Source organism: Streptomyces sp. NPDC039462, from assembly GCF_055639375.1.
Window position 1 is genome coordinate 1537894 of record NZ_JBVKAO010000001.1, and the last position, 113108, is coordinate 1651001.

Genomic DNA, 113108 nt, shown 5'->3' on the forward strand with positions numbered 1-113108 from the left:
ACGGGACCGCTTCCTGGCGGCGATCGCCAAGGGCCAGGCGGAATTCGGTCGGCCCGCCGAGGCCCTGCTGCTGGCCCGCCGCATCAGCGACCCGGAGCGTAGGGCGGAAGCTTTCGTCGCCGCCGTCGGGGCCCTGGCCGGAGTGACGGGAAACGCGGCGACGGCTCAGGAGGAGGCAGGGGCACAGGGCGCCGAAGCGGTTTCCTGGGCGTTGGAAGCCGTCGACGCGGTCATGGCGGTGCCCAACACTGTCTCCCAGAGCGCTCTGGGCGCCTCGTTGGCCGCCGCGCTCTCCCGGCTCGGCGAGCATCGCCGGGCCCTGGCGCTGGCGGAGCGTGCTGTATCGCGTTCAGCCAACTCCGATGACCCGGTCCGGCACGTGCAGTACCTCGCCCTGTTCGCCCGGGGGATGTCCACGGCGCCCGGTCTCGCCGCGCAGGCCGCCGAGTTCGCCGTGACGTCGGCCCGGCTGGCAGGGGACATCGACGACCCCTACGGTGCGGACTGGGTCTACCCTCACGTCGCTGCGGGCCTGGAGGCGACCGGACACCACCAGCAGGCGATCGACTTGGTCAGCCGCTTCCTGGACGATCCGGAGGATGGGCTGGTCGAGATCGGCATCGCGGCCGCAGAAACCGGTGACCTTGACCGAGCCCTCGAGTTGGCTGAACGGATCACGGAACCCATCTACCGGGCGCGCGTCCTCAACGCTGCCGGCAAGATGGCGACAAACTCTGGTGACCCGGCGTGGACGCTGCACCTGGCCCAGCAAGCCTGTGACGCCACCGACGAGGTGCCCTACCTCCATTGGCGGGTGACGCTGTCAACTGACACCGCCGACTTCCTGCTGCGGGCAGGCCATGAAGAACACGCTCACGCCGTGGTCAAGCGGGCGACGGACATGGTGCGAAGAGACCGGGGGCCCGGTGTGGGTGCCCTCGTCAGCTTGGCCGTCGCAGCTGACCGGTCCGGACACCGAGGGGATGCAGCTCGCCTCATCCACCGGGCCGAACAGACTGCCGACGCGTCCGACGGTTACGCACGCATTATCGGCCTCGCGGAGGTAGCTGAAGGCTTGCACCACACAGGTCGCCCAGCGGAGGCGGACCAGCTCCTACGGTGTGTACTCCGCGAGAGCCGGACCTTGACAGATCACGCCGAGGGCCTGCGACGGGCAGCCGAGGCGTTCGGCCGCATCGGGAAACCAGACAAAGCGGCAGAGGTGGCTCAGGAGATCCTGGACTTGGCGGGTGCCGCTGACAGCCCCGACCAACGGCGCTGGGACACATACGCCGCCGCCGGTGCGCTCCTCGCGGCGGGTGATGTCGACGCGGTGCTCGCTCTGGAGCCTGACGTGCCGCCGGACGCGGTTGACGAGATGCTCGCCAGTGTGGTGAAAAGACTCGTGGCCGCCGGTGATCTGGCCACAGCGGAGGGGATCACCGACTGGCAAGGAGACGACCACGCCATCGGCCACCTCGCAGCGGGGGCCGCCGCCACGGGGGATGTCCGTGCCGCCGCGCTCCTGGAGGAGATCAGCCACCCTGTCCGGCGCGAGGCGGCCACACCGGCCGTCGTCAAGGCACTCTGTTGGAGGGGCGCTTGGGAGGCGGCCCGCGTCTTGGCCGATGCTCTCACCGCGCCCGAGCACCGCGGTAAGGCGATCGCAGCGATCGCCCAGGCACTCGGCCCCAGCCCGCAGGGGCGCCTCGTACTGATCGAAGCGCTGAGCTGGGGCCCGTGGGAGCAGATGCATGAGGAGATCGCCGACGTGGTGCCGGAACACCTGCCCCTCCTGGCGGACCTCATGCTGAGGGAAGGCTTTAGCCGAGGTGACGATCCTGCCCGAGGGGGCGACTCCGCCGTTGCCTACGGGGGAGCCCACCACCTGTTTGATTAACGAGATGGTGTTACGTGCTTAGAAGGCACGTGCTCTATCCACTGAGCTACAGGGGCTGACCTGCGAATACGCAGCTTCCTACGCTGTCCTCCGGGGCGCGGGGGACACAAGGGGGACTCGTAGATCCCTGGTGACTGGGGGACGCGAGTTGCCTCCAGCCAGGCCGTACGCAGGGTCTGACGCTATCTTGACGACTCCGAAGCCCCTCGTGGAAACAATCCTGCCCCATATCGGCGTTGGTGATCTCCGAGCCGAGGAGGGGAAGGTGTCGGGTCTGAAGCTGTTTCACGCGACCAGTAGCGGTGTGACTGAGGTTACGCCGCGTCTTGCTGAGGTCGAGGCGGATGTGCAGGACCCCGAGGCGCACATGGAGACGATGCTGGGCGTCACCTTCCTGGCGAGCGAGTACGTCATCGACTGCGTCGACGGCGGGCGGATCGACTCGCTGGGCCTCGACGAGAACGGCGCACCCGTGACCGTCGAGTACAAGCGCGGCGCCGACGCAGGCGTGATCAACCAGGGCCTCTACTACATGGCCTGGCTGACGAACCACAGGGACGCCTTCCGGAACCTGGTCCGCGACCAGCTCGGGGTGACAGCCGCGCCCCAGCCTGTGGAGCGAACCCCGGCTGATCTGTGTGGCCGGCGACTTCACCCGCTACGACGCGCACGCCGTGCGCGAGCACCGGCGATCGATCGACCTCATCCGCTACCGCTACTTCGGCAGCGACCACTTCGGCCTGGAGACCGTAGCCTCCGTCACTGGGCACTCGGCTCTGACCGAGCGGGTACGCCGACGAGCGACCGGGGTGTCAGCCCGTAACCAGGACCGTGCGATGGTCGAGCTGGCCTAGGCGGTCGACGAGGTCCTGGTCGGACTCGAGGCCGGCGTCCCCCGGGTACAGCGCAAGCAGTACCGCGCCTACCGACGGCTGCGGAACTTCGCCAGCGTCTGCCCGCCGCAGCAGACCAAGCTCCTCGTCTACCTCAAAGCCGACCCGAGCGAGGTCGACCTCGCTCCCGGCTTCACCCGGGACGTGACCGGGCTCGGCCACCACGGCACGGGCGACTTGGAACTGCAGCTCCGTACGGAGCGCGACCTGGAGCGCGCTGGAGACCTTCTCCGCCTCAGCTACGCCGCGGCATAGAGGTCTCCCGCTAGGGCATCGGCCCACGTGGAGTGTGGGGTTGTGAGCCGTTGTCGTGATGCTGCCTTTCGACGTGATGGGCAGGGAATGGCGGTGGACCACTAATGGTGCGGAGGATCCCCGGTTTCGCTAACCGGGGGATCCGGTGCTAGGTCCCAGGGGCCTCAGCCGCCTCGGCGTCAGCGTCCGAATGCGGCGTTAGCACAGCGGATCGTTCCGCAGGTGCGCAGGCAGCTGCCGGTAGAGCCGCCGTTGTGCCGCGTAGCCATCCTGGCCATCTGTGAACTCGCGGGCCTTACTCCCGTTGCGGTGGGAGAAGCGCACCTGTAGTCCGCCGGAGCGGCCAGTGGTGCTGTGTGCGTAGACACGGCATCCGTACCTGTTGGCGGGCGGAAAGTGGCAGCCGCCGTCCAGTCTTGTCACGTTGACCGGTAGCCCACACTCCGGGTCGGTTAGCAAGGTGATGAAGTCGTGATGGTGATAGGGGGCTCGAACGAGTGGTTCGTGGATGTGGTCGATGATCCACTCATAACCGCCGTGTTTCCGGGCCAGGCTGGTCCAACCGGTGGTCCACAGGGGTGTGCCGATCGTTCGCAGGAGCGGGGCACGGCGCAGCATCCCGCTAGCTACCCAGGCTGAGGCACGGAGTAGACGGTTGCGTCGGGCGGACACGGTGTGGCCTTGGGTGCTGCGATACGGCTTTTCACTGCAGTGCCACTGGTCGGGAGCCTTGGTGGGGCACATGAGGGTGCCGCCCGCGTCGTAGTCGCGCTCTTGCAGTAAAGACGAGTGATGGTCCCGGATCAGTCCGAAACCATCTACCTCTTCGACCGCGAGGTATATCGCAGCACCCAGCGCAGTTCCATTGCGTGCTCTGCAACAGGCGGCGAGGCGGCATGCTTGGGCACGGATGAGCCACAGAATGGCGGGATGCTGCTCAACCGTGGCGTCAATCACAGTCAAGTATGCGGCATTAATAGGTGCATTAGCCACTTGGTGGCATTGTCCCAGCATGCTCAACCCGCATAAAACAGCTCACGGCGAGGACCGCACAACTCGCCTCCTAGTGAGGAGACATGGGTTGAGACACAGGCAGATGGCGAAGTTAGTACGGAGGGCAGCCATAGGCGCTGCCCTCGCTCTTCTTCTAGGCTCCAGTCCGGCACTGGCCGCCGGAGTCGAGGCAAGCATCGACCCCAATGCGGCACCTTCCAGCCGCCCGGCAGCAGGGCCCGAGTCGCGCACCGTGACTGCAGGCAGCAGGCCAGAGTCCGGCAAGACCCCAAAGGCCGGACCGGAGTTCAAGAAGGTCGGCGACGTATGGGCCGTCACCAGTCCCCAGACGGTCCTCCGCAATACGGTGACCGATGCGGATGGCGACAAGAGCACCCAGACTTTCGAGGTCTGGACGACTGACGCCGACGGCAAGCCGAAGGAACAAGTCAAGCTGAAGGACGATGAGTTCGGTGTCATCGTCTCCCCTGCTGTCCCTTCCGGAAGCACGGCCGAGATCACCGTTCCCGCCGGGAAGCTGAAGCCGGGCGTCACCTACACCTTCCACACGTCCGCGTTCGACGGCTCTCTGTATGAGACCAAATGGTCTCCGTGGGCCAAGTTCCGCATCGCGCCGTACGCGACCTTCCCGGCTCCGCAGACGAGTTCAAACATCGATACGGTGGCCCAGAAGGCACAGGAGATCTTCCGCAGTGACCCCGGCGCGTTGGCGATCCGCAAGGCCGGGGGAACGAACTGCTCGAAGGCCGACGCTCAAGGCCGCCAGGTGTGCCTCAAATTCCACCCGGCATCCGAGAAGCAGAAGTCTTTGCTCTCCCCCGAGGCGGCGGTCCCGGACCTCGTGCCGTGGTGCTCCGACAAGCCGTCGGGCCACGACTACATCAACCGCGCGGACGCCTGCCTGAATGATGTCGGCAGCGCCTCGTTGATCTTCACTTCCGGCGGAGACCCGGACAAGCCCCCCTTCGGCGTGGCGACGTTCAACTTCCAGCAGCGGCTGAAGGCGTACCCGAACAAGACGTCCGGCGGCAGTGACTTCGCGGAGTTCGACCAGCAGCTGTTTGTCACCCCCACCTCCATCGATCCACAGCTTCTCGGCGTCCGCCTCACCTGGAACGCAGGAACGGTCTGTGACCACTGCACCAGTACCCGGGTGGCATGGAAGGACTACAAGACGGGGGAGGCCGAGAGGGGGTACTGGCTGGACAGCGAGGTCGGCCAGACGCAGGTGGCCAGCACCACCACGAAATGGACCGGCACTGGTAAGGAGACCATCGGCCTGACGTGGGACATGGTCGGCGCTGTCGATGTCGATCTTGACCTCGCCGCGCGCGCCAACTTCGGCACCAGTGGCAACGAACTCAAGGTCCGCTGCGACGATCTCAGCAAGAGCAGCCTTACACCCGGGTGTGTACTTCCGTACTACACCCCGACCTACACGATGGACACCAACCTCTACCCGGCAGCCGGCGCCTATTACTGGTTCATGCAGCAGCGCATGACCGGAAGGCCGGGTACCGGCGACACGCCCATGCACTACCTCGGCCCGGACACCGCCAAGACCACCCCAAGCGGCGCGCCGTGGACCAGTGACGACAGTCGAAGAGTGGTCTGCCCGACCGCGTGGCCGAGACATCCCATGGACGCTTCGATGGGGTCGCCGACCTGCGACGAGTTCGCTATGGCCTCGACCCACGAGAGTGGCGGCTACCCCGACGCCGGCAACAAGTACCAGGTCTCCTCAGGAGACAAGTGCGCACAGCTCTACGCCAACCCCTCGGGGAGCTCCTTCGGTCTTTTCGCCGACACACGCGAGAACAAGAAGGGCCCCTCCAACGCCGAGAAGTGCGGCCGCGCCACGATCCCAAAGGTTCAAAACGAGAAGGCCTTCACCACGTTTCCGGCCCCTGCCTGGCGCATGCTCGACAATGACGCCTTCTACCTCAGTAACCCTGGCTTCGAACACTGCACCACCACCAGCAGTACCTGCGCGTGGAAGAAGATCAGCTAAATCCTCGTGACGTGTGGGGTGAGTACGCACGCTCACCCCACACTTCTCACCCAGCCAACGGCTGCCACGCCGCTCGCTCGGCTTCATCCACCGGCACCCCCCACACCAGGAACCCGTTCATCAGGCCAACCCCTGCCTGTCCTGCGAGCTCCGGAATTTCCAGGACGTCAGCCATCTCCTCCAAGTAGTCCGCCAGCGACTCGAACTGGACACTGCGCTCCGCATACCTACACCAGTACCAGATCCTGCCGGTCTCAGCGTCCACACACAGACCAGACAGAGCATCTGAGTCCTTCGCAGCGAAGGGAATCCAGGAGGGCCGCCACACCGTGATCTCTTCTGTACTACCAGTCCGCTGCTGCGCCTCTAGAACTTGCTGACGGAGCAGCATCTTTCCCTGATAGACGGAGCGGACGTCCTCGAACGACATCAGTACACACTCCTGCGGCATGAACTGAGGCATTGGATCCGGTCCCGCACCCGCCCGACGGCTCCACAACGCCCTCAGCCCCATGGGCAGACGCACACCCAAAGTCGCCTGCAGTTCGTCGAGCTCCGCCTCGGAAGCGCCAGGCAGCAGGCTCGCGAATGTCGCCGGAGCGTTCCGCTCAAGCCAGGACTCAATACGCTGCCAGGCGTCGTCTATCTGCCGCCACTCAATGCTCTGCTCGCGTGCCGTATGACCATCCATACCCAACACGCTACCCGTCGGCTGCTCACGAGCTCAGTGCGGGACGCAAGGTCCAAGTGTGCTCAACTGCCCCCGCTGTGACCAGATGCGGATTGGCCAGCAAGGTCTCCCCAAGGGCGCCAAGTTGATCGGGAACGAAGAAGAGCAGTCCCAGGGCGTCCCCGACACAGAGACCACCAAAGCAGACGCGCCACCAGACGCGACAGGCCCGAGCGCGACGATTGCCACCCTCGACCAAGAAGTAGAGGGAGTGAACCCGGCAGCTGGCGAGGAAGTCCCCGACGAAACCGTTCCGCCCAGCGACCCGGTCGCCACTCCATAAGATGCTGACGCTGATCCGGTGCCGGGTTCAGAAGACGACGCACGCCCGTGGTGCGGCGACATGCACGACGAAGGCAACGAAACCGACTGCTCGCCGCTGCACACTGAGACCCGCCTGGGTGGCACGCAGCCCCGCAAGGGAGACGCGCTTGCGGGGCTGCGGGTACGGCCGATGGCTAGGAGACGGCCGTTGCCTTGGCGAACGCCTTGTTCAGATGCGTGTCCACGAGGCCGGGCGAGCCGGAGACGATGACTAGGACGCTGCTGCTGCGGATCGCCGTCTACTTTATGACGTTGCGCTGGCCGCCGACGGAGTAGGTGAGCAGCTGGCTCCACTGGTCCTCGCCGAGTGGGGGAGCAGTGGTCGTCTGGGTGGTCACGGCGGTGGTGGTGCTGCCCGAGACGATCTGGTACTTCGGGCAGGAGGCCATCGCGTCGAAGATGCGGCCGACGCCTGCGGAGAGCTTGCTGGCGGTGTCGCTGTAGAGCTCCTCGCTCACCTCGGAGTTGCTGCCGCCGCTGTAGGTGAACACGGCCTTCGCCTTGTTCCGGAAGTCAAGGCTCTGGTCGTTCGCCGCGTCCCCGCCGAGCTCGTCGAGGGCGGGACACCCGATCACCGTGACGTCGTCGTTGTGCTGAGTGCGCTCGGGTTTGGGTACGTAGCCCTTGCCCAGCTCCCTTTCGGCCAGGAGCTGTTTGCCCAGTGCGGCCGAGGACAGCGGTTTGGCGCCGACGGCGTCGCTTCCACCGCGGGGTGTGGACGTCGCCGTCGGGGAGGTGGCGGAGCTGCCTGCGGAGCAGGCGGTCAGGGCGAGTGCGGCGAGTGTGGTCAGGGTGAAGGCAGCCGTGGTGTGGTGACGCATGCGAAACCCCTTGGTGTGCGAGCGGACGGTCTGACCTGGGCCGACACGCGATCCGCTGCCGGCACGAGGGGCTGCGGGGGTCAGCGGCCCAGGTGGCGCAGGCCGTCGTCCAGGGTGGAGTGGAAGTGGTCCACGGGACCGGAGTTACGGTTGTACCAGGCCGGGTCCAGCCGCGGCTCCGCAGTGTTGTGGCCGGCTCGGCAGCGCAGCCAGATCGTGTCGTCGCGCATGCTGAAGACGATCCAGTCCCGGTACGCCGCACTGCGGGCACTCACGAACCTCGCCGTCGATGACGAGCGGCTGTTCCCAGCGCATCATCAGTCCCTCGACCTCGTGGCGTGAGGGCATGCGACGGTCGGGCGGCAGAAAGTCGGGCACCTCCTGGACGCCCGTGCCGTTCTGCGCGGCCGGCGTCGGCTCGGCGGCCGGGCCGACGAAGTCGGGCGCCGCCCAGATCGCGTGCATCTGCAGCAGAGCCTGGCCGGCGAGCTGGGCGTCACGGAACTCGCGGTCAGCACGTCGTCGAAACATCTGTCCCCCTCTTCGTCGTTGATCGGCACACGGAGAGTGCCCCAGTCGCTGACCTGCTGCAACTTGCGGATTCAGTAATCACCTCGCCCTCTGGACCGGGTGTTGAGCCCGTTGGAAGGCCGCTTCGGCCGCCGGGCGCTCTGCGGCGTGGAGGTGCCCGGCTCGGGCATGGCGGAGGCGTCAGGGGGCAGATCGGCCAGCCGCCGCAGCCGCCGGACCAGGACGTCGCTGACCGACTCGGCGGTATCGAGTTCGCGGCGTGCGACGGCCTCGGCGAGCAGGGTGGCGGGCTCGTGGCCGGCGGCTTCGACGTCAGCGAGGGTGGCGGCGGGCGCGTGCCAGCCGGGCTCGGCGAGGATCTGCTCGGCCAGCTCCGGAACCGCCTGCCGCAGGTGGGCCACCTGGCGGCGCTGCAGCGGCTGGGAGAGGCGGCGGCCACGGTGGCGCAGCGCGGCTATCGGATGCTGGGCGGCGGACTGGTAGGCCGCGCGCAGGTGTTCGGCGGCCTGATGGGCGGCAGCGGCCTGCTGGGCGTGGTTCTTCCGGCCGTGCCAGTGGGCCGCGGCGATGACCAGGAAGGCGACCATGTCGATCACCATGGCGGTGATGGCGCCGTCCTCTCCGCGCCCCAGGGCAGGTCCGCCGTAGATGAGGTGGCGGGCGGCCTGGCGCAGCGCGTGGTCGTGTCCGCGCTCGGCCTGTACGTGGGAACGGGATGCCCGCTCGCAGGCCCGTGCCGCGTCACGGAGTTGTCTGCGGGTGTGGGCGGCGGAGGTCTTGGCCAGGGCATCAAGGACCTCCCCGGCCGCCGCGATGTACGCGGCGACCTGCTGGTCGTTGCCGTGGTCGATGATCAGGACCGCCTGCCAGGCAGCGGCTGCCGCGCGGCGCCGAGCCTGCGCCGGACCGCTCGGCGCGCCGGCGCGGTCATCGGCGGAGGGAACTCCTAGCGGCCGGACCAGCGTTCGCGGATGCGGGGCAGCGAGAGGTCGGGGGCCAGCGTGGAGCCCGCGAAATAGACCGGTTCGTCGTCCTCGTTACGGTCATTGACCAGCGCGACCTTGTAGCCGAGCAGGTCACCGGAGGGCGCTTGGCGCTTGCGGATGAGCAGGCCGGCGGCGGTCAGCCGGTCGAAGAACTCCTCCTCATTCTGGGCGCCGGCCACGGCGCGGCGGACGGTCTCGCGCTCCCTTCGCGGTGGGCGGCGCGCCGACCGTCGCCGAGCTGGTCGCGTGGATCGCGGCCCGAGCCCTGGCCCGGCGGCCTCTTAAGACGTCGTTTCCTTTGGCCAGTCCTATCGGCGCCTCAGCAGGCGAGCCTGCTCTGCCTTCAGGTGAGTGAATCCCTCTCGGGCATAGGCTCCGAGTTCCTCGCCCGGAAACGCCACCACTGAGAAGTGCTTGTCGTAGTTGCCCTGCGCCCAGCGAGCTGCCGTGATCTCGTAGCCCGATACATGTGCGCACAGTTGGAGCAAGAGCGGCGGCATTTCTGACTCTCGCAGGAGGTCTGTGTGCTTGAGGACGAGGTCGCGCATGGCTCGGATGTTCGGGATGAAAACGGTGGTGGCCCACAGGCGCCACTCGGCGACTTCCTCCTCGGTGGGCGGAGTCTCGTGCGCGAACGGGGATATGCCGTCGGGGCGAGCATGTCGCTCCATGAAGGTGCTGTAGGTGCGGCTATTGGATTCTGTGAGGGCGAAGAGAGGCCCGTACAAGTCGCTGAGCTGGCGGTTCAGGCGGGAGAGACGTTCTTGGCGTTGGGATAGTCGAAGGCTGTTGAGATAGGCGGCGACGTAGCCCAGGAGCGCCAGACCGACCGTGACGGCTGCTGCGATCATGGAGGGCGATACTAGTGAACGGCGGGCCCATGGGGCAGTCGGCAATAGCAGATGATCATCGCTGCGATACCGACGAAGGCCAGGAAGTGCAGCAAGTGTTCGGGCTTGCGTTTGTGGCGACGGTGCAGGCGTCGGCAGCCTGCCAGCCAGGAAACGGTTCGCTCCACGACCCAGCGGTGTCGGCCCAGCCGCTGTGAGGACTCGACGCCTTTGCGGGCGATGCGGGGTGTAATGCCGCGTTCGCGGAGCCATCGGCGCAGGTGGTCGTAGTCGTAGCCCTTGTCGCCGTGGAGTTTGGCCGGCCGCCTTCTACGAGGCCCGCGGCGTGAGCGGATGGGCGGAATGCCGCGGACCAACTACGCCAGGCCCTGACTGTCGTGCAGGTTGGCGCCTGAGATGCCGATCGACAGCGGCAGACCGTTCCGGTCGGTGATCAGGTGGATCCTCGATCCCAACTTGCCACGGTCGGTCGGATTCGGTCTGGTCAGTGGCCCCCCTTACTGCCCGGAGGCTGACCGAGTCGATGGAGCAGCGCGACCAGTCCAAGGCGCCGCAGGCGCCCAGTTCATCAAGCACGACACGGTGGAGCCGAGCCCACACCCGATCTCGGCTCCACTGGGCGAACCGCGGTAGACCGTCTGCCAGCACGGACCGAACACGGGTGGCAGTTGCGCCACGTGCATCCTGAAGTGGCTACGAACACGATTGCCGTCAGGACCTCGCGATCCCCGGCCCGACGCCGGCCGCCGCCCTGCGGACGTAACACCTCCGTCGGCGGCACCACCTGCCGGAACATCTCCCACAGCTCATCTGGCACCAGACGCTCAGCAAGACTCACCACACCAAGCAAAGTAGCCGGGACAGCCATCAGAAACGATGTCTAAAGCAAAGCTGCGGAACGGTTCCTATCCGCATCGGCCGAGTGGGGCTGGCCGTTGCGACAGAGGCGCGCTATTGAGTACGCACGCGGGGGGCGAGCGAGGTGGGTTTCCTGGTCCTGGAACGCACCCGCACCATCCCCACCTCGACCGTCAGGGTGCACGACGCGGAAAAGGCCACCACCGACGTCCTGCCCTGGAACCAGGCCAAGCAGCACAAGAACGGTGGACAGTCGTGACTGCGGAGGCATCAGGCAGGACAGGAGTGCCGGCCGCGCCGCTATCTGAGCGGATAGCGCAAGATCCTGGTAGGCGGACAGTTCGGGTCCTAGCCGGTGGACAGCTCATCTCCCTAGCAATTGGGCCATCCGTGGATGTTCCGAACGCCAATTCCGAACAGATGATCCCTCTGGGGATTTGCTCGTGATTGCCCATCACATGTGAGCCAGTCCTCCCGGAGGGATCGTGAAGAACAATGCCAGGGAAGTCATGCAGATCTTCGAGGCGCTGGACGCGACCGAGTGCGTGTACTCGGCGGCTCAACTGGCCGGAGTCGACCCGAAGACGGTGCGGAGATACGCACGGATGAGGGACGCTAGGCAGCCCTTGGATACTCCGTCGGTACGCACGAAACTGATCGATCCGTACATGCCGAAGGTCGAAGAGTGGGTCGAGCGGTCACAGGGCAGGGTCCGCGCGGACAAGCTGCACGAGCGTCTGGCGCTGCTCGGCTTCGCCGGGGACGAGCGCACGACGCGGCGGGCGGTGGCCAAGGCGAAGGAACGCTGGAAGGCCGGGCACCGCCGCACGTATCGGCCGTGGATCACCGAGCCGGGCTTGTGGGCCCAGTTCGACTGGGGTCAGGGCCCGAAGGTGCCTGGTCCGGGCGATGGGGAGCCGCGCGAGACGCTGTTGTTCTGCGCCTGGCCGGCCTGGTCGAGGTTCCGGGTGGTGATCCCGACCTGGGATCGCACCTTGCCGACGGTGATCTCGTGTCTGGACTCGACGCTGCGGCAGTTCGGCGGTGCCCCGACCTACGTCCTCACCGACAACGAGCGCACGGTCACCGTCGACCGGGTCGTCGGCGTCCCGGTCCGCCATCCGCAGGCGATGGCCGCGGGCCGGCACTACGGGCTGCAGGTTCATACGTGTGTCCCGTTCGATCCGGAGTCCAAGGGCGGCTCGGAGTCGACGGTGAAGATCGCGAAGGCGAATCTGGTGCCGACCGAGGCGAATCTGCTGGATCAGTACGCCAGCTTCGTCGAACTGCGCACTTTCTGCGCTGAGTTCGGCAAGAAGGTCAACAACCGGGTCCACCGGGAGACCGGCAAGACCCCGGCCTCGATGCTCGACATCGAGAAGGTGCGCTTGCACCCGCTGCCCGCCGGCCCGCACACGCTCGCGCTCGGTGAATCGCGGCTCATCTACTCCGACCAGACCGTCCGGTTCGGGTCGGTACGTTACTCGACGCCGCCGGGCCTGGTCGGCCAGGAGACTTGGGTGCGTGTCGACGGCGACGAACTCGTCGGCGTGGCCGATCTTTCGCACCTTGTCCGCCGTCCGGCCTGGCTGCACGGCCACGCCGGGCTGACCGAGGTGGCCCGGCACCAGATCGTGCTGCCGGGACGGCCGGTGATCGAGCCGGCCCACTACCCCACCGAGGTCAAGGAAGCCTTCCTGCGTCTTGGGCCGGGCGCCGAGTCCTGGCTGGTCGAAGCCTCGGCCCGCGGAGTCACACGGATCCGCACCAAGATGGCCGCCGCCGTCGAGCTCGCCGCGCTGATCGGCGTTGGCGAGGTCGACCTCGCCCTCGGCCTGGCGGCGACCGGGGACCGCTTCGAGGACGAAGCCCTCATGTCGATCGTCCAGCACCGTCGGCCCGGGTTCCGCGCCGATGACCTCGTCGTCGCCGACGAGGCCCATTCCGTCCAGCCGGGCACCTCCGTCTGGGCCGACTTTGGCCGCATCAACAGCGGTCCTGACCAAGGGAGTTCATCGTGGTCGACACTGCCGTACTCGACCCCGCGTCCATCCCCGCCGTCACTCCGCCCGGAATTGTCCCGCCGCCGCCCGCGGCGCCGCCGATCCCGGCCGAACTCGAAGCAGTCCTCAAGTGAATGCGGTTCCCCTACCTGCGAGACGCCGCCCCGGACATCCTCGCCACCGCCCGTTCCCAGAGATGGGACCCCGCCGAGGTAGTCCGCGTCCTGCTCGAAGAAGAGATCAAGGGACGCGACGCGGCCACCAAACGCAACCACCGCAAGCAGGCGAACCTGCCCAGCGGCAAGACTTTCGGCTCCTGGAAAGAAGAGCTCTCCTCGATCCCGGCCCCGACCCAGCAGGCACTGATGATGCTGGAATGGGTCCACAGCGCGGAGAACCTCACGGCCGCGGGCCCCTCTGGGACGGGCAAGAGCCACTTCGCCGAGGCCCTGGCCCACAAAGCGATCGAACAGGGCATGCAGGTCGCCTGGTTCACCCTCGAATCGCTCACCGCCTACCTCGGCAAAGCCACCGTCGACAACACGGTCGCCAAGGCCGTCGCGAAGATCACCCGCTGCCACCTCATCGTCATCGACGACATCGGCATGCTGCCCTGCGGACAAGCCGCCGCCGAAGCGTTCTACCGCGTGATCGACGCCGCCTACGAGCGTCGATCCGTGCTCGTGACCAGCAACCTTCATCCCTCAGGCTTCGATTCGATCATGCCGAAGACCTTGGCCACCGCCGCTGTCGACAGGCTCCTGCACCATGCTCACGTCGTCCTGACCGAGGGCTCCTCGCTCCGGCTGGCTCAAGCCGCCAGCGGCCAGGGCGTCGTCCCGCTCAACCGCCCGGACTGATGCCCAAGCCGTCTAAAGAGCAGGCTCGGGCAGCGAACCGAGATGCCCGATGACCCGCTCGCGAAGGAGGAGGTACTCGTCCCAGCGGCGCAACGGGCCAGGTGGACGTTCGACGACCCAGCCCTCGGTGACCGTCTGGCCGCGCTGGAACTGCTCACGCGTCAGATCCATCTCGACACCGCTGGGCAGCCGGTTCCACATGTGGAATCCGTGCTGGACTCCGTCTAGGTGCACTTCGCCGGCCATGAGGTCGCCGCCGAAGATGTCATGGACGATCAAGGCCGTGATGTCGCAGTGGCCCCAGGCCGGATTCTCCGACTGCCAGCCCGAGCGAGCAAGGTCATCCGGAGAGCAGGTGTCAGCGGCCCAGCTGGCGCGCAGGGCACGGTCCAGATCGATCAGGTTCCAGGGGATCATGCCGGCAGCATCGCAGTCACCACTGACATCGAGCTCCATCTGAGGGACGAAAAGTCATACCGGACAAGGAGATCAGCTGTCCGCCTACGGAGAGATCAACTGAGCGCTCACCCAGATGTCCCACTGTCCGTGGACACTATCTGCAGACCAATAGATGTCAGTGGTTTGCCCTACGGTTCCGTCTCATGGGCTATGACGTGCACATCGCTCGTCGCGAAGACTGGTGGGACGAGAGCGGGCCGGAGATCACTGAGCAGGAGTGGAAGGCGGTGGCCGCCGCTGACCCCGACCTGCAGTTGGCCCTCGCCGTCACTGGTGAAGACCACCCCTGTCAGTGGACCGCGGACATGGTCATCCATCCGTCCGAGAAGCGCTACGGCGCGGCTAGCCAGTGGTTCTCGCCAGCAGATATCAGCGCCAAGAACCCACCGACATCCTGATCCTCAAGATGCAGAACTGACACGGGTTGTTGACGCCTGAGTCCAAAGCGACGATGGCGAGCACTACGACGGACCCCACCTCAGATGCCGAGGTCGAAACGAGTCGGCCCCCGGGGCCCGCTTCAGCCGGAACAGACGACATCCGATCTTCCACTGGCACCGCTGCAAGCCATAAGAGTGGAGCCACCACCGGCCGTTGGAGCCAAGCCGGGCCTACTCACAGAGAGAAAGGGATATGGTCCAGGCATATCAGCGTCGGGAGGGGGCTCTCGTGGCAATTCGAGCATTCGGTGAGAAGAAGTCACCGTCGGAGTGGGCAGCCGATGAGCGATGCGTGGTCTCAAGTGCCGTCTTGCGGCGTCGGATTGGTGCGCGTTGGGAAGCGGAGAAGGCAATCACCGCCCCGTTCGTGGGCCCTACGGAGGAGTCGGCCCAGAAAGGCATTGGGGAAAAGGGCATGGACTCCGCAAAGCGGGTCTACGTGCCTCCACAGCCGGAGAAGCCAAAGAGGAAGCGGCGGGCGGCGGCACGCGGGCAGATCAGGCCGGTGCCGAAGCTGGAGGAAGGGTGGGACGACAAGGCCCCCTCCGCTGGGCAGCTCTCGACACAGCGCAGCAGCAGTGTCCGTACGGTTGGTGGCGGCCTGCCTTCTCTCGGGAAGCGCCGCTGACCTTTTGCTAGTCGTGAACGGGACGGAGTTTCACGCCTCCGTGCGGTGAATCTCGTGTGCGTGATGCGGCAGGGTGCCTCGGTGGGGGGAGGAGGAGCGGCGCGGTAGCGCAGGCGGCAATGGCAGTTGAGCGTGAGGTCGGCGGGGGCGAATGGATCACCGGGGTAGCGCATGGCCGAGCCGCGAACCGTGTAAGGCTCCGACAGACAGGGCTACGCCGTTCAACTCCAGGTGAGCGGGCCGCACTCGGGCATCCTTTCGCGTGTTCCACGTACGCAGGACGGCCGGGCCAGCCTTCTCGGCAGCAGCGTCGGCTGCGCCGTTCACGGTTGTGACGGAGCAGGACTCGGTGAGTAGAGAGACGAAAGTCGGAGTGGGCGCACGGTAGAACGCGGTGACTGCATTGGTGGGGTCGTCGAGCGTTCAGTCTCGTGTTGCGCGGTATCGAGGACGTCGGCTAGGAGCTGTTGGGGTGGCCATGGTCCTGTCGGGTCTCCGAAGCCGGTTGCCCAAGTTCCGTTTGCCGCGGGACCCTCACTGAATGGATGAAGTTGAGGGTCTGATGCTGGTGCGGGTTGTGCAGACGTCTTCCGCCCACCCGTCCCAGTGGGATGCTTGGACGGCGGAGGGCCAGTACCTGTATCTCCGGTACCGGCATGGCGCAGGCTGCGTCGAGCGGCACCCTGGCCCTGACATCGACACACCAGATTCCTGGGACGAGGGCCTCTCGAAATGCCTGGTCGAATGGGACGACGGCACGGGCAGCGGAGTCATCAGCCTTGAAGGCTTCCTCGCGGCCTCTGGCTTGGCGTTGGCTACTGACGCATTGGTGAGCTGACGCGGTAAAGCGCTGTTATGTACGGAGCCAGATCGTTAGGGCCGCTGCGGTGGCCGTGCGAGGAAGACGACGCGCCTGCACAGTCTCAGCCATCACACCTCAAGTGGTCGGAACGAACGTGACCACTCATCCAACCGTCCCAGCCGCCAATCCGGCGAACCTTCCCGGTCAGAGCACTAGTCACTTCTGGATGAGTCCTGGGGGGCGATGAGGAGCGCACTTTTCCGCCTTCGATGTAGGCCGTCTCGCCGGTGGCGAGGGCCTGCAGACCGGCCAGGACCCGTAGCCGTCCTGGTGTCGGAAGCTCGTCGATGACCCGCATGGTGGGCAGTACGCACGTCAGCCCGTGGGTCGATGTACAGGAGCTGTCCGACGTCCTCCCGGGTCATCGGATCCGTTGCCAGTACGTGCGTGATGACCTTCCTGCGGCGCGCCTGTACCCAGGCCAGGGCGACGCACCGTAGAAGGGGGAGCCCGCCCGGGGCGCCGCGAAGGACGTCCTGGGCGGCCTGCTGCGGGGTCTGACCGTCGTGCACGGAACCCGTGGGGATCATGAGGCCGCCGAGAAGGTCGACGACGACCAGCGCGTCCGCGCCAACCGGGACGAGTACGGAAACTCCGATGACCGGAGGCCGCCAGTCCTCGTACGGGGCTGTCGTCCGCGCAGGGAGGAGTGCCGGTGCCGTGATCGTCGGCATCAGGCATCGCCTGCTACAGCAGCAACGATCTCTTCGAGGTGCTGCGGCTGGCTCGTGCTCGAGATGGGGGCGACGTGACTGCCGAGGTTGAGGAGCCAGAACAGAGGGGCGAGGACTCCATGTGTGCGGGGCAGGGCGCCGGCGTCGAAGGGGCGGTACGGCACATACGGGATGTCGAGGTCTCGGCAGAGTTCCAGGGCCGGGTCGTATGGGTCGCTGATGTTGAGGACGCCATGGCCTCCCTCAGCTTGGCCTCCGTGGCAGCGGACACCGGCATCAGAGATCGCCTCCGTTCTCCTTAAACGACCGGGTGATCAGCCGGACGTCTGTCGGCCGCAGTTCCAGGGACTCCCGGCGAGGAGGCGCCATACGCTTCTCAGCCAGGGTGGTGACCAGGTCCTTCTCCTCGGCCAGCCAGATCGGAGCGTGAGCGCGGGTGATCGTCGAGCTGCAGCACTTGGCGGGCTGTGGCAGGCTCCCAGCAGTGGCCCCTGTCCGCGTTGCGCGTCCGGAAGTCCTTCCTGGCATTCGGCCTGCAGGGCGTCGAACAGGCAGTGGTTGAGGGTGCCCCAGTGCAGTTCGGGGAACTGCGAGTGCAGCAAGGTGGCCATCATGGTCTCGTCCGCAAGTTGGGCTCGAAGCTGCGGGTCGGCCTCGATCGTTGTCAGGACGCGGTCCAGCCAAGCATGCAGGCGGGCCGCCCCGGGGCCGACCGCGACCGGCTCGCCGCGGTGCCGGTCCTTGAGCAGGCTCACCAGCTTACGGGCGGCCGCGAACTCCAGTTCTCTGTCGAATTCCTTGGCTCAGCCTGCGTCCATCTGCCCGTAAGCCGGGGTGGACCAGTTCGACACTGCTCGGCGGGCAGCATGCTTGAGCCAGTGTCAGATCCACCGGCGAGGTCACCGGACCTCCGTGCAGAGCAACGCGTCGCCAAGGTCGAACAGTTCGTCCCCGCGGACGGGCAGGCAGTCAAATAAGTCCTTCCGGAAGCATGACGCTTGCGCGAATGCAGCCCCGGGACCGGCGTCAGGCCGCAGACTCACTTTCACGTGCCTTCAGAGCGATGAGGCGATACAGAGGGTCCGGACGCGGTACATCCTGGTCCGGTAGCTCGGAGAGCCGCCGACTGACCTCCGCAGCCTGATCCGGGTCGGCACGCGTGCACCACGGGAAGCGGCCTGCGCCGATCACCTGGCGCCACCTGCGCGGGCTGCGGCCCTGACCAGTACCTGGGAACACAGCCTCGCCGAGCAGCCTCAACCCGTGCCCGGCCGTCCAGTCGAGCACCCGGGCGACGTGATCAGGCCCATGAGGCGCGTACTGGCGTCGCAGCTCCGCTGTGATCTGGGCTATGTCGCTGTCCTCGACGAAGTACGCATCATCCTTGTCGACGGTAGTGATCAGCACACCGCCGGGCCGCAGCACCCTGGCCGCCTCAGCCAGCACCGCGGCAGGGTCCGACAGCAGATGCAGCAGCCAGACCATCACCACGGCATCCACACGGTCCGACGCGACAGGAAGCTGCGTGGCATCGCCGCATGCCGTGGCTCCCGGCATTCGCTGGGCGGCCAGGCCAAGCATCCCGGGTGAGCGGTCGACCCCCAGCACCGTGCGCTCCGGCCGCAGCAGTCTCCGGGTGACGATGCCCGTGCCGCACGCGATGTCCAGGAGTGTGCAGGGGCCTTGAGGCAGCAACTGTCCCAAGGCGTCCGCCTGCTATCTGGGCAGGATGCAGGTCTGCACTGTTCATCACCGGGGGACATCATGCCGCCCTGGCTCCGCGCCCTGGAGCCCGGGCGCACCAGCCGTTCATCGCGGGGCAGCCCTTACTAGGTGTTTCTCAACCTCGCAGGCACGTGTGGGACAGATCCGTCGAGGCTGCCGTTTTGGATTCGGTGCATGGCCAGGCCCGGGTGCGTTGCCAAGGCCACCGCGCCGTTGGGCACGCGCTGCCGCGAGGTTGCTGCGGCTGGCGAGGCATTGAGCCCCGCCAGCCATCTGGCGGGGCTCGTCGTGGGCCACGGTCTAGAGAGTGACGCCTGACATGCCTGCGAGTGCCCCCAAGCCGACGGGGAGCACCAGGGCGATCTGCTGCGCAGGGCCCCAGCCCTTTCGGCGCGCCAGTGCTGGCAGACCAGCTGTCGCGATGCCGAAGACAGCCGAATGCAGCGTCAGTTCATGCCAGCCCAGGGTGCTCCACTTACGCGTGACAAGCCCCAGGATGGTCATGGAACCAGCAAACAGCAGGCCTGCGGTGACGACGTCCGTGCCCGTGAGCACCCACGGCTCGGGACCGTCCTTTCGGCTGTGGCGCACCATCTGATAGATGAAGGCCACCACCAGCGCGGACTGTGTCACTACGGCGATGACGAACGAGATGAGGAAGGTGGTTTGCATGGCCCCTCCTTCGCTTGAAAGGAGGTTAGCTGCAGCTCTTGACGAGACCGGTGACACCGGTGACTTCACCGAACATGGCGATGACCAGCTTGAGCCGCTCTTCCTTGTTGCCCGCCTGGACGATGAGTTTGGCGCCCTTGACGACACCGCCGAACTTCTTCGCCTTCATGACCAGCAGGGCGTTGCCGGCGACGAACGCGCCGAGCGCACCGACGCACTGGGTGACCTTCAAGGTCTTTTTCCAGGACCAGCCGTACATGACGGCGCCACCGTCGTTGGCCTGTCCTGAAGCGATCTCTGTCGCGGGGCGCTCAAGAATGGGCAGTGCGGCCTCTTGACCCTCCTTGTTGCCCGGGTACATGACTTCGGCGACCTGCTCGGCGGAAGGGTTCTTCGGAAGGGCCAAGAGGCGTTCTTCGAAGCCGTCTTCCTCTACAGCGGCCAGCAGGTCGATGCCGTCCTGAGCGTTTGTGACCTGATCGGTCTGCTGAGCGTGGTGTGCCTTGACGGCCCCCTCCACCTGAGCGGCGGACGCCACTGGGCCGGGGATCGCCACTGCCATGGCGGCGCAGGCGCTGATCGTGGCAATACGTATGGACTTGCGATTCACGTAGAATCCCCCTCTGTGGAAACAGTGCGGGCACGCTGGCGCACTAAGTGGCCTAGGAACCATGCGCGGTGTGCCCGCACTCCGACTGGTCCGGATCTCAAGGCCAGGTCAAGGAATGTGACCCACTTCACCTTTGTTTCCATGGGCATATCGATCTCGCATTGTCTTGATGCAAGGTCTGGTGGCGATGTCTCCTTCAGCTCGATGGTCCCGTCCGAGGTGGTTCAAAGGGTGGCATGCGTCGATCATTTGACGCTTCAAGTCCTGTTGGCGTGACCGAGCTCAGGCGGCGACTCGCGACTACTCATGCCGTGACCGGCCCTGGCGAACCGCCTCCTGACCTGACGGCGGCCCTTGGGTGTGCGTCGTTGCTACCCCGCCGACGGTGACACGAGCATCTCCTCCAACTGAGAAGCTCAACTTCGTTGCCTTGGGGGCCGGCTCTGGAGACCAGTGTTTGGTACACGGATCTGCATCGCAGTGTCGACTATGGTGAGATCCGTCGACTATCGCCACCTGATTGCTATCCAGTGGCCCCATGTACGACAGCGGTACTGGAGACTTCGCGGTCGATGTGTATGGCGCCGCCCTGACGGGATCACGGCGCCCGGCTTGACGCCGCGCGTGCGACCGGCGCCCTTCCTGAATCCGTACTACGTGCTGGACACAAGCTTCCTCTGAATCGCACCCGGTGAGTCCCCGCACATTCACCTCGGTCCGGGGTAGCCAATCCAACAGTGGGGCGCTGGGGGAAGTCTCTGGGGCCAGGACCTGGAGTCAATGCTGAATTTCGGTGAAGGTGCCTCTTGAGTTGTCTGATTGTCTGAGGGGAACGCCTCTCTGTGCAGGCCGCGACGTTCGTCGTCCCCTGGTCCTCACTCCTGGGGGTCAAGGGGTCGCAGGTTCAAATCCTGTCGTCCCGACTCGTAAGAGTCGCAGGTCAGGGGCCGTTTCAGGGAAATGTGAGACGGCCCTTCGGCCGTTTTCGGGCACCTGGTGGCACTGTGAGTCGGGGACCCGGGCCGCCTCCACCGCCGTGTCCGAGCACGGCAGCCGCCACCACACCCACCACTGACGCCGCGTAAGGCGCCCTCGCCAGGGCACGTGGGAATGTGAGCCGTGTGGTGCGGTGCAACCCATGTGAAGTATGGGTTGAGGGTCATGGAAAGGACAGGCACAGCACAGTGACGCTTGCCGACGGCGTGTTCGTGTGGCTGGGAGCGGGAGCGCTGCTCGCGGCGGTGCTTCCCCGGGTGGTGGCCGGGCGGCCGCTGTCGCTGCCCGTGGTCTTCCTGGTGGGCGGTATCGCCGTATATCTGCTGCCGCTGCCCTTGCCGACGGTCGACCCCATGCAGCACCGGCTGCTGACCGAGCACGTCACCGAAGTCTGCGTCATCATCGCCCTGATGGGTGCGGGGCTGGCCCTGAACAGGCCCGTCGGTCCACGGCTGTGGTCCTCGACCTGGCGGCTGCTCGGCATCACGATGCTCCTGACCGTCGTCGTCACCGCACTGGCGGCATGGTGGCTGCTGGACTGGCCGCCCGCCGCCGCCCTGCTGCTCGCGGCCGTCCTCGCACCGACGGACCCCGTGCTCGCCTCGGAGGTGCGGGTGGGCGAGCCCACCAGGGACGAGCACGACGAGGACGAGGTGCGCTTCGCCCTCACCAGCGAGGCGGGGCTCAACGACGGTCTCGCCTTCCCCTTCACCTACGCGGCCATCGCGCTCGCCGCCGCCGCGGGAGCCGGCTGGTCGGCCGACTGGGTCGGCGCGTGGGCGCTGGAGGACGTCGCCTTCAAGTGCGTCGTCGGCGTACTGAGCGGACTGCTGGTCGGGCGGCTGCTGGGCTGGCTGTTCTTCCGGACCCGGGCGACCGCGCTGCGCCTGTCCGAGTACAAGGAAGGGTTCGTGGCGCTCGCCGCCACGTTCCTGTCGTACGGGGTGACCGAACTCGCCGGCGGCTACGGCTTCCTGGCGGTCTTCACCACCGCGTGCACCGTCCGGGCGGCCGAGCGCGCGCACGGCTTCCACAACGTGCTGCACGACTTCGTCGAGCAGGTCGAGCGCCTGCTCACCGCTGCCCTGCTGTTCCTCCTCGGCGCTTTCGTCGCGCTGGGCGGCCTGGCGCCGCTGACCTGGCAGGGCGCTGTCACCGGGCTGTTGCTCCTGCTGGTGATCAGGCCGCTCGCCGGCTGGGCGGGGCTGCTGGGCGGCCGGGTGCGAGGCCGGGAGCGCTGGGTGGTCGCCGCCTACGGCATCCGCGGCATCGGGTCGCTGTACTACCTGGCCTACGCACTGGGCCAGCAGAGTTTCCCGGTGCCGGAGCGGGAGCTGTGGGCGGTGGTGACCTTCACCGTGCTGGTCTCGGTCGTGGTGCACGGCCTCACGGCCGGGCCGGTCGTCTCCCGGCTGGACCGGCGCAGGACGACCACCACGACCTCGCGGGAGGGGGAGCCGGCGACGGACCACGCGGCGGACGGTACCGGGCGCGGTTCGTAGCGGGGTGCTGGGACCGGTCCGCTACGCGGTGCCGGCTCCCTCCTCGTCAGGGCTGCGCGGGACGGAGGCGTACGGGCAGGGTCTGGTGGCCGTTGCTGAGCAGGGAGCCGAGCGGCTTCAACTCGTCGGCCGGTACGGCGAGTTCGAGCTGTGGGAAGCGGTCGAACAGGAGGCGCAGGGCCGTGATGACCTCGAGGCGGGCGAGCGGGGCCCCGAGGCAGAAGTGGACGCCGTGGCCGAAGGCGAGGTGCTCCTTGACCGTGCGGGTGATGTCGAAGTCGTCCGCGCTCTCGCCGTGCCAGTCGGGGTGGCGGTTGGCGGCCGCGTAGGAGGCGAGGATCGCCTCGCCCTGGGCGATGGTCTGGCCGTCGGGCAGGGCGATGTCGGTCACCGCGTACCGCAGGGGCAGGTGCCTGACGGCCGGTTCGAGGCGCAGCGTCTCCTCGACGGCCTCGCTCCAGTCGACCTGACCCGACCGGAGCAGCGCGAGCTGTTCGGGGTGGGTGAGCAGCTGGGTGATCGCCTGGTCGATGACGTTGACGGTGGTCTCGTACCCGGCGCTGATCATCAGCAGCAGCGTGTCGCGCAGTTCGTCCTCCGACATGCCGCCCTCCTCGTCTTCGTCGCGCGAGGTGATCAACAGGGAGGTCATGTCGTCGCCGGGTTCGCTGCGTTTGGCGGCGATGAGCAGGTGGAGGGCTTCGTAGAGCGCCTTGGTGTTGGCCTCGGACTGCTCGGCGGTCAGGGTGGTGTCGAAGACGCCGTCGACGACCCGGCGGAAGGAGTCCTGCTGTCCGGCCGGTACGCCCATGAGCTGGCTGATGACCGCGATGGGCAGCGGATACGCGAGCTGTTCGCGCAGGTCGACGATCTCGCCGGGCGGGAGCGCGGCCAGCCGGTCGAGGATGCCGGTGACGAGCGTGTCTATGTTCTCCTGCAGCGCGGTGATGCGGCGGTGGCTGAAGGCGGGGGCGACCATGCGCCGCAGCCGCCGGTGGTCGGCCCCGTACGCGGTGAACATGTTCTCCACCGCGACCCACAGCGCGAGCGGCCATCGCTGGACCGTGTCGTTGAATTCCGGCCAGTGGGCGCGGGCGTCCTTGGAGACGTTCGGACTGGTCAGCAGCTCCTTGAGGAGGGCGGGGTCGGTGACGGACCAGGCGGTGACGCCCAGGATGTCGACGCGGACGGCCTGGCCGTGCGCCCGCAACCGGTGGTGCTCGTCGTGTGCGCGGGCTCCGGTGGGGTCGAGGATGATCGGCTGCGTGGGCACGGCCATGGTGGTGGTCCCTTCAGACGGATGCGGCGGTGGGGAACAGGACGGGCAGGGCGGACAGCGCCCGGTGGAAGGGCCCGGGGCGCCAGGCCAGGTCGTCGGGGGCGGCGGCGAGGTCCATCTCGGGCAGCGCGTCGAGCAGGTGGGTGATGGCGGTCTCGGCGATGAGGTAGGCGTGCGGGCGCGCGGGACAGGCGTGCGGGCCCGTGCTCCAGGACAAGTGGGCGCGGTTGCTCGCGATGCGCTGCTCCCCGAGGGCGGGGTCGTTGTTGCAGGCGGCCATCGAGATGACGACCGGCTGGTGCGCTGGCAGCAGGAAGCCGTCCACGTCGACGGGGTGCGGCGGGTAGCTGATGCAGTAGTTCGCCAGGGGCGGGTCGGTGTAGAGCACCGTGTCGAGCGCCTCGCGCACGGAGGAGCCGCCCGCGTGCAGGTCACCGGAGAACTGGTCGTCGACGAGGATCCGCAGGACGGTGTTGGCGATGAGGTTGGTCAGGGGTTCGATGCCGGCGCCGTAGAGCGTGACGAGCTGGTGCGCCATCTCCACGTCATCGAGCTCCGCGGCGTGCGCGAGGAGCCGGGAGGTGATGTCGTCCCCTGGCTGCCGCCGGCGCAGCGCCACCAGGTCGGCGACCGCCAGGGCGAGGATCTCGTTGCCGCTGGCGGCGTCCACCCCCTCGAAGATCTTGGCCATGCCGTCGGCGATGCGGCGGCCCACCTCGTCGGGGCAGCCGAGCAGGGCGCTCAGCACCCGGAAGGCGATGGGCCAGGCGTACTGGGAGAGCAGATCGGCGCCGTCGGAGTCGCGGAACTCGGCGATGGTCGCGTCGGCGACCCGCTCGACCACCGTGCGCAGTTCGTGCTGGTCGACGGCGTCGATCGCGGCGGTGTTCGCCGACCGGTAGCGGGTGTGCTCGGGGCCGGTCGAGCGCAGCGCGTTGGGGCGGTGCTCCATCATCGGGCGCACCGGGCACGTCTCGGGGACGGACTGTTCCCACACCCGCGGGTCGGCCGGGAACCGCAGGGGGTCGTTGAGGATGCGCCGGGCCTGGGCGTAGCCGACGACGAGGGTCGCGGGGACCCCGGGAACGAGGTCCACCGGGACGAACGGCCCGAACTCGGCCCGCATCCGCGCGTACGCCGCGTGCGGATCGGCCGCGAACTCGGCGTCGTACAGGGCGATCCGGCGCTCGGTCGCCGCGTCGGTCGTGGTCGGGCTGGTCACGGGCGGGGCTCCAAAACAGGTGCGTGCAGGTCGGACAGGTACTCGCAGAGGGTGATCAGGGCCAGCACGCTGGAGGTGCTCTCCCGCGCGTCGCACGTCGTCAGGGGCGTGGCCGGGTCGAGGTCGAGGGCCTGCCGGATCTCGTCCAGGTCGTAACGCGGCGCTCCGTCGAACAGGTTGACCGCCACGGCGTACGGAGTGCCCTGCTCCTCGTGCAGCGCGAGGATCTCGAAGGAGGCCTCCAGATTGCGGGTGTCGACCAGGACCAGCGCCCCCAGGGCCCCCTCGGTCAGCCCGGCCCACATGGGACGGAACCGCCCCTGACCGGGAGTGCCGAACAGATACAGCACCAGGGAGTCGCTCAGGTGCAGGCGGCCGAAGTCCATGCCGACGGTCGTGGTCGTCTTCCGCGGCGTCCGCGCCAGATCGTCCACCCCGGCACTGGCCTGGGTGATCCGCTCCTCCATGCGCAACGGCGGGATCTGGGAGACGCTGCCCACGAACGTCGTCTTGCCGACGGCGAAACTCCCCGAGATCACGATCTTCGCGGACCGGGTCACGCCGGGTGGCACATAGACGAGGCCGTCAGACGAGGGCGCGGAGACCACGCAGTACCTCCTGGAGCAGATCGGTTTGGGGTTGGTCGTCACCGGCGGCGACAGGGCGGGTCAGCAGGCCTTCGTCGATGAGCGAGGAGACGAGGATGCGAACCGTCGAAGGAGGGAACTCCAGGGCGGCCGCGATGTCCGCGACCGCCAGGCCGCCGCCCCCGGCGTGGGTGAACAGGCCCATCACCCGCCGGGCGTCCGCCCCCAGGCCCTCGCTCGACCCGCTCGCGGCGATCACCACGGTCTCCAGGCGCACCGCCGGATCGGCGCGGACCCGCCCGTCGGTACGGACGTACGGCCTGACCAGGTCCGGGTCCCGCCGCGGTCCGCTCACGTCGCCGGCAGGCCGAACTCGGAGGGCTGCCGCGGCGCGACCTTCATCTCGTGACCCACCCGCTGCGCCAGCTCCAGCATGTGATGGGTGATCAGGCCGATGTCCGCGTCGGGGCCGCTGGTCTGCACCGACAGCATGGTGTTGCCGCCGGCCTGGGTGATGAGGCCGACGTGGTTGGTCAGCTCGATCAGCGCCTGCCGGGTGCCCCCGCCGCCGGTCTCCTCGTCGTAGGCGAGCGCGGCGGCGCGGACGGCCGCGGTGATCGCGGCGAACTTCTCCGCCTCGTCCTGTCCGATCCCGGACGTCCGGGAGTGCAGCAGACCGTCGGAGCTCATCAGCACCGCGTGCCGGACGCCGTCGAGGGACCCCAGTGAGCGGTCCAGCAGCCAGCCAAGTTCGTTGCCGGTGGTCACGGTCAGGCTCCTTCGTGCGTGGTGGTCGGGTCTTCGGTGCGTGCGCTGCGGGTCCCCTGCGCCCAGGCGGCGGCGATCGAGGGCCGCCCCGGCGCCGCGGCCTCGGGCGCCGAAGCCCGCGGGCTCGCGGCGGCGGACGTCCGCGACCGGCCGGCCGCGGACCGGGACCGGACGGTGAGCCCGCTCGCGGTGGTGCGCTTGGCGGGGGACGGCTCGGCCGCCGGCGGGGGAGCGGGCGAGGGCGCGGCGGACGCGGTCAGCAGGCTCTTGGGGATGAACATGTACACGCGCGTGCCACCGAACGGGTTCGGCGCCTCCAGGTCGATCCGGAAGCCGTAGTCGGCGGCGAGGGCCGCGGCCGCCCGCAGACCGGTCTGCGGGTGCGCGCCCAGCTGGTTGATGTCGTCGCGCTGAGTACCCGTCAGGATCTTTCGGGCCCAGGTCAGCTGCTCCTCGTTCATGCGTAGACCGGCGTCGTCCACGATGACCGAGACGCCGTGGTGGCCCTCCTGGAAAGCCACGTGGACGCGCGCGGAGGAGGGGGAGTAGCGCACGGCGTTGTCCAGGAGCACCGCCAAGGCGTGGACGACCGGTCCGACCGCCCGGCTGGTCAGCGTGACGTCCAGCTCCTGGTGCTCGACGCGCTCGTACTCCTCGATGCTGCCCATCGCGGCCCGCACCACATCGGTCAGCGGGGTGGCCGGCCAGCGACGCGACAACTTGCCTCCGGACAGGACCACGTAGTTCTGGGCGACGAGCAGCATCTGCTGGGTGGGGTGGTCGATACCGACCAGCGTCTCGTACGCCTCGTCGCCCTCGTGCCGCCGCACGCCGTGACTGACCCGCTGGCTCAGCTTCGAGGCCATGCCCACCATCGCGGAGGAGACGGCACGCACCGCCGCCCTGCTGGACTCCTCGGCGCTCTGCCGCGCTCGGGCGACCTCGTCGTGAGCGCTCTCCCGGGCCTCGGCGATCTGGGCGCTCGTGCTGGTCTGCGCGTCGTACTGGACCTTGCGCACCGTGTGGGCCGCCGAGTCGGCCAGCTCCGCGAGGCGCTGCGCGAGCACCGTGTTCACCAGCGCCTCGGGCAGTTCGATGTCGACCCCGTGGCCGGTGCCGAGACGCTCCGCCTCGGCCCCCAGCCTGGGAATCACACCGCCGGCGAACTGCGCGAGGACCTCCTCGGTGGCGCGCTGCCGCCTGGCGATCTCCTCGGCCTCGGCACGGAGGCGGCCGCTGGTGGCGCGCTCGCCCCGGTACTGGTCCCAGAACCGCCAGGCCGCGCCGCCGGCGGCCAGGGCGAGAACCGAGGGCACCACGGTGGTGGCCTGTATCAGGTCTGTCATCACGTCCTCTAGAGGTCTCAAGGGGGTGAGGCGGACGGGTGCCGCCGACTGGACGGGGTGACTGTGGCAGGTGCGGGACGTGCCGCGGGCCGCGGTCCGCCCGGCGGCATCCGGTGCGCTCGGCTGCCACGACGTGTGGGGCCCGTCCGGAAGCCGCGCGGGCACATGGCCGGGCCCGTCACGGGCCGGGCCGCCACGGGGCGGGTGCCGACTAGGGCGTCTGTGGGAAGCCGAGCCAGTGGGCGCATCGAGACCGTCTCGAGGGCCCGGCCTGTCTCACTGCACTCATCAGCACTTCCTGGCTTTCCTCGGTCGTGGCAGACTTCCCACGGCATACGTTTTCAGCCAATTGGCTTCTGAAAAGAGCCAGTTGGCGTCGCTCGTCAACGATATCTTGTCGTGTTCACCGCTCGTGGTCCAGATGAGCAGGGGCCACGCCGGGCGACCTGGTCACCGCCCGTCCAGCAGCGGGCGCAGCGCCGCCGCGAGGCGTTCGTACTCCGCGGCTACGTTGTAGATCTGTCCGCAGACGCGGATGCCGCCGCCACCCGGCCACGACCAGACCAGCACGCGGAAACCGAGGCGGGCGGCTATCTCCTCGCGCAGCGCCGCCGCCTCGGCCTGGGTGCGGGCGAGGCCCGGCGGCAGCCGCAGCGCCCGCATGGCGAGCCGCTCGTCGGCGGGCAGGGGCTGCAGCCCCGGCAGCGCCGCGAGGAGTTCGGCGCCGTAGCCGGCGAGGGCGCTGTTGTGGGCGCGTACGCGGCCGGGCCCGAGGGAGGCGAGGAGGTCAAGGCCGTCCGGGGCGGCGAGCAGGCCCGTGTAGTCGGCGGTGGCCCGGTACTCGACGGCGCGGGGGAAGCCGCGGTCGTCCTCCCAGGAGGGCACGGGGGCCGGCACCCGTGCCCGGTGGGCGGGGGCCACGGCGAGCACCGCGCTGCCCGGCGGGGCGTACGCCCACTTGTGGAGGTTCCCGAACCAGAAGTCGGGTGCTCCGGCGAGGGGATCGGGGAGCATCCCGGGGGCGTGGGCGCCGTCGACCACGGTCGTCACGCCCCGCGCCGCGAGGTCGGCGAGGAGCCCGGGCGTGGCGATGGGCCGGGCGGTGGGCGAACTGATCTGGTCGAGCAGCGCGACCCGGGTGCGGGGGGTGAGGCCGGCGAGCACGGCCTTGCGCACCGCCTCTCCGTCGGCGAGCGCCGGGTCGAGGGGGACGGTGACGACCCGGGCCCGGCGGGCGGCGGCCGCGACGACCGTGCCGTAGCCGTGGTCGGTGACCAGCACCTCGTCGTCCGGCGCGAGCCGCAGGGTGTCGAGGGCGAGCCCCGCGGCCTCGGTGGCGTTGGTGACGAGGGCCATTCCGTCGGGGTCGGCGCCGAGGTGGACCGCGATACGGGCGCGGGCCTCGGCGAGCCGGTCCGGGACGGCGAGGAAGAAGGCGTCCGGATCCGCGGCGGCCTCTTCCGTCAGGCGCCGGTGGGCGCGGGCGACGGGGACGGGGACGGCTCCGAAGGACCCGTGGTTGAGATGGGCCACGTCGGCGCTGAGCCGGAACAGCTCGGCGCCGCCGGGGAATTCGGCGGGGGAGGTGGGGGTGATTGCGGGCACGCCGACGATCGTCTCAGGGGGACGGTGGCATGCGCAGGCGTCCGCCGACACCGCTTCCGCGGATGTCGCGTTCTCGCCTCCGGATCCGGCCTCGTCGGCGACGCGTCTCGTCAGAGCCGCGTATGGAATGCGGCCCTGGACATGAAGGACCCGTAAGGGACGGGCTCCCGTCGGCTCGAACGGACGGAACCTGGGCGCACCTGCCCATGATCTGCCCGAGAGGGCGCGTGAAGGAGTACGCGTACATGTCCGCTCCGACTGTCGAGTCCAGCACCGTCCCGGCCGCGGAGGAACCGCCGGATACCCCGGACACCGGCGAGAAGCACCGGCTGACCGCCCTCACCGGACTCGCCGCCCTCTCGCTCGACGCGATGGCGTCCGTGGCGTACGGACCCGAGGCGATCGTTCTCGTGCTCGCCGCGGCCGGCGGGCACGGCCTCGGGTTCACGCTCCCCGTGACCCTCGCGATCGCCGGCCTGCTCGCCGTCCTCGTCGCCTCGTACCGTCAGGTGATCGCCGCGTTCCCGGACGGCGGCGGCTCCTACGCCGTGGCCAAGGTCCACCTGGGGCGCCGGACCAGCCTGGTCGCCGCGGCCTCTCTCGTCCTCGACTACGTGCTGAACGTCGCGGTCGCCGTCACCGCCGGCGTCGCCGCGCTGACCTCCGCCTTCCCGGCGCTGTACGACGACCGGCTGGTCCTCTGTCTGGGAGTGCTCGTCCTGATCACGGCCGTGAACCTGCGCGGCATCGTCGAGTCCGCGAAGGTCTTCATCGCGCCCACCGCGGTCTTCGTCGTGGCGATCTTCACGCTGATAGCCGTCGGCCTGTTCCGGGACTCGCCCGTCTCGACCGCCACCGCCGAAGGCCATGCCGCCGTCCTCACGGAGAACGCCACCACCGTGGGTGCCCTCCTCCTGCTCAAGGCCTTCGCGTCCGGCTGCTCGGCGCTGACCGGCGTCGAAGCCATCGCGAACGCCGTGCCCTCGTTCCGCGAGCCGCGGGCCAGGCGCGCCCAGCACGCGGAGATCGCCCTCGGCGGTCTGCTCGGCGCGATGCTGATCGGACTCGCCGTGCTCATCTCCCGCTTCGGCCTGCGGCCGGTCGACGGCGTCACCGTCCTCGCCCAGCTCGCCGACGCCTCCCTCGGGCACAACTGGGCCTTCTACGTCATCCAGTTCGCGACCACGGTGCTGCTCGCGCTGTCCGCGAACACCTCCTTCGGCGGCCTGCCCGTCCTGCTCAAACTGCTCGCCCGCGACCACTTCCTGCCGCACGTCTTCGCCCTGAAGGCGGACCGTCAGGTGCACCGGCACGGTGTGCTCGCGCTCGCGGGCGTCTCGGCCGCGCTCCTGCTGTTCTCCGGCGGCGACACCAACACGCTCGTACCGCTCTTCGCGATCGGCGTCTTCGTCGGCTTCACCGTCGCGCAGACCGGCATGGTGCTGCACTGGCGGCGCGAGCGCGGCCCCCGGTGGCGGGCCAAGGCGCTGCTCAACGGCCTCGGCGCCCTGCTCACAGGGGCCAGCGCGATCGTCGTGACCGCCACCAAGTTCCACGACGGTGCCTGGCTGATCGTGGTCGCGCTCCCGCTGCTCGTGCTCTCCTTCGAGACCGTCCACCGCGCGTACGCGAAGATCGGCGAGCGGCTCGGCATCGGCCGCGTGCCCGAGCCCCCGCACCGGGACCACTCGCTGGTCGTCGTCCCGGTCGGCGGGCTCTCGAAGCTCACCGGTGAGGCGCTGAACGCGGCGGTGTCCCTCGGCGACGAGGTGCGGGCGGTGACCGTGACGTACGACGAGCCCGAGGACCGCGAGGCGGCGGCCGCGCTGCGCCGCGACTGGGAGCTGTGGAACCCGGGTGTCGACCTGATCGAGCTCAGGTCCCGGCACCGCACGGTGGGCCGCCCCGTGGCGGAGTACGTCAGGAGGATCTACGACTACCACCCCGGCACCCGCGTCACGGTCCTCATCCCCGAGACGGAGCCGGCCCACCTCTGGCAGCGCATCCTGCAGAACCAGCGGGGCGCGGTCGTCGCCCACGCCGTACGCCGCGACACGGACGCGGCGATCTGCCGCCTCCGCTTCCGGCTGACCTGAGGAAAATTTTCTCCGAAACGTTGGGCTCCCGGTCGGGCAATATATGAGACCGCCGTATGAGGGTTTAACGATCCCCGCGGTGAGGGTTTTTGGCACAGCGGAGGAGCGGGATTTTCCGCCGTGTGCAGGCCCCCTTAAGCGTGCTACTGTCGATCTCAGTTGCAGTTGTGGTTCCCGAACTTCAAGTGCCCCTGACCGGCCCTGCCGGTGGGAGCACTCTTGTATTTCCGGTCATTTTTCCGGGCGGGGTTAATCATCGCGGCGACACGGTGTCCGCACAGTGTGGACACCGATGTACTGCCCCAAGGAGATATGACATGGCTACTGGCACCGTGAAGTGGTTCAACGCGGAAAAGGGTTTCGGCTTCATCGAGCAGGACGGTGGCGGCGCTGACGTGTTCGCCCACTACTCGAACATCGCCGCCCAGGGCTTCCGCGAGCTGCTCGAAGGCCAGAAGGTGAGCTTCGACATCGCGCAGGGCCAGAAGGGCCCGACGGCTGAGAACATCGTTCCCGCCTGACGCGAACGCGCACTTGCAGCTGGGGCCCGCATCCTTCGGGGTGCGGGCCCCAGCTGCATTCTTTTACCGTAAAGCATTTTCGCTTTTACGTTCCATTCGGTCCATTTCTTGTGATTCTCTGTGCCGCTCATCGCCGGAAGAATTCCTTGGTATGCACCGCGTCGAGGAAGGTTCCGCATGAACCGCACACGTACGAACGACCGATTTTCCCGCAGCCGTAATGGCGGCGCCGACGCCGGAAAGAGCGGTAGCCGCTTCGGAGCGGCGGCCCCGCGCCGATCCGGTGGGTCCGGTGGCTACAGCCGCCGACCCGCCCCCGTGCAGGGTGAGTTTGCCCTCCCCAAGACGGTCACCCCGGCGCTGCCCGCCGTGGAGGGCTTCGCCGATCTCGACATGCCCGCGCCGCTCCTGGCCGAGCTCGGCAGGCAGGGAGTGGCCGTGCCCTTCCCCATCCAGGGGGCGACGCTGCCGAACTCCCTCGCGGGCCGTGACGTGCTCGGCCGCGGGCGCACCGGCTCCGGCAAGACCCTCGCCTTCGGCCTCGCCCTGCTGGCCAGGACCGCCGGACAGCGCGCCGAGCCCCGCCAGCCGCTCGGTCTGATCCTGGTCCCCACCCGTGAGCTCGCCCAGCAGGTGACCGACGCGCTCACCCCGTACGCCCGCGCCGTCCGGCTCCGCCTTGCCACCGTCGTGGGCGGCATGTCGATCGGCAGGCAGGCCGGCGCGCTGCGCACCGGGTCCGAGATCGTCGTGGCGACCCCGGGCCGGCTCAAGGACCTCATCGACCGTGGCGACTGCCGTCTGAACCAGGTGGCCATCACCGTGCTCGACGAAGCCGACCAGATGGCGGACATGGGGTTCATGCCGCAGGTCACCGCGCTCCTCGACCAGGTGCGGCCCGAGGGGCAGCGGATGCTGTTCTCGGCCACCCTGGACCGCAACGTCGACCTCCTGGTCCGCCGCTACCTGACCGACCCCGTCGTCCACTCGGTCGACCCCTCGGCCGGCGCGGTCACGACGATGGAGCACCACGTGCTGCACGTCCACGGTGCCGACAAGCACACGGCCACCACGGAGATCGCCGCCCGCGAGGGCCGCGTGATCATGTTCCTGGACACCAAGCACGCCGTCGACCGGCTGACCCAGGACCTGCTCAACAGCGGTGTACGGGCCGCCGCGCTGCACGGCGGGAAGTCGCAGCCCCAGCGCACCCGCACCCTGACGCAGTTCAAGACCGGACACGTCACCGTGCTCGTGGCGACCAACGTCGCCGCCCGCGGCATCCACGTCGACAACCTCGACCTCGTCGTCAACGTGGACCCGCCGACCGACCACAAGGACTACCTGCACCGCGGCGGCCGTACCGCCCGTGCCGGTGAGTCCGGCAGTGTCGTCACCCTGGTCACCCCGAACCAGCGCCGCGGCATGGTCCGCCTCATGTCGGACGCCGGGATCCGCCCGCAGATCACCCAGGTCCGCTCCGGCGAGCAGGAGCTGCACCGCATCACCGGCGCCCAGGCCCCCTCGGGCATCCCGGTCGTCATCACCGCGCCGGTCACCGAACGCCCCAAGCGCGGCACCGGCGCACGCGGTCGCCGCCGCCCCGCTTCGGCGGCCCGGCGCGCCGCTTCGCAGCGGTCCGCCGTCGACGCCGCGGCGTAGCCCCTTCGCGCTCCGGACACCAACCCCGCTTTCAGGAGGCACCTTTGACGCTGGTTCAGACGCATCCCCGGCCGGTGAACGCCGAGCCCGTACGCGGTCCTTCGGGCGACGCCGCGGCCGAGGCGGGACCGCGGGTATGGGACGACATGACCGTCGAGGTGGCGTTGTCCGTCATGGCCGGCGCCCGCGTCGGGCACCTGCTCGTCTGCGACGAGGACGGCCGGCGCACCGGTCTGGTCACCAGGGCCAGGCTCACGGCTGTCCGTGACGGCTCCGGCTACACGGACCTGATGCGCCTGCGGGACCTCACCGCCGCCCCCGTCCACTGAACCAGCCCGTCACGGGCCGCCCCGACCTTCTTCCCCACCCCCTCCCCATGCGAGGTCTCATGCGCTGTGTCATCGCTCGCTTCCCGTTCGACCTCACCAAGAGCGGGGTGCTGGAAACGATGAAGGGCGTCAAGCCCGAACCGGTCACCGGCCAGTCCGTGATCATCGGGCGCCGCCACTACCCCGTCAAGCAGGTCGGCCGGGTCATCACCCGCCAGGATCCCCGTGATTTCAGCGCGGGGGAGGTCCTCCGGGCCATGGCCCAGCTCGGCTTCACCTGCCGGACCCTGCCCGCGGCCGCCCCGGTCGCCCCGACCAGGATGGGCAGTCCGTTCGAGCGGGCGTCCGCCCTGTTGGGCGCTCCGCTGCCGGCCTGACCGCCGGAGCAACCACCAGAACAGCAGTGAGGGCCTGACCGGCACGTGCCGGTCAGGCCCTCACTGCGTTCGGCATCCATAGATCGGCGGGTCCGATTACCTCATCGAGGGAAGGCGAAAAATCTGCTCTCGCTGGAGTAGACATTGGGTGCTCGCCCGTCTATGGTTTCTGCTGTAGTCGAGATTGAGCATCGAGAAAGGCCCGGCAGACACGAACTGCCGGGCAGTGGTACGGCGGCGGGGCTCGGAGCCAGAGTGGATCGGGATGGGCGACGGGCCGGCTGTCGAAGTGGCGCTGTAAGAGGCCACAGTTGAGTACAGAGAGGGAAGAACGGAGGAAATAGAGCGCCGTCAGGATCGCCCGGGCGGAAGTCTGCACCCGGGTACCGCAGGACATCGATAGGCAGGTGGTCTCCGGTCACGCATCCGCGATCCCCGCACCCCCGTCACTGCGACGGACGGCCGTGCGGATACGGAAAGCCGACGCAACACTGAGGTCGGCAGATGGTGTTGTAGTTCCTTCGGGGCCCCGGTGCCACACGCGCCGGGGCCCCTCCACATGCCCGGCGTCTCTCATCCGCCCGTACGACCGCGCGCCATGGGCGGCGTCTCTCATCCGCCGTACGCCCGCGCGTCATGACCGGGCTATCGCCCCTTCGAGGAACGGGACCACCGCCTCGATGAAGTGCTCGTTCCGATCGCCGACCACCATGTGTCCCGCACCGGCCACCTCCACGCACCGCGCGAGGGGGACGCCGGCACAGAACTGCTCGGCGATGTCCTGACGCACCACGTCACTGCTCCCGCCGCGGACGAGCAGGATCGGCACGCCGGCGCCGCGCGCCGCGTCGAGGAGGCGCTCCGCCATGCCGGGCGGATCCATCCGGTCCTCGAAACTGTCCAGCAGCCGCGGGTCCCAGTGCCAGACCCAGCGATCGCCGTGGCGGCGCAGGTTGTTCCGTATCCGCTCGGGGTCGTCCGGGCGTGGCCGGTGGGGCAGGTAGGCGGAGACCGCCGCGGCAGCTTCGCCGACGTCGGCGAAGCCGTCCGGCCGTCGGCGCATGAAAGCGAAGATCCGATGGGTGCCGTGGAGGTCCGGCCGATGGGCGACGTCGACGAGAACCAGCGCGCGAACCGCCGCCCCGGGTGGCTCTCCGGCGGCCAGCAGTGAACCGAGACCGCCGAGCGAGGCGCCGACGAGCACCGGGCGGCCGCCGATGCCGGTGACGAGCGCCCGGATGTCGTCGGCGAACAGGTCGAGGTCGTAGTCGCCGTCGGCCGACCACTCGCTGGCGCCGTGCCCGCGCAGGTCTGGGGCGACGACGTACCACCCCAGGGCGGCCAGTCGAGGGCCGGTCCGGTCCCAGGCGTGCCGTGTCTGGCCGCCGCCGTGCAGCAGGACGAGGGGTGGCGAGGACGCCTCGCCCCATACGTCCGCCGTCAGGCGGATGCCGTCGCGGCCCACGAACCGTCGGGACCGTGGCGCGGCGCCGGGTGTCATGCCGTGCCCCGGGTCCGTAGCGGCGCCAGCAGCTCGTCGCGGCAGGGGTCCGAGGCCGCCGCCGCGAGCGCGACGTCCAGTGCGAACAGGGCGCGCGCCAGGAACCGCTCGTCGTCGATCAGGTCGGCGACCCACTGATGCAGCGCGCCCACGCACGAGGCGGCGACAGTGGCCGCCAGCGCGTCGGTGTCGACGTCGGCCCGCAGCAGGCCATGCGTCCGGGCGTCCGCCATCGTCCGGCGGAGCTGGACAAGCGGACTGCGGTCGAACACGAGACCACTGGCCTGCCACTCCCGCACCATGCGCCGCGACACGACCGGGTCGTCCACGAACAGCTGGACGGTCGACCTCACGACGTCCCGCGGGTGACCGGCCCCCGACACCGCGAGCCGGCGCTCCAGCTCGTCCATGAACCCGGCGGCGAGCGCCTCCCAGACCTTGTCGCGCGGCCCGATCAGGTTGTACACGGTGGCCGGGGCGACCTGCGCCCGCTCGGCGATCCGCTCGGTACTGATCACCGATTCCGGGCCCTCCCGAAGGAGTGCCCGCGTCGCCTCCAGGATCAGGGACCGCCGCCGGGCCTTGTTCTGCTCACGCAGGCCACCCTCTTCGACCTTCCGCATACGCGTGCACCCCTCCGCCATGACATGGAGAAAACTAGAGACCCCTCTAAAAATAGAGGGGTCTCTAAAAGAGTCAAGAGCGCGGGAGGCCCATCACGTCAGCTGTGTGCGGCGGACGCACTCCGTGACCACGTCCCGCAGGCTGCCCGTCCGGTGCAGCAGGTCGCGCTGGATCTGGGCTCCATTGCCGTTCTTCAGGAGGTCCGCCGTGGCCCTGCGCACCAGGTCGAGGTCGCCGGTGTCCTCCAGGGCGTCCCGCACGTGGTCGACGAGCACGCGCACCACCTCGGCGCTCGTGGCGGGCCGCATGGTCACGGGGTGCAGCAGCGTGTCGTCGAGGCCGGAGCGCGCGGCCCGCCACGCGGCGAGCCGCAGCAGGTCGATGCCGTGCGCCAGCGGCGGCCGGCCCGCCCGCCACTCCCGTGCGGCCGTCTCGACCAGCGCCCGCGCCAGCGTCGCGACCAGGACGGTCGACGAGGCTTCCAGGCAGACGTCCGCGACCCGGATCTCGACCGTGGGGTAGCGGTGGGAGAGCCGGGCGTCGAAGTAGACCATGCCCCGGTCGCGCAGCACCCCGGTGGCGACCATCTGGGTGACCTGTTCCTCGTACCGGGCGGCGGAGCCGAAGAGCTCGGTGGGGCCCGCCATCGGCCAGCGGCCCCACACCCTGCTGCGGTAGCTGCTGTACAGGCTGTCGTTCCCCTGCCAGAAGGGCGAGTTAGCGCTGAGCGCGACCAGGACCGGGAGCCAGGGGCGGATGCGGTCGATGACGGCCACGCCCTCTTCGTCCGAGTCGACCGACACATGGACGTGGCAGCCGCACGTCAGCTGCTCCTGCGTGGTCAGGCCGAACTGTGCCTCCATCCACTGGTAGCGGCTGCCCGTGTTGATCGACGGGCTCACCGGCAGGGGAGAGGTGGCGAGGGCGGCGATCGCGGCGCCCACGTCGCCCGCGTGCCGTGCCGCTTCCCCGCGCCACCGGACGATCTCGTCCGCGAGGCTGTCCATGCTCGTCCGCGGCTGCGTCGCGAACTCGAGCTGCTGACTCTGGAGCTCCTTCTCGAACGCCTCGTCCTCGGGCTCGCGGTAGTCGTCGGCGTGCTTCTCCGTGCCGGGGCGCTCCTCCGTGTCCCTGGCCGCTCGCGCCAGAACCGCGGAGGACAGGGCTCGGGGTTCCCCGCTCTCGCGGTCGACCAGGAGGAGTTCCTCCTCCACTCCTACAGTGCGCAAAGGAGCCTGCCTCTCTGTCCGTGACCGTTCGGGCTGTGGTTGCCCCGGTACCCCCGCTCGCCGTCCGCATCCGTACGGTGGAGCAGTGGTTCGTCGGATGTTTCAGCGGGAGCAGTTCGGCAAACCGATCCATTATGGTGCAATTCGGCTACACAATGATGACCGAGCAGGCGGGACCGCGCGCCCTCGTCGACGACGTGGTCGCGGCGGAGCGGGCCGGCTTCGACTTCTCGGTCACCTCCGACCACTACTTTCCGTGGCTCGACACGCAGGGGCACTCCCCGTACGCGTGGAGCGTGCTCGGCGCGGCGGCGCAGGCGACCTCGCGCATCCCGCTGATGACGTACGTGACCTGCCCGACGGTCCGCTACCACCCCGCCGTGGTGGCCCAGAAGGCCGCGACGATGCAGCTGCTCTCGGAGGGCCGCTTCCGGCTGGGGCTCGGCTCGGGCGAGAACCTCAACGAGCACGTCGTCGGTGCCGGCTGGCCCTCCCCGCGCGTCCGCCTCGACATGCTCGAAGAAGCGGTCGGCATCATCCGCGCGCTCTTCACCGGCGACAACGTCAACCACCAGGGCGACCACTTCGACGTGGCGAACGCCCGCCTGTGGGACCTGCCCGACGAGCTGCCGCCCATCGGCATCGCCGTGTCCGGCGGCCGGTCCTGCGCGCTGGCCGGGCGGCTCGCCGACCTCGTCATCGCCACCGAGCCCAAGGCCGACCTGCTCACGTCCTTCGACGAGCACGGCGGCCGCGGCAAGCCCCGGGTCGGCCAGCTGCCCGTCTGCTACGACACCGACAAGGACGCGGCGGTGGCCCGCGCCCACGAACAGTTCCGCTGGTCCGTCGGCGGCTGGCCGGTCAACTCCGAACTGCCGGGACCCTCCGGCTTCGCCGGTGCCACGCAGTTCGTCACTCCGGAGGACATCGCTCAGCAGATCCCGTGCGGAGACAGCGTCGACGACTTCGTCGAAGCGGTACGCCCCTTCGTCGACGCGGGCTTCACGGAGGTCGCCCTCGTACAGGTGGGCGGCGACCAGCAGCGCCCCTTCATCGAGTGGGCCGAGAAGAAGCTCCTGCCCGCGCTGCGGGAGCTGTGACGTGCCGGAGACCGGAGAATCCCGTACACCGCACGCCCCGTCCGCCGACCTCGTGCAAGTGGCCCTCGGCGAGTGCTCACCGGCCGACGCGGACACCGTCTTCGACGTCCTGCGCACCCACTTCGCGTCCGACCGCGGAAGCGACGCGCCACGCCAGACCGGAGAGGAGTGTCCCGCCGTGTGGACCGGCGAGTTCCGCGCCGCCCACAGCCCTGACTCCGTACCGGGCGTCCTGCTCGCGGGCTCGGTGACCGCTGACCTGCAGGGCGGCCCGGTCGCGGTCGCGCGCCTGCGCAGGACGCTCGAATCGGCCTTCGTCGTGTCGACCGTCGGCAGCGTCTCGGGCGACCAGGAGATCGAGGTGCAGCTCAGGCTGACAGGACCCGAGCACGGGGCGCCGCCCGGAGACGGCTGAAGGGGACGGCTGACGGGGCGGCCGGACGGGTGCCGTCCGTTCGGGTGCACGTCAGCGTGTCCGGCGCGCGGGTTCTCCGTCCCGGGACGGAGTCGCGGCATCGTCGGAGGGCCTGCACCCTGACGGACCACCGTCGCGGTGCGGCAGTCACGAGCCGACGGGACCGCGAAGGAGAGCAGAACTGGTGCGCGGAACGAGGTGGGGCGTGGCCGCGGCACTGTTGTGCTGCACCCTCAGCGGTTGCGGCGACGTCGGGGCGCGGGAGGACGGCGCCGCCCGGGCGGTCACCCGGTTCGAGGCCGGCCTGCGCGCCTCGGACGCCGCGCGCGGCTGCGTGGCGCTCGCCCCCGGCACCCGCGACGAGCTGGAGCAGTCCGCCGAACTGCCCTGCGCGCGGGCCCTGCCCGACGCGGGGCTGCCCACGGCGGCCGAGGTGCGGCACGTCGACGTGTACGGGCGCCAGGCACGCGTCGTGACCGACCGCGACACACTCTTCCTCTCGTCCTTTCCGGACGGCTGGAAGGTCACGGCCGCCGGCTGCACCGAGCGCCCCGAGAAGCCGTATCAGTGTCTGATCAAGGGTGGTTGACCGGTGCGGACCATGTTCACGGTGTATCTCCTGATGGTGGCCGCGGGACTGGCCTACTGCACGGTGCTGGGGCTGATGCAGCGATGAGGCCGGGGCGCGCGAAGGGCGCTCGTGGCTTCCTGCACGACAACAGCCTGACCCTCGCCTTCGGCGCGGGCTTCCTCCTCACCCTGGCCGGGCAGGCGGTCGCCGGGCACGCAGACTTCAACAACCACCTCGCCGCCGAGGACCTGGCCCCGATGAGTTTCGGCGGCTATCTCCTGAGCTCCGACTTCGCCGTGGACGTCATGGAGAACTGGCAGTCCGAATACCTGCAGTTCTTCCTCTACATCTTCGGCACGGTCTGGCTGCTCCAGCGCGGCTCGCCCGAGTCCAAGGAGCTCCACAAGGCGGGCACCGAGTCCGACGAGGACCAGAAGATCGGCGAACACGCGCAGCACGACTCGCCGCGCTGGGCCTCCGTCGGCGGCGGGCGTCAGGCCTGGTACTCCCGCTCGCTCGGCATCCTCATGTGCGCCCTGTTCCTGCTCTCCTGGCTGGCCCAGTCTGTCGCCGGCACAGCCGCGTACAACGAAGAGCACCTGCGCGAACTCCAGGCCCCCATCGGCTGGTTCGAGTACCTCGGCGCCGCCGACTTCTGGAGCAGGACCCTGCAGAACTGGCAGTCCGAGCTCCTCGCCGTGGGGTCGATGGCCGTCTTCTCTGTCTATCTGCGCCAGCGCGGCTCCCCGGAGTCGAAGCCGGTCGGTTCCCCGCACGGCGCGACCGGCGTCGAAGGCGGCTGACCCTGAAGCGCGGGACCGGAGGGGCCGCGGCCGAACGCCACGTCACCGTCACGGTCGCCCTGGCCGTCCTGGGTGTGTTCGCCGTCTACCTCCCCATCAACGGCGTCGCGGGAGCGCTGCACGACATCGCCGCGTCCACCGGCGCCGACACCTCTCAGCTGCAGTGGGTCTCCGACGCCTACGTCCTGCCGATGGCGGCCTCCGTCCTGTCGGCCGGCGTGTTCGGCGATCTCTACGGCCGCCGTCGGATCTTCTCCATGGGCCTGGCCCTGACCGGCGTCGGAGGGCTCGTGGCAGCCTTGGCGGGACTGCTGGGGAACGGTGCGACGATGCCCGTCCTGTGGGCCGGTCAGGCCGTTTCGGGCCTCGGCGCCGGGCTCCTGCTCCCCACCACCCTTGCCCTGATCGCCCATGCCGTCCCCGACCCGCGCGACCGTGGCCGCTCCATCGGCCTGTGGGCGGCCGGGGTGGCCGCCGGACTCGCGCTCGGCCCCCTGCTGTCCGGCGGCATCCTCGAATCCGGCGCCTGGGGTTGGATCTTCGTTCCCGCCGCCGCCCTGTCCTTCGGCACGCTCGTGTGCGGCCACTTGTGGCTGCCGGAGTCGAAGAGCCCGGAGGGCCGCCACCTGGACTGGCCCGGTCAGATCACCGCCGCCGTGGCCATGGCCGGCCTCATCTTCGGCGCCATCGAAGGCGGCTCCCGGGGCTGGACCTCCGCCCTGACGCTGACCGGCCTCGCCGTCGGCGTTCTCGCCCTGGCCGCCTTCCTCGCCGTCGAGCGCCGCGCCGCCGCTCCGCTGATGGATCTGCGGCTGTTCACCTCGCCCGGCTTCGCCACCGCCGCCTTCGCGTCCGTGATCGCCCTCTTCGCGACGGTCGGCTTCACCTTCCTGATCAGCCTCTACCTGGGCGAGGTCCACGACTTATCCTCCCTGCAGATCGGCACCCGGCTCTTCCTCTTCGCCGGGGTCAGCGCGGTCGCCAACGTGCCGGTCGGGCTGCTGATGAGCCGCGTACCGCCGTTGGCACTGCTCACCGCCGGCCTCGCGCTCGGCGCAGCCGTCGCCCTTCTGTTCCTCCAGGTCGGCCCCGACACCAGCTTCCTGGACCTCGCCTGGCGGCTGGCCCTCTTCGGTGTCTCCGTCTCCCTGATGCTCACCTCCGTCACCGTCGTCTCCGTCAACGCCGTCCCCCGGAACCTCGCCGGCATGGCCTCCGCCACCAGCACCGCACTGCGCCAGTTCGGCGGCGCCCTCAGCCCCGCCGTGGTGGGCTCCGTGTACGCCGCCGGCCTCACCGGCGACGGCACCCCCACCGCCGCCTTCCACCTCGCGCTGGCCGGCATCGGCGGCCTGCTGGCCATCGGCTTCCTCGGCTGTCTCGCCGTACTGGCCACCGGCCTGCGCCGCACACCCGGAGCCGGGTTGCCCGACGCCTGACGGCTCCGATAATGGAATGGTCCATTCACGCCCGATTCGTTCGCGTATGCCCGGGTGTGTGAGTGCGGTGCGCAGCCGTGCGGCGCCGGGCGCGGAGCTCCGGGAGGATGTGTGCGTGCTCACGAGGTTCCTGCCGGTGGAGAGGCGCCCCCTGTCGGGCGCCGCTCTCTCGCCGGCACCGATGAACTACTCGTCATCAAACAGACGGAACACCCGGGAGAGCCCGCGGTCCTGCACCGGTACGACACCCCCGCGGGCCCCCACCCCCGCCCCGTCCCCGGAAGCGAGGGCATGTGGCAGACGGCGGCCACCGGCACGCCGGACCAGGAGAAGGCGGTCAGGCGCGCGTTCGAGCGCGTGCGCACGCTCGGCGAGTACTTCGGCGAAGGCGAGTTCGGCACCGGAGCCGACGCGCTGATCGTGCAGAGCCGCAGGGACCGGGCGCACAAGGCGGTCTTCGCCGGGGCCGAGCTCTGCGGCAGCCGCCACCGCCTGCACATCAAGGGGGCGCGGAAACTCACCGGAAGCGCCGACGACGCCGACCGTGCCGAACTGGTCAGCGGTGTCTGCCTGTTCAGTCACCAGAACCTGCGCTTCATCGACGAGCACGGCCGCGGTACGGAGCTGCTGCGCGCCGACGCCGCTCCGTCGGCCGCTCGGCTGCGGTCCATCGTCACGGAGGGCGAACTGTCGCTCTACGAGTACGAGACCGTCCTGCGCCAGTCACGCGTGATCGGCGACGTCGCCGCCCTGCTGCCCTCCTCCCTGGCCCTGACGGTCACCGTCGACGTGCCGCGAGTGCAGTACTACCTCTACCTCCTCGACGCCTTCCAGAGCGGCCTCGTCGCCGCCGAACTGGCGCAGCGCTATTTCCGCCTGGTCGACGGCCGCTACACCCGTGTGCTCGACCTGTTCCGCCGGCACATCCGCCGGGCACTGGACGCCGCGGGCCGTCCGGACGTCCCCGTACGCACCGCACCCGGCCTCGACCCGCTCGCCGAGTGCCTGTGGGACGCGGTGACCACCGGGGACATACCCCGCGACGACGACCTCCTCGCCATGATGATCGTCGGCGGCGACCCGATGTGGAAGGAACTGCGGGAACTCGACGTCCCGCGCGACCGCCACTGCCTCGGTTACACCAGCTACCTCGTGGAACTCCTGCGCGCGGCCGGGCTCTCCGACGACGGCAAGGGCGCCCTGAGCATCAACGTGGACAGCTTCGGCGAAGCGCTGCTGTTCGACCAGGCACGGCAGTTGCGACAGCGCCTCGGCGCCCCGGAGGACGACCCGCCGTCCCTGGGCATCTACGCCGCCGAGACCGTACAGACGCTGCGCCCCGACGGCCACGCGGCCTCCCTGTACCTGACCGACCCCGGCCGGTACGCCGTGGACGAGGACGGCACGCCCGTGGACCTCTTCCGCCTGATCGACGCTCTGTACGCACAGCCCGCGGCGTGATGTGAGGCAGAGTCATATGAGCCGGCGTCATTTGAGATAGGCGACGAGCAGGGACCACAGGGCTTCGGGAACGGGAGCCTGCTGCCACGTACGCCGGACCGCCGCACCGCGCGGGTCACCGCCGTCTGTGGCCAGCCCGCGCAGGCTCTGGTGCAACAGATCGGCCAGTACGCCCTGCATGGAGGTCGGCGTTCCCTGCGGCGGAAGGAAGAGGTCCACCAGTTCGGGCAGCCAACGCTCGAGCGTCTGCGGCAGGGCGCTCGGCGTGATCGTGCGAGTGGGGTCGAAGGGGTGCTCGGCCACGGTGTCACGGGTGAGGTGATCGGCGATCATCTCGGCGAGGCGGGGAGCCAGCAGCATGCCATTGCGGTAGGTGCCCGAAGCGATGAGGACCCGCGGATCGGCGGTGGGGCCGACCAGCGGAAGGTGGTCGAGCGTGAAAGGGCGGTACCCGACGCGGGCGCCGACGAGCTCCCCTTCGTACAGCTTGGTGCTGAGCTCCTCGCCCGACTCCCGCAGCAGGTCGTTGAGTTCCATGACCAGCGGGTAGGGGACGGCCCCCGAGGGGGAGAGGCGGTTGGTGGCCCCCACGTAGACCATGCCGTCGGCGCGGGGCACCAGGTGCATTCCGCAGGCGAAGTCGCGCATGGGGGTGCGGATCGCGGTCGGCAGCGACATGGGAACGTGGCGCACCACCGCGCTGACCCCCTTGCCGGCCAGTATCGGCGGCAAGGACAGTTCCAGGTCCGGACTGTTCGCCAGCAGGTCGTTCAGGCCGACGCCCACGGCCAGGACGACGCGCGGCGCACTGATCCGGGGCCCATCGGCACAGGTGATCGTCACCTCCTCACCGGCCGACGGATGCAGGCCGGTGGCTTCCGATTCGGTCCACGTCACGTCCGCGTGGGCGAGGAGCGCCTCGGTCAGGGCGCTCATCAGCTCGCCCGAGTCGATGGTCGCCTCACCGGGCAGCCACAGCGCGCCATGGGCGGTGCAGGACCGGGCCGGAGACAGGCCCGGCACATCGCCGGGGTCGTGGCGCTCCGCACGGTGGCCGTGGGCGACGGCCGCATCGGCGATGGCGTTCAGTTCTGTCGCGTCCCCGCGGCCGCCGGTGGTGGCCACCACCCACAGTCCCGGCGTGAGGGTGAGGGGCCGGCCGCTCGCCTGCCGCAGCGGCGGCAGCCAGGAGTCGTACAGCTCCCGGGCGGCGGCGCGTTCGCCGACCTCCAGGGCGACGCGTTCGGGACTGTCGGAGGCCGCCACCTCACTGAACGGCGCCAGCATCGCGCCCGCCGCCCGGGACGCCTGCCCCCGGTGCTCTCCCGAGCGCGGCCCGATCAGACGCACCCGCAGCCCTCGGCGGGCCGCCTCCCAGGCCGTGGCCAGGCCGATGACGCCGGTGCCGACGACCGCGACGTCCATGTCACTGCGTAGCATCAGCCGGCTGTCCTTTCGGGTGGTACGCGGGAGACGGAGCGGGCAGCGCACCGGTTTCAGGCGGCTGCCGCGCACAGGGAACGCGCACGCTCCGCCACCCACCATCCGCACGGGCCCGCCCGCCCGCACGCCCGGTTGCGCCGTCCGAGGCCCGCACGCCGGTGTCCGGCGAGCCGCCGGAAATGGTCCGCACGGCTGACTGTCACGGTCCGCGGTGGCGGGGTGCCGACGGCGGACGCGCCCCCTCGGGTTGTGTGACCACCGCGGCAGCCGGCCGGACGCACCGGCGCCGGTCACCGCCCAGGCGCGACAGAAGGAGCCCCCTGTGGAAGACGTACCGGCGGACGCCTGGAAACAGCGGATCGACCGCACGGGCGACCCGGGACGCGAGCCCGGCCCGATCAACCTTCAGCGGTACGCGTTCGCACCCCCGTACGCCGGTATCGCCACGCTGTTCGGGCTGCCGCTCTGCCTCAACCAGGACGACCTGCGCGCGGGCAACGTCGACGTGGCGGTGCTGGGGGCACCGGTCGACATGTCCACCGGACACCGGGGCGCCGCCTTCGGCCCGCGCGCCATCCGGGCGGACGAGCGGTGCCTCCCGAACACCCCGAACCTGCTCGTCAACCCCACCACGCGCATCAAGCCCTTCGAGGAGCTGACGGTCGTCGACTACGGAGACGCGGCCGTGGACCTGTTCAGCATCGACAACTCCATGGAACCGATCCGTGCCCTGGTCCGCGAGATCGCCGAGACGGGCGCCATTCCGATCGTGCTCGGCGGCGACCACTCGATCCTGTGGCCCGACGCCGCCGCCATGGCCGATGTCTACGGACCGGGCAAGGTCGGAGTCATCCACTTCGACGCGCACCCGGACTGCGCGCCCCACCTGGCGGGCCATCTCGCCTCGCACGCCACGCCGATCCGCCGGCTGATCGAGGACGAACACGTCCCCGGGCGCAACTTCATCCAGATCGGCCTGCGCAGCGCGATCGCACCCGACGAGGAACTGTTCGACTGGATGCGCGACAACCAGCTGCGCGCGCACTTCATGGCCGAGATCGACCGGCGCGGCTTCGACGCGGTCCTCCAACAGGCCCTCGAAGAGGCGCTCGACGGTCCCGAGTACCTCTTCGTGTCCTTGGACATCGACGTGCTGGACCCGGCCTTCGCGCCCGGCACCGGCACCCCCGAACCGCCGGGGCTGACCAACCGCGAACTGCTGCCCGCCATCCGCCGCATCTGCCACGAGCTGCCGGTCGTCGGCATGGACATCGTCGAGGTGGCACCCCACCTGGACCCCGGCTGCACCACCACGATGAACGCCCGCCGGGCCATCTTCGAGGCGGTGTCCGGAATCGCCATGCGGCGCAAGGGTCTGCCCGGCCCGGACTACGTGGATCCGCGCGTCTCCGGACCGGCGCCCGACCGGCAGGGACCGGGCGGGTGAGCGGGGGAATCAGTCGCCCGCGCCGGCCCCGGCGGGCTGTGTCACGGCCACGGCCACCTGCTCGCACAGGTTCTCCAGGAGATCGCTGGTGTGCTCGTGGTTCTGCGGCCCGGTGAGCACGTCGTCGATCCTGGTGCGGACGGCGACCAGCCGCGGCTCGCTCGCGTCCGCCTCTTCGAGGAGCTCCAGTACCCGGCCGGCCGCACCCAGGCAGCGCATCGGCCCGTAGTTCTTCGGCTCCTCCAGCAGCCCGCGGGCGCTGCTCAACAGGTTCGCGGCGAGCAGGACGAGATCCTCACGCACCGACGGCGGGAGTGTGCTGTCCGAAGACTTCATAGCTGATCACTTCGCTCCGGGGTCGACGCTTGGACATCTGACGTTCGCCTGCCGGGTGGCCCATCGGCACCATGAACACCGGCTCGATGTCGGCGGGAATGCCCAGCAGGACCCGCAGGACACCGGCCCGGAAACTGGTGACGGGGCACGCGCCGAGCCCGTACGCGTGGGCCGTCAGCAGGAGAGTGTTGACGGCCATGGTCACGCACAGCTCCGGCGCGCCGTCGTGCGAGGCCAGATCGAGGCGGCCGCCGTCCACACAGGCGACCACCACGACCCGGGGCTTTCCCACCAGCCCGGGAGAGAACGCCCTCAACCGCCGCAGGGCCACCGCGTCGCGCACCACGACGAAGGACCACGCCTGCGCGTTGCTCCCGGTGGGGGCCGACAGCATGGCGTCCAGCAGTTCCTCAAGGACACGGTCCTCGATGGGATCACTGGTGTAACTGCGCACGGCACTGCGGGTACGCACGATCTGCGCGAAGGACTCCGGCGACAGGGCGTCACCATCTCGACCATCAGTCACATCTCAGATATAGCTTTCCCTCAGTCCCGCGGCCACCCGGGAGATCCGCCGGGGGAGTCGGGCAGGGGGACGCGCAGCGCGCTGCTCCCGCGCCGCCACGCGTCGAGGAGCCGGGCGCCGAGGCGGTCCTCCAGGAAGCCGGTGGCGCGGACCCCGAAGGCGACGTCGGCCTCGAGTGCGGGCTCCGCGGCCAGGAGGCCGCCGACGACGTCGCGGCGCACCACCTGCTCGTGCACGGCGTCCGCCTCCACGTGTTCGTCGTAGAACCGCTGGGCGGCCGGCCCCGCGCCCGCCCGGCGCAGCGCCGCCGCCAGCCGTCGCGAGCCGGGCGAGGACGTCACCTCGACCCAGGCGAAATGCCCGACGAGCGCCCCGCGATGGGCGCGGTGCAGGCCGAACAGGGACATGAGGTTCACGGTCGCGAGGACGTCGGCGGGGGCGGCCTCCACATAGTGGCCGTAGGACGTGTCCAGGTCGAGGTCGGCCATGAGTTCGGCGAAGAGCCTGGCGTGGATGTCGTCGGCGCGGCCCGCGCCGAACTCGTCGTACTCGATGGCGACCATCGCCGCCTTGGCCCGGCCGTGCAGCCGGGGGATGACCCAGGCGTGCGGGTCGGCTTCCTTCAGGTGGTACAGGGAGCGCAGCGCCGCGTACTCCCTGAGTTGCCAGAGCTCGCCGTCGCGCTGGAGGTGGTGGCTGACGCTCGCGTCGTCGTGCCCGACCGGTTCCACCAGGAGCTCGGACAGGGCCTGTTCCGCGTCTTCGGACGGGGGTACGTCGGCGCGCAGGGCGTCCAGGAAGCGGCGCTCCATCGCGCGTCGCAGGGCCAGCAGGGCCGGGTCCCACTCCCACTCGTCGGTGACCTCCGCGAATCCCTGGTAGTGGAGTTCGTAGAGGACGTAGAGGGCGAGCTGGAGATCGTCGCCGTACGGGTCCGCGTGCTCGGCGTCCCGCGGGGAGGGGGCCGGGCCGCCGTTCCGCAGGGCGGCGAGCACGCCGCCGGACAGCTCGCCGCGGGGGGACGGCAGTCCGGGGCTGCGGTACCGCGATTCGGCGTGGGGCGGGACGGTGGGGCGCACTTCGGCGGGGGCGGTCATGACGAGGCCTCCGGCTCCTCGGTCTCGGGCGCGGACGGCTTGTCCGCGTGCTGCTTCACCCGTCGGCGATGGCTCGTGTCGCACCACGGGTACGTACGGCTGCGGCGGCAGGTGCAGATCGCGACCGCGAACCGCCGTGAGACGGAGACGGTCCCGTCGTCACCCACCACCTCGACCGGGCCCTCCACCAGGAGCGGCCCGTCGCGGTCGACCGTGACGCGGCGAGGTCGGTCAGCGGCGTTCGGCACGGATCACCACCAGCTCCTCGCAGGTCTCGTCCTCGCCGATGAGGTTGCGCCGGCGCAGCCACGTCTCGCGGGAGCGCATCACCGGGCCGAAGGGAATGAACTCCCTGTCCACGACGGCGGGTTCCATGCCCCGGCTCGCGAGCCGCTCCAGTGAGGCGTCCACGTCGCACAGCGCGGAGTGCACCATGAGCAGGACACCGCCGACCCGCAGGGCGTCGGGAGCGGCGTCACAGACGCGGTCCACGACGGCGCGGCCGGCGGGTCCGCCGTCCCACGCGCGCGCCGGGCCGCGCCGGGGGAGAAGCGGTGAAGGAGAGGGAACGTAGGGCGGGTTGCTGACCACGACGTCGTACGGTCCTGCCGGCACCCCGGTGGTCATGTCGCCGCGGCGCACGGTGACCGACTGCCTGGACAGCCGCGCGTTCAGCCACGTGGACAGCACCGCGCGCCGGGAGATGTCGAGGGCCGTCACCCGCGCGCCCTGCCGGGCCGCCGTCACGGCGAGCGCCCCGGAGCCGGTTCCCAGGTCCAGTACGGAAGTGCCGTCACCGATGCGCTCGCGGTACAGGGCGCGGGCCAGCATCTCGGTGTCGTACTGCGGTGCGTATACGCCGGGCAGAGCGACCAGACGCGCCGGACGTGCCGGACGCGCCGGAGTCGGCATGGGCGACCGCGTGTGCGTGGTCATGTGGCATCTCCCGTCTGTGGGAACTGCACTAGAGGCTCCTCCTCCCACACTCCGCCCGTTCGTCACCTGCCACCACCCAGAGCGTGACAGGTAGTGATTTACAGTGACTTATTGCGAACAGTGTGGATTTGCTGCCTGCTTGGTCCTGACACTGGGTGCCCCCGGCGCGGTGATCCACACCTGCTGCCTGTCCGAACGCGGCTTGCCGCCCGCTGCCGGGCCGTACGGGCTCAGTCCGCCGTCGTGTACCTGTGTCGCGCCCACGCGGGCAGCACGAACCAGCACAGCAGGTACCAGGCGACGACGCCGGTCACCAGCCAGGGCACCACGGAGTCGTCGGTGGCGACCCGCAGGATGAGGAGGAGGGCGGTCGTCAGGGTGCCGAGGAGGAGGATCAGGCCGACGAAGGTCAGCCGGGACGCCCACACCACCGCCTGCGGTTTGATCTTCCGGCCCGAGACGACGCGGTGGAACGAGACCGGCCCGATGAGGGCGCCCGTCGTCGCCGAGCCGAGCAGCACCGTCACGATGTAGATCGTCCGGTCGGTGTCGCTCAACTCCGTGAACCGCGGCGTGAAGACGACCGTCAGCAGGAAGCCGAAGAGGATCTGCACGCCGGTCTGCGCCACCCGCACTTCCTGGATGAGCTCGGTCCAGCGGCGGTCGGCGCGTTCGCTCTCGGTCTCGCGGCGGTCGTCGTCCCGGGTCTCCGGTTCGGGCCGTCCCGCGGTCTTGCTGTTCGACGCGTCCACATCACAGAGTCTGACCACGAACCGGCGGATCGACAAACGGAAGCAGTCATGGTGATTCGAGTCGACGCGCGGGGGCAGGCGGGACGTTGAGCAACCGTTGTACCCGACCCCGAGGGAGGCACCCCCGTGCTGCTGGCGCACCCCGTCGTACTGGAAGACCTGCTGGAGCGCTACAAGGCGCTGGCCGTGCTCCGCGCCGACCAGGGAAGTGCCGAGAGCCGGCAGGCGTACGAGGACATCGCGTACAGCCTGTGCCTGGCCACCGGCACCAGCGACATCGACGCCGCGGTCGTCGCGGCGGGCCACCGGCTGCCGGGTGCCAGGACCCTGGACGACTCGGTGCTTTCGGCGTGAGGGTCACCGCCCCGGGGTGCCCGCGGGCACCCCGGGACTCCGTGGTTCACTCCGCGGCGCCGTACCAGACCGTCGTGGCGTTGCAGAACTCGCGGATGCCGTGGCCCGACAGCTCCCGGCCGTAACCGGAGCGCTTGATGCCGCCGAAGGGCAGGCCCGGGTGCGAGGCGGTCATGCCGTTGAAGAAGACGCCGCCCGCCTGGAGGTCGCGTACGCACCGCGCGATGTCGGCGTCGTCGCGGGTCCACACGTTCGAACTCAGGCCGAACGGCGTGTCGTTGGCGAGTTCCACCGCCTCGTCGAGGTCCGCGACGCGGTAGAGCGTGGCGACAGGCCCGAACGTCTCCTCGTGGTGGATCCGCATCTCGGGAGTGACGTCCGCGAGGACCGTCGGGGAGTAGAACCAGCCCCGCTCCAGCTCCTTGGGGCGTTCGCCGCCGCACAGCGCCGTGGCGCCCCGGTTCAGCGCGTCCTCGACGAGCTCCTCCAGATCCGCCCGCCCCTGCTCGCTCGACAGCGGGCCCACGTCGGTGTCCTCGTCCATCGGGTCGCCCACGGTCAGCTCCCGCATGCCGGCGACGAATCGGTCGCGGAAGGCGTCGTAGACGTCGGCGTGCACGATGAAGCGCTTGGCGGCGATGCAGGACTGGCCGTTGTTCTGGACCCGGGCGGTCACCGCGGTCGCGGCAGCTCGCTCGACATCGGCGCTGGGCAGCACCAGATACGGGTCGCTGCCGCCCAGTTCCAGCACCGTCTTCTTGATCTCGTCGCCCGCGACGGACGCCACCGAGCGTCCCGCCGGCTCGCTGCCGGTGAGGGTCGCCGCGGCCACCCGCCGGTCGCGCAGGATGTCCTCGACCTCGCCCGACCCGATCAGCAGCGTCTGGAAGCAGCCTTCCGGGTAGCCGGCGCGGCGGAAGAGGTCCTGGAGGTAGAGGGCGGTCCTCGGCACGTTCGAGGCGTGTTTGAGCAGGGCGACGTTGCCCGCCATGAGGGCGGGGGCGGCGAAGCGGATGACCTGCCAGAGCGGGAAGTTCCACGGCATCACGGCCAGGACGACGCCGAGCGGGCGGTAGTGGACGACCGCCCGGGACGCGCCGGAGTCGGACACGTCCTCTTGTGCGGGCTGCTCGTCGGCGAGCAGCCCCTCGGCGCGCTCCGCGTACCAGCGCATGGCCTTGACGCACTTCGCGGCCTCCGCCCTGGCGGCCTTCACCGGCTTGCCCATCTCGGTCGTCATGGTGCGGGCGATGTCCGCGGCGTCCTCCTCCAGGAGGTCGGCGGCGCGGTTGAGCAGCCGCGCGCGCTCGGCGAAGCCGGTGGTGCGGTGGTGGGCGTACGCGGATTCCGCCGCCGCGAGGCGTTGCCGGATCTCGGCGGCGGACAGCGGCTCGAAGGTTTCGAGGGTCTCACCGGTGGCCGGGTCGACCGTGGCGATGGGCATGCGGTTCCTCCTCGGGGTGCCCGGGGCTCGGCGGGACCGGGGCGGAGCGGCTCCGAGCGACGGGGCCCCGGAATGTTCACCGTAGGGCGACCCGCGTGCGGGGGCATGCCGGAGGGGGCCGCCCGGTGCCGTGGGGCGGCTGCCCGCCCCACGGCGAGGTGATCGATCGGTACGGCGGGGTGGTCAGTCCGTGGAGAGCGCCTCCAGGAGCTGGCCCGCCTTGGGGTCGGTCAGCGCGCGGGCGGCGTCGGCGAGCGCGACCATGCCCACCAGGGAGCGCCCGTCGATCACGGGGAGCCGGCGCACCTTGTGCGAGGTCATGGTCGCGAAGACCTCGTCGACGCTGTCGTCCGCGCCGATGGTGACGGCCTCGGCCTGCGCGAGCTCCCCCACGAGGACCTTCGAGGGGTCCTTGCCCTTGCCCAGGACCTTCACCACGATGTCCCGGTCGGTGATGACGCCCTTGAGCCGGTTGTCGGTCCCGCAGATGGGCAGGGCACCGACGCCCAGCTCGGTGATCTTGGTGGCCGCCTGGAGCACGGTCTCCTCGGCTCCGGCGCACTCCGCGCCCGGCGTCATGATCTCGCGTGCGGTGGTCATGTGGATCTCCTTGGCGGTCGGCGTACTGTTCGGCCTCGTCGTCCACGCGGTGGACCGGGCCGTTGTCGCCGACCGGGTGCCCAGTGTGCGCGGGGGTAACACCCTGTCGCGGCAGTGCTTTCGGCCGCTCAGAGACCGAGGTCGGTGAGGCCGGGGTGGTCGTCGGGGCGGCGGCCGAGCGGCCAGTGGTACAGGCGGTCGGATTCCCGGATGGGCAGGTCGTTGATGGAGGCGTGGCGGGTGTGCATCAGGCCGCTGTCGTCGAACTCCCAGTTCTCGTTGCCGTACGAGCGGAACCAGTGGCCGGAGTCGTCCCGCCATTCGTAGGCGAAGCGCACCGCGATGCGGTGGCCGTCGTGCGCCCACAGTTCCTTGATGAGCCGGTAGTCGAGCTCGCGGGCCCACTTGCGGGACAGGAGGCCGACGATGGCCTCGCGTCCCGTGACGAACTCCGCGCGGTTGCGCCAGCGGGAGTTCTCGCTGTAGGCGAGGGCCACCTTCTCGGGGTCGCGGCTGTTCCAGCCGTCCTCGGCGAGGCGCACCTTCTCGATCGCGGTCTCCCGGGTGAAGGGCGGGACAGGGGGACGGGTGGTCGTGGCTTCTGTGACTTCCGTGGCCGTCGTGGCTGGGATCGCGTTCATGAAGGGTGTGCTCCTCGCTGAAGCCGGTGGGGAGAACGGGCGTTCTCCGTCGGGCTCGCCACGATAGGAGAACGGTCGTTCTCGCGCAATGGTGCGAGGGTTCCGTGGCGCGTAGTACGGTTGGAGAACGCACGTTCTCGACCGGTGGGAAGCCTCCATGGATCACGCGGAAGCGGAAGTCAGACTCCTCGACGCCGCCGAACGGCTCTTCTACGAGCGCGGCATCCAGGCGGTCGGCATGGACGAGGTCCGCACCGCATCGGGTGTCTCGCTCAAGCGGCTCTACCGGGTCTTCCCCTCCAAGTCGCAGCTGGTCCGTGCCTGCCTGGACCGCCGCGACCGCCGCTGGCGGGCCCGCCTCGCCGCCCATGTGGAGAGCCGCCCCGAGGGCCGGGAGCGCGTCCTCGCGGTCTACGACTGGCTGTACGAGTGGTTCACCGAACCGGACTTCCGCGGCTGCGCCTTCATCAACGCGTACGGGGAGCTGGGGGCCGTCGACCCCGCGGTGACCGACACCGTCCGGGCGCACAAGGAGGCGTTCGCGGAGTACGTGGCCGGTCTGGTGGCGGACGCGGGGGAGCCGGAGTCGGCCGTGGGTCCTCTGGTCCTGCTCGCGGAAGGAGCCATGACGGCCGCCGCGATCTCCGGCTCACCCGAACCGGCACGCCGAGCCCGGGACGGCGCGGCCCGGTTGCTGGCGGCGTAGCGCCGGGCGGGCCCCAAGGAAGGGGACCCGCCCGGGCCGTACCGGCAAATCGAGCTCGGTCGTGGGTCAGCAGCTCAGGTTGGAGCCCGGGGTGGTGCCCAGGATCTGCGTGAAGGCCTTGTAGCGGTCGATGCGGCTCTGGACCTGGGCGGGGTTGCCGCCGTTGCACTCCAGGGTGCCGTTGATGGCGCGGATGGTCTCGCCGAACCCGGCGCCGTTGACCATGGCGTTGTGCGGGGTCATGGTGCCGGGGCCGCTCTGGGTGTTCCAGTACCAGAGGCCCGTCTGCCAGGCGATGGCCGGGTTCTGCTCGACCAGGTAGGGGTTGTTGAGCAGGTCGATGCCGAGCGCGTCGCCCGCCGCCTTGTAGTTGAAGTTCCAGCTCAGCTGGATCGGGCCGCGGCCGTAGTACGCGGCCTGTCCCGCCGGGCAACCGTAGGGCTGGGTCTTGTCGCAGTAGTGGGGGTAGTTGTTCTGGTTCTGCTCGACCACGTACTTCAGGCCGCCCGTCTCATGGCTGACGTTGGCGAGGAACGCCGCCGCCTCCTGGCGCTTGACGGTGTCGCTGCCGGTGTTCGCGAAGCCCGGGTAGGACTTGAGCGCGTCGGTGAGGCCCTTGTACGTGTAGAACGAGTTCCGGCTCGGGAACATCTGGTTGAACTGGGACTCGCTGACGACGAAGCCGGACGGGTCGGGGTTGCCCGGGTCCGTCCCGCCGCCGCAGGTGCCCTGGTCGGCCCAGACGTCTGAGCGGCCCGGGGTCTCGTTCTGGGTCCACCACTTGGCGGTCCAGTTGTGTCCGTTGTACGAGGCCGACTTGCCGCCGGTGTAGACGGACGAGGAGCTCCAGGGCGCGGCGCACTCGGCGGCGGACGCCGTGGTGGCGGCCGGGCCGAGGACGATCAGCGCGCCGAGCGCGGCGAGCGCGGCCGCGAAGCCGGTGAAGCGTCGGATCATGCCAACTCTCCTTACAGGCGGCGCGGTTTGCGGGGGGCCGCGCCTCCAGGGGTCCCACGAACCCAAGCGAAAATGGTCTGAACCTGTCAAGGTCTAGACCAGAGCTGGAAGGTAAAGCCTCGTTTGACAGCTGAAAACATGGGATGTTCCCATGTCTCCACGCCCGAGAGAAGAGAAGGTGCCGACCGATGCCGTTGCGCAGCGCCGCCCGGACCAGCCTCGTCGACCTCGTCATCGCCCAGATGGAGAGCCTCATCGCCGACGGCGAGTGGCGGGTCGGCGAGAAGATCCCGGCCGAGCCGCTGCTCGTGGAGCAGCTCGCCGTCGGGCGCAACACCGTCCGGGAGGCGGTCCGCGCGCTCGTGCACACCGGCATGCTGGAGCCCCGGCAGGGCGACGGCACCTATGTCCGGGCGAGCAGCGACTTCGGCGCGGCCGTGCAGCGCAGGGTGCGCAGGGCCGGCGTCCTGGAGGCGTACGAGGTCCGCGCCAGTCTGGAGCGGGACGCCGCCCGGTACGCGGCGGAGCGCCGCACGGACGAGGACCTCGCGACGCTGCGGGCCGCTCTCGCCGAGCGCAACCTGGCGTGGGAGAGCGGGAACACGGCCGCGTTCGTCGACGCGGACATGGCCTTCCACCGGACGGTCGCCGACGCGGCGCACAACAGCGTCCTCGCCGAGCTGTACGGACACCTCAGTGACGCCCTGCGCTCCACGGTGCAGTCCGTCATCGGCGCACCCGTCCCGGACTCGGTGCGCCACCAGCTCGCGGGCCACGAGGCGATCGTCGACGCCATCGAGGCGCGGGACCCCGAGGCCGCGGAGGCCGCGGTGCTCGCCCACCTCGACGAGGGCATGGCCGCACTGCGGGAACACCCGCCCGCCGCCGACCCCGCGCCGGACGCCACCCCCGACACCGCGTTCGGTGCCGACAAGGCAGACGAGGCCGACAAGGCCGACAAGGTCGACAAGGACGAATCAGGAGCAGCACATGAATGAGCCGGCACCGGCGCCCGCGGAGGCCGCGCACGTCGGCACGACCACGGCGACCGTGGCCCCGCCGGGCCCCGCGGCCTCCCCGGTGACCCGACGCGGCGCCCTCTACCTGGCCATCGGTGTCGTGCTCCTGGCGCTCAACCTGCGCCCCGCCCTCGTCGCCGTCTCCCCGCTCGCCGACACCATCCGCGACGACAGCGGCATGTCGGCCGCCGCGACCAGCCTGCTCACCGCGCTGCCGCTGCTCTGTTTCGGGCTGCTCGCGCCCGTCGCGCCCCGGCTCGGCCGCGGGCTCGGCATGGAGCGGTCGCTGCTCGGCACGATGGTGCTCATCTGCGCGGGCACGGCCCTGCGCATGCTCGACTCGGTCGTCGCGCTCTTCGCGGGCACCGTCGTCATCGGCGCGGGCATCGCCGTCGCCAACGTCCTGCTGCCCGGTCTCATCAAGCGTGACTTCCCATCGAGGGCGGGCCTGATGACCGGCCTGTACTCGATGTCGCTGTTCGGCGGCGCGGCGCTCGCCGCCGGTGTGACGCTGCCCGTGCAGCAGGCGAGCGGCATGAACTGGCGGACCACGCTCGCCTGTTGGGGCGCCCTCGCGGTTATCGCGCTGCTCGTGTGGCTGCCGCAGATCCGGTCGCGTACGCGGGTGGGCGCCGCGGCGGCACGGCAGGCCGCACATCCCGTGCGCGGCCTGTGGCGCTCCCCGCTGGCCTGGCAGGTCACCGCGTACATGGGTCTGCAGTCCCTCAACTACTACGCGGCCGCCGCCTGGCTGCCGACCGTCTTTCAGGATGCGGGGATGGACGCGGGCGACGCGGGCTGGATGCTCTCCTTCTCCTCGCTGCTCGGCATCGCGGGCTCCTTCCTGGCGCCTGTGATCGTCGGCCGCAGGCTGCGCTCCGGCACTCTCGCCGTGCTCGGCGCCGTCCTGTGCGCGCTCGGCTTCGCCGGACTGCTCGCCGCGCCGGTCGGCGGCGCCTATCTGTGGATGACGCTGCTCGGCCTCGGCCAGGGCGCGGCCATCAGCCTGGCGCTGCTCTTCATCGTGCAGCGGGCGCCCGACGCCCGGCACGCGGCACAACTCTCCAGCATGTCGCAGTGTTTCGGGTACATCCTCGCCGCCACCGGGCCGACCCTCCTCGGCGCCGTCCACGACGTCTCGCACAGCTGGACCGTGCCGCTCGTCCTCCTGCTCGTCCTGCTGGTGCCCCAGGTCGTGGCCGGGCTCGGCGCCGCACGCGACCGGCACGTGGCGGGCATCGGCTGACACCGAGTCGGGCAGGATGCATCCGGTGCGGTCCTCCACGGCCCGCCGTGTCGGATCGAGAAGGGTGCAGCGATGACGGATTCGGCCCCCGGGCGGCTCGCGGTCTCACGGGCGACGCCCGACGACTGGCGCGTGGTGACGGGCTGGGCGGCGGACGAGGGCTGGAACCCCGGCCTCGCCGACGCCCCCTCGTTCTTCGCGCAGGACCCCGACGGGTTCTTCCTGGGACGCCTCGACGGCGAACCGGTCTCCGCGGTCTCCGTGGTCAACTACGGCGACAGCTATGCCTTCCTGGGCTTCTACCTGGTCCGCCCCGACCGGCGCGGCCGCGGCCTCGGGCTCGCCACCTGGCGGGCGGGGCTCGCGCACGCCGGGGGCAGGACCGTCGGCCTGGACGGCGTCCCCGCCCAGCAGGACAACTACCGCCGCTCCGGCTTCGAGTGGCGGCACGGCACGCTGCGCTACCTCGGCCCGCTGCCGGCCGTCGACGCGCCCGACCGGCACGTGCGCCCCGTCGAGGCCGCGGGCCTGCGGGCGCTCCTGCCGTACGACAGCGCATGCCTGCCCGCCGACCGGCCGCGCTTCCTGGAGTCCTGGCTCGCCGCCCCCGGCCACCGCGCCCTCGCCCGCATCGTCGACGGCAGACTGACCGGGTACGGAGTGCTCCGGCCCGGCCGCGACGCCCTGCGCGTGGGCCCGCTGTTCGCCGACACCCGCGCCGACGCCGAGGCGCTCCTGGACGCGCTGGCCGCGGAGACGGACGGCGCGCCCGTCGCGATGGACGTGCCCGAGACCAACCCGGAGGCGGTGGCGCTCGCCGAGGCGCGCGGCATGAAACCCACCTTCGACACCGCCCGCATGTACACGGGACCGATCAGGGAGTACGCGGAACAGCGCGTCTTCGGCGTCACCTCGCTCGAACTCGGCTAGGTGAAAGCGGCGGTCGAGGCTTGACCTCAAGTTTAGTTGAGGTTCTAACCTTCCGGTATGAGCATGGAAACGACCGCGTGGACGCAGATGTACAGCGTCATGACCGCGCAGCAGGACCGCCGCCCCTTCGCCCGGGCCACGCTGCGCCGCATCGGCGCCTTCGCCCGTCCCCACCGCCGACGCATCTGGCAGTTCGTTCTGCTGAGCGTCCTCACCGCACTGCTCGCCGTGGCAACTCCCGTCCTCGCGGGGCATGTTGTCACGGCCATCGTCAAGGGCTCCGACTCCTCGACCGTCGTGCGGTACGCCGTGCTCATCGCCGTGATCGCCCTCGCCGAGGCCGGCCTCGGACTGCTGAGCCGCTGGCTGTCGGCGAACCTCGGCGAAGGGCTCATCCTCGATCTGCGGACCGCCGTCTTCGACCACGTGCAGCGGATGCCCGTCGCCTTCTTCACCCGCACCCGCACGGGCGCGCTGGTCAGCCGCCTCAACAACGACGTGGTCGGCGCGCAGCGGGCGTTCAGCAACACCCTGTCCGGCGTTGTCGGGAACATCGTCACGCTGCTGCTGACCCTCGTCGTCATGCTGACACTCTCCTGGCAGATCACCCTCCTCGCGCTGGTGCTGCTGCCCGTCTTCGTCGTGCCCGCGCGCCGCATGGGCTCCCGCATGGCCAGACTCCAGCGCGAGGCGGCGCACCACAACGCCGCGATGGGCACCCGCATGACCGAGCGCTTCTCGGCGCCCGGCGCCACCCTCATCAAGCTCTTCGGCCGGCCCGCCGACGAGTCCGCCGAGTTCGCCGCGCGGGCCCGCAGGGTGCGGGACATCGGCGTACGGACCGCCATGGCGCAGTCCGCGTTCATCACCGCGCTCACCCTGGTGTCGGCCCTCGCGCTGGCGCTCGTCTACGGCCTCGGCGGGTACTTCGCGCTGGAAGGGACGCTGGCCGCGGGCGACGTCGTCGCGCTGGCCCTGCTGCTCACCCGGCTCTACGCGCCGCTGACCTCGCTGGCCGGGGCGCGCGTCGAGGTGATGAGCGCGCTCGTCAGCTTCGAGCGGGTCTTCGAGGTGCTCGACCTGAAGCCGCTCATCGAGGAGAAGGCCGAGCCGGTGCCGGTGCCCGACGGGCCCGTGGCCATCGAGGTCGACAACGTCCGGTTCGGCTACCCGTCCGCCGACAAGGTCTCCCTCGCCTCCCTCGAGGAGGTCGCCTCGCTCGACACCCGTGGCGGCGACGAAGTCCTGCACGGACTGTCCTTCCGCGCCGAGCCCGGCCAGACCATCGCGCTCGTCGGCTCCTCCGGAGCGGGCAAGTCGACCATCGCGCAGCTGCTGCCGCGCCTGTACGACGCCGACGAGGGCGCCGTCCGGATCGGCGGCGTCGACGTGCGGGACCTGTCCGCCGAATCGATGCGGGCCACCCTCGGCATGGTGACGCAGGACGGCCACCTCTTCCACGAGTCCGTCCGCGACAACCTGCTCCTCGCGCGGCCCGGCGCGAGCGAGGACGAGCTGTGGGACGTGCTGCGGCGAGCCCGCCTCGAAGACCTCGTACGCTCGCTGCCCGACGGCCTGGACACCGTGGTCGGCGAGCGCGGATACCGCCTCTCCGGCGGTGAGCGGCAGCGCATGACCATCGCGCGGCTGCTCCTCGCCGGGCAGCGCGTCGTCATCCTCGACGAGGCGACGGCCCACCTGGACAACACCTCCGAGGCCGCCGTGCAGGAGGCGCTGGCCGAGGCGCTCGAAGGCCGTACCGCCGTGGTGATCGCGCACCGGCTGTCCACGGTCCGCTCCGCCGACCAGATCCTCGTAGTCGAGGCGGGCCGGATCGTCGAACGCGGCACGCACGACGAGCTGCTGGCCCTGGACGGGCGGTACGCGGAGCTGTACCGGACGCAGTTCGCCAAGGGCACCGAGCCGGTGGACCCGCCGGAGGTCGTGACGGCGGCCTGAGTGCCGGGTCAGTCGTGGCGGCGGCCCGGGGTCGGGCCGCCGCGTCGCGGGCCACGAGCCCGTGTCCATTCGTCCACCAGGAGTTCATTGGTTCCCCACCAACCGCACGCGCTCCCGTGAGAGAAACCCTCCATGTGCGACGACGAGTTGATACCACCGGGCGCGGATCTGACGGAGGACCAGTGGCTGCGGGCCGATCCGGCCCTCGTCGAGGGGCCGGTGGGGGAGCGGGTCAGGGAGATGCGGGCGCCGCGCCGCAGGACCGTGCTGGGCGGTGTGGTGGCGGGCGCGGCCGCGCTGACCGTGCTGCCGGGCGGGGCGCAGACCCCCGCGGCGGCGGCCTCCCGCACCGGCAAGTTCCCCTTCCCCACCGCCCCGAACAGGTCGGGGGAGTACGCGGTGCTCCTCACCGGTGACGCCGGCACCGGCGAGGAGGGCCAGCACGCGGTGGCCGCCGCCGCCCGCGAGGTGTGCCGCGCCGAAGGCATCGGCCTCGCGGTCGGCCTCGGCGACAACATCTACGAGAACGGCCCCGAGTCCGCCGACGACTCGGAGTTCCGCACCAAGTTCGAGGACCCCAACTCCGGGGTGGACATGCCGTGGCTGATGGTCCTCGGCAACCACGACTGCTCCGGCCTGATACCGGGCAGCGGCGGCGACCCGTCCCGCGGCGACCGGGAGGTCGCCTACGCCCGACGATCGCCCCGCTGGTACATGCCGAGCCGCTACTACAACGTCGCGCTGCCCGCCACGGCCGGCAGCGACCCGGTGGTGGAGTTCTTCGCCCTCGACACCAACCCCGTCTCGTCGTACGTCGCTCAGCTCGACCCGCACTACCGGTGGAACGGCCCCTACATGCGCGCGCAGCGCGAGTGGCTGGACGGCGCGCTCAAGGCGTCGCGGGCACGCTGGAAGATCGTGCTCGGCCACCACCCGTACCTGAACAACGGCAAGCACGGCAGCGCCGGTTCGTACGACGGTTTCGTGATCGGCCACTACACCAGCGGCATCCACCTCAAGGAGCTGTACGAGGAGGTGGTGTGCGGGCGCGCCGACCTGATCCTGTCCGGGCACGACCACACGCTGCAGATCCTGGAGCCCACCGCACGCACCGGCGGCACCCGGCAGATCGTCTGCGGCGCCGCCGGAAAGGCCGGCGACGGAAAGGCCCATTTCAACCATCCGTCGACCTGGCAGAACTTCTCCGAGCACGGCTTCATGGTGCTGAAGGTGTCCGAGCGGGCGATGGCCGTCGAGGCGTACACGGTCGACGTCGCCACGCGCAGGGCCCGCCTCGCCCACCGCATGCGTACGGCCACACCCGTGGAGTAGCAGGCGCGGAGGGGCAGCGGGGGATAAACCTGGACAGAGTCCGCGAAAAGGGCGATTTAAGCTATTTTTCGGGCCAGGCGGGTACATCCCCTATATGGAACCAATGGAACTGGCTGTCCCGCACACCGTGGCCCTGCTGATGTGGGTCGCCGGCATCGTCGTGGCCGGCGTGCTCCTGGCCGCATTCTTCTGGGGCCGGCGTGCCCAAGCGCGTGAGACGCGTACGCCGGCCCCCGAAGAGCAGCCGAAGCGGCCGTACGACGGACCGGTGCGGGAGGAGCGGGAGTACCGCGAGGCGGACGAGATGCCGCACGACGGCGGGCGTCTCCTGCCGCACGAGCTCAACGGCGGATACGGCAAGCCCGGTACGCACCCCAGCCCCTCCCAGGACCCGGACGACCACAGGAAGGGCAACAGCGGCAGCTTCGGCAGCGGCGGCCTCGGCTGACTCGGCAGAAAGACCCGTACGGCGGCGATACACCCCGTGCCGCTCCCGGGAACCCATAGGGCTGCCCCAGCGGACCGACCCACGGAGTGACATGACCACCGCCAGAGACATCATGACCGGCGGCGCGGAGTGCATCGGCGCCGAAGAAAGCGTGCTGCTCGCCGCCCGGAAGATGACCGAGCTCGGCGTCGGGGCGCTGCCCATCTGCGGCACCGACAACCGGCTCAAGGGCATGCTGACGGACCGCGACATCGTCGTGAAGGTCCTCGGCCAGGGCAAGGACCCGGCGGACACCAAGGCCGGTGAGCTCGCCCAGGGCGAGGCCGTCACCATCGGCGCGGACGACGACGCCGACGAGATCATGCGCACCATGACGTCCCACAAGGTCCGCCGACTGCCCGTGATCGACGGCCACGACCTCGTCGGCGTCGTCGCCCAGGCCGACGTGGCCCGCAGCCTCCCCGACCCCTCCGTGGGACAGCTCCTCGAAGCCCTCTCCTCCGACTGACCACGGCAGGCGGGCCCCGCGTTCCAGATGCCCGCCCGCGACGCTCCCACCGGCGTCGCGGGCGGGCATTTCGCGTGGTCGAACGGCGTGCACGCGTCACCCGTATGCCGTACACCACCGAGCCGTCCGCGCTCACCTGACAGAGGCTGATCGGGAACTCGGCGGCCCCGAAAGCCGCCGGCGACCGGCGGTCGGCACCGGATCGGGTACGCCGTCCCGCGTACGGAGGAGTCCTGGATGACCACAGCTCTGTCAGGAAAGTGGGAGCACGCCGTCGTCACCGGCGGCGGAGGCTTCGTCGGTTCGCACCTCTGCACCGCCCTGCTGGCCGCAGGCACCGCCGTGACCTGCGTCGACGACTTCAGCACCGGGCGGCCCGAGAACCTGACGCCGCTGCTCGACCGGCCCGGCTTCCGGCTGATACAGGCGAACGTCGCCGAGGGACTCCCCGTGGAGCGGCCCGTCGACCTCGTCCTCCACTTCGCCTCCCCGGCGTCGCCCGCCGACTACCTGCGGCTCCCCCTGCACACCCTGGACACGGGCAGCCTCGGCACACGCCACGCCCTGGAACTCGCCCACAGGTCCGACGCCCGCTTCGTGCTCGCCTCGACCTCGGAGGTCTACGGAGACCCGGAGCAGAACCCCCAGGACGAGCGGTACTGGGGCCACGTCAACCCGGTCGGACCGCGCAGCGTGTACGACGAGGCGAAGCGGTTCGGCGAGGCCCTGACCACCGCACACGCCGACGCCGAAGGCACCGACACCGGCATCGTGCGCCTCTTCAACACCTACGGCCCCCGGATGCGCGGCCACGACGGCCGGGCCGTGCCGACCTTCGTCCGGCAGGCGCTCGACGGCGAGCCGCTCACCGTCACCGGCGACGGCAACCAGACCCGCTCGCTGTGCTACGTCGACGACACTGTGCGCGGCATCCTCGCGGCGGCCGCCCACGGCATGCGCGGCCCGGTCAACATCGGCAACCCCACCGAGATCACGATGCTCGAACTGGCGCGCCTGGTCATCGAACTCACCGGCTCCCGCTCGGAGATCCGCTTCATCGACCGGCCGACGGACGACCCGGCCGTGCGCTGCCCGGACATCACCCTGGCCCGCGACAAGCTCGGCTGGGAACCGGAGGTCGCCGCCGAGGAAGGTCTGCGGCGCACCATCGACTGGTTCCGCGCCACAGCGGACCACTGAGCGCCGCGCGGCGCGACCACGGCGCCGCCCCTCGCGGCGCCACAGCGGACCACTGAGCGCCGCGCGGCGCGACCACGGCGCCGCCCCTCGCGGGAGACCCGCCTGCCCAGACCAGCTTGGTCATGTTCCCGTACCGCCGTCGCCCGTGCGCCCACGCACCCACGACCGCGGCACCGGACACGGGCCAAGGACCGCCGACAGAATCTCGGACACTCCATGCGCGTCCTCGGAATCAACGCCCTCTTCCACGACCCCGCCGCCGCCCTCGTGATCGACGGCAGGACCGTCGCCGCCGCCGAGGAGGAGCGGTTCTCCCGGCGCAAACACGGCAAACGGCCCCTGCCGTTCTCGGCCTGGGAACTGCCCGAACAGGCCGCCGCCTGGTGCCTGAGCAGGGCCGGTCTACGGCCCGAGGACCTCGACGCGGTCGCCTACTCCTACGACCCCGAACTCGCCAGGCCCGCCGAGTCCATGGGCCTCGACGACCCCTGGGACCACCTGCGCCAGACCTACGCCCGCGAGGCCCCGAACTTCCTCAAGGCCGCACTGCCCGGCCTCGATCCCGGCATCGTCCGCTTCGTCCCGCACCACATGGCCCACGCCGCGTCGAGCGCCTTCGCCGCGCCGGACGCGGAGGACTCCTCGGTCCTGGTGCTCGACGGCCGCGGCGAGCGGGCCTCGCACCTCGCCGCACGACGCGTCCGCGACAAGCTGGAACCGCTGTACGCCCAGGACCTGCCGCACTCCCTCGGCCTTGTCTACGAAGAGCTCACCGAGCACCTCGGATTCCTGCGCTCCTCCGACGAGTTCAAGGTGATGGCCCTCGCCTCCCACGGCACCCCGCGCATGCTCCCCGAGCTGCGCCGGCACGTGTATCCGACGGGCGACGGAGGGTTCCGCGCGACCGCCGTGCCGTGGCACGAGCTGTGCCCGCCGCGCGGCGCGGACGAACCGTGGACCCAGGACCACGCGGACGTGGCCGCCAGCGCGCAGGCCGTCCTCGAAGAGACCCTGCTCGACCTGGCGCGCTGGCTGCACGGCAAGACGCACCACCGCGTGCTCACCCTCGCCGGCGGCGTCGCGCTGAACTGCGTCGCCAACTCCAGGATCGCCCGCGAAGGCCCCTTCTCCCGGGTGTGGGTGCAGCCCGCGGCCGGCGACGCGGGCACGGCACTGGGCGGCGCGCTGCTCCTCACCGCGGGCGAGGGCGTCACGACGGAGCCCATGACCGGCGCCGACCTGGGCCGCGACTGGTCGGACGCCGAACTCGGCGCCTGGCTGAAGACCGCCGCCGTCACCTTCGAGCGGCCGGCGGACATCGCCGCGACGGTCGCGCGGGCGCTGGCGGAGAACCGGATCGTCGCCTGGTTCCAGGGCCGGTCCGAGTACGGCCCCCGGGCGCTCGGCCATCGCTCGCTCATGGCCCACCCCGGGCACGCGGGCAACCTGGAACGCCTCAACGACGTCAAGGGCCGCGAACAGTTCAGGCCCGTCGCCCCCATGGTCCTCGCCGACCGCGCCCCGGAGATCTTCGACGGGCCGATGCCCAGCCCGTACATGCTCTTCGTGCACGACGTGGCACAGCCCTGGCGGGACCGGATCCCCGCGGTCGTCCACGTCGACGGGACGGCCCGCATCCAGACCGTGGACCCGGCGCAGGAGCCCCTGGTCGCCCGCATGCTCGGCGAGTTCGAGAAGCTCACCGGGCTGCCGGTCGTGGTCAACACCAGCCTCAACACGGCGGGCCGGCCCATGGTGGACGACCCGCGCGACGCGCTGGAGTGCTTCGGCTCATCGCCCGTCGACCTGCTGGCCATCGGCCCGTACGCGATCCGCCGCCAGGACCTCTTCCGCGGCTCCGAAGGCGGCGGTGCCTGATGGCCGCGGACAGGAAGCGAAACGGAAACACGCCCGAAGGCACGTACGCCGTCGTCGTCCCGACCCTCGGCCGGCCGAGTCTGGACGTGACCCTGCGCGCGCTGGCCGATGCCGTGGGACCCGCACCGGAACGGGTGATCCTCGTCGACGACCGGCCCGACGCGGACGGCGCGACCCCGCTGCCGGTCGAGGTCCCGGCCTCCCTGCGCCGCGTCACCACCGTCGTGAAGGGCAAGGCCCGAGGGCCCGCCGCGGCCCGCAACACGGGGTGGCGGGCGGCCGGGTGCGTGCCGTGGATCGTCTTCCTCGACGACGACGTCGTCCCCGGCCCCACCTGGCGCGACGACCTCGCACTCGACCTCGCGGCGGCGGCCCCGCGCGACGCGGCGGTCACCGCCCACATCGACGTGCCGCTCCCCGAGGACCGCAGGCCCACGGACTGGGAACGCAACACCGCGGGGCTCGCCACCGCCCGGTGGATCACCGCGGACATGGCGTACCGCCGCGAGGCGCTGGAGGCGGTCGGCGGCTTCGACGAGCGGTTCCGGCGCGCCTTCAGGGAAGACGCCGACCTCGCGCTGCGGGTGCTCGCCGCGGGCTGGACGGTGGACGCGGGGACACGCACCACGGCACACCCCGTACGCCCCGCCGACCGCTGGGTCTCCGTGCGCGTGCAGGCAGGCAACGCGGACGACGTACTGATGACGCGGCTGCACGGGCCCGACTGGTGGGCCCGCGCCGCCGCGCCGCGCGGCCGGCTGCACCGCCACATCGCCGTGACCGCGGCGGCCGCGGGCACCCTCGCCTGCGCCGCGCTCCGCAGGCCGGGGGCCGCCACCGTCTGCGCCGCCGCCTGGCTGGCAGGCACCGCCGAATTCGCCCTCGCCCGGATCCTGCCCGGGCCGCGGAACAGGGAGGAAGTCACCGCCATGGCCCTGACCAGCGTGCTCATCCCGCCCGCCGCGGTCTGGCACTGGCTGCGCGGCCAGGCCGTGCACCGACGGGTCGAACAGCTCGGCCCGCACCCGGCCCCGCCCGGCCACGGCTCGCCCCCGCCGGTCCGGCCGGCCCACGAGGAACGGGTGCGCCGATGAGTCGGCGCCCTCCGGAAACCCCGCGTACGGACACCATCGCTTACGGCCGCGAAGGCCCCTGGCTGATCGACGGCCCGCGAGGGGCGGTGACGACCCCGCGCGGCCACCCGGACCTGCCCGCGGCGATCCTCTTCGACCGCGACGGCACCCTCGTCGAGGACGTGCCCTACAACGGCGACCCCGCGCTGGTACGGCTCGCGCCGACCGCGCGCGCCGCCGTCCGGGCCGTCCGGGCGGCGGGCATCCCGGTCGGCGTCGTGAGCAACCAGTCCGGCGTGGCCCGCGGTCTGCTGACCCGCGCCCAGGTCGACGCGGTGCGGCGGCGCGTGGAGGACCTCCTCGGCCCGTTCGCCGTCTGGGCCATCTGTCCGCACGGCCCCGGCGACGGCTGCGACTGCCGCAAACCGGCGCCCGGCCTGGTGCTCGCCGCGTGCGCGCGGCTCGGCGTCCCGGCCGCACACACCACCGTCATCGGCGACATCGGAGCCGACACGGACGCCGCCCGCGCCGCCGGGGCCCGCGGCGTCCTGGTCCCCACCCCCGTCACCCGTGCCGAGGAGATCGAGGCGGCCGACACCGTGGCCCCCGACCTGATCACCGCGGTCCGCCTCGTCCTCGGCCCGAGGGGCAGGGACCGCGCGGCGGCGACCGTCTGCGTGCCCGGGACGGGCCCGGGCGCGGGGGAGGGGGAGCGACGATGACCGGCACCCCGACCCTTCCGCGCACTCTCGTCGTACGCCTCGACAGCGCGGGTGACGTGCTGCTCGCCGGGCCCGCCGTGCGTGCCGTGGCGGCCGGCTCCTCGTACACCGCGCTGCTCTGCGGGCCGCAGGGCGTCCGCGCGGGCGAGCTGCTGCCCGGCGTGGACGACGTGCTGGTCCACGACGCGCCGTGGGTGGGCCTGGAACCCCCGCAGGTGTCCCGCGAGGCGACCCGCCAGGTGCTCAACACGGTGACGGCAGGCCGTTTCGACCGGGCCCTGATCCTCGTCTCCTACCACCAGAGCCCGCTGCCCGTCGCGCTGCTCCTCAAGCTCGCCGGGGTCACCTGGACCGCCGCCGACAGCGAGGACTACCCGGGCGCCCTCCTCGACCTGCGCCACCACCGGCTGCCCCACCGCCACGAGGCCAGGGCCGCCCTTGACCTCGCCGAAGCCGCCGGCTTCGCGCTGCCGCCCGGCGACGACGGGGCCCTGCGGGTGACGACACCGCCCGACACCACGTCCCTCACCGGCGGCGAACCCTATGTGGTGCTCCACCCGGGGGCCGCCGTACCCGCCCGCGCCTGGAGCCCCGACCGGGCACGGCGTGCCGTGACGGCCCTTGCCTCCGCAGGGCACCGGGTCGTGGTCACCGGCGGGCCGGGAGAGCGGGAACTGACCGCGCGGGTCGCCGGACGGCACGGCCTCGACCTCGGCGGCGCCACCGACCTGCGGCAGCTGGCGGGCGTGCTCGCGGCGGCCCGGGCGGCGGTGGTCGGCAACACCGGGCCCGGTCACCTCGCCGCCGCCGTGGGCACCCCCGTCGCCAGCCTGTTCGCGCCGGTGGTGCCGGCCGAGCGCTGGGGCCCGTACGGCGTACGCCACGTGCTGCTCGGCGACCAGCGCGAGCGGTGCGCGGCCAGCAGAGCGCGGACCTGCCCGGTGCCCGGCCACCCCTGCCTCGACGGTGTCGGCGACGCCGAGGTGCTCGCCGCCGTGGCGGCACTCACCTCCGACACCGCCGGCACCGCCGGTGGTTCGGATGGCGCCGGTACCTCCGATGCCTTTGCTGCCCCCGAAACCGATACCGATACCGACTCCGACGGCACGAGCGACCGCCGGACGCGTCCACGCCCGGTGGCCGCCCTGACCCGCCCGCCGGCCGGAAAGGGCCGCACGCCCGGAACCGAACGAGGAGCGACCGTATGAACATCCTGCTGTGGCACGTGCACGGCTCCTGGACGACCTCGTTCGTGCAGGGGCCCCACACCTACCTCGTTCCCGTCACACCGGACCGCGGCCCCGACGGCCTCGGCCGGGCCCGTACCTTCGCCTGGCCCGACTCGGTGCGCGAGGTCACGCCCGAAGAGCTGCGCGACGCCGAGGTGGACCTCGTCCTCTTCCAGCGGCCGCACGAACCCGAGCTGGCCGAGCGCTGGCTCGGCGGCCGGCGCCCCGGGCGCGACGTGCCCGCCGTGTACCTGGAGCACAACACACCGGACGGCGACGTGCCCGACACCCGGCACCCGTGCGCAGACCGCGACGACCTCACGCTCGTCCACGTCACGCACTTCAACCGGCTGTTCTGGGACAACGGCACCACCCGCACCGAGGTGATCGAGCACGGCATCGTCGACCCCGGCCACCAGTACACCGGCCGCCTCGCCCGGGCCGCCGTGGTCGTCAACGAACCGGTGCGCCGCGGCCGCTACACCGGCACGGACCTCCTCGCCGACCTGAGCGAAGCGGCCCCTCTCGATGTCTTCGGCATGCGGACCGAGGGCCTGGCCGAGCACCTGGGCCTCCCCGAGGACCGCTGCCGCACCGCCGACCTCCCGCAGAGTGAGCTGCACGCGGCACTCGCCGAGCGCCGCCTGTATCTGCACCCGGTGCGCTGGACGTCCCTCGGCCTCTCCCTGCTGGAGGCGATGCACCTGGGCATGCCGGTCGTGGCGCTCGCCACCACGGAGGCGGTCGAGGCCGTGCCGCGCGGCACGGGCACCCTCTCCACCCGCCCCGAGGTCCTGGCGCAGGCCGCCCGGCACTACCTGCACGAACCGGAGGCCGCGGCCGAGGACGGCGCACGCGCCCGCCAGGCCGCTCTCGAAAGGTACGGACTCAAGCGCTTCCTCGACGACTGGGAGCGCGTGCTGACGGAGGCGATCTCATGACCTCGACCCTCGGCCCCCTCGACTCCGGCGTCCTCGGCGCCGAACCCGTCGGCCCCGGCGTGCTGTCGATCGCCCTCGTCTCGGAACACGCGAGTCCGCTCGCCGCCCTCGGCGGCGTCGACGCGGGCGGCCAGAACGTGCACGTGGCCTGCCTCGCCGGCGCGCTCGCCGACCGCGGCCACCGGGTGACCGTCTACACCCGCAGGGACGCACCCGACCTGCCCGAACGCGTCGCGCTGCGCGCCGGCGTACAGGTGCACCACGTGCCCGCGGGCCCGCCCGAGCAGATACCCAAGGACGAACTCCTGCCCCACATGGGCGAGTTCGGCCGCTACCTGGCACGGGTCTGGCGCGGCCGGCCGCCCGACGTGGTGCACTCGCACTTCTGGATGTCCGGGCTCGCCTCGCTGCGGGCCACGCGCGAGGTCGGCCTGCCCCTGCTGCACACGTACCACGCCCTCGGCACGGTGAAGCGGCGCCACCAGCAGCTCGCCGACCCCAGCCCGCCCCGGCGGATCGCGCTGGAGACGGAGGTGGGCCTCGGCTGCGACAGGATCATCGCCACCTGCCGCGACGAGGTCGCCGAACTGGGCAGGATGGGCGTCCCCGCCGCCAAGGTCGGCATCGTGCCCTGCGGCGTCGACACCGAACTGTTCACCCCACGGGGACCGGTCGCCGAACGCGGCGCCCAGCGGCACCAGCTGCTCCAGCTGGGCCGCCTCGTGCCGCGCAAGGGCGCGGCGGTCTCCGTCGCCGCACTGGCCCGGCTGCCCGAGACCGAGCTCGTCGTGGTCGGCGGCCCGCCCGCCGACCGGCTCGCCGGCGACCCCGAGGTCCGCAGGCTGCGCGGGCTCGCCCGCGAGGCGGGCGTCGCCGACCGGGTCCGCTTCACCGGCGGCGTACCGAGCGGCGACGTGCCCGCGCTGCTGCGCGCGGCCGACGTCGTGCTGTGCCCCGCGGACTACGAACCGTTCGGCATCGTGCCGCTGGAGGCGATGGCATGCGGCAGACCGGTCGTCGCCAGCGCCGTCGGCGGGCAGCTGGACACGGTCGCCGACCCGGCCACCGGCCGCCTCGTGCCGCCCCGGGACCCCGAGGCCCTGGCCCGCGCCGTCGCCGAACTCCTCGCCGACCCCGCGCTGCGCGAGGCGAGCGGCGAGGCGGGGCGGCGCCGGGTCCTGCGCCGGTACGGCTGGGGCCAGGTCGCGGCGGCCACCGAGGCGGCCTACTGCGAAGTCCTCGACGCCAAGTCCCTCGTGACGGGGGTCGGAGCGGTGTGAGGCACGCACCGGACAGCCCGGTGACCGGTGCCGGTCACCGCGGGCGCTCCCGACCGCCGCCGGCCTCCGCCGGCCGATCGCGCAGCACCGACACCCGAAGGAGGTGCGGGCCCCCGGCGTCCTCAGCGACGCCGCACGCCCGACCAGCATGAGCGAATCCCCCGCACTCGACGCCGCGCAGCTGCACTGCCGGTCACTGGAGCAAGCGCTCGGCCGGCTGCGCCGGGACGGCCTCGGCCGCATCGCGGACTGGGGCGGCAGGCTCGCCGCCGCACTGCCCGCAGGGAGCCGGCTCCTCGCCGCGGGCAACGGCGGAAGCGCCGCCCAGGCCCAGCACCTGACCGCCGAACTCGTGGGCCGCTACCGGCACGAACGGCCGGCGTACTCCGCCATCTCCCTGCACGCCGAGACGTCCAGCGTGACCGCCATCGGCAACGACTACGGCTTCGACCACGTGTTCGCCCGCCAGGTCTCCGCCCATGGCCGGCCCGGCGACATCCTCGTCCTGCTGTCCACGTCCGGCCGCAGCGCCAACCTGATCACGGCGGCGGTCGCGGGCCGGGCCGCCGGACTGCGCGTCTGGGCGCTCACCGGCCCCGGCCCGAACCCGGTCGGCGAGGCCGCCGACGAGGTCCTTTACATCGACGGCGACACCACGGCGACCGTGCAGGAAGCCCACCTCGTCGCCGTCCACCTGCTGTGCGAAGCCTTCGACGCGGCACTCTCCGAACCCGTCGTGGCCGGCGCGGGACGCATCACGCCCCGCAACGCGGTCCCCGTCAACGGGAACCTCTCGTGACCGCGCCGAAGCCGCTCGTCGTCGTCGGGGACGTGCTGCTCGACGAGGACATCGAAGGAGTCGCCACCCGGCTCTCCCCGGACGCCCCCGCGCCCGTCGTCGACGTCACCGTCGACCGGCGCCACCCCGGCGGCGCGGGTCTCGCCGCCGCGCTCGCGGCACGCGGCGGCCGTGCCGTGACCCTGGTGACCGCGCTCGGCGACGACCCCGCGAGCGAGGCGGTGCGCCGCGAGCTCAGCGGCCGGGTGCGGCTGGTGGAGCTGCCGCTGAACGGCACCCTTCCGGTGAAGACCCGCGTCCTCGCGTCCGGCCGCCCGCTGGTGCGCTTCGACCGGGGCGGCGGCACACCCGGAGAGCCCGACGCGGCGGTACGTGACGCGCTGGCCGGAGCCCACGCGGTCCTGGTCGCGGACTACGGCCGGCACACCGCGAGCGCCGTACGCGAACACCTGGCGGCCGTCGCCCCCCGCACCCCGCTGGTGTGGGACCCCCACCCCAAGGGCGACACACCCGTACCGGGCGCGCGGCTCGTCACCCCGAACGCCGCGGAGACCCGCGCCCTGTGCCCCGGCGGCGACGAGACGCTCCGCGCGTACGCCGGGCGGGGCCTGGAACTGGCGGACCGCTGGCAGGTCGCCGGAGTCGCCGTCACCCTCGGCGAGCGCGGCGTCCTCCTCACCCGGCCCGGTTCCGGTACGCCGATGCTCATCCCCGCGCCCTACCGCGCGAGCGGCGACCCGTGCGGCGCCGGTGACTGCTTCGCCGCCGCCACGGCCGCCGCCCTCGCCGACGGGGCACTCCCGGAAGAGGCCCTGCAGCGGGCCGTCGCGGAGGCCGCCGCCTTCGTCTCCGCCGGCGGCGCCACGAACCCGGCCCTGTGGCGGACGACACCCGCCGACCGTGCCGAGGAAGAGCCCCGCACCGACGCGTTCGCCCTCGCGGAACAGGTGCGGGCGCGCGGCGGCACGGTGGTGGCGACCGGCGGCTGCTTCGACCTCCTGCACGCGGGGCACGTCGGTCTGCTGGAGAGCGCCCGGCGCATCGGCGACTGCCTGATCGTCTGCCTCAACTCCGACGCGTCGCTCACCCGCCGCAAAGGCCCGGGGCGCCCCCTCAACAAGGAGGCGGACCGCGTCCGTGTCCTCGAAGCGCTCGGCAGCGTCGACGCCGTGGCCGTCTTCGAGGAGGACACCCCGCAGGAACTGCTCGGCAGGCTGCGGCCCGACGTGTGGGTCAAGGGCGGCGACTACTCCGTCCAGGACCTGCCCGAGGCCGCCACTCTTCGCGCGTGGGGCGGACAGGCCGTCGTCCTGCCGTACCTCGACGGCCGCTCCACGACCCTGCTGGCCCGCAGGGCCGCCGCAGCCGCGTCCCCAGCCGAGAGGCGCCCCTGAACGTGACCGAAGAGACCACGCGACCGCAGTTGTCCGCATCCCCGGTGCCGGACCGCCCCCGAGTGCTGGTGCTGCGCGCGCTGGGCCTCGGGGACCTGCTGACCGTCGTACCGGCGCTGCGCGCCCTGCGACGGCGGCTGCCGACCCACGAGATCGTGCTGGCCGCGCCCGAGCGGCTGACAGGACCCGCCCTGGCCACCGGCCTGGTGGACCGGCTGCTGCCCGCGTCGGCCCCGGGCCGGGCGGTGCCGTCCGACCTGCCGTGGCCGGGCCCGGCCCCCGACCTCGCCGTCGACCTGCACGGCAACGGCCCCCCGAGCCACCTGCTGCTCCAACGGCTTCGGCCCCGGCGGCTCATGGCGTACGCGCACCCGGACACGCCCGGCATCGAGGGGCCCGCGTGGCGGGACGACGAGCACGAGCGGGACCGGTGGTGCCGGCTGCTGTCCTGGTACGGCATCGACGCGGACCCGGCGGAGGTACGGATCCCGTCGCCCGCGGCGCCGTCACCGGCACCCGGCGCGGTGGTCGTCCACCCGGGCGCCGACGCCGGCGCCCGCCGCTGGCCCCCGGAGCGCTTCGCCGCCGTGGCCCGCGAGCTCGCCGCCCGCGGGCACCGGGTCGTGGTGACGGCCGGGGCGGGGGAGGAGATGACGGCACGGTACGTGGCGGCGCACGCGGGACTGCCGGCGGACGCTGTGCTGGGCGGGGCCGCGGATGTGCCCTTCGACCAGCTGACGGCGCTAGTGGCCCACGCACGCTGCGTCATCGTCGGCGACACCGGCCTGGCTCACCTGGCAACGGCCCTCGGCACCCCCTCGGTCGTCCTCTTCGGCCCCGTGGCCCCTCGCCTGTGGGGCCCACCCGCGTCCCCCCTACACCGGGCGCTGTGGCACCCGGACGCCGACGACGCCGCCCGCCCGGGCGACGCCCACGGCACGCAGCCGGACGAACGCCTCCTCCGGATCACTCCGGAGGAGGTGCTCGCCGCGGTGGGGTCCTTGCCGGAGCCGGATCAGCCCTGGTTCCCGTCGTTCCCGACCGCGGGCAGTGGTCCGTCCTCGCGCAGTTCCCCGCGCCCCTAGGGGGGCGCTCCGCGCCCCGTCAGGGGCGCGGGGAACTGCGCGAGCAACCACAGAGCCGCCGCACTCGGCCGGGCGGGTCAGGCCGCCGTTTCCAGGGCGGGCCTGGCCGTGATGTCGCGCGTGCTCTTGCGCAGGAGTACCGGCTCGGCGGTCCCGCGCCTGCGCAGCAGGAAACCCGCTCCGATGGAACCGGCGATGATCAGGCCGCCGGAGACCAGGGCACCGCGGGCGCCGGCCAGTTCCATGAGGAGGCCGAGCGCGGGCGGCCCGCCGAGGCCCCAGGCGGTGCTGATGCTGCCCCACACGCCGAGCACGCGGCCCCGCAGATGGGCGGGCGGATCGGTCTGGAGGACCGTCGTCCCCGCGGTGTCGGAGACGGTCTCGACGACGGCCATCGGCAGGACGAGGATCAGCAGAACGGCGAAGGACGGGGAGAAGCCCGCCACGACCTGGAGCAGCGCGCCCGCGGCGGCCAGCGTGCCCACGAGCCGCACGGACGGCTTCCGCAGCCGGGCGCCGAGGACCGCGCCGATGATGCCGCCGACGGCGAGGACGGTGGAGACCGTGCCGAACGACCCGGCGCCGCCGGCCAGCGGCCCGGTGACGAGCACGGCCAGCGTGAGGTTGTAGTTGCGGCCGAAGACCGCGCTGACGCCGGTCACACCCGCCAGGGCCACGAGCCGGGGCCGCCGCATGAAGTACGCGAGGCCCTGCCGGACGGTCATGTGCTCGCCCACCGGGGCGGGCCCGGTCGGCGCCGGTCCTGTCGGCACCGGAGCGACGGCCCGGTCGGCCCCGGCCTGGCGCACCGCCCCGTAGGCGGGACGGAGGAAGGGGATGACGGAGGCGACGAAGAGGAACGACACTCCGTTGGCGGCGTACGCGGCGGCCGTACCGAGGAAGCCGACCGTGACACCGCCGAGCGCGGCACCGGCGAGCCGGCCCGAGCTGTGGACCAGCGAGCCCACGCCGATGGCGGAGGGCACGTCCTCCGGCGGCACGAGGTCGTTGCCCAGCAGGGCACACGCGGGCCCGTCGACCGTGGCGATGATGCCGGTGACGGCCGCGAGCACCATGAGGATCGTGAGATCGAGCCCGCCGGTCGCCACGAGGACGGCCGTCGTGAAGGCGACGGCGCCGAGCAGGGCCTGGCTGACGGAGGCGGTGAGCTTGCGCGGCCAGCGGTCGACGGCGGCACCGCCGACCAGGCTCATCAGCAGCGCGGGCGCGGCCTGCACGGACATGGAGAGACCGGTGGCGGCGGCGGAGCCGGTGATCTGCAGGACCAGCAGGTTCTGCACGGTGAGCTGCATCCAGGTGCCGGCGTTCGACACGAAGTTGGCGACGGACCACCAGCGCATGCTCCGGTACCGCAGGGACCGCCACGGCGACCGGGAGACGGACGCGGAGGCATGAGCGGACACCGACGGGGCAGGAGAGGAAGGGGAGGAAGACACAGGGGCACTCGAAGACTCGGGGTGGGTCCGGCGGGACGGACTCAGGCGGAGGTCTCGGCGGGAGCTCGGAACACCGGCAGCACTGCGCGGTCACTCCACCGGATCTGTCTGGGGGCGCCGCGCTGCGGGAGGTGCGTCGGCGGGGTGCGCGAAGTGGCGCGTGGACGCTCCGGAAGTACGGCGATGACCATGGTGGCAGACCGGTTCGCCGCGCTCCGGGACGGCTCTGTCGTACGTGACGCCGGGCGGCACCAACCCCGCTCCCTCGCAAGGGATTTGGCGCTTCTGGTGTGCTTGCTCACACGGTCTTCCGGCGCCCCCGTGACCCCGCCTCCGGGCCCTTCGCGCGTGACGGGCGACACAGCCGCACGCAGTCGGCCCGGTGCCCGGCCCGAGGTGCCGGACTCCCCTCCGGCCGTCACAGTGGGAAGCGGGGCGGTCGCGGAGCGCACCGCCGTCAACCGGAACGACGGAAGGCACACGCATGGGCGGCGCACCGCAGGTCGACCTGCACGGCAAGCAGGCTCTCGTGACCGGTTCGGCCAGGGGCCTCGGCGCCTCGATCGCCAGGAGACTGGCGGCGGCGGGCGCGACGGTCCTGGTCGCCGACGTCCGCAAGGAGATGGCCGTGGAGCTGTGCGACGAGCTCACCGCCGAGGGCCTCGACGCCCGGTTCCTGGAGATGGACGTGCGGGACGCCCCGGGAGTCGCCGCGGCCTTCCGCGACCTCGACGAGGCGGGCCGGCCCCTCGACATCCTGGTGAACAACGCCGCCGTGGACGTGTCCAAGCCGATCGAGCACCTGACGGCCGACGAGGTGACGCGCGTCGTCGAGACCAACCTGCTCGGGCCGATGTACCTGTGCCTGGAGACGTACCGGCGCATGATCGCCCGCGGCGGCGGCCACATCGTGAACATCCTGTCCACCGCCGCGAACCGCACCTGGACCGAGGCGGGGCCCTACGCGGCGGGCAAGTCGGGGCTGCGCGCGTTCACCCACACGCTGTTCAAGGAGGCCCAGCGCGACTGCGTGGGGATCGGCGTCACCGGGATCATCGCGGGCGGCATGGAGACGCCGTTCATCATGGAGCGCTTCCCGGACGCCGACGTGACCATGCTGCAAAGCCCGGACATCGTCGCCGACACGGTCCTGTACGCCCTGTCGGTCCCGGCAGGCAGCGTGGTGGGCGAACTGGTCGTCGTACCGCGCAGGGAGCCCTCCTGGCCCTGAGGGGCCCGCTCGCGGCCGCGGGGGAGTGCCGGACGTCCGTGTCTGAAAGCCGCCCGGGTGGGCACCTGAGGCGCTGCCCACCCGAGGCGCTGCCCACCCGGAAGCGGAAGGAAGGTTCAGCCCATGACGCCGACGATGTTCTCCATGGCGCCGCAGCCACCGCCTCCGTGGGAGAGGGCCATGGTCACCGCGGGAGCCGGCTTCCTCGGCTCGCACGTGTGCGAACGGCTGCTCGACGCGGGCGTGGCGGTCGACTGCGTGGACGACATGCCGAGCGGCTCGTCCGGGAACGTGGAGCACCTCGCGGGCCGGCCCGGGTTCCGGACCGTCCGGCTGGACCTCGCGCGGCCGGGCTGCGCCGACGCCCTCCCCGGCCCCTACGACCTGGTCGTGCACTTCGCGTGTCCCGCCTCGGCGGCCGCCGCACGCCCCCTGGAGACGCTGGACGCCGGCAGCCTCGGCGCCCGCAACGCCCTGGCCGTCGCCGAGCGCGACGGGGCCCGGTTCCTCCTGGCGTCCACCTGCCCGGTCCACGGCGACCCGTCCGGGACCGCCGACGAGACCCAGCGCTTCTCGGAGGCGCTGACCACCGCGTACGTCAGCGCCAAGGAGGCGGACGCGGGCATCGTGCGCGTCTTCCCCGCGTACGGGCCGCGCATGGACGCCGATGACGGCCGGCCGATTCCCACCCTGATCCGGCAGGCGCTGAACGGGGGACCGGTGACCGTGCCCGGAGACGGCAGCGGTACGCCCTCGCTGTGCTGCGTCGACGACACGGTCGACGGAGTGCTCCTGGTCGCCGCGAGCCGCTCCGTGCGGCCCGTCGACATCGGCGGCGACCCCGGGCCGACCCTCGCGGAGATCGCCCGCCGGGTGCTGGACCTGACCGGCTCCGACGCGCGCCTGGAGTTCACCGGGCCGCGCGCCGACGCCCCCGAGCCCCCCGCACCCGCCACCGGCTTCGCCCGCGAACTCTTCGGCTGGACGCCCAAGGTCTCCCTGGACGACGGGCTCAAGCGCACCATCGCCCACTTCCAGAACGGCGGACAGGGCGCGCCGAGCGCCGAGGGAGGCGCACGCCATGCGTGCTCCTGGTGACGACCTGCGGGGGAACGTGGCGAAGGCGCTCGTCGTCTGCCTGGACGGCATGAGCGGTGTCCTCCTGGCAGGACCCGCCGTCCGCGCCGTCGCGACCAGGGCCGACCACGTGGCGATGCTGTGCGGGCCGCGCGGCGCGCCCGCCGCCGGACTGCTGCCCCATGTCGACGACATCCTCGTCTGGGAGGCGCCCTGGGAGGGCGACCGGCCGCCGTCGGTGGACGAGGCGGACGTCGAGGGCCTGCTGGCGCGCATGAGGGACGCGGCGTACGACGTCGCCCTCGTCGTCACCTCCTTCGAACAGAGCCCGCTGCCCATCGCGCTGCTGCTGCGCATGGCGCAGGTCCCCCGCATCGGGGCCGACAGCGCCGACCACGCGGGCAGCCTCATCGACGTGCACCATCGGCGGCTGCCCGGCCGGCACGACGCCGAAGCGGCGCTCGACACGGCCGCGGCCCTCGGCTTCTCACCCCGGACCGGCGACGACGGCCGGCTCCGCGTCCTCCCGGCCCCCGACACGACGGGCCTCACCGGCAACGGCCCGTACGTCGTGCTGCACCCGGGCACCGCGGCACCCGCCCGCGCCTGGGACGCCGGACGCGCGGCCGAGACGGTCGCCCTGCTCGCCGACGCGGGCCACCGCGTCGTCGTCACCGGCGGCCCCGAGGAGACCGCCCTGACCCGCCGGGTCAGCGGCGACACGGCCGTCGACCTCGGCGGCCGCACGGACCTGCGGACCCTGGCCGGCGTCCTGCGCGCGGCCGACGTCGTGGTCGCGGGCGACACCGGGCCGGCCCACCTCGCCGCCGCGACCGGCACCCCGGTCGTCTCCGTCGGCCCCCAGGACGTGCCCGCGGAACGGCGGAGCCCCTACGGCGTGCCCGCCGTGCTCCTGGGGGACCAGGACGACCCGGGCGCGGACACCGGCCGCCCGGGCACGACGGCGGCACCGCCGGACGACGTGGTGCGCGCGGTCCGGAAACTTCCGAAGGAGAGCACGTGAGCGCAGGTCCCCCGCGCACCACCGTCGCCGTGATCACCCGCAACCGCCGCGAGAGCGTGCTGCGCACCCTCGACCGGCTCGCCGCGCTGCCGGAGCGGCCGCCCGTCGTCGTCGTGGACAACGGCTCCACCGACGCGACGGCCGACGCGGTGCGCGCCCACGCCGTCGGCGCCCACGTCGTGGAGGCCGGGCGCAACACCGGAGCCCTCGGCCGCAACCTCGCGGTGCGGCACGCCACCACGCCGTACGTGGCCTTCAGCGACGACGACTCCTGGTGGGCCCCGGGCGCCCTCGACACGGCCGCCGACCTCCTCGACGCGCATCCACGCCTCGGCCTCCTGGCCGCCCGCACGCTCGTCGGCCCCGAGACCCACGAGGACCCGCTCAACCGCGTGCTCGCCGACTCGCCGCTGCCGCCCGTCCACGACCTCCCCGGCCGCCCCGTCCTCGGCTTCCTCGCCTGCGCGGCGGTGGCCCGGCGCGCGGCCTTCCTGGAGGCGGGCGGCTACCACCGGGTGCTGTTCTTCGGCGGCGAGGAGACCCTGCTCGCCTACGACCTGGCGGCTCGCGGCTGGGGCGTCACCTACGCGCCCTCCGTGACGGCCCACCACCACCCCGACCCCGCCACCCGGCCGGGCCGCTCCGCGGTGCAGCGGCGCAACGCCCTCCTCACCGCCTGGCTCCGGCGGCCGGTCCACGTCGCCCTGCGTGGCACGGCGCACCTCGCCGCGGCGGCCGCCCGCGGGGAACGGGACGCCGCGAGCGCCCTCAAAGGCGTCCTCGTCCGCCTCCCCGCCGCCCTCAGCGCCCGGGAACCGCTGCCCGCCCGCATCGAGTCAGCGGCCCGCCTGCTGGACCGGGTCCCTTCATAGACCCGTACGTGAATCCCTCATCCCTTCACGCGTCCCTTCATGACCACCACCTTTCGCCAAGAGGATCAGCGCAGATGACGCACGAGACCGCCCTCATACCCGGCACGCCCACACAGGACGGGCGGGACGCAGGGCCCGACCCCCGTACGACCGTCGTCGTGATCACCAAGGACCGCCGCCGCGAGCTCCTGCGGACCCTGCGCACCCTGCGGGACCTCCCCGAACGGCCCCACGTGATCGTCACCGACAACGCGTCGAGCGACGGCACGGCGGAGGCGGTCGCCCGGTACTTCCCCGAGGTCCAACTGCTGCGGCCCGGACGGAATCTGGGGGCCGTCGGGCGCAACCTCGCGGTCCGCCACGTCCGCACGCCGTACGTGGCGTTCTGCGACGACGACACCTGGTGGGACCCGGGCTCGCTGCGGTGCGCCGCGGACCACCTCGACGCGCACCCGGCGCTCGCCGCCGTGACGGCCCGCATCGTGGTCGAACCGTCGGGGGAGGAGGACCCCGTCGTCGCCGAGTTGCGCGACTCCCCGCTCTCGGGGCCCGACTGGCTGCCGGGACCCGCCCTCGGCTCGTTCCTGGCCGCCGCGACGGTCATCAGGGCCGACGCCTTCCGGGACGCGGGCGGCTTCCACCCCGGGCTGTGGCTCGGCGGGGAGGAGGAACTCCTCGCCACCGACCTCCTGACACAAGGGCACTGGCTGAGCTACGTGCCGGAACTGACCATCCATCACGCGGCGTCGACGGTCCGGGACAGCACCGACCGGCGCGTCCTCGGGCTGCGCAACACCCTGTGGTTCACCTGGCTGCGCCGCCCCTGGCCCTCGGCGCTGCGCCGCACCGGCCGGCTGCTGTGCACCGTGCCGCGCGACCGGCCGTCCCTGCGCGCCGTCGCCCGAGCTTTGGCCGGGCTGCCCTGGGTCCTGCGGCAGCGGGCCCCCGTGCCCGCGCCGATCGAGGACCGCCTCGTCGCCCTGGAGAAGGCGCGCCGGCACTCCACGGCCCGCCGCTACGTCGGCTGAGAGGTGCGCCCCGGGAAGTCGTGGGAACTTGGATCACATGAGTCCTTCCCAGAAACCGGACCCGGGCCCCGACCCCCGAGACCCGGATCCGGACCCTGACCCGCGGAACGCCACAGGACTGGAACCCGGCGGAAGCGTGCCGCCGGGGGAGACCCCGCCCGCCGAGAGCAGCATGTCGGGGGCGGGGCCCGAGGAGACGTACAACCCTCCCAAGGGCTGGGGGAAGGGGCCGCTGGCCCTGATCATCGGCCTGGGGTTGCTGATCGCCGCGTTCTTCCTCGTCTACGCGATCGTGCTGCTGCTGTGACGCGGGCGCGGTCGAGGGCGGGCAGCAAGGGTGACAGGGGCGGCGGCAGGGCCGTCACCCCACCCGCCGTCACCCCACCCCCGCACCCGCCGTGACCCGCATGTTCAGCGCGTCGTCCGCGACCTCCACCAGGACCCGGCTGCCCGCGGTGAGCCTGCCGTCCAGGAGCAGCCTGGAGAGCCGGTTGTCCACCTCGCGCTGGATCGTGCGGCGCAGCGGACGCGCACCGTACTCCGGCTGGTGACCCCGCCGCGCGAGCCAGTCCACCGCCTCCGTGGTGAACTCGATGGCGACGTCCTGCGCGTGCAGCCTGCGCCGGGTCTCCTCAAGCAGCAGATCCGTGACCTGCCGCAGCTGCTCGCCCGTCAGCCGCCGGAAGATGACGATCTCGTCGACGCGGTTGAGGAACTCGGGCCTGAAGTGCTCGCGCAACGGCCGCAGCACCTGCTCGCGCCGCCCCTCCTCGTCGGCCTCCGACCCGTCGGCCCGGAACCCGAGGGTCGCGCCGCGCCCCGTGAGCGCCTCGGAGCCGAGGTTGCTCGTCATCACGATGACGGTGTTGGTGAAGTTCACCGTCCGGCCCTGAGCGTCGGTCAGCCGCCCGTCGTCGAGGACCTGGAGCAGGGTGTTGAAGACGTCGGGGTGGGCCTTCTCCACCTCGTCGAGCAGCAGCAGCGAGTACGGGTGACGGCGTACGGCCTCGGTGAGCTGTCCCGCCTCCTCATGGCCCACATAGCCGGGCGGCGCTCCGACGAGCCTGCTGACGGTGTGCCGCTCCTGGAACTCGCTCATGTCGAGGCGGACCATCCGCTCCTCACTGCCGAACAGCGCCTCGGCCAGGGCCCGCGCCAGCTCCGTCTTGCCGACGCCCGTGGGGCCGAGGAAGAGGAAGCTTCCGATGGGCCGGTCGGGGCTCGCCAGACCGGAGCGTGAGCGCAGGACCGCCTCCGCCACGGCGCTGACCGCCTCCTCCTGCCCGACGACCCGCTCGTGCAGGTGCTCCTCCAGGCCGAGCAGCCGGTCCCGCTCCTCCTGCGTGAGGGTGCTGACCGGAATGCCCGTCTGCCGGGAGACCACCTCGGCGATGTCCTCGGAGGTCACCTCGACGATCTGCCCGTCACCCGGCTCGCGGTCCCGGCCCGCCCCGATCTTCCTGACCAGGTCGTTGATGCGGTCCCGCAGCTCGGTGGCCCGCTCGTACTGCTCCGCCGCCACCGCCTGGTCCTTGTCCCGGGCCAGCTGCTCCGCCTCGCGTTCCAGCGCCCGCACGTCCGTGCCCTTCGTGCTGGCCCGCAGCCGCACCCGGGCCCCGGCCTGGTCCATCAGGTCGATCGCCTTGTCCGGCAGGAAACGCTCGGTCAGATAGCGGTCGGACAGCTCCACGGCGGCGAGCAGCGCCTCGTCGGAGTAGCGCACCTGATGGTGCGCCTCGTACCGGTCGCGCAGGCCGCGCAGGATCTCCACCGCGTCCGCGGCCGTCGGCTCCGCCACCAGGATCGGCTGGAAGCGGCGGGCGAGCGCCGCGTCCTTCTCGATGTACCGCCGGTACTCCTCCAGGGTGGTCGCCCCGATGACGTGCAGTTCGCCCCGGGCAAGGGCGGGCTTGAGCATGTTGCCCGCGTCCATCGACCCGCCCTCGGAACCGCCGCCGCCGGCCCCGACCACGGTGTGCAGCTCGTCGATGAAGACGATCAGCTCGTCCGAGTGGGCGCGGACCTCCTCGATGATGCCGTTCAGCCGCTCCTCGAAGTCACCGCGGTACCGGGTGCCCGCCACCACTCCCGACAGGTCCAGCGCGATGACGCGCCGCTCCGCGAGGGTGTCCGGCACGTCACCGTCGGCGATCCGCTGGGCCAGGCCCTCCACGACGGCGGTCTTGCCGACGCCCGCGTCACCGATGAGCACCGGGTTGTTCTTGCCGCGCCGGGAGAGCACCTCGATGGTCTGCTCGATCTCCTCCTCACGGCCGATGACCGGGTCCACGCCGCCCTCCGCGGCCCGCGCGGTCAGATCCCGGCCGAACCGGTCCAGCGTGGGCGTGGCCGTGGCACCGCCACCGCTCTGCCGCTGCTCGGCCGGGCCCGGCCGGCCCTGCGGCGGCTGCGGGGCAGGACCGGGGTCGAAGCGCGCCGCGTTGAGGATGTGGCCCGCCGCCGAGTCCGGGTTGGCGGCCAGCGCCATGACGATGTGCTCGGGCCCGATGTACCCGGCGCCGACCGCCCGGGCCACCTCGTGCGCGTCGAGCAGCGCCCGCTTCACGGCCGGGGTGAGCGCCACCGCCTGGGTGGGAACGGCGCCTTCGGTCTCCGCGGAGTGCCGGTCGATCTCCTCGGCGATCTGCTCGGGATCGGCCCCGGAACGCGCGACAAGACCGCGGGTCGGCTCGATGGTCAGCGCCGCCCGCAGCAGATGCTCCGTGTCGAGGTTGCTCTTGCCGTGCTCCGCCGCGTACGCGGCCGCCGCGGCCACCAGCTCCCGTGCGGGACCGCTCATCAGCCTGCCGATGTCGATCTGCCGTCGCCCGCTGCCGAGGAACCGCGCGAAGAGCTCCCCGAAGGGGTCCTGCCCGAATCCCTCGGGCCCGATGAAACCGCTGCTCATAGCCGTCCGTTCCGGTGTCCCGGCCCGCCGGGACAGCCTCGTGCCTGATCGTGTCGTGCCCGCTTCGGGTTCCCAGTCGTCCCCCTCGTCACTCCTGGCGTCCCGCTCCCCGATCGTCGCCCGTGGCGGCCCGGCGTGCCCGCGGCACGCTCCGCCGAACGGGCTGCTCCGAAGTCTGCCGCCACGCTTTGGGGGCACTCCTGGGACATGGGTGAGAAGCGGCGACTGAGAACGAGCCACATCGACGGACCCGGGATCACCCGCGTCCGTTCGGGACGCGGATTCCGCTATACGGATGCCTCGGGCCGCCCCGTCACCGACCCCGCGGAGAAGGAGCGCCTGCGGCGGCTCGTCATCCCGCCGGCCTGGCGGGACGTCTGGATCTGCCCGTGGCCCAACGGACATCTCCAGGCCGTGGGCACCGACGCCGCGGGCCGGCGCCAGTACCTGTACCACCCGCGGTTCCGTGAGCGGCAGGAGGCGGCGAAGCACGAACACGTCCTGGAGGTCGCCGCCGCCCTCCCCGACGTCCGCGCGCACGTGGCCGAGGACCTGGCGGGCCGCGGCCTCAGCCGTGAACGGGTCCTCGCCTGCGCCGCCCGCCTCCTCGACCTCGGCTTCTTCCGCATCGGCAACGAGTCCTACCGGCGGGACAACGGCACCTACGGCCTCACGACCCTGCTCAAGGAGCACGTGTCCTGCCGGAGCGGCGAGGTCTGCGTCACGTATCCGGCGAAGTACTCCAAGACGCAGACGCGCGCGCTCGTCGACCCGCCCGCCTGCAAGGTCCTGCGCGCCCTGCTGCGCCGCGACACGGCGGACCCGCGGCTGTTCGCCTACCGGCAGGGCGGAACCTGGCACGAGCTGCACGCCGCCGAACTCAACGACTACCTGCGGGACCGCGCGGGTACCGACATCACCGCGAAGGACTTCCGCGTCTGGCACGCCACCGTCCTCGCGGCGGTCGCCCTCGCGGTGTCGGTGCAGGTCGCCGACGAGTCCCGGACGGCACGCAAGCGCGCCGTCACGCGGGCGGTCCGCGAGGTCAGCGAATACCTCGGCAACACCCCTGCCGTCTGCCGTGCCTCGTACATCAACCCGCGCGTCATCGAGCTCTTCGAGGAGGGCCGCACGATCGCCGACGCCCTGGACCGCCTCGGCGACGGCGCCACGTTCGGCCGTCCGGCGACGCAAGGGGCCATCGAGGAGGCGGTACTGCGGCTGCTGACGTGAGATGGGCGCGCAGGCGGAACGCCCGACAAGGAAAACAGCGGCGACAAGGAGAGTGACCACACGCATGAGCGGTTCGGACGACGACCTGCCGGTCCTGCACACGCTGCAGGAGCTGGCCCGTCTCGTGGAACGCCACGACGGTCTGTACGTGCGCTGGTCCCGCGGCCCCGCCAAGGACCTCGGCAGGGTGATGAGCAGGGACGACCTGACGGGCGTCCGCATGCCGGGCCTGTCGGCCAACCCGCTCGGCGTCGAGCCGTGGTGGGAGGACCGTCCCGTCGAGCTGTGGGTGGCCCGGCGGCTGCACGACTACTCGCATCTGCCGCGCGACAAGGGCCCGGGGGTCCGCCCCTGGGTGCTGCTCGGGCACGAGGCCGCCCGCGGCCCCGACAACGAGCCACTGGTCGACGAGGTCGAGCCGATGGCCTGGATCGACACGAAGATGATCGACGCGGCCCGCGAGAAGGTGGCCCGCGAGGCGGGCGGCTGGGGGCCGCTGCGGCGTACGAACGGGGTCGACGGCTGAACCGGCACGACCGCGCCCCGCGGCGGGTGTGCCACGGGGCGCGGTCGTGGAGGGGGCGACCGGTCGGCGGTGGAGGACTGACCGGCCGGTCACGGTCGGCCGGTCAGTCGTGACCGGCGCGGCTCATGCCCCTCCTGCCTTTCCCGCTGTTCCTTCCGTGCGACGCCTCGGACTTCTCTCCCGCCCGGGCGGCCGCGCTGGCGGCCAGGGCGAGGAGGGCGGCCACGGCACCGGTGATGACGTTGCTCACCACGGTCCTCGTGGTGGTGGCGTCACCCGCGATGACCCACGGCGCGACGATCGTCCAGACGCCCAGCGCGCACGCGGCCCACGCCATGCCGTGGGTGCGCTCGTAGGCCCGGCCGAAGCCGCCGCTCATCAGGAGCGCGTACGCGATGCCGACGATCAGGTTGACGATCGACAGCCGCGTGAACTGGTTGAAGCCCGCGATCCAGGGAGAGGCGGCCAGGTAGAGACCGGTGAGGAAGGCCAGCGCGTCGATGGCCTGCACCTTGGGTGTGCTTGCCGCGCGCTCGGCACTCTCGTGGCGGGCGCGCATGTCGACGATGTCGGGGTGCGTGTCCATGGAGGACGGCGCCCCGGACATCGGGGCGTGGGCTCCGGACATCGAAGACGGGGCTCCGGACGGCATTCCGGACGGGGACCTGGGGGACGTTGTCACTGCGTCCACCTCCAACTAGGTGTTCTTGGTGCGGACGGGGCCGCGTGTACCGATGGGGCCACGTGTGCCGGGGGCACGCGGGCGGACTCGGCTGTCAGATCGCACTCGGTTCGTACGTCCAGCGCAGCAGGGCGCCGAGTCCTCCTGCCGGGATGTCGTCGCTCACCTCCTCGAACGGGATGATCAGGACGTCGGCGGACGTGGCCGCCGCCGAACGCAGCAGCGCGTCGTCGGCGCGTACGGGGACGGGGGCGCCGTCGCCGAGGGCCTCGGCGTCCGTACGCCGCACCGCCACCTGGCCGGGTTCGGCGCCGGCCCACATCTCGCGGTGCAGGTCGGGGCCGTCCGGCCGGACCAGGAGAGTGCCGATGCGGTGCTCGCGCGCGGCGTCCACCACGGCGGGCACGCCCTCCACGGCGTCGGTGGGCCGGTCGGTGCCGACGCGGCCCGCCCGGAAGCGGTCGAGCGCGTCGTCGACGCGCCGGTGCAGATGCTCCTGGCAGGCGTTCCCGATGGCCTCTTCCAGCGCCGCGGAGCCGGAACCGGCGGCGCGGCCACCGTGCTCCGTCTCGACCGTCACGGCGCGCAGGGCCTCCGGCAGCTTGTCGCGCACGGCCGGCCGCTCACGGGGGTCGCCGACCAGCACCACGAGGTCGGCGCCGGACTCCTCGTAGGCCTCGGCCAGCGCCTCCGCGATCTCCGCGGCGTTGCGCTCCCAGGTGTTCTCCACCTTGAGCTGGAAGTGCCGCTCGGACCAGTCGGATGTGGCGGTGCGGTGCACCGGCCACTGCTCGCCCTCCACGTGCCCGGAGTCCTGCGGTCCTGCCGCGGCCCGCAGTTCGAAGTCGGCGCCGGTGCGGTCGATGTAGGCGACGAGGCTCACCGGGTCCTGGCCGCACAGCTCCAGCAGGGGCGTGAGCCGCGGCAGCGGGGCCCAGCAGGCGAACTCGCCCTGGGGGCGCCGGGACAGCCGGTGGCTGAGCACGACCTCGCCGCCGGTGGCGAAGACGACGCGTCCCGCCGGGTCCTCGGCGGGTGAGAGCGCGGTCAGGTTGTCGCGGACCGCCGCGACGGTGGCCTCGTCCGCGCCCTCCTGTGCCAGGGTCCTGCACACCTCCCGTACGGACAGTTCACGGCGCTTGGCGCCCGACTCGTCCGCCTGACCGGGGTCGAAGTACACCGTGGCCCAGGGGCCCGGCCGGTCAAGAAGTGGTTGCAGAAAAGAAAGACGCATGGTGACTCGCTCCTTGTGGGCCGTGTTTCCGTGCGGCCCACGTTCGGGTTCGTCGGTTCAGTCGGTGGGCTCGTTTTCCGAGCTTCGCGCACGCCGGATGTCGTATTTCCTGCTGTGGGGTTCAGGCATGGCGATCACCTCTCGGCTCTGCGGGTCCCCTGGCGCAAAAGGGAGCAAACTTCCCTCTTGCTACGAAGTCGGAGCTCGGAGTCCGAATGCGTATGGGGGGCAGGCGTGGTGGTGGCTCTCGGAAGAGAGACGGGCCCTGGGAAGAGAGACGGGCCGCAAGGTGGGGCTTGTCGCCGCGGTCGGCGGCGGAACCGTGCGTTCTTGCCCACCAGAATACGCGTCGAACCCGTGCGCCGCTTCAGGACTCATTTCCCTTGTGCCACGGGGCCGGACGGGCCACGCGACTGCTCGATGGGACCGGAGCGCAGTGCCGTGGCAGCATGGAACAACCGGCCGTGCGAGCGGACGAACCGCACCAGGCCGCACCGGCGGCACCGGCCGCCGCAGCCGCACCACGTGAGGCGAGGGAGCGAAAGCGATGTCGAACCCGCAGCAGCCCGAACAACGGCGTAGCGACAAGGGCGGGGCGACCCCCCAGGACAGCGCCGAACTCAAAGCACGACAGCCGGGCACCTCCCGCGGGGCCGGTGCGCACGCCCACGGAACGGACAAGGGCGGCAAGGGCGGCGGCCGCGGTGGCGGGACCCCGCCCGAGGAGCGCCCCAACCACCCGTGACTCCGGTGTGTGCCGCGGAGCCCCGGAACGGTGTGACCGCGGAGCCCCGGAACCGGACTCAGCCCTGCCGAGGTGCCACGCGTGCCGTCACGGTGAAGATGCCGCCCTCGGGATCGCAGAGGGTGATGGCCGGGCTCTCCCCGCCGTCGTCGCGGCGCACCACGGACCCGCCGTGGCGGAGCGCCGTACGCACCGTGGCCTCGGGATCGGCGACCGTGAAGTGGACTTCCCAGCGGGGCAGGTCGACCGGGTTGCGGGCCGCCTCGACGGCGCCGGAGCGGAGCCGGGCGAGCACCGTGCCCTCCTGGCTCAGGACGACTTCGTCGTTCTCATAGTCGACGTCGCAGCAACCGGGCCGCCCGCAGGCCCAGTCGAGGACCTGGCCGTAGAAGATGGCCGCCTCGAAGGCGTCCGGTGAGCGCAGCCGCAGCCAGACGGGCGCCTGCGCGCGCCAGGAGTGCCAGTCGGAGACGAGCCGACCCTCCCAGATGCCGAAGACGGCCCCGTCGCGGTCCGCCGCGAGTGCCCCGCGGCCCACAGGGAAGCGGAGCGGTCCCACGGCGACGGTGGCACAGCGCTCACGGATGCGCGCGGCCGTCTCATCGGCGTCCTCGACCGCGAAGTAGGGCGTCCACGCGACAGGAACCCGCAGCGCGGAGGCGAGAGAGCCGATGCCCGCGACGGGTTTGCCCTCGTGCACGGCGACGCGGAAGTCCTCGCCGAGCGGTGCGGGACGGAACGTCCAGCCGAAGACCGCGCCGTAGAAGGACTCGGCGGCGGCCAGGTCGTGCGTCAGCAGGGTCGCCCAGCAGGGCGCTCCGACGACCTCTCGGCTCGTCGTCGCGTGTGCGGCGGGGGTGGCTGATCTGTGGTGGGTCATCGCACTCAACGTCCAGGTGGGGAGGCTTGTCGTGCCGAGCCGCAGAACCGGTGCATATGCCCGGAATCCCGGCGTTTGCCATGCTACTCGGCATGGCAAACGACGACCCGGGTCGCCTGCCCCGGGCGGGGCCCCGTCGCCGGACCCCGCACCCTTGCGCCGGATGCTGCCCGTGTAGTCGGCTGGGCCGCATGGGGAAGAGAAGTGTTGCCGCAATGACCGCCGCCCTCGTCGCGGGGTCCCTTCTGACCGGCGTACCGCATGCGGGCGCGCAAGCAGCCGAGTCCGGCACCGACGGTTCGGCACCGTCACCCGGGTCGCCTTCCGCGCTCGGATTCGACCTCGACACCGTGACCATCCCGGAGTTACAGACGCGCATGGCGCGCGGCTCGCTGACCTCGTCGGCGCTGACCCGGGCCTATCTGCGGCGGATCGAGAAGGTCGACCCGAAGATCCACTCGGTGCTGCGCACCAGCCCGACGGCCCTGCGCCAGGCGGCCGCCAGCGATGCCAGGCACCGGCGGGGCGAGACCCTCGGGCCGCTGGACGGCATACCCGTCCTGCTCAAGGACAACGTGAACACCCGTGACATGCCGACGACGGCCGGGTCGCTCGCCCTCGCCGGAAGCCCGCCGAAGACGGACGCGGTGCTGGTGACCCGGTTGCGCGAGGCGGGGGCGGTGATCCTCGGCAAGACCAACCTGTCGGAGTGGGCCAACTTCCGTGCGGCGAAGCCGACGTCGGGGTGGTCGGCGGTGGGCGGGCAGACCAACAATCCGTACGTCCTCGACCGGAACCCGTGCGGTTCCTCATCCGGTTCCGCCGCCGCACTCGCCGCGTCGTTGTCCCAGGTGGCGATCGGCACCGAGACGGACGGCTCCATCGTGTGCCCGGCAGGGATGAACGGCGTCGTCGGCCACAAGCCCAGCCTCGGCCTGGTCAGCCAGTCGGGCGTGGTGCCGATCTCCGCCGAGCAGGACACGGCCGGGCCGATGGCGCGCAACGTGATCGACACCGCGCTCACGTTCTCGGTACTGAGCGGCGGCGAGGGCCCGCGTGGCGGGGGCGACCGCGCGGCCGGTCCGCACGGCAAGCGGATGGGACCGGACGAGAAGCGCATCGGCCTGCGCGGCAAGCGCATCGGTCTGTGGCGTCTGCCGTCGCTCGGCCCCGACGTGGACGCGGTGATGACCCGTACGGCTAAGAAGCTGCGCGACGCCGGCGCCGTGGTCGTCGAGGTGACACCTCCCTACCAGGCGCGGCTCGCCGAACTCGAGTTCCCGGCCCTGCTCAGCGAGTTCCACCGGGACATCGACGCCTACCTCGGCACGCGCGAAGGCCCCGGGAACCTCGCCGAGCTGATCGAGTTCAACCGTTCCCACCCCGCGGAGCAGACCTGCTTCGCCGGCCAGGAACTGTTCGAGCAGGCCCTCGCCGCGCCGCCCACCACCGACCCCGGGTACCGGGCGATGCGGGCCGAGTTGAAGGACCTCTCCCGGCGTTCCCTCGACGAGACCATGGCCGGCCACCGTCTGGACGCCATCGCCGCCCCCACGAACCCGCCCGCCTGGACGACCGACTGCGCACGCGGCGACAACGACGTCATCCCGTCCTCCACCCCCGCGGCCGTCGCCGGATACCCGTCCCTCTCGGTACCCGCGGGCTCCGTCGGCGAGCTGCCGGTGGGCGTGCTCCTGATGGCAGGCGACCGCCAGGACACCAAGCTGCTGGCACTGGGTGCCGCGGTGGAGCACCGGCTGAACGCCTGGCGGGCGCCGCGCTACCTGCCGACGGTGGAGGGCGGCGCGCCGCCGGGTGGTGCACAGCCCCGCCGCTAGGGCGTCCGGCGTGTGGGCGGCACGGCCGCGTCGGCGTGCGCTTTGATCTGTGGGTCAGCCCCTGCGAACACCGACGGCCCCTTCAAACACCGGCCGACCCTGCGAACACCGGCCGGCCCCGTGCACTCCGGCCGGCTTCGCGCACACCGATCGGCCGTGCGGCGCCTGCGCGCGGAGAGGAAGCCCCATGGAGCAGCCGGTGTCAGGACCCGCCTCGGGAGAGCCCGAGCAGCCGGCGCTGTTCGGCTGGCCGGACGAACCTCCGGCCCAGCCGGCGCACGGGACGTTCCGGGACAGCCCGGAGGCGCGCCGGCTGCTCGATGTGCGCGAGGTCTACGCGGAGCCGGCAGCCCTCGACTCGCCGCGCGGCCGGCAGATCATGGCCCGGCTGCCGGGGGTGCGGGTGACCGAGGTCGACAGCCACTGGCGCATCCCCTCCCTGCACGGGAACGACGGCAACGTCGCCCGCTGGGTCCGCGTCAAGACCGAGACGCTCGTCCTCGGGGTCAAGCGTCAGCTCGTGACCCGCCCCAACGGCAGATCGGCCGACTGGATCGCACCGGGGCCCTCCAACGGCTGCGCGATGGCCTGCGCCTACTGCTACGTCCCCCGCCGCAAGGGTTACGCCAACCCCATCACCCTCTTCACCAACATCGAGGCGATCGTGGCGCACGTCCGGCGCCACGTACGGGCCCAGGGGCCCAAGACGACGCCCAACCAGTGCGACCCGCAGGCGTGGGTCTACGACATCGGCGAGAACGGTGACTGTTCCGTCGACGCCCTGGTCTGCGACAACACCGCCGACCTCATCGCGGCGTTCCGGGGCATGCCGACGGCGAAGGCCTCGTTCGCGACCAAGTTCGTCAACCCCGACCTGCTCGCGCTCGACCCTCAGGGGCGGACCCGGGTGCGCTTCTCGCTCATGCCGCCCGAGGACGCCCGGCTGCTGGACATCCGCACCAGCCCGGTGGCCGAGCGGATCGCCGCGGCCGCCGACTTCCTCGACGCCGGTTACGAGATCCACTTCAACCTGTCGCCCGTCGTCCTGCGGCCGGGGTGGGAGCGGGACTGGGCCGATCTGCTCATCCACCTCGACGACGTACTGCCCGCCCGCGTGAAGGAGCAGGCGGCGGCCGAAGTCATCATGCTGACGCACAACCAGGCGCTCCACGACGTCAACCTGGGGTGGCACCCCCGCGCCGAGGAGGTGCTGTGGCAGCCGGACATCCAGGAGACCAAGCGTTCGGAGAACGGCGCTCTGAACGTGCGCTACGCCCTGGACGTCAAGCAGCGTTCCCTGACGCGTCTCCGTGAGCTGCTGGCGACGCACGCACCGTGGCTGCGCGTCCGGTATGCCTTCTGATCCGGTACGCCTTCTGATCCGATACGCCCTCTGCCGAGACCCGCGCACCACCACCGAAAATGGTGGCGGAAAATATGGGCGTCGCACAGAACGACCGATCAACCGACCAGAAGGGAAGTCATGAGCACCGAGACGCTGGAGTTCCAGGCCGAGGCGCGGCAGCTGCTGGAGCTGATGGTCCACTCGATCTACTCGAACAAGGACATCTTCCTTCGCGAACTCATCTCCAACGCCTCTGATGCCCTGGACAAGCGGCGCCTGGCCGGCCTGCAGGACGACAGCCTCAAGACGGACGACCCGCACATCGAGATCGAGGCCGACAAGGAGGCCCGCACGCTGACCGTGCGGGACAACGGCATCGGCATGACGCGCGACGAGGTCGTGGGGCTGATCGGCACCATCGCCAAGTCCGGCACGGCAGAGACGCTGCGCCGGCTCAAGGAGAACAAGGGGAAGGACGGGAAGGGCGGGAAGGACGGGAAGGAGGCGAGCAAGGAGAGCGCGGATTCGGCCGAGCTGATCGGCCAGTTCGGCGTCGGCTTCTACTCCGTGTTCATGGTCGCGGACAAGGTCACCCTGGTCACCCGCAAGGCCGGTACGCCGACCGGGGTGCGCTGGGAGTCGGACGGCGACGGCACGTACACGATCGAGACCGTCGAGGACGCCCCGGAGGGCACGTCGGTCCACGTGCACCTGCGGCCCGCCGACGAGGAGGACGCGCTCTACGACTACACCGATGAAGGCAAGATCCGGGAGATCGTCAAGCGGTACTCGGACTTCATCTCCTTCCCCGTCCGGATGGGGGAGTCGACCCTCAACTCGATGAAGGCGCTCTGGGCCCGCCCGCGCTCCGAGGTGAGCGAGGAGGAGTACCGGGAGTTCTACCGGCACATCAGCCATGACTGGACGGACCCGCTCGACATCATCCAGATGCGGGCCGAGGGCACCTTCGAGTACGAGGCCCTGCTGTTCCTGCCCTCGAGGGCCCCGCACGACCTCTACCAGCGCGACGCCCGCCACGGCCTCCAGCTCTACGTCAAGCGGGTGTTCATCCTGGACGACAGCCGCGAGCTGCTCCCCGATCACCTGCGCTTCGTCAAGGGCGTCGTGGACGCCGCCGACCTGTCGCTGAACATCTCCCGCGAGATCCTCCAGCAGGACCGGCACATCCAGCTCATCCGCCGCCGCCTGGCGAAGAAGATCCTGGCGTCCATCAAGGAGCTGATGAGCAAGGACGCCGAGAAGTACCGCACCTTCTGGCGCGAGTTCGGGCCCGCCGTCAAGGAGGGCCTCCTCGACCGGACGGAGGACCACAAGGCGATTCTCGACATCGCGTCCTTCGCCTCCACCGCGGGTGAGGAGCCCACCACCCTGGCCGACTACCTCGACCGGATGCCGGAGGGCCAGGACAAGATCTACTTCATGACCGGTGACAGCCGCGCACAGATCGAGAACTCCCCGCACATGGAGGCGTTCCGGGCCAAGGGGTACGAGGTCCTGCTGCTCACCGATCCGGTGGACGAGATCTGGGTCGAGGCGGTCCGCGACCACGAGGGCAAGGAGTTCCAGTCCATCGCCCGCGGCGCGGTGGACCTGCCCTCCGAGGAGGAGCCGTCGGAGGAGGAGGCCGGGGAGTACGCGGCCGTCCTCGCCTGGCTCAACGAGACGCTCGACGACGTCAAGGAGGTGCGCCTGACGACCCGGCTCACCAGCTCACCGGCGTGCCTGGTCAGCGACACGGACGGCCTCACGCCGGCCCTGGAGAAGATGTACAAGGCGATGGGCCAGGAGCTCCCGCCGGTCAAGCGCATCCTGGAGCTGAACCCGAAGCACCCGTTGGTCGGCGCGGTCAAGGCGGCGCACGACAAGCGGCCCGACGACCCGGAGCTGAGCGGGACGGCCGAGCTGCTGTACGGCACCGCGCTGCTCGCCGAGGGCGGCGATCTGGCCGACCCGGCACGCTTCGCCGCTCTGCTGGCCGACCGCCTCAGCAAGACGATCTGAGCCCGGCGCCCGGCGTCTTGTGACGACGACTGCTGCGCGTACGGATACGGACGTACGCGCAGCAGTCGTGCCGTAAATGCCCTGCGTATACGGGTTTGGGCTGCGGATGGGATGGCGTCACGCAGGGACGACGAGCGGCGGGTGCTCGAGCACGCGGGGCTTGTACTCGACCAGTTGGGTGCGGCCGTCGAAGGTGCGGTGGTCGATCATCTCGAGGGCGATGTCCGGATAGCCGTCGTAGATGCGCTCGTCGCCCGTGGCCCCGGTGATCACCGGGAACATGACGACCCGGAAGCGGTCGACGAGTCCGGCTCGCAGCAGGGACCGGCACAGGCTGAGGCTGCCGATCGTGCTGAGGAGCCCCGAGCCGCTCGACTTCATGGCGCGGACCGCCTCGACGGCGTCGTCGCGGACGAGCGTGGAGTTGGCCCACGTCAGCGGCTCCTCCAGGGAGGAGGAGAACACCACCTTGGACGCCCGCGTGAGCTCGTCGACGGACGCCTCTTCCTCGGGCCTGAACTCGTCCTGGCCGTCCGGGACCTCGCCCGCGGCGAAACCCGACATCAGACGGTAGGTCTTCGCTCCCATCAGGTAGGTGGCCTCGGGCTGTTCGCCGAGCCACGCGAGGTATTCCGGGCCCTCGAGGCCCCAGAACCCGGACCATCCCTCTCCCGATGCGTAGCCGTCGAGGGAGGTGATGAAGTCGACGAGAAGCTCCGACATGGCACTGTCCTTTCCTGAGGTGTCATGAGCTTTGACCGCCCGGAAGCCACAAACTCATCGGCTGGCGCCGCCGGAGGGGCGGGTCGCCGTACCGGATAGGCTCATGCGACTCGTTGTAGAGTGTCGAAACAGCCCTTGACCTGCATAAACGCAGGCAGGGAGCCTACTCTTGGGAGTGTCCGATGCTGCGTACCATGTTCAAGTCCAAGATTCACCGCGCCACGGTGACCCAGGCCGACCTGCACTACGTGGGGTCCGTCACCATCGACGCGGAGTTGCTCGACGCCGCCGATCTGCTGCCCGGTGAGCTCGTCCACATCGTCGATGTCACCAACGGCGCGCGTCTGGAGACGTACACGATCGAGGGCGAGCGGGGCAGCGGTGTCATCGGGATCAATGGCGCGGCCGCCCACCTCGTGCACCCCGGCGACAAGGTGATCATCATCAGCTACGCCCAGGTGGAGGATGCCGAGGCCAGGGCGCTGCGACCGCGCGTTGTGCACGTCGACGAGGGCAACCGCGTGGTGGCTCTCGGCGACGACACGGCGGAGCCGGTGCCCGGCGGGGCCGACATGGTGCGCAACCCGCTGAGCCGCGCGGTCTCCGCGTGACCGGCCGCCCGGTGACGCTCGGGCTCCTCCACACGTCGTCCGTGCACGTGCCCGTCTTCGAGGAGCTGCGGGACGCCGGACACCCGGAGCTCGGGCTGCGCCACCACGTGGTGGAGGACCTCCTGGCGCGGGCACGGCAGGAAGGACCGGACGCGGTCGCCACCGACGTGCGCGCCGCTCTCGTGCGGGCCGCGGAGGGCGGGGCCGCCGCCGTGCTGTGCACCTGCTCCACCATCGGGGGTGTCGCCGAGACCGTGGGCGCCGACATCGGCGTGCCCGTGGTGCGGGTCGACCGGCCCATGGCGGCCGCGGCCATCGCCGCGGGGCCCCGGGTCGTCGTGCTCGCCACGGTCGCCTCCACGGTCGGGCCGACCTCGGCGCTCGTCAAGGACGAGGCCCGGCGCGCAGGGCGGGACGTGTCGGTGCGGGCCGAAGTGGTCGACGGGGCGTGGGAGCGGTTCGAGGCCGGCGACTCCGAGGGGTACGCCGAGGGCGTGGCCCGAGCGGTGCGCGGGGTGCGGAACGCCGACGCGATCGTGCTGGCGCAGGCCTCCATGGCGCAGGCGGAGAGACTCGTTCCGGACGTCCGGGCCCGGATACCGGTGCTGTCCAGCCCTCGCCTCGGCCTCGCATCGGCGGCCGCGCTGGCCGCCGGCTAGGCAGCACGGGGGCGGCTGGGCACGGCCGGGGCGTGCCTGGGGCCGACCCAGGTGGCCGTCCGCCGCGGGCACGGTGGGAGGAACCGTGGAAGGCTTGGGTCCGGGGGTGTCGGGTACGCGGGGAGGAGCCGTTGGCGTACCACTGGCTGGAGGAGTGCAATGACTCAACCGTTCCCCGATCCCGCACCGAAGCCGGGGCCGGTCAGGCCCTTCCCGGACCCTGACCCGGTGCCGCCGACGGAGCCGGGGAGGCCCTTCCCTAACCCGGACCCCGTGCCGAATCCAGAGCCCCGGCCCAGCCCGGAGCCACCGCCGTCCCCGATCCCGCAGCCGCCGGGCCCCGACCCGGCGCCGGAGCCCCAGCCGGGGCCGATGCGCTGAGTGGAGAGGGTGGGCGTGGGCCGGTGGGGCCACGCCCACCCGCGTTTCCCCCCCGGGGGGCGGGTCCCGGCCCGCGGATGTGTTGCCGCCCCCCGCGGTCACAGACCCTGGCCGGGAATACACCCTGTCGGGCCGAGATCAGCTGGCATAGCGTGAACCCTCCCAGGACATGACCCCAGGAGGAGTCGCCCGTGCCTCAGTTCGACCTGCCCCTTGATGAACTGCGCCGATACCGCCCCGACTTGCCCGAGCCCGACGACTTCGACGCCTTCTGGGAGAAGACGTTGCTGGAGGCGCGGGAGCACGAGCTGGACGCGCGGTTCGAGGCGGTGGAGCTGCCGTTGACCGGCGTGCGGGTCCTCGATGTGACGTACGCCGGGTTCGGGGGCCATCCCGTCAAGGGGTGGCTGGTTCTGCCCGCCGGCGCCGAGGACGGCGAGCCGCTGCCCGCCGTCGTGGAGTACATCGGGTACGGCGGTGGCCGGGGCCTGCCCCACATGCACCTGCTGTGGGCCGCGGCCGGGTACGCGCACTTCGTGATGGACACCCGCGGGCAGGGCAGCGCGGGGTGGGCGCAGGGCGACACCCCGGACCCGGTGGGGAGTGGACCGGCGCACCCCGGGTTCATGACGCGCGGCATCGAGGACCCGCACGACTACTACTATCGCCGCCTGTACGTCGACGCGGTGCGCGCCGTCGAGGCCGCCCGCGCCCATCCGTTCGTGGACGCCGCACGGGTCGCCGTGCTCGGCGTCAGCCAGGGCGGCGGACTCGCCCTCGCCGTCGGCGGACTCGTGCCGGACCTGGCCGCCGTGCTGTCCGACGTCCCCTTCCTCTGCGACTTCCCGCGCGCGACGACCCTGACGGACCGGCTGCCCTACAGCGAGATCGCGTCCTACCTGAAGGCCCGCAGGGACGGCCGGGAACGTGTCTTCCAGACCCTGTCGTACTTCGACGGCGTGCACTTCGCCGCCCGGGGGCGTGCGCCCGCGCTCTTCTCCGCGGCCCTGGAGGATCTGACCTGCCCGCCGTCCACGGTGTTCGCCGCCTTCAACGCGTATGCGGGGAGCGAGCGTTCGATGGAGGTGTACGCCTTCAACGATCACGAGGGTGGTGGCCCCTACCAGCAGGGCGTGCAACTCCGGTGGGTTCAGGAACACTTGAGGGGCTGACGGGTATCACCGTCTGTTCAACTCCCCCTCGGCTCCATGCCCTTGTCACGGATTGGTCAACCGGCTAACTTGCGGGCTTGTCGTGTGTCCGCTGTGTGCAATCCGTGATGACGTGTGTCCGAGGGGGCTCCCAATGGCCGTACGGGGCCGGCACCGCCGGTATCAGCCGAACCGCATCAACCGTGCGTCGCTGACCGTCACGGCGGGCGGCGCGGGCATGGCGCTCCCGCTGACCGTCGCGGGCACCGCGGGCGCCGCCGACGTCGACACCTGGAACAAGGTGGCGGCCTGCGAGTCCGGCAACAACTGGAGCATCAACACCGGCAACGGCTACTACGGCGGCCTCCAGTTCAAGCAGTCCACCTGGGAGGCGTACGGCGGCACGGCCTACGCCTCGCGGGCCGACCGCGCCACCAAGGCCCAGCAGATAGCCGTCGCCGAGAAGGTCCTCGACGCGCAGGGCCCCGGCGCCTGGCCCGTCTGCTCGGCGAAGGCCGGTCTCACCCGGGGCGGCGGCACGCCCGACGCAGGCCCCGGCAAGGCGGCACCGGCCAAGGCCCCGAGCAAGCCCGAGCGGCCCGGACGCGACGTCAGGGACGTCAAGCCCGAGACGACCCCGCAGTCCGCCGCGGGCAGCGCCGAGATGTACACCGTGGTCCACGGCGACACCCTCTCCGGCATCGCCGACGAACGCCGGGTCCGGGGCGGCTGGCAGCGCCTGTACGAAACCAACCGGCGCGTCATCGGCGGCGACCCCGACCTGATCACACCGGGGCAGCGCCTCTCCGTCCATGGCCAGGGCGGCGGCACCAAGGAGCGGGCCCCACAGAAGGCGTCGGACCGGAAGGCCACCGAGAACAGGGCGGCCGACAGGAAAGCCGCCGAGAGAAAAGCCGCCGAGAAGAGGGCCGCCGAAAGGCAGGCGGCCGAGAAAGCGGCCGCCCAGAAGAAGCGCGAGAAGCAGCGGGCCGCGGCCCCGCAGGCGGAGCGGGCCACCTCCGGTGCCTCCGCCCCCGTCGCCGCCTCGCCCAGCACGCCGTACCGTGCCGCGGGCAGCTCCTGGTCGAAGGGCTATCACACGGGCGTCGACTTCGCCGTGCCGACCGGGACGGCCGTGAAGTCCGTCGCGGCGGGCCGGGTCGTCTCCGCGGGCTGGGGCGGCAGCTACGGCTACCAGGTGGTCATCCGCCACACCGACGGGAAGTACAGCCAGTACGGGCACCTGTCGGCGCTCTCCGTGAAGGCGGGGCAGCAGGTCGGCGCCGGGCAGCGCATCGCCCGGTCCGGATCCACCGGGAACAGCACGGGCCCGCATCTGCACTTCGAGGTGCGGACGGGGCCCGGCTTCGGTTCCGACATCGACCCGCTCGCCTACCTGCGGGCACGCGGCGTACGGATCTGACACGCCCCGTACGGATCAAAGCCGTCAGGACACCATGCGCTCGCGGCGCCTCGGCTGCCGCGGGCGCGTCCGGCGGTGGGGCGGCGCCGGCTGCTGCGAGGGCACCGCGGGCAGCGCGTCTGTGGGGCACGGGCAAGGGTCGCCCCCCGCCTCCGCAGCGGTCTCGGCGGCGTCCGGCTGCGGCGTGGACGGGCCGCCTCGCGCCACCGGACCGGCCTCGGCCGCGGTGGTGAGGGTCGCCGCCTCCCGGGCGATCCGCTCGGTCGTCAGCAGGATCAGACCGCAGGCGGCCACGACGCCGCTGCCGAGCGCGAGGACGGTGCCCGTGGCGCCGTGCCGGAAGGATTCTCCGAAGAGGGTCAGGCCGACCGCTGCCGCGACCACCGGGTTCACCACGGTCACCGTCGACAGCGGTGCCGCGAGCCCCGCACCCCGGTACGAGGCCTGCGAGAGCAGCAGGCCGGCCGCCGCGAGCACCGCGATCGCCCCGAGGGTGGGGAGCTGCTCGAGGAGCCCGACGCGGTGGTCCCAGTCCACCGCCACCGTCTTCGTGAACACCGACGCGATGCCGAACGCCGCACCGGCCGCGCAGGCCAGCAGCACGCTGCGCACCACCGGGTGCCGGTGCGCCGCGTGCGCCGCCAGCGTCAGCACGGCCACGCCGCCGCCCGTGACGAGGCCGAGCATGACGCGCTCCGCGTCGGCGAGCGTCTGCGAGTCGGACGTCGAGGTGAGCGACAGGAGCCCGGCGAGCCCCACCGTCGCCATGAGCGCGCCCCGCCAGGCGGTGGCCCCGGCCCTGCGCCGTACGAACAGGGCCGCCATCGGCAGGGCGAACACGATGGTCAGGGCGCCCAGCGGCTGGACCAGGCTGAGCGGGCCGTAGGCGAGCGCCACCACGTGCAGCAGCGCGCCGAGACCGTTCAGGGCGATCGCGGTCCACCAGGCGCCGCGGCGCAGCGGCGCGTACTGGTCCGGCGTCGTCGCCGCCACGCGCTCCTGCAGGATCGCCCCGCCGGCGTACGCCACGGCTGAGACGAGGGACAGCACCACGGAAAGCGCCAGAGCACTCATGACGTGCTCCGCGGGGTGCGGTGCTCCCGGTGATCCCGGTCGGGCGAACGGTCTGCTTCCATACTGACAACGATGACGCGGGAATCCCTTTAAGTCGTCGTACCTGAGCAGGCAATTGGTCCTACTGCCGATGGAGTACTGCCTTTGCCGTGTCCTCCCCAGGAGGGGTTACCTCCTGGGCGCGGAGAGTGACCCTCATCGGCACCCCAGGGGTGGGCGGCGCCGCGCGGCTTGCTGTACTTCTCCCGTGACCACCCACATTGACCTGGCAGAACTCGGCTCCGTCGGCGGATTCTTCGCCCTGCGCGTGAGCCCGGCGCACGACCGCGGCGTCCGGCCGCTGGCAGCGGTGTACAGACTTCCGGAACCCGGTGATCCGACCGGTTCGGAATCCGGTGATCCGATCGGTTTCCGGGTCGACAAGGTCGCGCGGCGGCTCGGCGCCCCGGAGGACCGCGTCGCGGTGTCCGTGGCACAGCTGGGGCTCGCGGCCCGCCTCTGGTCCGTGGCGCTCGGCTCCGCCGCACTGTACGGCCGGGTGCCCGACCTCGACCCCGAGCTGCTCGGCTGGGACGCCGACGGCACCTCGCCCGACGACCTGTGGCTGACCGGCGTACGCCCGCTGCCGGGCGATGCCGGGACCATCCGGGACGTCGTGCAGTACGGCCATCTGGCGCCGCTGTCCGAGGCGTTGCGGGCCCGGTACCGGATCTCCGCGGGGCTGCTGTGGGGCAACGCGGGATCCGCGCTCGCGGGCGCGGCGCGCGAACTGCACGGCTGGGCCGCGCGATCGGGACGCGCGGATGTGGGGGAGCGGGCCCTGAGCCTGGCCGCCGAGCTCTTCGACCACCCCGACCTGCGCGGCACAGGCACCCTGCGGGGCACGGCGTTCCGGCGCCGCAGCTGCTGCCTCTACTACCGGTGCCCCGGTGGCGGGCTGTGCGGCGACTGCTGCTTCGACCGCCCGCCGCAGCGGTCTTCCCCCGGGGCCGCGTCTGGGTGACCATGAAGGTGGCGCGGCCGGCATCGGACGGACGACGGAGGGTGCTACGTGAAGGTGGGCCTGCTCACCCGGGAGTATCCGCCGGACGTCTATGGAGGCGCCGGCGTGCACGTCGAGTTCCTGGCACGGGAGTTGCGGTCCCTCACGGACCTCGAAGTCCACTGCTGGGGCGAGGGCGCGGCCGACGGGCTCGTGCGGCACGGCGCGTGGCCCGCGCTCGACGGGGCCAACGACGCGCTGCGCACCTTCTCCGTGGACCTCGCCATGGCCGCGGCGCTCGCCGACCGCGAGCTCATCCACTCCCACACCTGGTACACGAGCCTCGCCGGCCACGTCGGCAAGCTCCTGCACGGCATCCCGCACGTCATGACCTCGCACTCCCTGGAGCCGCTGCGCCCCTGGAAGGCCGAGCAACTGGGCGGCGGATACGCCCTGTCGAGCTGGGCCGAGCGCACTGCGGCCGAGGCCGCCGACGCCGTGATCGCGGTGTCCGGCGCGATGCGCGAGGACATCCTCGCCTGCTATCCGGCCGTCGACCCGGCGAAGGTCCACGTCGTGCACAACGGCATCGACACCGAGCTGTACCGCCCCGACCCCGGCACCGACGTCCTCGAGCGGCTCGGCGTCGACCCGGGGCGGCCGTACGTCCTGTTCGTCGGCCGCATCACCCGCCAGAAGGGCGTGCCCCATCTGCTGCGGGCGGCACGGAAGCTGGACTCCGACGTCCAGCTCGTCCTGTGTGCCGGAGCGCCCGACACCCCCGGCATCGACCTCGAATTCCGCACCCTCTTCGAGGAGCTGAGCAGCACCCGGGCGGGTGTCCGGTGGATCCCCGAGATGCTGCCGCGCCCCCAGGTCGTCCAACTCCTCACGCACGCCGCCGTGTTCGTCTGCCCTTCCGTGTACGAACCGCTGGGCATCGTCAACCTGGAGGCGATGGCGTGCGGCACGGCCGTCGTCGCCTCCCGGGTCGGCGGCATCCCGGAAGTCGTTCGGGACGGCACGACGGGGGTACTCGTCCCGTACGACGAAAGCGACCCCGAAGGCTTCGAACGCGAACTCGGACTGCTCCTGAACGAAGTGGCGACCGACCCGGAACGGGCCGCGGCGATGGGCGCGGCCGGACGCGACCGCGCACTCGGTGAATTCGGCTGGGACGCGGTGGCCCGGCGCACGGTCGAGGTGTACGAGAAGATCCTGCACGCCGACAGATAGCCGATAGCCGACCAAACAGGGGGCTGGGATGCGCGGTGGACCTTCGGTGCTCGGAATCGTGCTCGCCGGCGGGGAGGGGAAGCGGCTGCAGCCGCTCACCGCCGACCGGGCCAAACCAGCGGTCACGTTCGGCGGCACCTACCGCCTCGTCGACTTCGTGCTCTCCAACCTCGTCAACGCCGACATCCTGCGCGTCTGCGTCCTCACCCAGTACAAGTCGCACTCCCTCGACCGGCACGTGACGACGACCTGGCGCATGTCGAGCCTCCTCGGCAACTACGTCACCCCGGTGCCGGCCCAGCAACGCCTCGGCCCCCGCTGGTACTTGGGCAGCGCCGACGCCATCCTGCAGTCCCTCAACCTCGTCCACGACGAACAGCCCGACTACATCGCCGTGTTCGGCGCCGACCACGTCTACCGCATGGACCCGCGGCAGATGCTCCAGCAGCACATCGAGAACGGCGCGGCGGTGACCGTCGCCGGGATCAGGGTGCCGCGCGCCGAGGCGCCGTCGTTCGGCATCATCACGCCCGGGCGCGACGGCACGAAGGTGGAGCGCTTCCTGGAGAAGCCGACCGACCCGCCCGGGTTACCCGACGACCCGGACCAGGTCTTCGCCTCGATGGGCAACTACCTCTTCACCACCAAGACCCTCGTCGACGCCCTCCAGCAGGACGCCGAGGACGAGGAGTCCGCACACGACATGGGCGGCTCCATCCTGCCCCTGCTCACCGAGCGCGGCATGGCGCAGGTGTACGACTTCGACGACAACCACGTACCCGGTGAGACCCCCCGCGACCACGGCTACTGGCGCGACGTCGGCACGCTCGACTCGTACTACGAAGCCCACATGGACCTCATCTCGGACCAGCCCGTCTTCAACCTGGACAACCGGCGCTGGCCCATCTACACCCACTCCGGCGGCCTGCCGCCCGCCAAGTTCTGCGCGGGCGGCATCGCGGGCGAGTCGATCGTCAGCCCCGGCTGCGTCATCCGCGGCCAGGTCACCCGCTCCGTCCTCTCGCCCGGTGTGACCGTCGAGGAGGGCGCGGTCGTCCAGGGCTCCGTGCTGCACGACAACGTACGGATCGGGCGGGGTGCGGTGGTGCGCGGCGCCGTCCTCGACAAGAACGTCGACGTACCGCCCGGCGCCACGATCGGGGTCAATCCGGAGCGGGACGAGGAGCTGTACACGGTGTCCGCGGGCGGGGTGATCGCCCTCGGGAAGGGGCAGGTCGTACCGATGTGAGGCCCGCGCTCACAGCACGCGGCGCCTGCGGCCGAGCCACGTCTGCGCGATCACCACCACGGCCAGGAAGGCGCCGCTGACCACCTGTTGGTAGGCGGAGTCGAGCGAGCCGATCTGGTTGATGACGTTCTGGATGACCTTGAGGAGCAGGACGCCGACCAACGACCCGCTGATGAAGCCGAACCCGCCGGAGAGCAGCGTGCCGCCGATGACGACCGCGGAGATCGCCTCCAGTTCCATGCCGGAGCCGAGGATCGTCACCCCGGAGACCAGCCAGGCCGCGTTGAGGGCCCCGGCGAGCCCCGCGCAGAGTCCGGAGACCGTGTAGACGGCGATCTTCGTACGGGCCACGGGGGCGCCCATCAGCGCCGCCGCGTCCTCGTTCCCGCCGACCGCGTACACGTACTGGCCGAACCGGGTGCGGCGCAGCACGACCGCGCCCGCCACGAAGAGCGCGACCGTGATCCACACCGGGGCGCCGATGCCGAGCACCTTGCCCTGCCCGAGCGTGGCGAAGAAGGAGTCCTTGTCGACGAGGTACGTCCTGGACCCCTCGTCGGTGACCGACAGGAGGATGCCGCGGGCCGCCAGCATCGCCGCGAGCGTCACGATGAACGGCGCGAGCCGCGCGCGGGCGATCAGCAGGCCGTTGACGAGGCCGATGAGACCGCAGACCGCGAGCGGCAGGAGCAGCGCCACGGCCGTGCCGTACTGCGACCCCCAGGCGGCCAGCACCCCGCCGAGGGCGAAGAGCGAGCCGACCGACAGGTCGATGCCGCCGGTCACGATCACGAACGTCATGCCGAGCGCGACCACCGCGAGGAACGCGGAGGACACTGCCATGTTCTCCAGGTTGTCGCCGGTCAGGAACGTGTCGAAGCTCAGCGACGCGACGAGCACCGCGACGATCAGCGTGACGAGCGCGCCGTGCTGCTGGGCCAGCGCGCCGAGCCGATCGGAGCGGGCAGGGCCCGCGGTCCGCTCCTCCCGGACGGCCTGACCCATGGGATCCGCCGGACTCTTCGTGTCGATGGTCATCACTTGCCCCTCTCGCGTGCCGCGCAGACCGCCAGGACGATCACCACGGCCTGGGCGATCTGTGTCCACGACGGCGGCAGGTCGTGCTTGATGAGCGTGGCCGTGAGCAGCTGGATGAGGACCGCGCCCGCCACGGTGCCGCCGATCCTGATGCGGCCGCCGCTGAGCGGGGTGCCGCCGACGACCACCGCGGTGATCGCGGAGAGCTCCATCAGACTGCCGAGCGACGTCGGGTCGCTTGCGGACAGACGGGCGGTCGCGAGGACTCCGGCGAGTGCGGCGAGAGCGCCGCAGACCACGTACACGACGATGAGCACGCGGCGCACCGGCAGGCCCGCGAGGAGCGCGGCCGGGCGGCTGTCGCCGATGGCGAGGAGCTGCCGGCCGAACGTGGTGCGCCGCACGACGAAGGCGGTCAGCAGCGCGAGGGCCGCCGCGATCAGGACCAGGTACGGGACGCCGAGCACGGCACCGGAGCCGAGCGACGCCATCGCCGGGTCGCGGACGTCCTTGAGCTGCGGGAGGAGGACCAGGGCGAGGCCCCGGCCCGCGACCATCAGCGCGAGTGTCGCGACGATGGGCTGGACGCCGATGAACGCGACGAGGGAGCCGTTGGCCGCGCCGACCGCCATCCCGCCGAGCAGCGCCACGGCAAGCGCGATCCACATGCCGTACCCGAGGTAGAGCGAGACGAGGGAGGTGGAGAGCGCCATCACCGAGCCGACGGACAGGTCGACGCCCTCGCTGCCGATGGCCAGCGCCATGCCGAGCGCCACGACGAGGACGGGGGCGACCTGGACGGCCTGGGTGCGGAAGTTCTCGCCGGACAGGAAGTGCGGGGTGAAGAGGATGTTGACCAGGAGGAGGACGGCGACGCCCGCGTAGACGCCGTAGTTCTGGAGGAGGCGCAGGAGACGGTCGCGGTCGGTGGCCGTGCGGCCGAGGGCGAGGTCGGTCATGGGGAGCTCCGTGGGTGCGGGGCCTGCCGTTCGTGGTGGGTCATGGGCCCGGCTTCGCGGGGGCCGCCGCCATGGCGCGCAGCAGGTTCTCCTCCGTCACCGAGGCGCCGGTGAGTTCCGCGACGGCCGTGCCGTCCTTGAGGACGATCACCCGGTCCGAGCCCTCGACGAGCTCCTCCATGTCCGAGGAGATGAGGAGGACACCGAGCCCGTCGGCCGCCAACTCATCGACGAGTGACTGGACTTCGGCCTTCGCGCCGATGTCGATGCCGCGTGTGGGCTCGTCGAGCAGCAGCACCTTCGGGTGCATCGCGAGCCAGCGGGCGAGGAGTACCTTCTGCTGATTGCCGCCGGACAGCTCGCCCACCTTCTGGTGGGGGCTCGACGCCTTGATGCGCAGGCGCCGGACGAAGGTGTCCACGATCGCGTCGATGCCGCGTTCGTTCACCAGGCCGAGGCGCGAGAGACGGGGGAGTGCGGCCAGCGCGATGTTGTCGCGGACCGAGAGGCCGGGGACGATTCCCTCCGCCTTCCGGTCCTCGGGGAGGAGGCTGATGCCGGCCCGGATGGCGGCGGGCGTGGAGCCCGTACGGATGCGGGTGCCGCCGATCGCGACGGTCCCGGAGTCCGTCGGCAGGGCCCCGGCGATGGCCTTCGCCGTCTCGCTGCGACCCGAGCCGAGTAGCCCGCCCAGACCCACCACCTCCCCGGGCCGGATGGTGACCGACACCCCCCGAATCCGATGCCGTACCGTCAACTCCGCGGCGCACAGCACGGGTTCGCTTGTTGCCTCGTGCGCTCCCGTGAAGCGGGTGAGGCCCTCGTCCTGCACCTCGTCGGTCTCGCGGCCCAGCATCAGCGCGACCAGGCGCAGCCGGTCGAGGTCGGCGAGGGCGCCCGTGTGGACCACCTTGCCGTCCCGCAGCACGGTGACGGCGTCGCAGATCTCGTACAGCTCGTCCAGGCGGTGGCTGACGTAGACGACCGCGATGCCGCGCTCCCGCAGCATGCGGATCACCCCGAACAGGGTCTGCACCTCCCGTGGTTCCAGGGATGATGTCGGCTCGTCCATCACGACGACGCGCGCGTCGACCGCGACCGCGCGGGCCAGCGCCACCATCTGCTGCGCGCCGAGGCCGAGTTCACGCAGCGGGCGGCGGACGTCGACGCGGACGCCGAGCCCGCTCAGCGCCTCGTCGGCCTCGCGGTGCATCCGAGTGAAGTCGATCAGCCCGAGCCGGCCGCGGGGCTCACGGCCGAGGAAGAGATTGCGGGCCACGCTCATCAGGGGGACGAGGTTGACCTCCTGATAGATGGTGGAGATGCCTGCGTGCTGTGCTTCGAGGGGGGTGGCGAAGCGGACCGGGCGGCCGTCGTACGTCACCTCGCCCGCATCCGGCTCGTACACGCCCGTCAGGACCTTGATGAGGGTGGACTTGCCCGCGCCGTTCTCGCCGATCAGCGCGTGCACCTCGCCCGCGCGTGCGGTGAAGTCGACCGCGTCCAGGGCGCGCACGCCCGGGAAGGTCTTGGTCAGGCCGGTCACCGACAGCATGTCAGTAGGCCTTGCCGAGGTCGGCCTTGGCGTTGTCCTTCGTGTACGCGCTGTCCTTGATGACGATGTCCTGGGCGACCTGCTCGCCCTTGGTGAACGCGTCCAGCGTCTTGAAGGCGAGCGGGCCGAAGCGGGGGTTGGACTCGATGACGCCGTCGATCCAGCCGTCGACGATGCCGCGCACGGCGCCCTTCGTGCCGTCGATCGTCACGATCTTCACGTCGCCGGCCTTCTTGCCCGCGCCCTTGAGCGCGTTCACGGCGCCGAGGCCCATCTCGTCGTTCTCGGCGTAGATCCCGGTGATGTCGGGTTTGGACTGGATCAGCTGCTCGGTGACCTGCTGGCCCTTCTCGCGGGCGAACTCGCCGGTCTGCTTGAAGACGACCCGGAGGTCCGGGGCCTTCTCCTTCAGGCGCTCCTCGAAGCCCTTGGTGCGCTCGGTGGTGACGTTGTTGCCCGCGGCGCCGAGCAGAATCGCGATCTTGCCCTTGCCGCCGGTCGTCTCGATCATCCGGTCCGCCGCGCGCCTGCCCTGTGCGACGAAGTCGGAGCCGATGAAGCTCACGTAGTCCTTGCAGGCGGTCGCGTTGATCTTGCGGTCGACGGTGACGATCGGGATGTGCTTGGCGCCCGCGGCGCGCAGCACCGGCTCCCAGCCGTCGGAGTTGAGCGGCGCGATGACGAGCAGGTCGGCGCCCTTGGCGATGAGGTCCTGGACGTCGCTGATCTGCTTGGAGAACTGCGACTGGGCGTTGGCGGTGAGGAGCTTCACGCCGCGCTTCTCGGCCTCGGCCTTGATGGAGGCCGTCTCGGCGATCCGGAAGGGGTTGGCCTCCTTCTCGGACTGCGAGAAGCCCACGGTGGCCGTCTTGAGGTCCAGCTTCTTTCCGCCGTAGGTGTCGATCGCGCAGGTCTTGCCGCCCTTCGACTCCGAGACGGCCTGGCCCGCGCCGCCGCCGTCGCCGTTCTTGCCGTCGGACGCGTCGTCCTCCGACTTGGCGCACCCGGCGGTGAGGGCGAGGCTCGCACCGAGGCCGACGGCGAGCAGGGTCCTGACGGAGGTGCGGAGGGTGATCGGCTTCATGGAGTCCCCAAAACGGCACGGCCCCGGCGCTGAGAGCGCTCACGGCAGGATCGGCACTTGCGGTCAACTCGCGTTACGGGGAGCTTTTTACATCGTTGAAAGTGGGCTGTAAACCCTCTGCGCAGCGGCCGACGGCTCCCCGGGTCAGCGCCGGCCGAGCGTGCTCTCCCGCTCCACCAGCCGGAAGTCCGCGGTGAGTTCACGTCCGCCGGGCCGCTCCGGATGGGCCAGGCTGCCGAGGAGCGACTCGACCGCGAGACGCGCGATGGCCTGCTTGTCCGGCGCCACTGTGGTGAGCGTGACCGCCCCGAACTGCCCCTCCGCGATGTCGTCGAAGCCGACCACCGCCACGTCCCACGGCACCCGCAGTCCGCGCTCGTGCAGGACCCGCATCGCACCGATCGCCACCAGGTCGTTGTACGCGAACACCGCGTCGGGCCGCACCCCCGCGTCCAGCATCCGCGCCATGGCCTTCGCGCCGTCCCACCGGTCCCAGCCGCCGACCGGCCCCACCAGGCTGTCCGGCGCGGGGATTCCGGCCGCCGTCAACTCCTCGCGCCAGCCCTGGAGTCGGAGGTGGGCGGGGCGGTTCGCGGAGTCCGTACGGGCGCCCAGATAGGCGATGGTGGTGCGGCCGCGCCCGATGAGGTGCCGTACCGCCGTGCGGCTCGCGGCGATGTTGTCGATCGCGATGTGGTCGTGGGGCAGGTCGTACTGGCGCTCGCCGAGCAGCACGAGCGGCACGTCGTCCTCGCGCTCTCGCAGGTCCTCCGCCTCCAGCTCCAGCGGGCTGAGGATGAGGCCGTCGATCACCCGGGCCCGGAAGCCCTGGCTGACCAGGACCTCCTGCTCGCGGTCGCCGCGGGTGTGGTCGAGGAGCACCGTGAAGTCGTGCTCGGCCGCCGCGTCGATGACGGCGCCCGCGAGCTCGGCGAAGTAGGGGTTGCCCAGCTCGGGGACGGCGAGCGCGATGATGCCGGTGCGGCCCTTGCGCAGGTGGCGTGCCGTCAGGTTCGGGCGGTAGCCGAGCTCGTCGATGGCTTCCTGGACGCGGGCCCGCATCGCCGGGGTGACGTGCTGGTACTTGTTCACCACGTTCGAGACGGTCTTGATCGAGACGCCCGCGCGTTCCGCGACGTCCTTGAGGCTTACCCGCACTGCTTCTCCCTGCGTCGGTGACCGCACCGGACGCCCGGGGCGGATGTCGTGACCCTGGACAGCGCGCCGGAGTGCGTGCTGTCATGCCAACTGCCGTTCCTTCCAACGTTGTACAGATTCGTTGTACCGACTGCAGCGACGAGCCGCCACCCTTCCTCACCAAGGAGGATCCGTGCGCATCAGACGACATCCCGGAAGAAACCCCGGCCGCCCCGGACGATTCGGCAGACACCTCGCCGTACTGCTCGCAGGGGCCCTCGGCATCGCGGGACTCACCGCGGTCCCCGCCGCCACCGCGGCCGACGAGCCCGTCGAGATCCACGGCCTCAAGGGGGAGTACTACACCCAATCCGCCCCCGGAGCCTTCGACTTCGACGAGCTCAAGGCCACCGGACTCGACCCCAACATCGACTTCGGCAACCTCGAACCACGGCTCAAGGCCACCACCGGACAGGCCGACGACGTCAGCGTCCGCTGGACCGGCCGCATCGTCCCCGAGAAGACCGGCGCCACCACCTTCTCGATGATCGGCGACAACGGCTTCCGCCTCTGGGTGGACGGCAAGATCGCCATCGACCACTGGCAGGACGACTGGGACAAGGAACAGACCTCTGCCCCCGTCGAGTTGACGGCGGGCAAGGCCCACGACATCAAGGTCGAGTACTTCGAGCACTACGGCGGCTCCAACCTGCGCCTGAGGTGGACCCCGCCGGGCGGCGAGAAGAAACCGGTCCCGCGCTCCGCCCTCCGCATCCCCGAGGACTTCGACTACGACGGCGCCATAGCCGCCACCGTCCTCAAGGACGGCCGCAGCCTCAAACTCGACTTCGCCCAGAAGCTCGCCGCCCCGCCGGCCGGCCTCACCGACCACCTCGACGCTGTCATCGGCGGAGCCAAGTGGCCGCTCGGCACGGTCAAGGCCGACCCCTCCGACGACCGCAGCCTCCTCGTCGGCCTGAAGGAACCCGTCGTCGGCAACAAGGCGGGCAACGCCCCGGGCCTCGCCGACATCCGCTACGACGGCGAGGGCGGCCTCACCGGCACGGACGGCGACGCCGTCGGCCGGTTCTGGACCAGCGGGCCCAACCACTCCGAGTACCAGCTGCGCACCAAGTGGGCCGAGGACGTCACGCCGGGCAACGCCCACCGCGAGTACCCCCGCCCGCAGCTCATGCGCGACAACTGGCGGAACCTGAACGGCTCGTGGCAGTTCGCCGCCGCCGAAGCGGGCGAGAAGCCCCCGGTCGGCAAGACGCTCAAGGAGAAGATCCTCGTCCCCTACCCCGTGGAGTCCCAGCTCTCCGGCATCGAGCGGCACGAGGACCGCATGTGGTACCGCCGCACCTTCACCGTCCCCGAGAACTGGCGCATCGGCCACGGCAAGCGGCTCAACCTGAACTTCGGCGCCGTCGACTGGCACTCCCAGGTGTACGTCAACGGCCGCAAGGTCACTGAGCACAAGGGCGGCTACGACAAGTTCAGCGCCGACGTGACCGACGCGCTGAAGCCAGGACGCACCCAGGAGCTCATCGTCGGCGTCCACGACCCGACCGACGCCGACAACGGCGCGAACCCGCCCGTCGGCAAGCAGCGCCTGGACCCCAGCGGCATCTGGTACACCCCCTCCTCCGGCATCTGGCAGACCGTGTGGATGGAGCCGGTGGCCGCCGACCACGCTGACTCCCTCAAGATCACCCCGGACGTGCGGAACGAGCAGGTCACCGTCGAGACCCGGGGCGTGCGCGACGGAGTGCCGGTCACGGCCGCCGCGTACGAAGGCCGCAAGAAGGTCGCCGAACTCAGCGGACGCACCGGAAAGCCGCTGAAGATGGAGATCACCGACCCGCGCCTCTGGTCACCCGACGACCCCTTCCTCTACGACCTCAAGGTGCGCGTCGGCGCCGACCGCGTCACCAGCTACTTCGGCATGAGGTCCATCGCCGTCGACAAGGTGAACGGCACCCCCCGCACCCTCCTCAACGGCAAGCCCGTCTTCCTGATGGCCACCCTCGACCAGGGCTTCTGGCCGGACGGCCTGCACACCGCGCCGAGCGACGAAGCGCTCGCGTACGACCTCAAGGCGCACAAGGAGATGGGCTTCAACTCGGTCCGCAAGCACATCAAGGTCGAGCCCGACCGCTGGTTCTACTGGGCGGACAAGCTCGGGCTCCTCGTCTGGCAGGACATGCCCTCGATGGAGGCGGGACGCACCCCGGACGCGGCAGCCCGCGCCCAGTACGAGCACGAGATGAAGCAGATGATCGACGAGCACGCGAGCAGCCCCTCGATCGTCATGTGGGTCACCTTCAACGAAGGCTGGGGCCAGTACGACGTGGGCCGCGTCGCACGGCAGGCGAAGGCCTGGGACCCCACCCGGCTGGTCAACAACCAGTCGGGGCTCAACCTCGGGGCCGACGGAGGCGCCGGCGACATCATGGACGAGCACGGCTACCCGAGCCCGGCGCTCCCGCCGCGCCCCGACGGCGAACGGGCCCTGGTGAGCGGCGAATACGGCGGCCTCGGCCTCGCGGTGCCCGGCCACGCCTGGGCCGTCCAGCAGAGTTACGTCGACGTGGACCCGGCGACGTACACGGACGACTACATCGCCAAGCTCGCCGAGGTCCGCGCGCTCGCGTGCAAGGGAAGCAACGGCGCGGTCTACACGCAGATCACCGATGTCGAAGGCGAGTTGAACGGCCTGCTCACCTATGACCGCAAGGTCGTCAAACCCGACGTGAAGCGGGTGAAGGCGGCACACGAGGCGCTGATCCGCGACGCTTCACAGGCCACGGTGCCGGGCTGCGGCGGCTCCTGATCCGAAGGTCTCCGGTCCGCCGCCCGGGCTGCGGACCGGGGACTCCTGCGGGTGTCCCTCGTGTGGGGGATGGCGGCTCAGCGAACAGATCAACAAGCTTTGGGTCACAAAGGTTGATCTGCAGGTGGAAGGCGACTGTGATGAAGAAGAAGCTCTCTATGGCGCTCGTGGCGATGGCCGCCGCGGCCGCCACCGTCGTGCCGGTCTCCACGGCGCACGCGGCCGATGGGTACGACCGGTGCCCCGACGGCTATTACTGCATGTTCTCGGGCCTCGACGGCACCGGCGACATGATCAAGCTCAGGGGGAACACCCCGGACCTCGCGGCACTGGGCATGGACGACCGTGCCAGGTCGGACTGGAACCGCACGGCCTCGACCATCTACCTCTGGTCCGACGCGCACTACAGCGGCTGTACGGCCGTGACCTCCGCGGGACCGACGGGCAAGGGCAACTTCTTCCCCACGTACCAGAACTTCTTCAGTTCGGTGCAGTTCGACGGGCCGGGCGGCCCGAGCTGCGGCACACCGCCGGGCGAGGGCCGCTGAGCGCGCTCACCGCAGCTGTCGCCGCACCAGTTCGTGCAGCCGCCCGTCCGCATCGGCCAACAGCTGGGCGGGCGGGCCCTCCTGCACGATGCGGCCCTCCGACATGACGACGACCCGGTCGGCGTCGAGGACGGTGGAGAGGCGGTGGGCGATGACGACGCGGGTGGCGTTCAGGGCGCGGGTGCTGTCGATGACCGTGCGCTGCGTCTCGTTGTCCAGGGCGCTCGTCGCCTCGTCGAAGAAGAGGACACGGGGGCGCCGGATCAGGGCCTGGGCGATCATCAGGCGCTGGCGCTGGCCGCCGGAGACCGCACCGCCGCCGGAGATCATCGTGTGCAGCCCCATCGGCATGCGCTTGATGTCCTCGGCGAGCCCCGCCATCGCGGCAGCCTCCCACGCCTCCTCCTGCGTGAAGGACTCGGCGCCGCAGATGCAGTCAAGGATCGAGCCGGTGAGCGGCTGCGCGTTCTGCAGGACCACACCGCACTGCCGGCGGACCGCCGACTGGTCGAGCGCCGACAGGTCCTGCCCGTCATAG

At 71.2% G+C, this 113108-nt stretch carries 102 protein-coding genes and 4 pseudogenes (2 of these 106 only partly in view); 61 read left to right on the plus strand and 45 right to left on the minus strand.

Translation table 11 applies throughout. The annotated features are described in order from the left end of the window. The 3 genes and pseudogenes from ACZ7LU_RS06330 to ACZ7LU_RS06340 form a co-directional block, all read left to right on the plus strand. Positions 1 to 1900: the 3' portion of a hypothetical protein gene (locus ACZ7LU_RS06330; RefSeq protein ID WP_471915861.1), read on the plus strand. The gene continues 1469 nt to the left of window position 1, outside the view; the window shows 1900 of its 3369 coding nt (coding positions 1470-3369); its start codon lies off the left edge, out of view; the stop codon is at positions 1898 to 1900. A gap of 265 nt (positions 1901 to 2165) precedes the next feature. Further along, positions 2166 to 3048: pseudogene (locus ACZ7LU_RS06335) on the plus strand (transporter). 1246 nt (positions 3049 to 4294) lie between these two features. Continuing rightward, positions 4295 to 6073 carry a hypothetical protein gene (locus tag ACZ7LU_RS06340; protein ID WP_471915862.1) on the plus strand — a complete coding sequence of 593 codons (1779 nt, stop codon included), beginning with the start codon at positions 4295 to 4297 and terminating at the stop codon, positions 6071 to 6073. 46 nt (positions 6074 to 6119) lie between these two features. Here the strand turns inward: ACZ7LU_RS06340 and ACZ7LU_RS06345 are convergent, their stop codons facing one another. The 6 genes and pseudogenes from ACZ7LU_RS06345 to ACZ7LU_RS06370 form a co-directional block, all read right to left on the minus strand. Beyond that, positions 6120 to 6764, minus strand: a complete 645-nt coding sequence (locus ACZ7LU_RS06345) for an SMI1/KNR4 family protein (RefSeq protein WP_471915863.1) — start codon at positions 6762 to 6764, stop codon at positions 6120 to 6122. A gap of 602 nt (positions 6765 to 7366) precedes the next feature. After that, positions 7367 to 7948 carry a hypothetical protein gene (locus ACZ7LU_RS06350; protein WP_471915864.1) on the minus strand — a complete coding sequence of 194 codons (582 nt, stop codon included), beginning with the start codon at positions 7946 to 7948 and terminating at the stop codon, positions 7367 to 7369. An 80-nt stretch (positions 7949 to 8028) separates the two neighbouring features. After that, positions 8029 to 8178 carry a hypothetical protein gene (locus ACZ7LU_RS06355; RefSeq protein WP_471915865.1) on the minus strand — a complete coding sequence of 50 codons (150 nt, stop codon included), beginning with the start codon at positions 8176 to 8178 and terminating at the stop codon, positions 8029 to 8031. A gap of 372 nt (positions 8179 to 8550) precedes the next feature. Further along, positions 8551 to 9734 (minus strand): annotated as a pseudogene (locus ACZ7LU_RS06360) (mobilization protein); the annotation flags it as partial. Between the two features lie 39 nt (positions 9735 to 9773). Beyond that, positions 9774 to 10316 carry a hypothetical protein gene (locus ACZ7LU_RS06365; RefSeq protein ID WP_398307037.1) on the minus strand — a complete coding sequence of 181 codons (543 nt, stop codon included), beginning with the start codon at positions 10314 to 10316 and terminating at the stop codon, positions 9774 to 9776. A gap of 11 nt (positions 10317 to 10327) precedes the next feature. Further along, positions 10328 to 11184, minus strand: a pseudogene (locus ACZ7LU_RS06370) (IS5 family transposase). A 114-nt stretch (positions 11185 to 11298) separates the two neighbouring features. Between ACZ7LU_RS06370 and ACZ7LU_RS06375 the strand changes: the two are divergent. The 3 genes from ACZ7LU_RS06375 (at position 11299) to istB (ending at position 14037) form a co-directional block, all read left to right on the plus strand. Further along, a complete protein-coding gene (locus ACZ7LU_RS06375; RefSeq protein WP_471915866.1) occupies positions 11299 to 11433 on the plus strand; it encodes a hypothetical protein in 135 nt (44 codons plus the stop codon). Between the two features lie 226 nt (positions 11434 to 11659). Continuing rightward, positions 11660 to 13393, plus strand: coding sequence for an IS21 family transposase (gene istA, locus ACZ7LU_RS06380; protein WP_471915867.1), 1734 nt, complete (start codon positions 11660 to 11662; stop codon positions 13391 to 13393). After that, on the plus strand, positions 13312 to 14037 hold the full coding sequence (gene istB, locus ACZ7LU_RS06385; protein ID WP_471915868.1) for an IS21-like element helper ATPase IstB: 726 nt from the start codon (positions 13312 to 13314) through the stop codon (positions 14035 to 14037). The genes istA and istB overlap by 82 nt, the downstream gene beginning before the upstream one ends. A 12-nt stretch (positions 14038 to 14049) precedes the next feature. On the opposite strand, the gene ACZ7LU_RS06390 is transcribed toward istB, so the two are convergent. After that, positions 14050 to 14454 carry a YunG family protein gene (locus tag ACZ7LU_RS06390; RefSeq protein WP_471916491.1) on the minus strand — a complete coding sequence of 135 codons (405 nt, stop codon included), beginning with the start codon at positions 14452 to 14454 and terminating at the stop codon, positions 14050 to 14052. Between the two features lie 185 nt (positions 14455 to 14639). Here ACZ7LU_RS06390 and ACZ7LU_RS06395 point away from each other — a divergent pair, with 185 nt between their 5' ends. Both ACZ7LU_RS06395 and ACZ7LU_RS06400 read left to right on the plus strand, forming a co-directional pair. Then, positions 14640 to 14894 (plus strand): hypothetical protein, encoded by a 255-nt coding sequence (locus ACZ7LU_RS06395; protein ID WP_471915869.1) that lies wholly within the window; start codon positions 14640 to 14642, stop codon positions 14892 to 14894. A 1211-nt stretch (positions 14895 to 16105) separates the two neighbouring features. Next, a complete protein-coding gene (locus tag ACZ7LU_RS06400; protein ID WP_471915870.1) occupies positions 16106 to 16402 on the plus strand; it encodes a hypothetical protein in 297 nt (98 codons plus the stop codon). A gap of 1574 nt (positions 16403 to 17976) precedes the next feature. Here the strand turns inward: ACZ7LU_RS06400 and ACZ7LU_RS06405 are convergent. The 4 genes and pseudogenes from ACZ7LU_RS06405 to ACZ7LU_RS06420 form a co-directional block, all read right to left on the minus strand. Beyond that, positions 17977 to 18143, minus strand: a pseudogene (locus ACZ7LU_RS06405) (NF041680 family putative transposase); the annotation flags it as partial. Further along, the gene (locus tag ACZ7LU_RS06410; protein ID WP_471915871.1) at positions 18127 to 18804 is read right to left on the minus strand and encodes a class I SAM-dependent methyltransferase; all 678 of its coding nucleotides are present in this window, start codon (positions 18802 to 18804) and stop codon (positions 18127 to 18129) included. The gene ACZ7LU_RS06410 and the pseudogene ACZ7LU_RS06405, both read right to left, overlap by 17 nt. A gap of 321 nt (positions 18805 to 19125) precedes the next feature. After that, a complete protein-coding gene (locus ACZ7LU_RS06415; protein ID WP_471915872.1) occupies positions 19126 to 19497 on the minus strand; it encodes a hypothetical protein in 372 nt (123 codons plus the stop codon). 25 nt (positions 19498 to 19522) lie between these two features. Beyond that, complete coding sequence (locus ACZ7LU_RS06420; protein ID WP_471915873.1) at positions 19523 to 20107, minus strand: hypothetical protein; 585 nt, start codon at positions 20105 to 20107, stop codon at positions 19523 to 19525. A 1184-nt stretch (positions 20108 to 21291) separates the two neighbouring features. On the opposite strand from ACZ7LU_RS06420, the gene ACZ7LU_RS06425 reads away from it, so the two are divergent. Continuing rightward, positions 21292 to 22605, plus strand: coding sequence for a cation:proton antiporter (locus ACZ7LU_RS06425; RefSeq protein ID WP_471915874.1), 1314 nt, complete (start codon positions 21292 to 21294; stop codon positions 22603 to 22605). 46 nt (positions 22606 to 22651) lie between these two features. Here the strand turns inward: ACZ7LU_RS06425 and ACZ7LU_RS06430 are convergent, their stop codons facing one another. The 7 genes from ACZ7LU_RS06430 to ACZ7LU_RS06460 form a co-directional block, all read right to left on the minus strand. After that, entirely contained in the window at positions 22652 to 23884 is a 1233-nt protein-coding gene (locus tag ACZ7LU_RS06430; RefSeq protein WP_471915875.1) for a cytochrome P450 family protein, read from the minus strand. Positions 23885 to 23897: 13 nt separating this feature from the next. Beyond that, positions 23898 to 25106, minus strand: a complete 1209-nt coding sequence (locus ACZ7LU_RS06435) for a cytochrome P450 family protein (protein ID WP_471915876.1) — start codon at positions 25104 to 25106, stop codon at positions 23898 to 23900. Next, positions 25103 to 25714, minus strand: a complete 612-nt coding sequence (locus tag ACZ7LU_RS06440) for a GTP-binding protein (RefSeq protein WP_468303231.1) — start codon at positions 25712 to 25714, stop codon at positions 25103 to 25105. The genes ACZ7LU_RS06435 and ACZ7LU_RS06440 overlap by 4 nt, the downstream gene beginning before the upstream one ends. Then, entirely contained in the window at positions 25692 to 26048 is a 357-nt protein-coding gene (locus ACZ7LU_RS06445) for a DUF742 domain-containing protein (RefSeq protein WP_398298970.1), read from the minus strand. The genes ACZ7LU_RS06440 and ACZ7LU_RS06445 overlap by 23 nt, the downstream gene beginning before the upstream one ends. Continuing rightward, positions 26045 to 26461, minus strand: coding sequence for a roadblock/LC7 domain-containing protein (locus tag ACZ7LU_RS06450; protein WP_468558941.1), 417 nt, complete (start codon positions 26459 to 26461; stop codon positions 26045 to 26047). The genes ACZ7LU_RS06445 and ACZ7LU_RS06450 overlap by 4 nt, the downstream gene beginning before the upstream one ends. Before the next feature lie 2 nt (positions 26462 to 26463). After that, positions 26464 to 27807 carry an ATP-binding protein gene (locus ACZ7LU_RS06455; RefSeq protein ID WP_471915877.1) on the minus strand — a complete coding sequence of 448 codons (1344 nt, stop codon included), beginning with the start codon at positions 27805 to 27807 and terminating at the stop codon, positions 26464 to 26466. A 450-nt stretch (positions 27808 to 28257) separates the two neighbouring features. Next, positions 28258 to 29412: an aminotransferase class V-fold PLP-dependent enzyme gene (locus tag ACZ7LU_RS06460; RefSeq protein WP_471915878.1), complete on the minus strand. Its 1155-nt coding sequence runs from the start codon at positions 29410 to 29412 to the stop codon at positions 28258 to 28260. A 245-nt stretch (positions 29413 to 29657) separates the two neighbouring features. Between ACZ7LU_RS06460 and ACZ7LU_RS06465 the strand changes: the two genes are divergently transcribed. The 5 genes from ACZ7LU_RS06465 to ACZ7LU_RS06485 all read left to right on the plus strand — a co-directional run bounded on the left by ACZ7LU_RS06465 (position 29658) and on the right by ACZ7LU_RS06485 (position 34397). Then, complete coding sequence (locus ACZ7LU_RS06465) at positions 29658 to 31508, plus strand: APC family permease (protein WP_471915879.1); 1851 nt, start codon at positions 29658 to 29660, stop codon at positions 31506 to 31508. 317 nt (positions 31509 to 31825) lie between these two features. Next, positions 31826 to 32029 carry a cold-shock protein gene (locus ACZ7LU_RS06470; protein ID WP_004986771.1) on the plus strand — a complete coding sequence of 68 codons (204 nt, stop codon included), beginning with the start codon at positions 31826 to 31828 and terminating at the stop codon, positions 32027 to 32029. Positions 32030 to 32206: 177 nt separating this feature from the next. Then, positions 32207 to 33691 carry a DEAD/DEAH box helicase gene (locus tag ACZ7LU_RS06475; protein ID WP_471915880.1) on the plus strand — a complete coding sequence of 495 codons (1485 nt, stop codon included), beginning with the start codon at positions 32207 to 32209 and terminating at the stop codon, positions 33689 to 33691. 44 nt (positions 33692 to 33735) lie between these two features. Next, a complete protein-coding gene (locus ACZ7LU_RS06480; protein WP_398298960.1) occupies positions 33736 to 34020 on the plus strand; it encodes a CBS domain-containing protein in 285 nt (94 codons plus the stop codon). Between the two features lie 59 nt (positions 34021 to 34079). Further along, on the plus strand, positions 34080 to 34397 hold the full coding sequence (locus ACZ7LU_RS06485; RefSeq protein WP_468086609.1) for an SCO5918 family protein: 318 nt from the start codon (positions 34080 to 34082) through the stop codon (positions 34395 to 34397). A gap of 634 nt (positions 34398 to 35031) precedes the next feature. Here the strand turns inward: ACZ7LU_RS06485 and ACZ7LU_RS06490 are convergent. The 3 genes from ACZ7LU_RS06490 to ACZ7LU_RS06500 form a co-directional block, all read right to left on the minus strand. After that, positions 35032 to 35898, minus strand: a complete 867-nt coding sequence (locus tag ACZ7LU_RS06490) for an alpha/beta fold hydrolase (RefSeq protein WP_471915881.1) — start codon at positions 35896 to 35898, stop codon at positions 35032 to 35034. Beyond that, positions 35895 to 36521 (minus strand): TetR/AcrR family transcriptional regulator, encoded by a 627-nt coding sequence (locus tag ACZ7LU_RS06495; RefSeq protein WP_471915882.1) that lies wholly within the window; start codon positions 36519 to 36521, stop codon positions 35895 to 35897. Before ACZ7LU_RS06495 ends, ACZ7LU_RS06490 begins: the two co-directional genes overlap by 4 nt. A gap of 93 nt (positions 36522 to 36614) precedes the next feature. Further along, positions 36615 to 37751, minus strand: a complete 1137-nt coding sequence (locus ACZ7LU_RS06500; RefSeq protein ID WP_398298954.1) for a glutamate--cysteine ligase — start codon at positions 37749 to 37751, stop codon at positions 36615 to 36617. 134 nt (positions 37752 to 37885) lie between these two features. Here ACZ7LU_RS06500 and ACZ7LU_RS06505 point away from each other — a divergent pair, with 134 nt between their 5' ends. From ACZ7LU_RS06505 to ACZ7LU_RS06530, 6 genes are all read left to right on the plus strand, one after another. Continuing rightward, positions 37886 to 38851, plus strand: a complete 966-nt coding sequence (locus tag ACZ7LU_RS06505; RefSeq protein WP_471915883.1) for an LLM class F420-dependent oxidoreductase — start codon at positions 37886 to 37888, stop codon at positions 38849 to 38851. 1 nt (position 38852) lies between these two features. Then, positions 38853 to 39266 (plus strand): hypothetical protein, encoded by a 414-nt coding sequence (locus ACZ7LU_RS06510; protein ID WP_468558959.1) that lies wholly within the window; start codon positions 38853 to 38855, stop codon positions 39264 to 39266. 184 nt (positions 39267 to 39450) lie between these two features. Next, positions 39451 to 39855, plus strand: coding sequence for a hypothetical protein (locus ACZ7LU_RS06515; RefSeq protein ID WP_468712125.1), 405 nt, complete (start codon positions 39451 to 39453; stop codon positions 39853 to 39855). 83 nt (positions 39856 to 39938) lie between these two features. Continuing rightward, on the plus strand, positions 39939 to 40640 hold the full coding sequence (locus ACZ7LU_RS06520) for a DUF6766 family protein (RefSeq protein WP_471915884.1): 702 nt from the start codon (positions 39939 to 39941) through the stop codon (positions 40638 to 40640). Positions 40641 to 40714: 74 nt separating this feature from the next. After that, positions 40715 to 42079, plus strand: coding sequence for an MFS transporter (locus ACZ7LU_RS06525; RefSeq protein WP_471915885.1), 1365 nt, complete (start codon positions 40715 to 40717; stop codon positions 42077 to 42079). A 111-nt stretch (positions 42080 to 42190) separates the two neighbouring features. Beyond that, a complete protein-coding gene (locus ACZ7LU_RS06530) occupies positions 42191 to 43540 on the plus strand; it encodes a hypothetical protein (RefSeq protein ID WP_471915886.1) in 1350 nt (449 codons plus the stop codon). A gap of 27 nt (positions 43541 to 43567) precedes the next feature. Here ACZ7LU_RS06530 and ACZ7LU_RS06535 read toward each other — a convergent pair whose 3' ends face one another. Further along, on the minus strand, positions 43568 to 44980 hold the full coding sequence (locus tag ACZ7LU_RS06535) for an NAD(P)/FAD-dependent oxidoreductase (RefSeq protein WP_471915887.1): 1413 nt from the start codon (positions 44978 to 44980) through the stop codon (positions 43568 to 43570). A 325-nt stretch (positions 44981 to 45305) separates the two neighbouring features. On the opposite strand from ACZ7LU_RS06535, the gene ACZ7LU_RS06540 reads away from it, so the two are divergent. Continuing rightward, positions 45306 to 46430 (plus strand): agmatinase family protein, encoded by a 1125-nt coding sequence (locus ACZ7LU_RS06540; RefSeq protein ID WP_471915888.1) that lies wholly within the window; start codon positions 45306 to 45308, stop codon positions 46428 to 46430. A 9-nt stretch (positions 46431 to 46439) separates the two neighbouring features. On the opposite strand, the gene ACZ7LU_RS06545 is transcribed toward ACZ7LU_RS06540, so the two are convergent. The 6 genes from ACZ7LU_RS06545 to ACZ7LU_RS06570 all read right to left on the minus strand — a co-directional run bounded on the left by ACZ7LU_RS06545 (position 46440) and on the right by ACZ7LU_RS06570 (position 50077). Then, positions 46440 to 46733, minus strand: coding sequence for a DUF6092 family protein (locus ACZ7LU_RS06545; protein ID WP_398298937.1), 294 nt, complete (start codon positions 46731 to 46733; stop codon positions 46440 to 46442). Continuing rightward, the gene (locus ACZ7LU_RS06550) at positions 46726 to 47292 is read right to left on the minus strand and encodes a nitroreductase family protein (RefSeq protein ID WP_398298935.1); all 567 of its coding nucleotides are present in this window, start codon (positions 47290 to 47292) and stop codon (positions 46726 to 46728) included. The genes ACZ7LU_RS06545 and ACZ7LU_RS06550 overlap by 8 nt, the downstream gene beginning before the upstream one ends. A gap of 20 nt (positions 47293 to 47312) precedes the next feature. Next, complete coding sequence (locus tag ACZ7LU_RS06555) at positions 47313 to 48389, minus strand: iron-containing redox enzyme family protein (RefSeq protein ID WP_471915889.1); 1077 nt, start codon at positions 48387 to 48389, stop codon at positions 47313 to 47315. Further along, positions 48386 to 48637 (minus strand): CDGSH iron-sulfur domain-containing protein, encoded by a 252-nt coding sequence (locus tag ACZ7LU_RS06560; protein WP_398298931.1) that lies wholly within the window; start codon positions 48635 to 48637, stop codon positions 48386 to 48388. The genes ACZ7LU_RS06555 and ACZ7LU_RS06560 overlap by 4 nt, the downstream gene beginning before the upstream one ends. After that, entirely contained in the window at positions 48621 to 49325 is a 705-nt protein-coding gene (locus tag ACZ7LU_RS06565; RefSeq protein WP_471915890.1) for a HemK2/MTQ2 family protein methyltransferase, read from the minus strand. The genes ACZ7LU_RS06560 and ACZ7LU_RS06565 overlap by 17 nt, the downstream gene beginning before the upstream one ends. Positions 49326 to 49555: 230 nt before the next feature. Continuing rightward, a complete protein-coding gene (locus ACZ7LU_RS06570; protein ID WP_398298927.1) occupies positions 49556 to 50077 on the minus strand; it encodes a DUF6328 family protein in 522 nt (173 codons plus the stop codon). Between the two features lie 126 nt (positions 50078 to 50203). Between ACZ7LU_RS06570 and ACZ7LU_RS06575 the strand changes: the two genes are divergently transcribed. Continuing rightward, on the plus strand, positions 50204 to 50431 hold the full coding sequence (locus ACZ7LU_RS06575; protein WP_398298925.1) for a DUF5133 domain-containing protein: 228 nt from the start codon (positions 50204 to 50206) through the stop codon (positions 50429 to 50431). Positions 50432 to 50477: 46 nt separating this feature from the next. Here ACZ7LU_RS06575 and ACZ7LU_RS06580 read toward each other — a convergent pair whose 3' ends face one another. From ACZ7LU_RS06580 to ACZ7LU_RS06590, 3 genes are all read right to left on the minus strand, one after another. After that, positions 50478 to 51875: an NADP-dependent succinic semialdehyde dehydrogenase gene (locus ACZ7LU_RS06580; RefSeq protein WP_471915891.1), complete on the minus strand. Its 1398-nt coding sequence runs from the start codon at positions 51873 to 51875 to the stop codon at positions 50478 to 50480. Positions 51876 to 52058: 183 nt separating this feature from the next. After that, positions 52059 to 52475: a CBS domain-containing protein gene (locus ACZ7LU_RS06585; RefSeq protein WP_398298921.1), complete on the minus strand. Its 417-nt coding sequence runs from the start codon at positions 52473 to 52475 to the stop codon at positions 52059 to 52061. A gap of 128 nt (positions 52476 to 52603) precedes the next feature. Further along, the gene (locus ACZ7LU_RS06590; RefSeq protein ID WP_471915892.1) at positions 52604 to 53116 is read right to left on the minus strand and encodes a nuclear transport factor 2 family protein; all 513 of its coding nucleotides are present in this window, start codon (positions 53114 to 53116) and stop codon (positions 52604 to 52606) included. 157 nt (positions 53117 to 53273) lie between these two features. Between ACZ7LU_RS06590 and ACZ7LU_RS06595 the strand changes: the two genes are divergently transcribed. Then, positions 53274 to 53822 (plus strand): TetR/AcrR family transcriptional regulator, encoded by a 549-nt coding sequence (locus tag ACZ7LU_RS06595; RefSeq protein ID WP_471915893.1) that lies wholly within the window; start codon positions 53274 to 53276, stop codon positions 53820 to 53822. A gap of 66 nt (positions 53823 to 53888) precedes the next feature. On the opposite strand, the gene ACZ7LU_RS06600 is transcribed toward ACZ7LU_RS06595, so the two are convergent. Continuing rightward, on the minus strand, positions 53889 to 54779 hold the full coding sequence (locus ACZ7LU_RS06600; RefSeq protein WP_398298915.1) for a glycoside hydrolase family 19 protein: 891 nt from the start codon (positions 54777 to 54779) through the stop codon (positions 53889 to 53891). A 188-nt stretch (positions 54780 to 54967) separates the two neighbouring features. On the opposite strand from ACZ7LU_RS06600, the gene ACZ7LU_RS06605 reads away from it, so the two are divergent. The 17 genes from ACZ7LU_RS06605 (at position 54968) to ACZ7LU_RS06685 (ending at position 73822) form a co-directional block, all read left to right on the plus strand. Then, positions 54968 to 55777 carry a FadR/GntR family transcriptional regulator gene (locus ACZ7LU_RS06605; RefSeq protein WP_471915894.1) on the plus strand — a complete coding sequence of 270 codons (810 nt, stop codon included), beginning with the start codon at positions 54968 to 54970 and terminating at the stop codon, positions 55775 to 55777. Further along, positions 55770 to 57044: a CynX/NimT family MFS transporter gene (locus tag ACZ7LU_RS06610; RefSeq protein ID WP_471915895.1), complete on the plus strand. Its 1275-nt coding sequence runs from the start codon at positions 55770 to 55772 to the stop codon at positions 57042 to 57044. The genes ACZ7LU_RS06605 and ACZ7LU_RS06610 overlap by 8 nt, the downstream gene beginning before the upstream one ends. A 72-nt stretch (positions 57045 to 57116) precedes the next feature. Next, entirely contained in the window at positions 57117 to 57974 is an 858-nt protein-coding gene (locus tag ACZ7LU_RS06615; RefSeq protein ID WP_471915896.1) for a GNAT family N-acetyltransferase, read from the plus strand. Positions 57975 to 58031: 57 nt separating this feature from the next. Then, complete coding sequence (locus ACZ7LU_RS06620) at positions 58032 to 59933, plus strand: ABC transporter ATP-binding protein (RefSeq protein WP_471915897.1); 1902 nt, start codon at positions 58032 to 58034, stop codon at positions 59931 to 59933. Between the two features lie 132 nt (positions 59934 to 60065). After that, positions 60066 to 61265 (plus strand): metallophosphoesterase, encoded by a 1200-nt coding sequence (locus tag ACZ7LU_RS06625; RefSeq protein ID WP_471915898.1) that lies wholly within the window; start codon positions 60066 to 60068, stop codon positions 61263 to 61265. A 94-nt stretch (positions 61266 to 61359) separates the two neighbouring features. After that, entirely contained in the window at positions 61360 to 61713 is a 354-nt protein-coding gene (locus ACZ7LU_RS06630; protein ID WP_471915899.1) for a DUF6479 family protein, read from the plus strand. Between the two features lie 91 nt (positions 61714 to 61804). Further along, a complete protein-coding gene (locus ACZ7LU_RS06635; protein WP_468083993.1) occupies positions 61805 to 62221 on the plus strand; it encodes a CBS domain-containing protein in 417 nt (138 codons plus the stop codon). Between the two features lie 237 nt (positions 62222 to 62458). Further along, the gene (locus ACZ7LU_RS06640) at positions 62459 to 63421 is read left to right on the plus strand and encodes an NAD-dependent epimerase/dehydratase family protein (RefSeq protein WP_468713676.1); all 963 of its coding nucleotides are present in this window, start codon (positions 62459 to 62461) and stop codon (positions 63419 to 63421) included. Positions 63422 to 63637: 216 nt separating this feature from the next. Further along, on the plus strand, positions 63638 to 65299 hold the full coding sequence (locus ACZ7LU_RS06645) for a carbamoyltransferase family protein (protein WP_471915900.1): 1662 nt from the start codon (positions 63638 to 63640) through the stop codon (positions 65297 to 65299). Continuing rightward, a complete protein-coding gene (locus tag ACZ7LU_RS06650) occupies positions 65299 to 66393 on the plus strand; it encodes a glycosyltransferase family 2 protein (protein WP_471915901.1) in 1095 nt (364 codons plus the stop codon). Before ACZ7LU_RS06645 ends, ACZ7LU_RS06650 begins: the two co-directional genes overlap by 1 nt. Beyond that, positions 66390 to 67094 carry an HAD-IIIA family hydrolase gene (locus ACZ7LU_RS06655; protein ID WP_471915902.1) on the plus strand — a complete coding sequence of 235 codons (705 nt, stop codon included), beginning with the start codon at positions 66390 to 66392 and terminating at the stop codon, positions 67092 to 67094. Before ACZ7LU_RS06650 ends, ACZ7LU_RS06655 begins: the two co-directional genes overlap by 4 nt. Beyond that, positions 67091 to 68302 carry a glycosyltransferase family 9 protein gene (locus ACZ7LU_RS06660; RefSeq protein ID WP_471915903.1) on the plus strand — a complete coding sequence of 404 codons (1212 nt, stop codon included), beginning with the start codon at positions 67091 to 67093 and terminating at the stop codon, positions 68300 to 68302. Before ACZ7LU_RS06655 ends, ACZ7LU_RS06660 begins: the two co-directional genes overlap by 4 nt. Next, on the plus strand, positions 68299 to 69264 hold the full coding sequence (locus ACZ7LU_RS06665) for a glycosyltransferase (RefSeq protein WP_468084001.1): 966 nt from the start codon (positions 68299 to 68301) through the stop codon (positions 69262 to 69264). Before ACZ7LU_RS06660 ends, ACZ7LU_RS06665 begins: the two co-directional genes overlap by 4 nt. After that, positions 69261 to 70544, plus strand: a complete 1284-nt coding sequence (locus ACZ7LU_RS06670) for a glycosyltransferase (protein WP_471915904.1) — start codon at positions 69261 to 69263, stop codon at positions 70542 to 70544. The genes ACZ7LU_RS06665 and ACZ7LU_RS06670 overlap by 4 nt, the downstream gene beginning before the upstream one ends. A gap of 148 nt (positions 70545 to 70692) precedes the next feature. Beyond that, positions 70693 to 71343, plus strand: coding sequence for a D-sedoheptulose-7-phosphate isomerase (locus tag ACZ7LU_RS06675; RefSeq protein WP_471915905.1), 651 nt, complete (start codon positions 70693 to 70695; stop codon positions 71341 to 71343). Continuing rightward, on the plus strand, positions 71340 to 72737 hold the full coding sequence (rfaE2, locus tag ACZ7LU_RS06680; RefSeq protein ID WP_471915906.1) for a D-glycero-beta-D-manno-heptose 1-phosphate adenylyltransferase: 1398 nt from the start codon (positions 71340 to 71342) through the stop codon (positions 72735 to 72737). The genes ACZ7LU_RS06675 and rfaE2 overlap by 4 nt, the downstream gene beginning before the upstream one ends. 2 nt (positions 72738 to 72739) lie before the next feature. Then, positions 72740 to 73822 carry a glycosyltransferase family 9 protein gene (locus tag ACZ7LU_RS06685; protein WP_471915907.1) on the plus strand — a complete coding sequence of 361 codons (1083 nt, stop codon included), beginning with the start codon at positions 72740 to 72742 and terminating at the stop codon, positions 73820 to 73822. A gap of 77 nt (positions 73823 to 73899) precedes the next feature. Here ACZ7LU_RS06685 and ACZ7LU_RS06690 read toward each other — a convergent pair whose 3' ends face one another. Then, a complete protein-coding gene (locus ACZ7LU_RS06690) occupies positions 73900 to 75183 on the minus strand; it encodes an MFS transporter (protein ID WP_471915908.1) in 1284 nt (427 codons plus the stop codon). Between the two features lie 580 nt (positions 75184 to 75763). On the opposite strand from ACZ7LU_RS06690, the gene ACZ7LU_RS06695 reads away from it, so the two are divergent. From ACZ7LU_RS06695 to ACZ7LU_RS06720, 6 genes are all read left to right on the plus strand, one after another. Next, positions 75764 to 76510 carry an SDR family oxidoreductase gene (locus tag ACZ7LU_RS06695; RefSeq protein ID WP_398298878.1) on the plus strand — a complete coding sequence of 249 codons (747 nt, stop codon included), beginning with the start codon at positions 75764 to 75766 and terminating at the stop codon, positions 76508 to 76510. Between the two features lie 123 nt (positions 76511 to 76633). Further along, complete coding sequence (locus ACZ7LU_RS06700) at positions 76634 to 77608, plus strand: NAD-dependent epimerase/dehydratase family protein (RefSeq protein WP_471915909.1); 975 nt, start codon at positions 76634 to 76636, stop codon at positions 77606 to 77608. Beyond that, positions 77592 to 78611, plus strand: coding sequence for a glycosyltransferase family 9 protein (locus tag ACZ7LU_RS06705; protein ID WP_471915910.1), 1020 nt, complete (start codon positions 77592 to 77594; stop codon positions 78609 to 78611). Before ACZ7LU_RS06700 ends, ACZ7LU_RS06705 begins: the two co-directional genes overlap by 17 nt. Continuing rightward, the gene (locus ACZ7LU_RS06710) at positions 78608 to 79483 is read left to right on the plus strand and encodes a glycosyltransferase family 2 protein (RefSeq protein WP_398298872.1); all 876 of its coding nucleotides are present in this window, start codon (positions 78608 to 78610) and stop codon (positions 79481 to 79483) included. The genes ACZ7LU_RS06705 and ACZ7LU_RS06710 overlap by 4 nt, the downstream gene beginning before the upstream one ends. Before the next feature lie 74 nt (positions 79484 to 79557). Beyond that, the gene (locus tag ACZ7LU_RS06715; protein WP_471915911.1) at positions 79558 to 80511 is read left to right on the plus strand and encodes a glycosyltransferase family 2 protein; all 954 of its coding nucleotides are present in this window, start codon (positions 79558 to 79560) and stop codon (positions 80509 to 80511) included. 37 nt (positions 80512 to 80548) lie between these two features. Continuing rightward, positions 80549 to 80818 (plus strand): DUF6480 family protein, encoded by a 270-nt coding sequence (locus ACZ7LU_RS06720; RefSeq protein WP_468559023.1) that lies wholly within the window; start codon positions 80549 to 80551, stop codon positions 80816 to 80818. Between the two features lie 69 nt (positions 80819 to 80887). On the opposite strand, the gene ACZ7LU_RS06725 is transcribed toward ACZ7LU_RS06720, so the two are convergent. Next, a complete protein-coding gene (locus ACZ7LU_RS06725; RefSeq protein ID WP_471915912.1) occupies positions 80888 to 83419 on the minus strand; it encodes an ATP-dependent Clp protease ATP-binding subunit in 2532 nt (843 codons plus the stop codon). A gap of 207 nt (positions 83420 to 83626) precedes the next feature. On the opposite strand from ACZ7LU_RS06725, the gene ACZ7LU_RS06730 reads away from it, so the two are divergent. Together ACZ7LU_RS06730 and ACZ7LU_RS06735 are read left to right on the plus strand one after the other, a co-directional pair. Beyond that, on the plus strand, positions 83627 to 84652 hold the full coding sequence (locus ACZ7LU_RS06730; protein ID WP_468310799.1) for a DNA topoisomerase IB: 1026 nt from the start codon (positions 83627 to 83629) through the stop codon (positions 84650 to 84652). Positions 84653 to 84716: 64 nt separating this feature from the next. Beyond that, the gene (locus tag ACZ7LU_RS06735) at positions 84717 to 85178 is read left to right on the plus strand and encodes a DUF6098 family protein (RefSeq protein WP_398298862.1); all 462 of its coding nucleotides are present in this window, start codon (positions 84717 to 84719) and stop codon (positions 85176 to 85178) included. A gap of 103 nt (positions 85179 to 85281) precedes the next feature. On the opposite strand, the gene ACZ7LU_RS06740 is transcribed toward ACZ7LU_RS06735, so the two are convergent. Together ACZ7LU_RS06740 and ACZ7LU_RS06745 are read right to left on the minus strand one after the other, a co-directional pair. After that, positions 85282 to 85764: an SPW repeat protein gene (locus ACZ7LU_RS06740; RefSeq protein WP_398299959.1), complete on the minus strand. Its 483-nt coding sequence runs from the start codon at positions 85762 to 85764 to the stop codon at positions 85282 to 85284. Positions 85765 to 85954: 190 nt separating this feature from the next. Continuing rightward, the gene (locus tag ACZ7LU_RS06745) at positions 85955 to 87094 is read right to left on the minus strand and encodes a baeRF2 domain-containing protein (RefSeq protein WP_471915913.1); all 1140 of its coding nucleotides are present in this window, start codon (positions 87092 to 87094) and stop codon (positions 85955 to 85957) included. A 547-nt stretch (positions 87095 to 87641) separates the two neighbouring features. Between ACZ7LU_RS06745 and ACZ7LU_RS06750 the strand changes: the two genes are divergently transcribed. After that, positions 87642 to 87839: a hypothetical protein gene (locus ACZ7LU_RS06750; protein ID WP_398298858.1), complete on the plus strand. Its 198-nt coding sequence runs from the start codon at positions 87642 to 87644 to the stop codon at positions 87837 to 87839. Positions 87840 to 87897: 58 nt separating this feature from the next. On the opposite strand, the gene ACZ7LU_RS06755 is transcribed toward ACZ7LU_RS06750, so the two are convergent. Beyond that, on the minus strand, positions 87898 to 88719 hold the full coding sequence (locus ACZ7LU_RS06755; RefSeq protein ID WP_468310790.1) for a VOC family protein: 822 nt from the start codon (positions 88717 to 88719) through the stop codon (positions 87898 to 87900). A gap of 191 nt (positions 88720 to 88910) precedes the next feature. On the opposite strand from ACZ7LU_RS06755, the gene ACZ7LU_RS06760 reads away from it, so the two are divergent. The 3 genes from ACZ7LU_RS06760 to htpG all read left to right on the plus strand — a co-directional run bounded on the left by ACZ7LU_RS06760 (position 88911) and on the right by htpG (position 93924). Continuing rightward, positions 88911 to 90557 (plus strand): amidase, encoded by a 1647-nt coding sequence (locus tag ACZ7LU_RS06760; protein ID WP_471915914.1) that lies wholly within the window; start codon positions 88911 to 88913, stop codon positions 90555 to 90557. 187 nt (positions 90558 to 90744) lie between these two features. Beyond that, entirely contained in the window at positions 90745 to 91920 is a 1176-nt protein-coding gene (locus ACZ7LU_RS06765) for a spore photoproduct lyase family protein (RefSeq protein WP_471915915.1), read from the plus strand. A 120-nt stretch (positions 91921 to 92040) separates the two neighbouring features. Further along, complete coding sequence (gene htpG, locus ACZ7LU_RS06770; RefSeq protein ID WP_471915916.1) at positions 92041 to 93924, plus strand: molecular chaperone HtpG; 1884 nt, start codon at positions 92041 to 92043, stop codon at positions 93922 to 93924. A gap of 117 nt (positions 93925 to 94041) precedes the next feature. On the opposite strand, the gene ACZ7LU_RS06775 is transcribed toward htpG, so the two are convergent. After that, positions 94042 to 94647 (minus strand): dihydrofolate reductase family protein, encoded by a 606-nt coding sequence (locus ACZ7LU_RS06775; RefSeq protein ID WP_471915917.1) that lies wholly within the window; start codon positions 94645 to 94647, stop codon positions 94042 to 94044. 182 nt (positions 94648 to 94829) lie between these two features. On the opposite strand from ACZ7LU_RS06775, the gene panD reads away from it, so the two are divergent. The 4 genes from panD to ACZ7LU_RS06795 all read left to right on the plus strand — a co-directional run bounded on the left by panD (position 94830) and on the right by ACZ7LU_RS06795 (position 98872). Continuing rightward, positions 94830 to 95258 carry an aspartate 1-decarboxylase gene (gene panD / locus ACZ7LU_RS06780; protein WP_471915918.1) on the plus strand — a complete coding sequence of 143 codons (429 nt, stop codon included), beginning with the start codon at positions 94830 to 94832 and terminating at the stop codon, positions 95256 to 95258. Next, entirely contained in the window at positions 95255 to 95917 is a 663-nt protein-coding gene (locus ACZ7LU_RS06785; RefSeq protein WP_471915919.1) for an aspartate/glutamate racemase family protein, read from the plus strand. The genes panD and ACZ7LU_RS06785 overlap by 4 nt, the downstream gene beginning before the upstream one ends. A 572-nt stretch (positions 95918 to 96489) precedes the next feature. Beyond that, entirely contained in the window at positions 96490 to 97470 is a 981-nt protein-coding gene (locus ACZ7LU_RS06790; RefSeq protein ID WP_471915920.1) for an acetylxylan esterase, read from the plus strand. Positions 97471 to 97603: 133 nt separating this feature from the next. Continuing rightward, positions 97604 to 98872, plus strand: a complete 1269-nt coding sequence (locus tag ACZ7LU_RS06795) for a transglycosylase family protein (protein WP_471915921.1) — start codon at positions 97604 to 97606, stop codon at positions 98870 to 98872. A gap of 24 nt (positions 98873 to 98896) precedes the next feature. Here the strand turns inward: ACZ7LU_RS06795 and ACZ7LU_RS06800 are convergent, their stop codons facing one another. Continuing rightward, on the minus strand, positions 98897 to 99946 hold the full coding sequence (locus ACZ7LU_RS06800; protein WP_471915922.1) for a DMT family transporter: 1050 nt from the start codon (positions 99944 to 99946) through the stop codon (positions 98897 to 98899). A 247-nt stretch (positions 99947 to 100193) separates the two neighbouring features. On the opposite strand from ACZ7LU_RS06800, the gene ACZ7LU_RS06805 reads away from it, so the two are divergent. The 3 genes from ACZ7LU_RS06805 to glgC are packed head-to-tail and all read left to right on the plus strand — an operon-like array spanning position 100194 to position 103413. Continuing rightward, positions 100194 to 100949 (plus strand): (2Fe-2S)-binding protein, encoded by a 756-nt coding sequence (locus ACZ7LU_RS06805; protein WP_398298836.1) that lies wholly within the window; start codon positions 100194 to 100196, stop codon positions 100947 to 100949. Between the two features lie 48 nt (positions 100950 to 100997). After that, entirely contained in the window at positions 100998 to 102164 is a 1167-nt protein-coding gene (gene glgA, locus ACZ7LU_RS06810) for a glycogen synthase (protein ID WP_470979566.1), read from the plus strand. Positions 102165 to 102192: 28 nt separating this feature from the next. Further along, positions 102193 to 103413, plus strand: a complete 1221-nt coding sequence (gene glgC, locus ACZ7LU_RS06815; RefSeq protein WP_398298832.1) for a glucose-1-phosphate adenylyltransferase — start codon at positions 102193 to 102195, stop codon at positions 103411 to 103413. Between the two features lie 9 nt (positions 103414 to 103422). On the opposite strand, the gene ACZ7LU_RS06820 is transcribed toward glgC, so the two are convergent. From ACZ7LU_RS06820 to ACZ7LU_RS06840, 5 genes are all read right to left on the minus strand, one after another. Then, positions 103423 to 104451, minus strand: coding sequence for an ABC transporter permease (locus ACZ7LU_RS06820; RefSeq protein WP_471915923.1), 1029 nt, complete (start codon positions 104449 to 104451; stop codon positions 103423 to 103425). Next, positions 104451 to 105410, minus strand: coding sequence for an ABC transporter permease (locus ACZ7LU_RS06825; RefSeq protein ID WP_471915924.1), 960 nt, complete (start codon positions 105408 to 105410; stop codon positions 104451 to 104453). The genes ACZ7LU_RS06820 and ACZ7LU_RS06825 overlap by 1 nt, the downstream gene beginning before the upstream one ends. Positions 105411 to 105450: 40 nt before the next feature. Continuing rightward, positions 105451 to 106965: a sugar ABC transporter ATP-binding protein gene (locus ACZ7LU_RS06830; RefSeq protein ID WP_471915925.1), complete on the minus strand. Its 1515-nt coding sequence runs from the start codon at positions 106963 to 106965 to the stop codon at positions 105451 to 105453. Position 106966: 1 nt separating this feature from the next. Beyond that, entirely contained in the window at positions 106967 to 108049 is a 1083-nt protein-coding gene (locus tag ACZ7LU_RS06835; RefSeq protein ID WP_468310748.1) for an ABC transporter substrate-binding protein, read from the minus strand. A 144-nt stretch (positions 108050 to 108193) separates the two neighbouring features. Beyond that, positions 108194 to 109207, minus strand: coding sequence for a LacI family DNA-binding transcriptional regulator (locus ACZ7LU_RS06840; RefSeq protein ID WP_468084038.1), 1014 nt, complete (start codon positions 109205 to 109207; stop codon positions 108194 to 108196). A 178-nt stretch (positions 109208 to 109385) separates the two neighbouring features. Here ACZ7LU_RS06840 and ACZ7LU_RS06845 point away from each other — a divergent pair, with 178 nt between their 5' ends. Both ACZ7LU_RS06845 and ACZ7LU_RS06850 read left to right on the plus strand, forming a co-directional pair. Further along, the gene (locus ACZ7LU_RS06845; RefSeq protein WP_471916492.1) at positions 109386 to 112022 is read left to right on the plus strand and encodes a PA14 domain-containing protein; all 2637 of its coding nucleotides are present in this window, start codon (positions 109386 to 109388) and stop codon (positions 112020 to 112022) included. Positions 112023 to 112162: 140 nt separating this feature from the next. Then, complete coding sequence (locus tag ACZ7LU_RS06850; RefSeq protein WP_471915926.1) at positions 112163 to 112570, plus strand: peptidase inhibitor family I36 protein; 408 nt, start codon at positions 112163 to 112165, stop codon at positions 112568 to 112570. Between the two features lie 6 nt (positions 112571 to 112576). Here the strand turns inward: ACZ7LU_RS06850 and ACZ7LU_RS06855 are convergent, their stop codons facing one another. Next, positions 112577 to 113108, minus strand: partial view of an NHLP bacteriocin export ABC transporter permease/ATPase subunit gene (locus ACZ7LU_RS06855; RefSeq protein ID WP_471915927.1) — the end only. It continues 2318 nt past the right edge of the window; only the last 532 of its 2850 coding nucleotides appear in the window; the start codon falls outside the window, past its right edge; the stop codon is at positions 112577 to 112579.

What these genes read in the sequence shown, in the direction of transcription:
- ACZ7LU_RS06345 (WP_471915863.1), bottom strand. Translation starts at nt 6,764, where the DNA reads ATGGATGGTCATACGGCACGCGAGCAGAGCATTGAGTGGCGGCAGATA.
- ACZ7LU_RS06350 (WP_471915864.1), bottom strand. Translation starts at nt 7,948, where the DNA reads ATGCGTCACCACACCACGGCTGCCTTCACCCTGACCACACTCGCCGCA.
- ACZ7LU_RS06355 (WP_471915865.1), bottom strand. Translation starts at nt 8,178, where the DNA reads ATGCGCGACGACACGATCTGGCTGCGCTGCCGAGCCGGCCACAACACT.
- ACZ7LU_RS06365 (WP_398307037.1), bottom strand. Translation starts at nt 10,316, where the DNA reads ATGATCGCAGCAGCCGTCACGGTCGGTCTGGCGCTCCTGGGCTACGTC.
- istB (WP_471915868.1), top strand. Translation starts at nt 13,312, where the DNA reads ATGCGGTTCCCCTACCTGCGAGACGCCGCCCCGGACATCCTCGCCACC.
- ACZ7LU_RS06390 (WP_471916491.1), bottom strand. Translation starts at nt 14,454, where the DNA reads ATGATCCCCTGGAACCTGATCGATCTGGACCGTGCCCTGCGCGCCAGC.
- ACZ7LU_RS06395 (WP_471915869.1), top strand. Translation starts at nt 14,640, where the DNA reads ATGGGCTATGACGTGCACATCGCTCGTCGCGAAGACTGGTGGGACGAG.
- ACZ7LU_RS06400 (WP_471915870.1), top strand. Translation starts at nt 16,106, where the DNA reads ATGGATGAAGTTGAGGGTCTGATGCTGGTGCGGGTTGTGCAGACGTCT.
- ACZ7LU_RS06415 (WP_471915872.1), bottom strand. Translation starts at nt 19,497, where the DNA reads ATGCAAACCACCTTCCTCATCTCGTTCGTCATCGCCGTAGTGACACAG.
- ACZ7LU_RS06430 (WP_471915875.1), bottom strand. Translation starts at nt 23,884, where the DNA reads ATGGCCGTGCCCACGCAGCCGATCATCCTCGACCCCACCGGAGCCCGC.
- ACZ7LU_RS06455 (WP_471915877.1), bottom strand. Translation starts at nt 27,807, where the DNA reads ATGACAGACCTGATACAGGCCACCACCGTGGTGCCCTCGGTTCTCGCC.
- ACZ7LU_RS06465 (WP_471915879.1), top strand. Translation starts at nt 29,658, where the DNA reads ATGTCCGCTCCGACTGTCGAGTCCAGCACCGTCCCGGCCGCGGAGGAA.
- ACZ7LU_RS06470 (WP_004986771.1), top strand. Translation starts at nt 31,826, where the DNA reads ATGGCTACTGGCACCGTGAAGTGGTTCAACGCGGAAAAGGGTTTCGGC.
- ACZ7LU_RS06475 (WP_471915880.1), top strand. Translation starts at nt 32,207, where the DNA reads ATGAACCGCACACGTACGAACGACCGATTTTCCCGCAGCCGTAATGGC.
- ACZ7LU_RS06485 (WP_468086609.1), top strand. Translation starts at nt 34,080, where the DNA reads ATGCGCTGTGTCATCGCTCGCTTCCCGTTCGACCTCACCAAGAGCGGG.
- ACZ7LU_RS06490 (WP_471915881.1), bottom strand. Translation starts at nt 35,898, where the DNA reads ATGACACCCGGCGCCGCGCCACGGTCCCGACGGTTCGTGGGCCGCGAC.
- ACZ7LU_RS06495 (WP_471915882.1), bottom strand. Translation starts at nt 36,521, where the DNA reads ATGCGGAAGGTCGAAGAGGGTGGCCTGCGTGAGCAGAACAAGGCCCGG.
- ACZ7LU_RS06505 (WP_471915883.1), top strand. Translation starts at nt 37,886, where the DNA reads ATGGTGCAATTCGGCTACACAATGATGACCGAGCAGGCGGGACCGCGC.
- ACZ7LU_RS06520 (WP_471915884.1), top strand. Translation starts at nt 39,939, where the DNA reads ATGAGGCCGGGGCGCGCGAAGGGCGCTCGTGGCTTCCTGCACGACAAC.
- ACZ7LU_RS06535 (WP_471915887.1), bottom strand. Translation starts at nt 44,980, where the DNA reads ATGCTACGCAGTGACATGGACGTCGCGGTCGTCGGCACCGGCGTCATC.
- ACZ7LU_RS06555 (WP_471915889.1), bottom strand. Translation starts at nt 48,389, where the DNA reads ATGACCGCCCCCGCCGAAGTGCGCCCCACCGTCCCGCCCCACGCCGAA.
- ACZ7LU_RS06565 (WP_471915890.1), bottom strand. Translation starts at nt 49,325, where the DNA reads ATGACCACGCACACGCGGTCGCCCATGCCGACTCCGGCGCGTCCGGCA.
- ACZ7LU_RS06580 (WP_471915891.1), bottom strand. Translation starts at nt 51,875, where the DNA reads ATGCCCATCGCCACGGTCGACCCGGCCACCGGTGAGACCCTCGAAACC.
- ACZ7LU_RS06585 (WP_398298921.1), bottom strand. Translation starts at nt 52,475, where the DNA reads ATGACCACCGCACGCGAGATCATGACGCCGGGCGCGGAGTGCGCCGGA.
- ACZ7LU_RS06590 (WP_471915892.1), bottom strand. Translation starts at nt 53,116, where the DNA reads ATGAACGCGATCCCAGCCACGACGGCCACGGAAGTCACAGAAGCCACG.
- ACZ7LU_RS06595 (WP_471915893.1), top strand. Translation starts at nt 53,274, where the DNA reads ATGGATCACGCGGAAGCGGAAGTCAGACTCCTCGACGCCGCCGAACGG.
- ACZ7LU_RS06600 (WP_398298915.1), bottom strand. Translation starts at nt 54,779, where the DNA reads ATGATCCGACGCTTCACCGGCTTCGCGGCCGCGCTCGCCGCGCTCGGC.
- ACZ7LU_RS06605 (WP_471915894.1), top strand. Translation starts at nt 54,968, where the DNA reads ATGCCGTTGCGCAGCGCCGCCCGGACCAGCCTCGTCGACCTCGTCATC.
- ACZ7LU_RS06610 (WP_471915895.1), top strand. Translation starts at nt 55,770, where the DNA reads ATGAATGAGCCGGCACCGGCGCCCGCGGAGGCCGCGCACGTCGGCACG.
- ACZ7LU_RS06615 (WP_471915896.1), top strand. Translation starts at nt 57,117, where the DNA reads ATGACGGATTCGGCCCCCGGGCGGCTCGCGGTCTCACGGGCGACGCCC.
- ACZ7LU_RS06620 (WP_471915897.1), top strand. Translation starts at nt 58,032, where the DNA reads ATGAGCATGGAAACGACCGCGTGGACGCAGATGTACAGCGTCATGACC.
- ACZ7LU_RS06625 (WP_471915898.1), top strand. Translation starts at nt 60,066, where the DNA reads ATGTGCGACGACGAGTTGATACCACCGGGCGCGGATCTGACGGAGGAC.
- ACZ7LU_RS06630 (WP_471915899.1), top strand. Translation starts at nt 61,360, where the DNA reads ATGGAACCAATGGAACTGGCTGTCCCGCACACCGTGGCCCTGCTGATG.
- ACZ7LU_RS06635 (WP_468083993.1), top strand. Translation starts at nt 61,805, where the DNA reads ATGACCACCGCCAGAGACATCATGACCGGCGGCGCGGAGTGCATCGGC.
- ACZ7LU_RS06640 (WP_468713676.1), top strand. Translation starts at nt 62,459, where the DNA reads ATGACCACAGCTCTGTCAGGAAAGTGGGAGCACGCCGTCGTCACCGGC.
- ACZ7LU_RS06645 (WP_471915900.1), top strand. Translation starts at nt 63,638, where the DNA reads ATGCGCGTCCTCGGAATCAACGCCCTCTTCCACGACCCCGCCGCCGCC.
- ACZ7LU_RS06650 (WP_471915901.1), top strand. Translation starts at nt 65,299, where the DNA reads ATGGCCGCGGACAGGAAGCGAAACGGAAACACGCCCGAAGGCACGTAC.
- ACZ7LU_RS06655 (WP_471915902.1), top strand. Translation starts at nt 66,390, where the DNA reads ATGAGTCGGCGCCCTCCGGAAACCCCGCGTACGGACACCATCGCTTAC.
- ACZ7LU_RS06660 (WP_471915903.1), top strand. Translation starts at nt 67,091, where the DNA reads ATGACCGGCACCCCGACCCTTCCGCGCACTCTCGTCGTACGCCTCGAC.
- ACZ7LU_RS06665 (WP_468084001.1), top strand. Translation starts at nt 68,299, where the DNA reads ATGAACATCCTGCTGTGGCACGTGCACGGCTCCTGGACGACCTCGTTC.
- ACZ7LU_RS06670 (WP_471915904.1), top strand. Translation starts at nt 69,261, where the DNA reads ATGACCTCGACCCTCGGCCCCCTCGACTCCGGCGTCCTCGGCGCCGAA.
- ACZ7LU_RS06675 (WP_471915905.1), top strand. Translation starts at nt 70,693, where the DNA reads ATGAGCGAATCCCCCGCACTCGACGCCGCGCAGCTGCACTGCCGGTCA.
- ACZ7LU_RS06690 (WP_471915908.1), bottom strand. Translation starts at nt 75,183, where the DNA reads ATGCGCTGGTGGTCCGTCGCCAACTTCGTGTCGAACGCCGGCACCTGG.
- ACZ7LU_RS06695 (WP_398298878.1), top strand. Translation starts at nt 75,764, where the DNA reads ATGGGCGGCGCACCGCAGGTCGACCTGCACGGCAAGCAGGCTCTCGTG.
- ACZ7LU_RS06700 (WP_471915909.1), top strand. Translation starts at nt 76,634, where the DNA reads ATGACGCCGACGATGTTCTCCATGGCGCCGCAGCCACCGCCTCCGTGG.
- ACZ7LU_RS06705 (WP_471915910.1), top strand. Translation starts at nt 77,592, where the DNA reads ATGCGTGCTCCTGGTGACGACCTGCGGGGGAACGTGGCGAAGGCGCTC.
- ACZ7LU_RS06715 (WP_471915911.1), top strand. Translation starts at nt 79,558, where the DNA reads ATGACGCACGAGACCGCCCTCATACCCGGCACGCCCACACAGGACGGG.
- ACZ7LU_RS06720 (WP_468559023.1), top strand. Translation starts at nt 80,549, where the DNA reads ATGAGTCCTTCCCAGAAACCGGACCCGGGCCCCGACCCCCGAGACCCG.
- ACZ7LU_RS06725 (WP_471915912.1), bottom strand. Translation starts at nt 83,419, where the DNA reads ATGAGCAGCGGTTTCATCGGGCCCGAGGGATTCGGGCAGGACCCCTTC.
- ACZ7LU_RS06730 (WP_468310799.1), top strand. Translation starts at nt 83,627, where the DNA reads ATGGGTGAGAAGCGGCGACTGAGAACGAGCCACATCGACGGACCCGGG.
- ACZ7LU_RS06735 (WP_398298862.1), top strand. Translation starts at nt 84,717, where the DNA reads ATGAGCGGTTCGGACGACGACCTGCCGGTCCTGCACACGCTGCAGGAG.
- ACZ7LU_RS06740 (WP_398299959.1), bottom strand. Translation starts at nt 85,764, where the DNA reads ATGGACACGCACCCCGACATCGTCGACATGCGCGCCCGCCACGAGAGT.
- ACZ7LU_RS06745 (WP_471915913.1), bottom strand. Translation starts at nt 87,094, where the DNA reads ATGCGTCTTTCTTTTCTGCAACCACTTCTTGACCGGCCGGGCCCCTGG.
- ACZ7LU_RS06750 (WP_398298858.1), top strand. Translation starts at nt 87,642, where the DNA reads ATGTCGAACCCGCAGCAGCCCGAACAACGGCGTAGCGACAAGGGCGGG.
- ACZ7LU_RS06755 (WP_468310790.1), bottom strand. Translation starts at nt 88,719, where the DNA reads ATGACCCACCACAGATCAGCCACCCCCGCCGCACACGCGACGACGAGC.
- ACZ7LU_RS06760 (WP_471915914.1), top strand. Translation starts at nt 88,911, where the DNA reads ATGGGGAAGAGAAGTGTTGCCGCAATGACCGCCGCCCTCGTCGCGGGG.
- ACZ7LU_RS06765 (WP_471915915.1), top strand. Translation starts at nt 90,745, where the DNA reads ATGGAGCAGCCGGTGTCAGGACCCGCCTCGGGAGAGCCCGAGCAGCCG.
- htpG (WP_471915916.1), top strand. Translation starts at nt 92,041, where the DNA reads ATGAGCACCGAGACGCTGGAGTTCCAGGCCGAGGCGCGGCAGCTGCTG.
- ACZ7LU_RS06775 (WP_471915917.1), bottom strand. Translation starts at nt 94,647, where the DNA reads ATGTCGGAGCTTCTCGTCGACTTCATCACCTCCCTCGACGGCTACGCA.
- panD (WP_471915918.1), top strand. Translation starts at nt 94,830, where the DNA reads ATGCTGCGTACCATGTTCAAGTCCAAGATTCACCGCGCCACGGTGACC.
- ACZ7LU_RS06795 (WP_471915921.1), top strand. Translation starts at nt 97,604, where the DNA reads ATGGCCGTACGGGGCCGGCACCGCCGGTATCAGCCGAACCGCATCAAC.
- ACZ7LU_RS06800 (WP_471915922.1), bottom strand. Translation starts at nt 99,946, where the DNA reads ATGAGTGCTCTGGCGCTTTCCGTGGTGCTGTCCCTCGTCTCAGCCGTG.
- glgC (WP_398298832.1), top strand. Translation starts at nt 102,193, where the DNA reads ATGCGCGGTGGACCTTCGGTGCTCGGAATCGTGCTCGCCGGCGGGGAG.
- ACZ7LU_RS06820 (WP_471915923.1), bottom strand. Translation starts at nt 104,451, where the DNA reads ATGACCATCGACACGAAGAGTCCGGCGGATCCCATGGGTCAGGCCGTC.
- ACZ7LU_RS06825 (WP_471915924.1), bottom strand. Translation starts at nt 105,410, where the DNA reads ATGACCGACCTCGCCCTCGGCCGCACGGCCACCGACCGCGACCGTCTC.
- ACZ7LU_RS06830 (WP_471915925.1), bottom strand. Translation starts at nt 106,965, where the DNA reads ATGCTGTCGGTGACCGGCCTGACCAAGACCTTCCCGGGCGTGCGCGCC.
- ACZ7LU_RS06835 (WP_468310748.1), bottom strand. Translation starts at nt 108,049, where the DNA reads ATGAAGCCGATCACCCTCCGCACCTCCGTCAGGACCCTGCTCGCCGTC.
- ACZ7LU_RS06850 (WP_471915926.1), top strand. Translation starts at nt 112,163, where the DNA reads ATGAAGAAGAAGCTCTCTATGGCGCTCGTGGCGATGGCCGCCGCGGCC.